General features: G+C 62.9%; 89 protein-coding genes, 2 other RNA genes and 1 pseudogene (2 of these 92 only partly in view). 65 read left to right on the top strand and 27 right to left on the bottom strand.

From position 1 onward, the window contains the following. From modA to metH, 16 genes are all read left to right on the top strand, one after another. Window positions 1–517, top strand: partial view of a molybdate ABC transporter substrate-binding protein gene (gene modA / locus U0023_RS02250; protein WP_009763977.1) — the 3' portion only. Its footprint begins 299 nt before the window's first position; 517 of the gene's 816 nt are visible here — the last part of the coding sequence; the start codon falls outside the window, past its left edge; its stop codon occupies window positions 515–517. Further along, window positions 514–1,212 carry a molybdate ABC transporter permease subunit gene (modB, locus tag U0023_RS02245; RefSeq protein ID WP_009763978.1) on the top strand — a complete coding sequence of 233 codons (699 nt, stop codon included), beginning with the start codon at window positions 514–516 and terminating at the stop codon, window positions 1,210–1,212. The genes modA and modB overlap by 4 nt, the downstream gene beginning before the upstream one ends. Then, window positions 1,209–2,315: a molybdenum ABC transporter ATP-binding protein gene (modC, locus tag U0023_RS02240; protein ID WP_009763979.1), complete on the top strand. Its 1,107-nt coding sequence runs from the start codon at window positions 1,209–1,211 to the stop codon at window positions 2,313–2,315. The genes modB and modC overlap by 4 nt, the downstream gene beginning before the upstream one ends. A gap of 83 nt (window positions 2,316–2,398) precedes the next feature. Continuing rightward, window positions 2,399–3,664: an aminopeptidase gene (locus tag U0023_RS02235; protein ID WP_009763980.1), complete on the top strand. Its 1,266-nt coding sequence runs from the start codon at window positions 2,399–2,401 to the stop codon at window positions 3,662–3,664. A 170-nt stretch (window positions 3,665–3,834) separates the two neighbouring features. Further along, a complete protein-coding gene (locus tag U0023_RS02230) occupies window positions 3,835–5,715 on the top strand; it encodes an ABC transporter ATP-binding protein (protein WP_052600605.1) in 1,881 nt (626 codons plus the stop codon). Between the two features lie 28 nt (window positions 5,716–5,743). Then, window positions 5,744–7,270 carry an ABC transporter substrate-binding protein gene (locus tag U0023_RS02225; protein ID WP_009763982.1) on the top strand — a complete coding sequence of 509 codons (1,527 nt, stop codon included), beginning with the start codon at window positions 5,744–5,746 and terminating at the stop codon, window positions 7,268–7,270. 110 nt (window positions 7,271–7,380) lie between these two features. Next, window positions 7,381–8,301: an ABC transporter permease gene (locus U0023_RS02220; protein WP_040638736.1), complete on the top strand. Its 921-nt coding sequence runs from the start codon at window positions 7,381–7,383 to the stop codon at window positions 8,299–8,301. A gap of 5 nt (window positions 8,302–8,306) precedes the next feature. After that, a complete protein-coding gene (locus tag U0023_RS02215) occupies window positions 8,307–9,164 on the top strand; it encodes an ABC transporter permease (protein ID WP_009763984.1) in 858 nt (285 codons plus the stop codon). Then, a complete protein-coding gene (locus U0023_RS02210) occupies window positions 9,161–10,909 on the top strand; it encodes a M14 family zinc carboxypeptidase (RefSeq protein ID WP_009763985.1) in 1,749 nt (582 codons plus the stop codon). Before U0023_RS02215 ends, U0023_RS02210 begins: the two co-directional genes overlap by 4 nt. A gap of 143 nt (window positions 10,910–11,052) precedes the next feature. Further along, a complete protein-coding gene (locus U0023_RS02205; RefSeq protein WP_009763986.1) occupies window positions 11,053–12,396 on the top strand; it encodes an erythromycin esterase family protein in 1,344 nt (447 codons plus the stop codon). A 731-nt stretch (window positions 12,397–13,127) separates the two neighbouring features. Next, window positions 13,128–14,780 (top strand): energy-dependent translational throttle protein EttA, encoded by a 1,653-nt coding sequence (gene ettA / locus U0023_RS02200; RefSeq protein WP_009763987.1) that lies wholly within the window; start codon window positions 13,128–13,130, stop codon window positions 14,778–14,780. Window positions 14,781–14,997: 217 nt separating this feature from the next. Then, entirely contained in the window at window positions 14,998–15,402 is a 405-nt protein-coding gene (locus U0023_RS02195) for a hypothetical protein (protein ID WP_009763988.1), read from the top strand. A 199-nt stretch (window positions 15,403–15,601) separates the two neighbouring features. Beyond that, a complete protein-coding gene (locus tag U0023_RS02190) occupies window positions 15,602–17,080 on the top strand; it encodes an AMP nucleosidase (protein WP_009763989.1) in 1,479 nt (492 codons plus the stop codon). A gap of 195 nt (window positions 17,081–17,275) precedes the next feature. Then, on the top strand, window positions 17,276–18,289 hold the full coding sequence (locus tag U0023_RS02185) for an ArsR/SmtB family transcription factor (protein ID WP_009763990.1): 1,014 nt from the start codon (window positions 17,276–17,278) through the stop codon (window positions 18,287–18,289). Then, complete coding sequence (gene metF / locus U0023_RS02180; RefSeq protein ID WP_009763991.1) at window positions 18,289–19,194, top strand: methylenetetrahydrofolate reductase [NAD(P)H]; 906 nt, start codon at window positions 18,289–18,291, stop codon at window positions 19,192–19,194. The genes U0023_RS02185 and metF overlap by 1 nt, the downstream gene beginning before the upstream one ends. A 100-nt stretch (window positions 19,195–19,294) precedes the next feature. Beyond that, window positions 19,295–23,050, top strand: coding sequence for a methionine synthase (metH, locus tag U0023_RS02175; RefSeq protein ID WP_009763992.1), 3,756 nt, complete (start codon window positions 19,295–19,297; stop codon window positions 23,048–23,050). Between the two features lie 148 nt (window positions 23,051–23,198). Here the strand turns inward: metH and U0023_RS02170 are convergent, their stop codons facing one another. The 7 genes from U0023_RS02170 to U0023_RS02140 form a co-directional block, all read right to left on the bottom strand. Beyond that, window positions 23,199–24,431 (bottom strand): ABC transporter permease, encoded by a 1,233-nt coding sequence (locus tag U0023_RS02170; protein WP_009763993.1) that lies wholly within the window; start codon window positions 24,429–24,431, stop codon window positions 23,199–23,201. Further along, a complete protein-coding gene (locus U0023_RS02165; protein WP_009763994.1) occupies window positions 24,428–25,150 on the bottom strand; it encodes an ABC transporter ATP-binding protein in 723 nt (240 codons plus the stop codon). The genes U0023_RS02170 and U0023_RS02165 overlap by 4 nt, the downstream gene beginning before the upstream one ends. A 10-nt stretch (window positions 25,151–25,160) precedes the next feature. Next, window positions 25,161–26,597, bottom strand: a complete 1,437-nt coding sequence (locus tag U0023_RS02160; RefSeq protein WP_009763995.1) for an efflux RND transporter periplasmic adaptor subunit — start codon at window positions 26,595–26,597, stop codon at window positions 25,161–25,163. Window positions 26,598–26,678: 81 nt separating this feature from the next. Beyond that, window positions 26,679–27,446, bottom strand: a complete 768-nt coding sequence (locus tag U0023_RS02155) for an N-acetylmuramoyl-L-alanine amidase (protein WP_009763996.1) — start codon at window positions 27,444–27,446, stop codon at window positions 26,679–26,681. A gap of 4 nt (window positions 27,447–27,450) precedes the next feature. Next, window positions 27,451–28,176: a TerB family tellurite resistance protein gene (locus tag U0023_RS02150; RefSeq protein WP_009763997.1), complete on the bottom strand. Its 726-nt coding sequence runs from the start codon at window positions 28,174–28,176 to the stop codon at window positions 27,451–27,453. 87 nt (window positions 28,177–28,263) lie between these two features. Beyond that, window positions 28,264–28,542, bottom strand: a complete 279-nt coding sequence (locus U0023_RS02145; protein WP_009763998.1) for a hypothetical protein — start codon at window positions 28,540–28,542, stop codon at window positions 28,264–28,266. Window positions 28,543–28,645: 103 nt separating this feature from the next. Beyond that, entirely contained in the window at window positions 28,646–29,029 is a 384-nt protein-coding gene (locus U0023_RS02140) for a hypothetical protein (protein ID WP_009763999.1), read from the bottom strand. A gap of 290 nt (window positions 29,030–29,319) precedes the next feature. On the opposite strand from U0023_RS02140, the gene U0023_RS02135 reads away from it, so the two are divergent. From U0023_RS02135 to recN, 21 genes are all read left to right on the top strand, one after another. Then, window positions 29,320–30,114: a lytic transglycosylase domain-containing protein gene (locus U0023_RS02135; RefSeq protein WP_009764000.1), complete on the top strand. Its 795-nt coding sequence runs from the start codon at window positions 29,320–29,322 to the stop codon at window positions 30,112–30,114. Window positions 30,115–30,160: 46 nt separating this feature from the next. Further along, window positions 30,161–30,555: RNase P RNA component class A (gene rnpB, locus U0023_RS02130), an RNA gene on the top strand. A 310-nt stretch (window positions 30,556–30,865) separates the two neighbouring features. Then, window positions 30,866–31,363 carry a division/cell wall cluster transcriptional repressor MraZ gene (mraZ, locus tag U0023_RS02125; RefSeq protein WP_009764001.1) on the top strand — a complete coding sequence of 166 codons (498 nt, stop codon included), beginning with the start codon at window positions 30,866–30,868 and terminating at the stop codon, window positions 31,361–31,363. Next, complete coding sequence (gene rsmH / locus U0023_RS02120) at window positions 31,360–32,409, top strand: 16S rRNA (cytosine(1402)-N(4))-methyltransferase RsmH (RefSeq protein ID WP_009764002.1); 1,050 nt, start codon at window positions 31,360–31,362, stop codon at window positions 32,407–32,409. Before mraZ ends, rsmH begins: the two co-directional genes overlap by 4 nt. Beyond that, entirely contained in the window at window positions 32,406–32,801 is a 396-nt protein-coding gene (gene ftsL / locus U0023_RS02115) for a cell division protein FtsL (protein ID WP_009764003.1), read from the top strand. Before rsmH ends, ftsL begins: the two co-directional genes overlap by 4 nt. Window positions 32,802–32,896: 95 nt before the next feature. Continuing rightward, entirely contained in the window at window positions 32,897–34,666 is a 1,770-nt protein-coding gene (locus U0023_RS02110) for a peptidoglycan D,D-transpeptidase FtsI family protein (protein ID WP_040639112.1), read from the top strand. After that, the gene (locus U0023_RS02105) at window positions 34,663–36,132 is read left to right on the top strand and encodes a UDP-N-acetylmuramoyl-L-alanyl-D-glutamate--2,6-diaminopimelate ligase (RefSeq protein WP_009764005.1); all 1,470 of its coding nucleotides are present in this window, start codon (window positions 34,663–34,665) and stop codon (window positions 36,130–36,132) included. Before U0023_RS02110 ends, U0023_RS02105 begins: the two co-directional genes overlap by 4 nt. Next, window positions 36,129–37,562, top strand: a complete 1,434-nt coding sequence (locus U0023_RS02100; protein ID WP_009764006.1) for a UDP-N-acetylmuramoylalanyl-D-glutamyl-2,6-diaminopimelate--D-alanyl-D-alanine ligase — start codon at window positions 36,129–36,131, stop codon at window positions 37,560–37,562. The genes U0023_RS02105 and U0023_RS02100 overlap by 4 nt, the downstream gene beginning before the upstream one ends. A 3-nt stretch (window positions 37,563–37,565) precedes the next feature. Beyond that, window positions 37,566–38,651: a phospho-N-acetylmuramoyl-pentapeptide-transferase gene (mraY, locus tag U0023_RS02095; RefSeq protein ID WP_009764007.1), complete on the top strand. Its 1,086-nt coding sequence runs from the start codon at window positions 37,566–37,568 to the stop codon at window positions 38,649–38,651. Between the two features lie 5 nt (window positions 38,652–38,656). Continuing rightward, window positions 38,657–40,048 (top strand): UDP-N-acetylmuramoyl-L-alanine--D-glutamate ligase, encoded by a 1,392-nt coding sequence (murD, locus tag U0023_RS02090; RefSeq protein WP_009764008.1) that lies wholly within the window; start codon window positions 38,657–38,659, stop codon window positions 40,046–40,048. A 2-nt stretch (window positions 40,049–40,050) separates the two neighbouring features. Beyond that, window positions 40,051–41,196, top strand: a complete 1,146-nt coding sequence (locus U0023_RS02085) for an FtsW/RodA/SpoVE family cell cycle protein (protein ID WP_009764009.1) — start codon at window positions 40,051–40,053, stop codon at window positions 41,194–41,196. Beyond that, complete coding sequence (gene murG, locus U0023_RS02080) at window positions 41,193–42,311, top strand: undecaprenyldiphospho-muramoylpentapeptide beta-N-acetylglucosaminyltransferase (protein ID WP_009764010.1); 1,119 nt, start codon at window positions 41,193–41,195, stop codon at window positions 42,309–42,311. Before U0023_RS02085 ends, murG begins: the two co-directional genes overlap by 4 nt. Further along, window positions 42,308–43,723 carry a UDP-N-acetylmuramate--L-alanine ligase gene (gene murC / locus U0023_RS02075; RefSeq protein WP_009764011.1) on the top strand — a complete coding sequence of 472 codons (1,416 nt, stop codon included), beginning with the start codon at window positions 42,308–42,310 and terminating at the stop codon, window positions 43,721–43,723. Before murG ends, murC begins: the two co-directional genes overlap by 4 nt. Further along, on the top strand, window positions 43,723–44,643 hold the full coding sequence (gene murB, locus U0023_RS02070) for a UDP-N-acetylmuramate dehydrogenase (protein WP_009764012.1): 921 nt from the start codon (window positions 43,723–43,725) through the stop codon (window positions 44,641–44,643). The genes murC and murB overlap by 1 nt, the downstream gene beginning before the upstream one ends. A 56-nt stretch (window positions 44,644–44,699) precedes the next feature. Then, entirely contained in the window at window positions 44,700–45,623 is a 924-nt protein-coding gene (locus U0023_RS02065; RefSeq protein WP_009764013.1) for a D-alanine--D-alanine ligase, read from the top strand. Next, the gene (locus U0023_RS02060; protein ID WP_009764014.1) at window positions 45,590–46,579 is read left to right on the top strand and encodes a cell division protein FtsQ/DivIB; all 990 of its coding nucleotides are present in this window, start codon (window positions 45,590–45,592) and stop codon (window positions 46,577–46,579) included. The genes U0023_RS02065 and U0023_RS02060 overlap by 34 nt, the downstream gene beginning before the upstream one ends. Then, window positions 46,576–47,898 carry a cell division protein FtsA gene (ftsA, locus tag U0023_RS02055; RefSeq protein ID WP_009764015.1) on the top strand — a complete coding sequence of 441 codons (1,323 nt, stop codon included), beginning with the start codon at window positions 46,576–46,578 and terminating at the stop codon, window positions 47,896–47,898. The genes U0023_RS02060 and ftsA overlap by 4 nt, the downstream gene beginning before the upstream one ends. Window positions 47,899–48,003: 105 nt before the next feature. Beyond that, the gene (gene ftsZ / locus U0023_RS02050; RefSeq protein WP_009764016.1) at window positions 48,004–49,707 is read left to right on the top strand and encodes a cell division protein FtsZ; all 1,704 of its coding nucleotides are present in this window, start codon (window positions 48,004–48,006) and stop codon (window positions 49,705–49,707) included. A gap of 292 nt (window positions 49,708–49,999) precedes the next feature. Next, window positions 50,000–50,944, top strand: a complete 945-nt coding sequence (lpxC, locus tag U0023_RS02045) for a UDP-3-O-acyl-N-acetylglucosamine deacetylase (RefSeq protein ID WP_009764017.1) — start codon at window positions 50,000–50,002, stop codon at window positions 50,942–50,944. Window positions 50,945–51,210: 266 nt separating this feature from the next. Then, entirely contained in the window at window positions 51,211–52,107 is an 897-nt protein-coding gene (locus U0023_RS02040; RefSeq protein ID WP_009764018.1) for an outer membrane protein assembly factor BamD, read from the top strand. A gap of 12 nt (window positions 52,108–52,119) precedes the next feature. After that, window positions 52,120–53,796 (top strand): DNA repair protein RecN, encoded by a 1,677-nt coding sequence (recN, locus tag U0023_RS02035; RefSeq protein ID WP_009764019.1) that lies wholly within the window; start codon window positions 52,120–52,122, stop codon window positions 53,794–53,796. A 151-nt stretch (window positions 53,797–53,947) separates the two neighbouring features. On the opposite strand, the gene U0023_RS02030 is transcribed toward recN, so the two are convergent. Both U0023_RS02030 and U0023_RS02025 read right to left on the bottom strand, forming a co-directional pair. Continuing rightward, the gene (locus tag U0023_RS02030) at window positions 53,948–54,391 is read right to left on the bottom strand and encodes an ion channel (RefSeq protein ID WP_040638737.1); all 444 of its coding nucleotides are present in this window, start codon (window positions 54,389–54,391) and stop codon (window positions 53,948–53,950) included. Window positions 54,392–54,846: 455 nt separating this feature from the next. Further along, on the bottom strand, window positions 54,847–55,074 hold the full coding sequence (locus U0023_RS02025; protein ID WP_009764021.1) for a hypothetical protein: 228 nt from the start codon (window positions 55,072–55,074) through the stop codon (window positions 54,847–54,849). A gap of 182 nt (window positions 55,075–55,256) precedes the next feature. Between U0023_RS02025 and U0023_RS02020 the strand changes: the two genes are divergently transcribed. Both U0023_RS02020 and U0023_RS02015 read left to right on the top strand, forming a co-directional pair. Further along, on the top strand, window positions 55,257–55,913 hold the full coding sequence (locus U0023_RS02020; RefSeq protein WP_009764022.1) for a response regulator transcription factor: 657 nt from the start codon (window positions 55,257–55,259) through the stop codon (window positions 55,911–55,913). Next, window positions 55,910–57,253, top strand: coding sequence for a sensor histidine kinase (locus U0023_RS02015; RefSeq protein ID WP_009764023.1), 1,344 nt, complete (start codon window positions 55,910–55,912; stop codon window positions 57,251–57,253). The genes U0023_RS02020 and U0023_RS02015 overlap by 4 nt, the downstream gene beginning before the upstream one ends. 16 nt (window positions 57,254–57,269) lie before the next feature. On the opposite strand, the gene U0023_RS02010 is transcribed toward U0023_RS02015, so the two are convergent. The 3 genes from U0023_RS02010 to U0023_RS02000 are packed head-to-tail and all read right to left on the bottom strand — an operon-like array spanning window position 57,270 to window position 59,131. Then, window positions 57,270–57,974 (bottom strand): DUF899 family protein, encoded by a 705-nt coding sequence (locus tag U0023_RS02010; RefSeq protein ID WP_009764024.1) that lies wholly within the window; start codon window positions 57,972–57,974, stop codon window positions 57,270–57,272. Between the two features lie 18 nt (window positions 57,975–57,992). After that, complete coding sequence (locus U0023_RS02005) at window positions 57,993–58,769, bottom strand: VOC family protein (protein ID WP_009764025.1); 777 nt, start codon at window positions 58,767–58,769, stop codon at window positions 57,993–57,995. 8 nt (window positions 58,770–58,777) lie between these two features. After that, window positions 58,778–59,131 carry a DUF1428 domain-containing protein gene (locus tag U0023_RS02000; RefSeq protein WP_009764026.1) on the bottom strand — a complete coding sequence of 118 codons (354 nt, stop codon included), beginning with the start codon at window positions 59,129–59,131 and terminating at the stop codon, window positions 58,778–58,780. 105 nt (window positions 59,132–59,236) lie between these two features. On the opposite strand from U0023_RS02000, the gene U0023_RS01995 reads away from it, so the two are divergent. The 5 genes from U0023_RS01995 to U0023_RS01975 all read left to right on the top strand — a co-directional run bounded on the left by U0023_RS01995 (window position 59,237) and on the right by U0023_RS01975 (window position 64,797). Beyond that, window positions 59,237–59,719, top strand: a complete 483-nt coding sequence (locus tag U0023_RS01995; RefSeq protein WP_009764027.1) for a MarR family winged helix-turn-helix transcriptional regulator — start codon at window positions 59,237–59,239, stop codon at window positions 59,717–59,719. 933 nt (window positions 59,720–60,652) lie between these two features. Further along, a complete protein-coding gene (gene ligA, locus U0023_RS01990; RefSeq protein WP_009764028.1) occupies window positions 60,653–62,812 on the top strand; it encodes an NAD-dependent DNA ligase LigA in 2,160 nt (719 codons plus the stop codon). 46 nt (window positions 62,813–62,858) lie between these two features. Beyond that, window positions 62,859–63,725 (top strand): helix-turn-helix transcriptional regulator, encoded by an 867-nt coding sequence (locus U0023_RS01985; protein ID WP_009764029.1) that lies wholly within the window; start codon window positions 62,859–62,861, stop codon window positions 63,723–63,725. Window positions 63,726–63,790: 65 nt separating this feature from the next. Next, window positions 63,791–64,501, top strand: coding sequence for an AzlC family ABC transporter permease (locus U0023_RS01980; RefSeq protein WP_009764030.1), 711 nt, complete (start codon window positions 63,791–63,793; stop codon window positions 64,499–64,501). Next, window positions 64,498–64,797, top strand: a complete 300-nt coding sequence (locus tag U0023_RS01975; protein ID WP_009764031.1) for an AzlD domain-containing protein — start codon at window positions 64,498–64,500, stop codon at window positions 64,795–64,797. The genes U0023_RS01980 and U0023_RS01975 overlap by 4 nt, the downstream gene beginning before the upstream one ends. On the opposite strand, the gene U0023_RS01970 is transcribed toward U0023_RS01975, so the two are convergent. Beyond that, the gene (locus U0023_RS01970; protein ID WP_009764032.1) at window positions 64,794–66,614 is read right to left on the bottom strand and encodes an aminopeptidase P family protein; all 1,821 of its coding nucleotides are present in this window, start codon (window positions 66,612–66,614) and stop codon (window positions 64,794–64,796) included. The genes U0023_RS01975 and U0023_RS01970 overlap by 4 nt on opposite strands. 325 nt (window positions 66,615–66,939) lie before the next feature. On the opposite strand from U0023_RS01970, the gene U0023_RS01965 reads away from it, so the two are divergent. After that, window positions 66,940–67,164 (top strand): hypothetical protein, encoded by a 225-nt coding sequence (locus U0023_RS01965; protein WP_009764033.1) that lies wholly within the window; start codon window positions 66,940–66,942, stop codon window positions 67,162–67,164. 141 nt (window positions 67,165–67,305) lie between these two features. On the opposite strand, the gene U0023_RS01960 is transcribed toward U0023_RS01965, so the two are convergent. Continuing rightward, a complete protein-coding gene (locus U0023_RS01960) occupies window positions 67,306–68,226 on the bottom strand; it encodes a 50S ribosomal protein L11 methyltransferase (RefSeq protein ID WP_009764035.1) in 921 nt (306 codons plus the stop codon). A 152-nt stretch (window positions 68,227–68,378) separates the two neighbouring features. Here U0023_RS01960 and U0023_RS01955 point away from each other — a divergent pair, with 152 nt between their 5' ends. Together U0023_RS01955 and U0023_RS01950 are read left to right on the top strand one after the other, a co-directional pair. After that, window positions 68,379–69,254: an SDR family NAD(P)-dependent oxidoreductase gene (locus U0023_RS01955; RefSeq protein ID WP_009764036.1), complete on the top strand. Its 876-nt coding sequence runs from the start codon at window positions 68,379–68,381 to the stop codon at window positions 69,252–69,254. Continuing rightward, entirely contained in the window at window positions 69,251–70,390 is a 1,140-nt protein-coding gene (locus U0023_RS01950; RefSeq protein ID WP_009764037.1) for a Gfo/Idh/MocA family protein, read from the top strand. The genes U0023_RS01955 and U0023_RS01950 overlap by 4 nt, the downstream gene beginning before the upstream one ends. Window positions 70,391–70,395: 5 nt before the next feature. Here U0023_RS01950 and U0023_RS01945 read toward each other — a convergent pair whose 3' ends face one another. Beyond that, on the bottom strand, window positions 70,396–71,670 hold the full coding sequence (locus U0023_RS01945; protein ID WP_009764038.1) for an SAM-dependent methyltransferase: 1,275 nt from the start codon (window positions 71,668–71,670) through the stop codon (window positions 70,396–70,398). Window positions 71,671–71,872: 202 nt separating this feature from the next. Here U0023_RS01945 and U0023_RS01940 point away from each other — a divergent pair, with 202 nt between their 5' ends. Continuing rightward, window positions 71,873–72,754, top strand: a complete 882-nt coding sequence (locus tag U0023_RS01940; RefSeq protein ID WP_009764039.1) for a manganese catalase family protein — start codon at window positions 71,873–71,875, stop codon at window positions 72,752–72,754. A gap of 126 nt (window positions 72,755–72,880) precedes the next feature. Here U0023_RS01940 and U0023_RS01935 read toward each other — a convergent pair whose 3' ends face one another. Beyond that, window positions 72,881–75,256 carry an ATP-dependent helicase gene (locus tag U0023_RS01935; RefSeq protein WP_009764040.1) on the bottom strand — a complete coding sequence of 792 codons (2,376 nt, stop codon included), beginning with the start codon at window positions 75,254–75,256 and terminating at the stop codon, window positions 72,881–72,883. A gap of 148 nt (window positions 75,257–75,404) precedes the next feature. Here U0023_RS01935 and U0023_RS01930 point away from each other — a divergent pair, with 148 nt between their 5' ends. After that, window positions 75,405–75,686 (top strand): hypothetical protein, encoded by a 282-nt coding sequence (locus tag U0023_RS01930; protein WP_009764041.1) that lies wholly within the window; start codon window positions 75,405–75,407, stop codon window positions 75,684–75,686. On the opposite strand, the gene U0023_RS01925 is transcribed toward U0023_RS01930, so the two are convergent. Next, window positions 75,683–76,225 (bottom strand): thioesterase family protein, encoded by a 543-nt coding sequence (locus U0023_RS01925; RefSeq protein WP_009764042.1) that lies wholly within the window; start codon window positions 76,223–76,225, stop codon window positions 75,683–75,685. The genes U0023_RS01930 and U0023_RS01925 overlap by 4 nt on opposite strands. A gap of 183 nt (window positions 76,226–76,408) precedes the next feature. Between U0023_RS01925 and U0023_RS01920 the strand changes: the two genes are divergently transcribed. Continuing rightward, complete coding sequence (locus U0023_RS01920) at window positions 76,409–77,824, top strand: FAD-binding oxidoreductase (protein WP_009764043.1); 1,416 nt, start codon at window positions 76,409–76,411, stop codon at window positions 77,822–77,824. 83 nt (window positions 77,825–77,907) lie between these two features. Beyond that, window positions 77,908–81,471, top strand: a complete 3,564-nt coding sequence (locus tag U0023_RS01915) for an AsmA family protein (protein WP_009764044.1) — start codon at window positions 77,908–77,910, stop codon at window positions 81,469–81,471. Window positions 81,472–81,826: 355 nt separating this feature from the next. On the opposite strand, the gene U0023_RS01910 is transcribed toward U0023_RS01915, so the two are convergent. From U0023_RS01910 to fumC, 3 genes are read right to left on the bottom strand one after another with little or no spacing between them, the layout of a single operon-like run. After that, entirely contained in the window at window positions 81,827–82,078 is a 252-nt protein-coding gene (locus tag U0023_RS01910) for a ribbon-helix-helix domain-containing protein (RefSeq protein ID WP_009764045.1), read from the bottom strand. Beyond that, the gene (locus U0023_RS01905) at window positions 82,079–82,267 is read right to left on the bottom strand and encodes a DUF4169 family protein (protein WP_009764046.1); all 189 of its coding nucleotides are present in this window, start codon (window positions 82,265–82,267) and stop codon (window positions 82,079–82,081) included. A 15-nt stretch (window positions 82,268–82,282) separates the two neighbouring features. Next, window positions 82,283–83,677 carry a class II fumarate hydratase gene (fumC, locus tag U0023_RS01900; protein WP_009764047.1) on the bottom strand — a complete coding sequence of 465 codons (1,395 nt, stop codon included), beginning with the start codon at window positions 83,675–83,677 and terminating at the stop codon, window positions 82,283–82,285. Window positions 83,678–83,765: 88 nt separating this feature from the next. On the opposite strand from fumC, the gene U0023_RS01895 reads away from it, so the two are divergent. Next, window positions 83,766–85,181 (top strand): cytochrome P450, encoded by a 1,416-nt coding sequence (locus tag U0023_RS01895; protein ID WP_009764048.1) that lies wholly within the window; start codon window positions 83,766–83,768, stop codon window positions 85,179–85,181. A 12-nt stretch (window positions 85,182–85,193) separates the two neighbouring features. On the opposite strand, the gene U0023_RS01890 is transcribed toward U0023_RS01895, so the two are convergent. Both U0023_RS01890 and ssrA read right to left on the bottom strand, forming a co-directional pair. Beyond that, window positions 85,194–85,808 (bottom strand): SspB family protein, encoded by a 615-nt coding sequence (locus tag U0023_RS01890; RefSeq protein ID WP_009764049.1) that lies wholly within the window; start codon window positions 85,806–85,808, stop codon window positions 85,194–85,196. Window positions 85,809–85,831: 23 nt separating this feature from the next. Further along, window positions 85,832–86,188: a transfer-messenger RNA gene (gene ssrA, locus U0023_RS01885) on the bottom strand. 155 nt (window positions 86,189–86,343) lie between these two features. On the opposite strand from ssrA, the gene thyA (U0023_RS01880) reads away from it, so the two are divergent. Together thyA (U0023_RS01880) and thyA (U0023_RS01875) are read left to right on the top strand one after the other, a co-directional pair. Next, window positions 86,344–86,847 carry a thymidylate synthase gene (gene thyA / locus U0023_RS01880; protein WP_009764050.1) on the top strand — a complete coding sequence of 168 codons (504 nt, stop codon included), beginning with the start codon at window positions 86,344–86,346 and terminating at the stop codon, window positions 86,845–86,847. 437 nt (window positions 86,848–87,284) lie between these two features. Next, complete coding sequence (gene thyA / locus U0023_RS01875; protein WP_009764051.1) at window positions 87,285–88,079, top strand: thymidylate synthase; 795 nt, start codon at window positions 87,285–87,287, stop codon at window positions 88,077–88,079. A 62-nt stretch (window positions 88,080–88,141) separates the two neighbouring features. On the opposite strand, the gene U0023_RS01870 is transcribed toward thyA (U0023_RS01875), so the two are convergent. Continuing rightward, window positions 88,142–89,314 (bottom strand): tyrosine-type recombinase/integrase, encoded by a 1,173-nt coding sequence (locus tag U0023_RS01870; RefSeq protein WP_009764052.1) that lies wholly within the window; start codon window positions 89,312–89,314, stop codon window positions 88,142–88,144. A 603-nt stretch (window positions 89,315–89,917) separates the two neighbouring features. Here U0023_RS01870 and hpt point away from each other — a divergent pair. Next, window positions 89,918–90,487, top strand: coding sequence for a hypoxanthine phosphoribosyltransferase (gene hpt / locus U0023_RS01865; protein WP_009764053.1), 570 nt, complete (start codon window positions 89,918–89,920; stop codon window positions 90,485–90,487). A gap of 153 nt (window positions 90,488–90,640) precedes the next feature. On the opposite strand, the gene U0023_RS01860 is transcribed toward hpt, so the two are convergent. Further along, window positions 90,641–91,147, bottom strand: a complete 507-nt coding sequence (locus tag U0023_RS01860) for a TspO/MBR family protein (protein WP_009764054.1) — start codon at window positions 91,145–91,147, stop codon at window positions 90,641–90,643. Between the two features lie 61 nt (window positions 91,148–91,208). Here U0023_RS01860 and U0023_RS01855 point away from each other — a divergent pair, with 61 nt between their 5' ends. Then, a complete protein-coding gene (locus U0023_RS01855) occupies window positions 91,209–91,739 on the top strand; it encodes a hypothetical protein (RefSeq protein ID WP_009764055.1) in 531 nt (176 codons plus the stop codon). 58 nt (window positions 91,740–91,797) lie between these two features. Further along, window positions 91,798–92,121 (top strand): hypothetical protein, encoded by a 324-nt coding sequence (locus U0023_RS01850; protein WP_009764056.1) that lies wholly within the window; start codon window positions 91,798–91,800, stop codon window positions 92,119–92,121. Here the strand turns inward: U0023_RS01850 and U0023_RS01845 are convergent. Continuing rightward, window positions 92,045–92,215 (bottom strand): helix-turn-helix domain-containing protein, encoded by a 171-nt coding sequence (locus U0023_RS01845; protein WP_407667366.1) that lies wholly within the window; start codon window positions 92,213–92,215, stop codon window positions 92,045–92,047. The genes U0023_RS01850 and U0023_RS01845 overlap by 77 nt on opposite strands. Before the next feature lie 1,045 nt (window positions 92,216–93,260). Here U0023_RS01845 and U0023_RS01840 point away from each other — a divergent pair. The 7 genes from U0023_RS01840 (at window position 93,261) to U0023_RS01810 (ending at window position 111,545) form a co-directional block, all read left to right on the top strand. Then, on the top strand, window positions 93,261–93,821 hold the full coding sequence (locus tag U0023_RS01840) for a BREX protein BrxB domain-containing protein (RefSeq protein WP_009764059.1): 561 nt from the start codon (window positions 93,261–93,263) through the stop codon (window positions 93,819–93,821). Further along, window positions 93,818–97,267, top strand: a complete 3,450-nt coding sequence (brxC, locus tag U0023_RS01835) for a BREX system P-loop protein BrxC (protein ID WP_009764060.1) — start codon at window positions 93,818–93,820, stop codon at window positions 97,265–97,267. The genes U0023_RS01840 and brxC overlap by 4 nt, the downstream gene beginning before the upstream one ends. Window positions 97,268–97,563: 296 nt before the next feature. Further along, complete coding sequence (locus U0023_RS01830; protein WP_210161021.1) at window positions 97,564–100,776, top strand: Eco57I restriction-modification methylase domain-containing protein; 3,213 nt, start codon at window positions 97,564–97,566, stop codon at window positions 100,774–100,776. Between the two features lie 136 nt (window positions 100,777–100,912). Next, a complete protein-coding gene (gene pglZ, locus U0023_RS01825; RefSeq protein WP_009764062.1) occupies window positions 100,913–103,243 on the top strand; it encodes a BREX-1 system phosphatase PglZ type B in 2,331 nt (776 codons plus the stop codon). Next, window positions 103,240–105,288: a BREX system Lon protease-like protein BrxL gene (gene brxL / locus U0023_RS01820; RefSeq protein ID WP_009764063.1), complete on the top strand. Its 2,049-nt coding sequence runs from the start codon at window positions 103,240–103,242 to the stop codon at window positions 105,286–105,288. The genes pglZ and brxL overlap by 4 nt, the downstream gene beginning before the upstream one ends. A 119-nt stretch (window positions 105,289–105,407) precedes the next feature. Further along, the gene (locus U0023_RS01815; protein ID WP_154661148.1) at window positions 105,408–110,675 is read left to right on the top strand and encodes an NACHT domain-containing protein; all 5,268 of its coding nucleotides are present in this window, start codon (window positions 105,408–105,410) and stop codon (window positions 110,673–110,675) included. 639 nt (window positions 110,676–111,314) lie between these two features. After that, the gene (locus U0023_RS01810; RefSeq protein WP_040638741.1) at window positions 111,315–111,545 is read left to right on the top strand and encodes a DUF6429 family protein; all 231 of its coding nucleotides are present in this window, start codon (window positions 111,315–111,317) and stop codon (window positions 111,543–111,545) included. A 2-nt stretch (window positions 111,546–111,547) separates the two neighbouring features. Here U0023_RS01810 and U0023_RS01805 read toward each other — a convergent pair. After that, window positions 111,548–112,028, bottom strand: a pseudogene (locus U0023_RS01805) (IS66 family transposase); the annotation flags it as partial. Window positions 112,029–112,107: 79 nt separating this feature from the next. Next, window positions 112,108–112,722 (bottom strand): hypothetical protein, encoded by a 615-nt coding sequence (locus U0023_RS01800; protein ID WP_245272995.1) that lies wholly within the window; start codon window positions 112,720–112,722, stop codon window positions 112,108–112,110. Window positions 112,723–115,119: 2,397 nt separating this feature from the next. Here U0023_RS01800 and U0023_RS01795 point away from each other — a divergent pair. Continuing rightward, window positions 115,120–115,343, top strand: the beginning of a protein-coding gene (locus U0023_RS01795; protein WP_154661149.1) for a hypothetical protein. 7,201 nt of this gene lie beyond the right edge of the window; the window shows 224 of its 7,425 coding nt (coding positions 1–224); the start codon lies at window positions 115,120–115,122; the stop codon falls past the right edge of the window.

Raw genomic sequence — 115,343 nt, 5'->3', positions numbered from 1 at the left:
GAAGGGATCGATCAAGCCGGAGAGCCGCGTCAGCCTGCTCGGCAACGCGCTGGTCCTCGTTGCGGCCAAGGGCTCGACCCTGCAGGTTCAGCTCCAGCCCGGCATCGACCTCGCGGCCATTCTCGGCAGCAACCGCTTGGCCATGGGCCATGTGGACGCGGTCCCGGCGGGAAAATACGGCAAGGCCGCGCTCGAGCATCTCGGCGCCTGGAACGGCGTGAAGGACAAGGTGGCCCAGGCGGACAACGTGCGTGCCGCTCTCCTGCTCGTGTCGCGCGGCGAGGCGCCGCTCGGCATCGTCTACAGGACCGATGCCGTGTCCGATCCGAACGTGAGCATCGTCGCCACGTTCCCGGACGAGAGCCATCCGCCCATCGTCTATCCGGTCGCGCTCACGAAGGATTCCGCCAACCCTGACGCCGCAGCGTTCCTGGCCTTCCTGCGCTCGGACAAGTCCAAGCCGTTCTTCGACAAGCAGGGCTTCACCTTCGTCGGCAAAGCGACCTCCGGTTCGTGACCGACTGGCTTTCCCCGGAAGAATGGACGGCGGTCCGCCTGAGCCTGAAGGTCGCCTTCGTGGCGATGACGGCGAGCCTCATCCCCGGCATCGCCGTCGCGCTGCTTTTGGAACGCGGCCGCTTCTGGGGACGGCAGGCGCTCGATGTGATCGTGCACCTTCCCCTCGTGCTGCCCCCGGTCGTGGTCGGCTGGGCTCTTCTTATCGGCTTCGGGCGGCGCGGACCCATCGGGTCTTTTCTCGCCGAGCAGTTCGGGATCGTCCTGTCGTTTCGCTGGACGGGCGCCGCGCTCGCCTGCGCCATCATGGGCTTTCCGCTGCTGGTGCGCGCCATCCGCCTGTCCATCGCATCGGTCGACCGCAAGCTCGAGGACGCGGCCGGCACTTTGGGCGCGCATCCTGTCTGGGTCTTCGGAATCGTGACCCTGCCGTTGATCCTTCCGGGCATCATCGCCGGCATGGTGCTGTCCTTTGCAAAGGCGATGGGCGAGTTCGGGGCGACGATCACCTTCGTGTCCAACATCCCCGGTGAAACGCAGACCATCCCGAGCGCCATCTATGCCTATACGCAGGTGCCGGGAGGCGAGAGCGGCGCGATGCGGCTGACGCTCGTTTCCGTCGTCATCTCCATCGCGGCTCTCTGGATGTCCGAGTGGTTCGCCCGCCGTGCGCGCTTGCGAGTGCAGGCGCGATGATCCTCGAGGTCGACATCCGACATGAGCAGGGCGGCTTCGTCCTGCAGGCGCGCTTTCAGTCCGGCGGCGGGCTGACGGCCCTGTTCGGCCCGTCCGGTTCCGGCAAGACGACCATCGTCAATGCGATCGGCGGCCTCGTCCGGCCGGAGCATGGCCGGGTTGTCGTGCAGGATCGGGTGCTGGTCGATACGAAGAAGAACGTCTTCGTGCCCAAGCACCGGCGGCGGATCGGCTATGTCTTTCAGGAGGGGCGCCTCTTCCCGCATCTCGACGTGCGCCAGAACCTCCTCTTCGGGCGCTGGTTCACCCCTCGGCGGGAAAGAACGGCGAACTTCGACCATGTGGTCGATCTCCTCGGCATCGGGCATCTGCTGGAGCGGCGACCGTCCACGTTGTCGGGCGGCGAGAAGCAGAGGGTCGCCATCGGGCGGGCGCTCCTGGCCGATCCGCAACTGCTGCTCATGGACGAGCCGCTGGCCTCCCTCGACGAGGCGCGAAAGGCCGAGATCTATCCGTATATCGAGCGCCTGCGCGACGAGGGCGCGGTGCCCATCGTTCTCGTCAGCCATTCCGTCGCCGAGATCGCACGGCTTGCTACGTCCGTCGTCGTCCTGTCCGAGGGCCGGGTGACGGCGTCGGGCAGGGCTTCGGAAATCCTGCGGCATACCGATCTCTTCGCACAGGTCGGCCCGGCGGAGGCCGGCGCCCTGGTCGAAGCCCAGATCCTGAGGCATGAGGACGGGTTCGGGTTGACCATCCTTCAGGCCAAGGCCGGTCTCCTGACCGTCCCGCGGATCGAACGCCCCATCGGCGCACCCCTGCGCGTCCGCCTTCGCGCCCGCGACATCATTCTCTCGCTGCACCGGCCCGAGGGCCTGAGCGCGCTCAACATACTGCCCGGGCGCATCGCCTCCATCGACGATACCGGCGGGCCGAGCGTCGACGTGATGCTGGAATGCGGCGGGGACGCGATCGTCGCCCGGGTGACCCGTAGATCGGTGAGAGAACTCGGTCTTGCCCCGGGGCTTGCCGTCCATGCCATCATCAAGAGCATCGCCTTCGATCCGGAGGCTCTCGGGAGCGTGGCGCCGCATGATGTGTGATATTCCCAGCCGTCGAGGTTGCGTCGGCGGCAGAGCAGTGTAGCCTCACCGGCTAACCTTTTCAGTTTCGCGAGTCCAAGACCATGAACGAACAAGTCCGGAATCCGGCCGATGCCGCGTCAAACGCCAAGCTTCTCGACCGCTTGGGGGAAGTCGCCGTCCGCGTTGGGCTCGGGCTGAAGCCCGGGCAGGAACTGGTCGTGACCGCGCCGCTCGAAGCCGTCGCCCTCGTGCGGCGCGTCACCGAGCACGCCTACAAGGCCGGCGCCTCGCTGGTCACCACGATCTTCTCCGACGAGGAGAGCGCGCTCATGCGCTTCCGGAACGCCCGTGACGAGAGCTTCGATACGGCGGCGTCCTGGCTCTACGAGGGGATGGCGGCCGCCTACAGGAACGGCGCGGCGCGGCTCGCCATCGTCGGCGAGGATCCGTCCCTGCTCGCCAAGGAGGATCCGGAGAAGGTTTCCCGCGCCAACCGGGCCCGCTCGAAGGCCTACATGCCGGCCCTCAACATGATCGCCGGATTCGACATCAACTGGACCATCGTGTCCGCCGCGACGCCCGCCTGGGCGAAGACCGTGTTCCCGGACGACCCGGAGGATGTGGCCGTCGCCAAGCTTTGGCAGGCGATTTTCTCGGCCTCCCGGGTCGATACGCCGGATCCCATCGCCGCATGGGAGGCGCATAACGCGAATCTCCGGGCGCGTACGCGCCTTCTCAACGGAAAGAACTATGCCGCGCTCCATTTCCGCGGTCCCGGGACCGACCTTCGCGTCGGCCTGGCGGACGGGCATGAATGGAACGGCGGCGCCACCCGGGCGAAGAACGGCGTCGTCTGCAATGCCAACATCCCGACCGAGGAGGTGTTCACCACGCCCCATAGGGACCGGGTCGACGGGCATGTGACCAGCACCAAGCCGCTTTCCTACAACGGCACCCTGATCCAGGACATCCAGGTGCGGTTCGAGGCCGGCCGGATCGTGGAGAGCAAGGCGCGCACCGGAGAAGCCGTGCTGAACAAGGTTCTCGATACGGACGAGGGCGCCCGCCACCTCGGCGAAGTGGCTCTCGTGCCCAATTCGTCGCCGATCTCGCGAAGCGGGCTGCTCTTCTTCAACACCCTGTTCGACGAGAACGCCTCCAGCCACATCGCCCTCGGCCAGGCTTACAGCAAGTGCATCCAGGGCGGCGGAACGATGAGCGAGGAGGAGCTCGCCGCGCGCGGTTCCAACAAGAGCCTGATCCATATCGACTGGATGATCGGCTCCGAGCGCATCGATGTGGACGGTGTGACGCAGGACGGCAGGGCCGAGCCTCTCATGCGCGGCGGCGAATGGGTTACGCCATAACGTCGGCCTGCTTTATTCGCGAGTTTCCGGCGTCGATGATGCCGGAGATTGCCTGATCCGACGCAAACAGACCTTGACGGACCGGGTCCGTCGCTGTGATGGAAGACAGGTATCAAAGAGGTACTGGGCTTATGCACGTAAGCTCGGCGCCGTCTCGCGAGCATGGATGGATGTCGGATACTGCCAATCGTAGGTCTCAGGACCAAGCCCTCCTGTCGGTTCGCTCCCTCTCGGTGGAGTTCGGCAAGGGGGAGGGCGCCTTCAGAGCCGTCAAGGACGTCAGCTTCGATGTGCAGCCGGGCAAGACCCTGGCGGTCGTCGGCGAGTCCGGATCGGGCAAGTCCGTCACCTCCCTGGCGATCATGCGTCTGACCGACTACACGGGCGGACGCATCACTGGGGGACAGGTGCTGTTTCGCCCCGACGGGGGCGAGGCGCGCGACCTCGTCAAGGCGTCGGATGCCAAGCTCAGGGAGATCCGCGGCAACGACATCGCGATGATCTTCCAGGAGCCGATGACGTCGCTCAATCCCGTCTTCACCATCGGCAACCAGATTTCCGAAACCCTGATCCTGCACCAGGGCCTGGGCGGGCGCGACGCACGCCAGCGCGCGAAGGAGCTCCTGCAGAAGGTGCGTCTTCCCGACGCGGACAAGCTGCTCGACCGCTACCCGCACCAGCTCTCCGGCGGCATGCGCCAGCGCGTGATGATCGCGATGGCGCTCGCCTGCAATCCGAAGCTCCTGATCGCCGACGAGCCGACCACGGCCCTCGACGTGACGATCCAGGCGCAGATCCTCAACATCATCCGCGATCTGCAGCAGGAGATGGGCACCGCCGTCATCTTCATCACGCACGACATGGGCGTCGTGGCCGAAATGGCCGACGACGTGGTGGTGATGTGGAAGGGCGAGAAGGTGGAGCAGGCGCCGGTGCGCGACATCTTCGCCGCGCCTCAGCATCCCTATACTAGGGCTCTTCTGTCGGCCGTGCCGCGCCTGGGCAGCCTCAAAGGGCAGCCTTTCCCGAAGCGCACGCCCGTCATGGTGATGGATGGCGGCGTCGCCAAGCCGGTCGGCGAGACCCATGAGCAGAACACCGCCGACTACACGAAGCCGATCCTTCAGGTGGACAAGCTCACCACGCGCTTCGATGTGGGCAAGACCTTCTTCGGCCGCGTGACCCACCGGGTCCATGCGGTGGAGGAGGTGAGCTTCGACATCTATCCCGGCGAGACGCTGGCGCTCGTGGGCGAATCCGGCAGCGGCAAGTCGACCATCGGGCGCACGCTGCAGCAGCTCGTCGAGCCGACGGGCGGCACGGTGCGCTTCGACGGGCGCGACATGGCCGCCATGAGCCAGGGCGAGCGGCGTCGCCTGCGGCAGGAGATCCAGTACATCTTCCAGGATCCCTTCGCGTCGCTCGATCCGCGCCATACAGTGGGCTACAGCATCGCGGAGCCGATCATCGTCCATGGCCTGATCAACGACCGCAAGGAGCGGGACCGGCGGGTGCACGAATTGCTGGAGCAGGTCGGCCTGCAGCCGCAGCATGCCAAGCGCTACCCGCACGAGTTCTCGGGCGGCCAGCGCCAGCGCGTCTGCATCGCGCGGGCGCTCGCGAGCAATCCGAAGCTCGTCATTGCGGACGAATCCGTGTCCGCGCTCGACGTGTCGATCCAGGCTCAGATCGTCAACCTGCTCATGGAGCTGCAGGAGCGGAAGCGCCTGTCCTATCTCTTCATCACCCATGACATGGCCGTGGTGGAGAAGATCAGTCACCGCGTCGCCGTGATGTATCTCGGTCAGATCGTCGAGCTCGGGACCCGTCGGGCGATCTTCGAGAACCCGCAGCATTCCTACACCCGCAAGCTGCTCTCGGCGGTGCCGATTGCCGATCCGCAGCGCGAGCGGGCCAAGACGAGGATCGAGGGCGAGATCCCGAGCCCCGTGCGTCCGGTGGGCCAGGAGCCCGCCATCCACCGCATGCGCGAGGTCGAGCCTGGACATTGGGTCGCCATCGAGACCGATCAGCTCCGCGGAGCTGCGTGAGACACGAATTCATAAGGGAGACAACGACATGAAGTTCTCTGCTACGATCAAGGCGCTCGGCCTGACGGCCGCTGTCGCGCTGGCGCCGATGACGGCATCCGGCGCCCAGGCCGCCGGAACGCTGACCACGGCGGTTGCCATCGACCCGGGCAGCTGGGATCCCATCGACACGTTCCTGGTCGACTGGTCATCCGCCGCCAACAACATCTTCGACGGCCTGACGGCCCGCGGCGCGGACATGAAGCTGAAGCCTGGCCTCGCCACGTCGTGGGAGTTCCTCGACAACAACAGCCGGATCCGCTTCAAGCTGCGTCAGAACGTGAAGTTCCACAACGGCGAACCGTTCAATGCGGAAGCCGTGAAGTTCACCTTCGACCGCCTCCTCGGCGAGGAGGGCAGGAAGGGGCCGCAGCAGTCGAACTACAACTCCATCGACCACGTGGAAGTCGTCGACGATTCCACGGTCGACTTCGTCATGAAGCAGCCGGACCCCGTCCTGCTGACCAAGCTCGCCGGCTACGGCGGCATGATCGTGCCGCCCAAGTACATTCAGGAAAAGGGCGACGCCTATTTCAACATGAACCCGGTCGGCACCGGGCCGTTCAAGTTCGCCGAATACACCCCGAAGGTCAGCCTCACGCTCGAAGCCTTCCCGGAGCACTGGGGCGGCGCGCCGAAGCTCGACAAGGTCGTGACGCGCTTCATCTCCGAGGCGAACACCCAGGTGGCCGAGCTGCAGGCGGGCCGCATCGATGTCGCGACTCTCATCCCGTTCGGCCTCGCGCCGACAGTGGAGAAGAGCCCTAACCTGAGCCTCATCAGCATCACCGGTCCAACCGTCGTCGCCCTGCGCCTGAACACCAAGGAGGGCATCACGAAGGACGTGAACGTCCGCAAGGCTCTGATCATGGGCATCGACCGCGACGCGATCATCAAGGCCGTGCTCCTCGGTCACGCGAAGCCGATCGCAAGCTTCCAGTCCGACCTGTCCTTCGGCTACGATCCGAGCATGAAGCCGCTTCCCTTCGATCTCGCCAAGGCGAAGCAGATGCTGCAGCAGGCCAAGGTTCCGGCCGGCGCGCCGGTGCGGATCGACTTCCGTGGCAACGACGCGACGTTCCGCGAAGTGGCGCAGGCCGCCGCCGGCTTCCTCCAGGCGCTGGGCCTCAAGCCCTCGCTGCAGCCGCACGAGCCCCCGGTTCTGCTCAATGACATCATTCCGAACGGCAAGACCGGCGAAGCCTGGCACAATGCCTGGGGCGGATGGACCTTCGACTACGACAACACCGCTTACCTGATGTATCACTCGGGCGAGAAGTGGAACCCGTACGACAACGATCCCAAGCTGAACGCCCTGCTCGAGAAGCAGCGCACGATGTACGACGTGAAGGAGCGCGAGAAGGTTCTCCAGGAGATCGCCCGCTACGTGGCCGATCAGGCGCTCGAGATTCCCCTCTACAACCAGAACACGCTCTACGGCGTGAACAAGCGGGTGAAGAACTTCGACGCTCCGTCCGACCGCCGCTTCCGCTTCACGGAAACGACGGTGGAGTAAGAAACCGTCTCGGACATGCGTCGCGAACGACGCGTGTCCGAGGCTTTGACATGCAAGATCAGGCCCCGCGTCAGCGGGGCCGTTTTTCCGAGAGCAAGAAGGACCACCCGATGGCGGGCTTCATCCTCAAACGATTGTTGCAGGCTGTTTTCGTGGTCCTCGCAGTGACTCTGATCGTCTCCTTCGCGATCAGGCTGTCGGGCGATCCAGCGATCATGCTGATGGGTGGCGGCAACGTCACCGAGCAGGACCTGCAGAACATCCGGCAGGCGCTCGGGCTCGAACGTCCGTTCTTCGTTCAGTACCTCGACTTTCTCGAGGGCATGATCACGGGCGATTTCGGCAAGAGCTTCATGGGCGGCACCCCCGTTTCCATGCTCATCGCCAATGCCCTACCGGCCACCCTCCTGCTGGCGTTCACGTCGCTCATCGTCTCCATCGTCCTGTCGGTGCCTCTCGGCGTTTATGCGGCGGTCAATCGCGGGCGCTGGCCGGATCAGATGATCCGCATCCTGTCGCTGGTCGGCCTGTCATTCCCGAATTTCTGGCTCGCCATCATGATGGTGCTGCTGTTCTCCATCGTGCTCGGTCTTCTGCCGCCGAGCGGCATGGAGGGGCCGGAGAGCTTCGTCATGCCGGCGCTGACCATGGCGATCATCCTCACGGCCACCAACGTGCGCCTCGTGCGCACCTCCATGCTGGAGACGCTCTCGCAGCAATACATCATGGTGGCGAGGTCCAAGGGCCTGCGCGACCGGGTCGTTCTCTACAAGCACGCCCTGCGCAACTCGGCCATTCCGCTCGTCACCTATATCGGCCTTCAGTTCGGCGGCCTCATCGGCGGCATTGTCATCATCGAGCGGGTGTTCAACTGGCCCGGCATGGGCACGCTCGCCTTCGACGCCATCTCGAACCGCGACTACCCGGTGCTGCAAGGCACCATCACGGTGCTCGCGCTCTTCATCGTGCTCATCAACCTCCTGGTCGATATCGCCTACGGGCTGATCGACCCGCGCATCCGGACGGAGTAGGCTCCATGGCTGCCGCTCAGGCTGTATCGTCGGCGCGCCGGCACTTCCGCTCGCTCGAACTCGTTCTCGGCCTCCTGCTCACCGTCGGCATGGGGCTGGCCGTGCTGTTCTCGGGGATCCTGTTCCCGGATGGCGGCGAGAGCATGGACCTCATGGCGCGGCTCACGCCGCCGTTCCAGAGCCTTGCTCACCCCCTCGGCACCGATCCGCTCGGCCGCGACGTGCTGGCGCGCGTGATCGTCGGTGGACAGATCTCGCTCACGGTCGGCGTTCTCTCGGTGGTGGGAGCGGTCATCGTCGGAACGATCGTCGGCCTCGTCGCCGGGTACTATCGCGGCATCGCCGAGGTTCTGCTGATGCGCTTCGCCGACATCCAGCTGGCGCTGCCCTTCATTCTCCTCGCCATCATGTTCCTTGCCATTCTCGGCACCGGCATCGACAAGATCATCTTCTTCATGGTCGTCGCCCAATGGGTGCAATATGCGCGGCTCGTGCGCGGCTCCGTGCTGGCCCTGCGGGACCGGGAGTTCATCCTCTCGGCCCGCGCCATCGGTGTCGGCAACGGGCGCATCATCTTCACCCATATCCTGCCCAACGTGCTCGGCCCCATCGTCATTCTCATGACGCTCAACGTGGCCAACAACATCCTTCTCGAAAGCAGCCTCACGTTCCTCGGTCTCGGCGTCGATCCGCTCATCCCGAGCTGGGGCGGCATGCTCGCCGACGGCCGCACCTATCTGCAGACGGCCTGGTGGGTCAGCGTGTTTCCGGGACTTGCCATCATGTTCACCGTGCTCGGCCTGAACCTTCTGGGCGATTGGCTGCGCGATCTTCTCGATCCGACAGGACAGACATCACGATGACGATTTTGCTCGACGAGCGTATCTCTCGCACTCTCGATAATCTCCTGCGCGAATGGGCCCGGAACGATCACCGCGGCGCGATGCTCGAAGCCTGGCTCTTCGAGGACGAGGCGGCGCGACGCGCGGCGGAAGCCGTGCTGGCGGAAGCAGGCGTCCGGGCGCGGTTGCGCAGCGCCTATAAGCCGCTCGTCCACGCCTTCCTCGAAGAGTTCGAGACCGGCCATCTGAAGCGCGTCACCGTGCGCTATCCGGTGCACGCGGAGGCGGACCGGCTCCGCTTCCTCTCCGAGGCCTATCCCCTGGCAGCCCTGCTCGATGGCGTCGAGACCGTCTTCGAACCCGGCGCCGCCGACATGACCTACCATGTCACTCTGGAGGACAAGGACGGCCATGTGGCGGAGCATGCGGTCTTCGCGCCGGACCGCCTGCGCACCAATCATCTCGATCAGGTCGATCTCACGCCGACCGGATGGTTGAAGATCACGGAGCGGCCGGACGATGCGCCGGATCTCGACGAGCCGCTCGAGACCGAGATCGAGCAGGTCTTCCACTCCGTCATGGCGGCCGTGGCGGCCCATGACTGGCCCGACACGGAACCCTATGCGGAGACGATTGCCGTCGACGTGACGATCCCCGGCATCGAGCGCCCGCTCGATTACGGCGACGAGGTGATGAGCACCCGCGAGGCGCTGCACGAGGACTTCTATTTCTCGCTGCTCGAGTTCTTCAAGCGCAAGTCGGGCCGTCCGCCCGAGGACCGCAGCGTGCAGCCCGGCCAGATCGTGCCCGACATCCGCGCCGGGAACGGCGATGCGCATGTGCGCGTGACGCTGCGCTCCTTCGGGCCGCCGGAGAACCCGGTGCGGCCCGAGCAGGACATCGAGACGGCGGATGCCGCGCCCGGTCTCGATCAGATCTATCGCGAACTCGCGGCGCTTCCCGGAAAAACTTTCGAGGGGATCTCCCGGGAGGGACGTCCCGTGCGGGGCCTTTACCGGGCCGGTTCGCGTCCGGCGGTCCTCGTCACCAGCGGGCAGCATGCGAACGAGACCTCGGCTCCCGTGGGAACGCTGAGAGCCGTGCACCGCCTGCTGGCCAATCCTGACACCAACATCGCCTATGTTCCGGTCGAGAATCCCGACGGTTATGCTCTTCACGGGCGGCTGTGCGAGAGCAACCCGCGCCACATGCACCATGCGGCACGTTACACCTCGCTCGGATGCGATCTGGAATACGGACGCAAGGAGCCGCTCTACGAGATCGGCGCGCGCAACCAGGCGCTGGAGATGTCCGGCGCACAGCTGCACCTCAACTTCCACGGCTATCCGGCCCATGAATGGACGCGGCCCTTTACCGGCTATCTCCCGCGCGGCTTCGAGCTCTGGTCGATCCCGAAGGGCTTCTTCCTGATCATGCGGCATCATCCCTCCTGGAGCGAGACGGCGCGAACCCTGGTCGAAGCCGTGACGACGGGCCTCTCGGCCGTGCCGGGATTGGCTGAGTTCAACCGCCGGCAGATCGAGATCTGCTCGATCCATTCGGGGGGCACGCCGTACGAGATCATCAACGACATTCCGTGTCTGATCACCGCCGACGAACGCCATCCGTCGCCGCTGACCCTGATCACGGAATTCCCGGACGAGACGATCTACGGCGATGCTTACCGTTTCGCCCATACGGTCCAGATGGCGACCGTCATCGCCGCCGAGGAAGCCTTCGCGTCGATCATGGCGGCGCAGGTTTAGCACCCGGATTTGCCGTAGAGCGCCCAAGACGAAAGCGGCCGGAGAGTGTCTCCGGCCGTTTCCATTTCTGGAACAAGCCGAGTCTCGCCATCGTTCTTCGGCTGAAGCGGCACGCAGCATGCCGGCTTTGCGGAGTGAACGTCATGGCCCGGCTGTCCTGGAAGCAGAACGAGAACGAGGCATCGGTCAAGGAAGCCGTCGATCTCGTGCGCGAGCATGGGGAAACCTTGCCGCCGATGTCCGAGGATGAAGCCTTCGGCGCCATGTTCGACCGCTTCGCCGACGCCAAGGTCGTGCTCCTGGGCGAGGCGACCCACGGCACGTCCGAGTTCTACCGGGCGCGCGCCGCGATCACGAAACGCCTGATCGAGCAGCACGGCTTTTCCATCGTGGCCGTCGAGGCCGATTGGCCGGATGCCGCGCGCATCGACGCCTATGTGCGCCACCGCCAACTTGCCGATGACGATGATGCGGCCTTCCAACGATTTCCCACTTGGATGTGGCGCAACGAGGAGGTCTACGACTTCGTCAACTGGTTGCGCGATTTCAACAAGGAGCGGGCGGACGACGAGCGGGCAGAGTTTCGCGGGCTCGACGTCTACAGCCTGAACACGTCGATCCGTTCCGTTCTCGATTACCTCGACAAGGTCGATCCGGAGGCGGCCCGGGAGGCGAGGGGACGCTACGGCTGCCTGAGCCCCTGGCAATCCGATCCCGCCCGTTACGGCCGCGCCGTCCTCACCGGGCAGAAAAAGCCCTGCGACCAGGCGCTGCTGCGCCAGCTCCAGGACATTCTCGACAAGCGGATGGACTATCTCCAGGCCGATGGCGGCGAGGCATTCTTCGACGCGGTGCAGAACGCCAAGATCGTCCATGCGGCCGAACATTACTATCGGATCATGTACGAAGGCGCGACGGAATCCTGGAACCTGCGCGACCGGCACATGTTCGAGACCCTGCAGAGCCTGCTCGCCCGGCGCGACAACGCCAAGGCGGTGGTCTGGGCCCACAATTCCCATATCGGCAACGCGGCAGCGACCGCCATGGGCTGGCAGGGCGAGTTCAATATCGGCGAACTTTGCCGGAAGGCCTACCGGGACGAGGCCGTCCTCATCGGCTTCGGGACGGACCGGGGCACGGTGGCGGCCGCCGACGACTGGGACGAGCCCATGCAGGTCAAGACCGTCCGGCCCGCCCGGCCCGACAGTCACGAGCGCATCTTCCGGGATACGGGCCTCGGGTGCTTCCTGACCGACTGGCGGGAGAACGGCCAGGCCGAGCTGACGGAGATCCTGTCGCGGCCCCGCCTGGAGCGGGCCATCGGCGTGGTTTACCGGCCGGAGACGGAACTCTACAGCCATTATTTCGAGGCGGTCCTGGCCGAGCAGTTCGACGCCTTCGTCTGGTTCGAGGACACCAGGGCCGTGAGCCCGCTCACCCATGCCCACGGCAAGGGCATGCCGGAGACGTACCCGTTCGGGCTTTGATCCGGTCTGCCCTGGCTCCTGCCGCTCTGCCGTCCGGGAGAGGGGATGACATCCACCGCCGTCATGGCCGGCCTTGTTGCCGTCATCCCGTCTTGCTCGCCACCGCTCCACCCTCATCCTGAGGAGCAACGCCGCTACGTCTCGAAGGATCGTCCTGGCGGGTACGGGGCTGACACCCTCCCCCGTCATGGCCGGGCTTGTCCCGGCCATCCCGATTGTTTGAAGCGCTGCGCCTTGCTGATCGGGATCACCGGCACAGGGCCGGTGATGACGGGGTGGGTGATGCGGAGAGGGCGGTGGTGAGAGCGAACGTTATGTTCTCACTTTGTTCTTGACAGTTGCTGCAACCTTGGTTATATCGTTACCCATCCTCACCTGACGAGGGGCGCGCTCGCGAGGCGTCGCAGTTGTGGGGTGGGGAACGGTCCGGTCGCAGGTCTCGCACACCTGGGGCCGGAGGCCCTTGGCAGCCCTGTGCTGGTCCAAGTCTAAACGCCTAAAAGAACCGTGCGGGACGAGCAGTTCGGCTCTTCCATTCTCACTCACAAGCGAGCCGGGCTGCCCGACACGCCACCCTCGAACCCTGACAGGCTCGCAGCGCAAGCTGCGGGCCCTAAGGTGCTGGCTTTCCGGAACTCTGCTGGCGACACTCCCCCGCCTTGCCCCGGCAGGCTGCCCCTGATAACTGACAGCCAATCCCATTCAACCGACCATCAAGCAGGGCTTTTTCCGTGTCCCGACAGTTCATCTACCACATGCGTGGCCTCTCCAAGACCTATTCGGGCGGCAAGAAGGTCTTGGACAACGTTCATCTCTCCTTCTACCCGGATGCGAAGATCGGCGTGCTCGGCGTCAACGGCGCCGGTAAGTCGACCCTGCTCCGCATCATGGCCGGAACCGACACCGACTGGTCCGGCGAGGCCTGGGTCGCCGAGGGCGCCCGGGTCGGCTACCTGCCCCAGGAGCCCCAGCTCGACCCGTCGAAGAACGTCCGCGAGAACGTCATGGAGGGCGTGGCCGCCAAGAAGGCGATCCTCGACCGCTACAACGAACTCGCCATGAACTATTCCGAGGAGACGGCGGACGAGATGACCCGTCTCCAGGACGAGATCGAGGCCAAGGGCCTGTGGGATCTCGATTCCCAGGTCGATCAGGCCATGGACGCCCTCCGCTGCCCGCCGGACGACTGGTCGGTGGACAAGCTCTCGGGCGGCGAGCGCCGCCGCGTCGCCCTGTGCAAGCTGCTCCTGGAGCAGCCGGAACTCCTGCTCCTCGACGAGCCGACCAACCACCTGGATGCCGAGACGACCGCCTGGCTCGAAGGGCACCTGCGCAATTATCCGGGCGCGATCCTGATCGTCACCCACGACCGCTACTTCCTCGACAACGTGACCGGCTGGATCCTCGAGCTCGACCGCGGCCGGGGCATTCCCTACGAGGGCAATTACTCCTCCTGGCTGGAGCAGAAGCAGAAGCGCCTTGCGCAGGAGGGCCGCGAGGAAGCGGCTCACCAGCGCACCATCGAGCGTGAGCGGGAATGGGTTGCCGCCTCGCCGAAGGCCCGCCAGGCCAAGTCGAAGGCCCGTATCCAGCGCTATGAGGAGCTCGTGGCCAAGGCCAACGAGAAGGGCCCGACGACCGCTCAGATCATCATTCCGATCGCCGAGCGCCTGGGCAACAACGTCATCGAGTTCGACAACCTCAAGAAAGCCTTCGGCGACAAGCTGCTCATCGATGGCCTGTCGTTCAAGCTGCCGCCCGGCGGCATCGTCGGCGTCATCGGCCCGAACGGCGCCGGCAAGACCACGCTCTTCCGCATGATCACGGGCCAGGAGCAGCCGGACGAGGGTTCGATCAGCATCGGCGAGAGCGTGAAGCTCGGCTATGTCGACCAGAGCCGCGACTCGCTCGATGCCAACAAGACGCTGTACGAGGAAATCTCGGGTGGCAACGAGGTGCTCTATCTCGGCAAGCGCGAGATCAACGCCCGCGCCTATTGCGGCGCCTTCAACTTCAAGGGCTCCGATCAGCAGAAGAAGGTCGGCGTGCTCTCGGGCGGCGAGCGCAACCGCGTGCACCTCGCCAAGATCCTGAAGTCGGGCTCCAATGTCCTGCTCCTCGACGAGCCGACCAACGACCTCGACGTGGATACGCTTCGCGCGCTCGAAGAGGCGCTGGAGGATTACGCGGGCTGCGCCGTGATCATCTCGCACGACCGCTGGTTCCTCGACCGCATCGCCACCCACATCCTCGCCTTCGAGGGCGACAGCCACGTGGAATGGTTCGAGGGCAACTTCGCCGATTACGAGGAGGACAAGAAGCGTCGCCTCGGCACGGATTCCACGATCCCGCATCGGATCAAGTACAAGAAGTTCTCGCGGTAAGGTCTGGCGGACTTCTTTTGTAAGCATGTGGAACGCGGGACTGGGCATCGGCCCACCCGCGTTCTTTTCGTATCGCTTTGCCGATCGGCTACGAATTCCTTGCTTGAAGCTTTCATCCTGAGTTCAGGGAGGGACATCTATTCTTGTTCCAGAGGTTGGGAACGAAGCAATTGTTTCAGCTTTGGCGTTCAAAGTGCGTTCCCGCCAGGAGGCGAAAATGTCTCGGTTCAAGGTTGTTCTGGTTGCAGGCTGCGCCGTTCTGACAATGAGCGGTGCTTTGGCGGCTTTCGCTCCGGCGTATGCCGGTGAAAGCACAGGGCGCTGGCGCGACGGATCCTATGCCACGCCATATGGGGTCGTTCGTCCGAACTACGGCTACGGTTATCGTCCCTATCGCCATCGCGACTACGATGCCGGTGGCGCTGTGGCTGCCGGTGTGGTCGGCGGCTTGGCACTCGGTGCATTGGCCTCACGCCCTGCTTATGATTATCCAAGCAATTCGGCCTATCCGACCTATTACGGCTCACCGGCCTATGATGCGCCTCCCTGTTACATGGTGCGCCGCCGCTTCGTGGACGATTGGGGCAGGGTCGTCATTCGCCGGGATCAGGTCTGCGAGTAATTGAGCGAGGAGGGCTTCACCGGCCCTCCTCACTGAAATGCGCGCAGCACCGACGCTCGGCTTTCGGTTTTCGCCTGTTCCATGAGCCTCCTCGCCCTGAGGTTTCGGCTTCTCACGGCGAACTTCTGCCAACCCGGTTGGGTTCTTCCGCAAAACGGTGTATGACCCTTGAGGCACGAGACATAAGAAGAGAGTCCACGTGCCTGCCGATCATATTTCCACCTTCCAATCCGTTGCCACGCCTGAAGAAGCCGTCGAGCGGCTCATCGCGCTTCATGACAGCGCCATCGAGGCGCAGCGCAAGGCTCTGGATCATTTCTTTTCCACCGGCACGCCGCCCACGCCGTTCGAGCGGTCCCGCTTCCGCTATCCGGAATTGCGGCTGGATTACCGGTCGACCTCGCTGCCGCCGGTCAAGCAGCGGGCCTATGCCAAGTTCCAGGGTCCGGGCGTCTATGCGACCACGATCACGCAGCCGGCCTTCTTCCGGAACTATCTGCTGGAGCAGCTGAATTATCTGGTGCGCGATTACGGAGCCACCATCGAGGTTGGCGTCAGCGACCAGGAAATTCCTTATCCCTATGTTTTCGAGCGCGGCGATGAGCTGGGCCGCGGAGCCCATTCGGCGTCCGAACTCGCCCAGCATTTCCCGACGCCGCTTCTCGCCAAGGTGGGCGACGAGATCGCCGACGGCACCTGGGTCTTCCATGAGGATGAACCCCGGCCTTTGGCGCTCTTCGATGCCGCCCGGGTCGATTACTCGCTCCGCCGTCTCGTGCATTACACCGGCAGCGACTGGCGCTGCGTCCAGCCCTGGATCCTGCTGACCAACTATCATCGCTACGTGGACCAGTTCATCCGCTGGGCCGTGAAGGAGATGGCGAACGAGGAGGGGCCTTATACCCGGCTCGTGCTGCCGGGCGGCATCACCATCGAGCGCGGGCTGGACGAGACCGTCGTCGAGGAACTGATCGGCTCATCGCCCTGGCACCGGTTCCAGATGCCGGCCTATCACCTCATGCGCAAGGACGGGCAGGGGGTGACGCTCGTCAACATCGGCGTCGGTCCGTCGAACGCGAAGAACATCACCGATCATCTGGCGGTGCTGAGGCCCCATTGCTGGCTCATGGTCGGGCATTGCGGAGGCTTGCGCCAGTCGCAATCCATCGGCGATTACGTGCTGGCCCACGGCTATCTCCGGCGCGACCACATTCTCGACAGCGCCGTGCCTCCGGAAATCCCGATCCCGGCTCTCGCGGAAATCCAGGTCGCCCTGCAGGATGCGGCGGTGCAGGTGACTGGCGAACGGGGCGAGGAGCTGAAACGGCGCCTGCGCACCGGTACGGTCGTGACCTACGACGACCGAAACTGGGAGCTGCGCTGGAGCCAGGAACGGCGCCAGATCAACCTGTCCCGCGCCATCGCGGTGGACATGGAGAGCGGCACCATCGCGGCCCAGGGCTACCGGCTTCGGGTTCCCTACGGGACGCTGCTCTGCGTCTCGGACAAGCCGCTGCACGGGGAGATCAAGCTGCCGGGCGCGGCCAATGCCTTCTACGAGCGCGCGGTGAGCGAGCATCTCATGATCGGACTTTCGGCCCTCGACATCCTGAAAGGCCAGCGGTCGTCCTTGCATTCGCGCAAGCTGCGCAGCTTCGACGAACCGCCATTCCGTTAGGTCATGCAGAGTGGCAGCCGATCGGCACCGGCTGCCACATCTCCTGGCAAAGGCCCCTGTCACACCCACGCCAATCGGCCATTTCGTCGAGAGGAGAATGGCATCTCCTATCAGACGGCCGGGCCCAACCATTCGCTTGCTCTCTCGTTAAAATAGACATAAATATATCTTTATATGTAAGAGCGAGTTTTGGCCGTGTCGGACCATCCGTCCCCATCGCTGGACCTGACCCTGGATGTCCTTCGGGCAGCCGCCGAGGAGACGCGCCTGCGCATCCTCGCGTTGCTGACCGAAGGTGAGCTCTCGGTCTCCGATCTCACGGACATCCTCGGGCAGTCCCAGCCGCGAATCTCCCGTCACCTGAAGCTTCTGGTCGAGGCCGGCCTCGTGGAGCGGCACCGGGAGGGGGCCTGGGCCTTCTTCCGGCTCACCGACCGGGGCATTGCCCTCCGGATCATCCGCCCGACCCTGGAGAGCCTCGACCGGTCCGATCCGCAGCTTTTGGAGGACCGGACCCGCCTCGACGGCGTGCGGGCCCAGCGCTCGCAGGCCGCCCAGGCCTTCTTCTCCCGCCTGGCGCCGGACTGGGATCGCATCCGCTCCCTGCATGCCCCCGAGACCGTGGTCGAGGCTGCTGTTCTGGAGGCCTTAGGGTCGGCCAGGATCCGCAATCTCGTCGATCTCGGCACCGGCACCGGGCGGATGCTGCAACTGCTGGCTCCGAGAGCCAACCGCACGGTCGGGCTCGATGCCAGCCACGCGATGCTCTCGGTGGCGAGGGCCAATCTCGAGAAGGCGGGCCTGCGCGGTATCGAGCTGCGCCAGGGGGACATCTATGCGCCTCCGTTCCCGCGCGACACGTTCGACCTCGTGGTGATTCACCAGGTGCTGCACTACCTGGACGATCCGGCGCGGGCGATCCGCGAGGCGGCCCGCCTCGTGGCGCCGGGCGGGCGGATCCTGGTGGTCGATTTCGCCCCGCATAACCTCGAATTCCTCCGCGAAGCCCAGGCCCATCGCCGTCTCGGTTTCGCGCCCGCCCAGGTCGCCGGATGGCTCGACGAGGCGGGCCTCGACTGCACCCTCAACCGGGAGATCGCTCCGCCGGCAAAAGGCGACGAGCAATTGACCGTATCCCTTTGGCTCGGCCAGGATCGCCGCGTGGTGACGGATTGGCCTTTGAGTGAACCCGACAGAGAGGTCGCCTGATGTCCCCGCTCGCCCTGCGCCCCAGCCGGCAGAACGCCTCTCCCATCAAGGTCTCGTTCGAGTTCTTTCCGCCGAAGACGCCGGAGATGGAGACGACGCTCTGGTCGTCCATCCAGCGTCTGGCTCCTCTTCATCCGCACTTCGTCTCCGTGACCTATGGCGCCGGCGGCTCCACGCGCGAGCGCACCCATGCCACGGTGTCCCGCATCCTGAAGGAAACCCCTCTCAAGCCTGCCGCGCATCTCACCTGCGTGGCCGCGACGAAGGAGGAGGTGAACGACGTCGTCCGCTCCTATTGGGACGCAGGCGTGCGCCACATCGTGGCCCTGCGCGGCGATCCGGTCGGCGGCATCGGGACGGCCTATGAGCCGCACCCCGGCGGCTACCGGCAGACATGCGATCTCGTCGCCGGCATCAAGGCCATCGGCGATTTCGAGGTGTCGGTTTCCGCCTATCCGGAAAAGCACCCCGAGGCCGCTTCGCTCGATGCGGACATCGATGCCCTGAAGAGCAAGGTCGATTGCGGCGCGGACCGCGCCATCACCCAGTTCTTCTTCGACAACGACCTGTACTTCCGCTATCTCGACCGCGTCCGCGCGCGGGGCATCGACATCCCGATCGTTCCCGGCATCGTGCCGGTGCAGAACTTCAAGCAGACCGCGAACTTCGCCTCCAAGACCGGCGCCAGCGTTCCGGGCTGGCTCGCCGCGCGCTTCGAGGGCCTAGAGAACGACGTGGAGACGCGAAAACTCATCGCCGCCGCCGTCGCCGCCGAGCAGGTCTTCGATCTGCTCGATCGCGGCGTGAGCGAGTTCCATTTCTACACCATGAACCGCGCGGATCTGGTCTATGCCATCTGCCATCTGCTCGGCCTGCGCGAACAGAGCGTGAAGGCGGCCGCCTGACGATCCCGATGCCCGGCCGAGCCGGGCATTCACTTTTGTAATGTCGAATAATTTCATCGGCCGGCGCCCGTCCGACCGCGGTGAAAAGAGAACAGAACGAATGACTGCGTATAATCCTCGTCCGGCCGATGGTGCCGATGTGATCAAGGCGCTGCGCGAAGCGGCCTCCAAGCGGATCCTCGTGCTCGACGGCGCGATGGGGACGGAGCTGCAGCGCTCGCGCTTCTCGGAAGAGGATTTCCGCGGCGAGCGGTTCAAGGACTGGAAGCAGGACGTCAAGGGCAACAACGATCTGCTCATTCTCACGCAGCCCGATGCGGTGCGCAGCGTGCACCTCGACTACTTCCGCGCGGGCGCGGACATCGTGGAGACGAACACCTTCTCCGGCACCTCCATCGCGCAGGCCGATTACGGCATGGAGGAGATCGTCTACGAGCTGAACTTCGAGGGTTCGCGGCTTGCCCGCGAAGCGGCGCTGATCGCGGAAAAGGAAGACGGCCGCCGCCGCTTCGTGGCCGGCGCCATCGGCCCGACGAACCGTACGCTCTCCATCTCGCCGGACGTGAACAATCCCGGCTACCGCGCCGTGACCTTCGACCAGGTGCGCGAGGCTTACGCCGAGCAGGCGAGGGGGCTCGTGGACGGCGGTGCCGAGATCATCCTGATCGAGACGATCTTCGACACCCTCAACGCCAAGGCCGCCATCGTGGCGACGCACCAGGTCTTCGCCGAGAAGGGCGTGAAGCTCCCGGTCATGATCTCGGGAACGATCACGGATCTCTCCGGCCGCACGCTGTCGGGCCAGACGCCGACGGCGTTCTGGCATTCAGTGCGCCATGCGGAGCCTTTCTCCATCGGACTCAACTGCGCCCTCGGCGCCCGCGAGATGCGCGCGCATATCCAGGAGATCGGCAAGGTCGCCGACACCCTGGTCTGCGCCTATCCAAATGCCGGATTGCCGAACGAGTTCGGCCTCTATGACGAGAGCCCCGCAGCCACGGCGCGGATGATTGCCGAATTCGCCGATGCCGGTCTCGTCAACGTGGTCGGCGGCTGCTGCGGCACGACGCCGGATCATATCCGCGCCATTGCCGAAGCCGTCGCAGGCAAGGCGCCGCGCTCCGTGCCGAAGATGCAGCCGCTCATGCGCCTGTCGGGCCTCGAGCCATTCACGCTCACTTCCGACATTCCCTTCGTGAATGTGGGCGAGCGCACGAACGTCACGGGCTCCGCCAAGTTCCGCAAGCTCATCACCAACAACGATTACGCCGCCGCCCTCGACGTGGCGCGCGATCAGGTGGCGAACGGCGCGCAGATCATCGACGTCAACATGGACGAAGGCTTGCTCGATTCCGAGAAGGCCATGGTGGAGTTCCTCAACCTCGTCGCGGCTGAACCCGACATCGCCCGCGTTCCCGTGATGGTGGATTCGTCCAAGTTCCACGTGATCGAGGCCGGCCTCAAGTGCATCCAGGGCAAGGCCATCGTGAACTCGATCTCCATGAAGGAGGGTGTGGATTCCTTCATCGAGCACGCGCGGATCTGTCGATCCTATGGCGCTGCCGTCGTCGTCATGGCCTTCGACGAGCAGGGTCAGGCCGATACGCTGGAGCGCAAGGTCGAGATCTGCACGCGCGCCTACAAGATCCTGACCGAGCAGGTCGGGTTCCCGCCGGAAGACATCATCTTCGATCCGAACGTGTTCGCGGTCGCCACCGGCATCGAGGAGCATAACGGCTACGGGGTTGCCTTCATCGAGGCGACGCGCATCATCCGCGAGACGCTGCCGCACGCCCATATCTCGGGCGGCGTGTCGAACCTGTCATTCTCGTTCCGCGGCAACGAGCCCGTGCGCGAAGCCATGCATTCCGTGTTCCTGTTCCACGCCATCAAGGTCGGCATGGACATGGGCATCGTGAACGCCGGTCAGCTCGCCGTCTACGACGAGATCGATCCGGAGCTGCGCGAGCTCTGCGAGGACGTGGTGCTCAATCGCCGTCCCGACGCAACGGAGCGCCTGCTCGAGGCGGCGCCGCGCTTCAAGGGCGACGGCGCGGGCGCCGTGAAGGCCGCCGATCTCGAATGGCGCTCCTGGCCCGTGGGCAAGCGGATCGAACATGCGCTCGTCAACGGCATCACTGAATTCATCGAGCAGGACACGGAAGAAGCCCGACAGGCGGCCGAGCGTCCGCTGCACGTGATCGAAGGGCCGCTCATGGCCGGCATGAACGTGGTGGGCGATCTCTTCGGCGCCGGAAAGATGTTCCTGCCGCAGGTGGTGAAATCCGCCCGCGTCATGAAGCAGGCGGTCGCCTATCTCATGCCGTTCATGGAGGCCGAGAAGGAAGCCTCCGGCGACACCGGGCGCTCCGCCGCCGGCAAGGTGCTCATGGCGACCGTGAAGGGCGACGTGCACGACATCGGCAAGAACATCGTGGGCGTGGTTCTCGCCTGCAACAACTACGAGGTCATCGACCTCGGCGTCATGGTGCCGGCCCAGAAGATCCTGGAGACGGCGCGCAAGGAGAAGGTGGACGTGATCGGGCTTTCCGGCCTCATCACGCCGTCGCTGGACGAGATGGTGAACGTGGCAAGCGAGATGGAGCGCGAGGGCTTCGACATTCCGCTCCTCATCGGCGGCGCCACCACGAGCCGCGTGCACACGGCGGTGAAGATCCACCCGAACTACAACAAGGGCCAGGCCGTCTATGTGACGGATGCCAGTCGCGCCGTCGGCATCGTGTCGTCGCTCCTGTCGCCCGACATGAAGGACGGCTATGTGGAGACGCTGCGCTCCGAGTATCGCAAGGTGGCCGATGCCCATGCCCGGTCTGAGGCCGACAAGCAGCGCCTGTCCATCGAGAAGGCGCGGGCCAACAGGTTCGTGCCCGACTGGGCGTCCTACCAGCCGCCCAAGCCCAGCTTTACCGGCGCGCGCGTGTTCCGCAGCTACGATGTGGGCGAGCTCGTGCCCTATATCGACTGGACGCCGTTCTTCCAGACCTGGGAGCTGAAGGGGCGCTTCCCGGCGATCCTCGAGGACGAGAAGCAGGGCGAGGCCGCGCGGCAGCTCTGGGAGGATGCTCAAAGCATGCTCAAGCAGCTCGTGGACGAGCGCTGGTTCAACCCGAAGGCGGTGATCGGATTCTGGCCCGCCAATGCGGTCGGCGACGACATTCGTCTCTATACGGGCGAGAGCCGCACGGAACAGCTCGCGACCTTCCACGGCCTGCGCCAGCAGCTCTCGAAGCGCGACGGCAAGCCCAATCTCTGCCTGAGCGATTTCATCGCTCCCGCCGAGAGCGGAAAGGCCGATTGGATCGGTGCCTTCGTCGTGACCTCCGGCATTGAGGAGGTGCGCATCGCCGAACGCTTCGAGCGCGCCAACGACGATTACCGCTCGATCATGGTGAAGGCCCTGGCCGACCGCATCGCGGAAGCCTTTGCCGAGCGCATGCATGAGCGTGTGCGCCGGGAGTTCTGGGGCTATGCGTCCGACGAGAACCTCAGCAACGAGGGCCTGATCGGCGAGGAGTACCAGGGTATCCGTCCGGCTCCCGGCTATCCGGCCCAGCCCGACCATACGGAGAAAGCGACCCTGTTCAGCCTGCTCAATGCCGAGGGCAGCATCGGCGTGACGCTCACCGAGTCCTACGCCATGTGGCCGGGCTCCTCCGTGTCGGGCCTCTACCTGTCGCATCCGGACGCCTATTACTTCGGCGTCGCCAAGGTCGAACGCGATCAGGTGGAGGATTACGCGGCCCGCAAGGACATGAGCATCGCGGAGGTCGAACGCTGGCTCGCCCCGATCCTCAACTACGACCCGGCGAGCTACCGCGTGATGGCGGCGGAGTAGTCTCGCTTTACTGATGTCTCGGACGCGTTGAGCGAGATCCAGAGACGCTGAACGAGTGCGGCGCGGGTTATACCTCTCCCTCAGGGAGAGGGAGTTCGAGCCGCATCCTGGTCAGGATCCCCGCCTTCGCGGAGATGACGATGGAGGGTCACTCCCGCCGCAACGCCTCGATCGGGTCGAGCTTCGCCGCGCGTTGCGCCGGATAGAACCCGAAGAAGATGCCCACCAGCGCCGAGAAGCCGACGGCGATCATGATGGCGTTCGTCGACACCAGCGAGGGCCAGCCGGCGAGCTGCGCCACGAGATAGGCGGCGCCCGCGCCGAGGCCGATGCCGAGCGCGCCGCCGATGGTGGACAGCGTCGTCGCCTCGATCAGGAACTGGCTCAGGATGTCGCGCGGACGCGCCCCGACCGCGAGGCGCAGGCCGATCTCGCGGGTGCGTTCCGTCACCGACACCAGCATGATGTTCATGATGCCGATGCCGCCGACGAGCAGCGACACGGCCGCGACGGCGGCGAGGAGCATGGACAGGGTATTGGCCGAAGCGGACGCGGTGTTGGCGATTTCCGTCAGGTTGCGGATCGAGAAATCGTCTTCTTGCTCGCCAATGATGCGATGGCGCTGGCGCAGCAGTTCCGTCATGCTCGCGATGCCGGGTTCGATGTCGCTCTCGTCGGCGAACTTCACGAAGATCGAGCCGACGGATCCGTCCTTGGCGTAGTTGCGCCCGATCACGCGGCGACGCCCCGCGTCGAGAGGCACGAACACGACGTCGTCCTGGTCCTGCCCGAAGGCCGACTGGCCTTTCGGTGCCATGACGCCGATCACGCGGAAGGGCACGTTGCGCACGCGCACGGTCTGGCCGATGGGATCGTCCTCGCCGAAGAGGTTGCGCGCGACCGTCTGGCCGAGGAGGATGACGATGTCGCCGCGCCGGACCTCCTCCGGATCGAAGGTGCGGCCGGCGGCGACGTCCCATTCGCGGGCCGAGAACCAGTCGCCGTCGATGCCGTAGATGCGTGTGCCCCAGTTGCTGCCGCCGGCCACGACCTGCGTGCCGCCCTGCACGAAGGGCGCGGCCGCCACCACGCCGTCGACCTCGCGCCGGATGGCGTGGGCGTCCTCGTCCGTGAGCGAGGAGGCCGCGCCGGCGCCGAGCCTTGCGCCGCCCTGGGTCACGTTGCCGGGCGTCACGATGGCGAGGTTCGCGCCGAGCGAGCGGATCTGGCTGTCGACGAGGTTGCGCGCGCCCGATCCGATCGCCACCATGGCGATGACGGCCGCGACGCCGATGACGATGCCGAGCATGGTCAGAAGGCTGCGCAGGGCATTGGCCATGATGGCCGAGAGCGCCGAGCGAATGGCTTCGATCAGCCTCATTCCGCGGCCTCCCTGGCAAGGGCGCGCGCATCGACCGGGATCTGGCGCCGGTCCTCGGTCACGTGGCCGTCCCGGAACCGAACGAGGCGGTGCGCGTGGCGGCCGACCTCCGCATCGTGCGTGACCAGCACGATGGTGACGCCCTCGCGGTTGAGCTCCTGAAACAGGGCCATGATCTCGTTCGCCGTGCGGCTGTCCAGCGCCCCGGTGGGCTCGTCGGCGAGGAGCAGGCTCGGGCTGTTGACGAGCGCCCGCGCGATGGCGACGCGCTGCTGCTGTCCGCCCGACAATTGCATCGGCCGGTGATGGGCGCGCTTGGCGAGACCGACGCGGTCGAGCGCGTGCAGGGCCCGCTCGCGGCGCGTCCTGCGGTCGAAACCCGCATAGACCATGGGCAGCTCGACATTGCCGAGCGCATCGACGCGCGGCAGCAGGTTGAACTGCTGGAAGACGAAACCGATCTCGCGGTTGCGCAGGCGCGCAAGGCCGTTCGCGTCGAGGCTCTCGACGGCCGTGCCGGCCAGCCGGTACCGGCCGCTGGTCGGCTTGTCGAGGCAGCCGATGAGATTCATGAAGGTCGATTTTCCCGAGCCGGACGGTCCCATCACGGCGGCGAAATCGCCCTTCTCGATATCGAGCGAAACGGCGTCGAGGGCGACGACGCGGCCCGCGTCGAGATCGTAGACCCGCCTGAGTTCGTGCGTTTCGATGAGAGGCATGGTGCGCCCCCTAGAACATGCGCGGCGGGCGCGGGCGTCGCCCGGTGGACGAGGCTCCGGCATCGTCGCCCGCGCCTGCGCGCTGGGCGCCGACGATCACCGCCGCCCCTTCCGGCACATCGCCGCGCAGGATCTCCGTATAGGACCCGTCGGTCGCGCCGAGGCGGACATGCACGACTTGGGGATTGCCGTCCTGCCCGACGCGGTAGATGCGTCCGCTCGTGCCTTCGTCCGTCTGCATCTGCGCATCGCGGCCGCCTGCGCGCCGCCGAGGCTGGCCGTCCTGCGCGGCATTCGCCGAGCCGCTCGACACGACGGAGACGGGCGGCCGGTAGCGCAGGGCCGCGTTCGGCACGCGCAGCACGTCCTCGCGCTCGTCCGTGACGATCTGGAGGTTCGCCGTCATGCCGGGGAGAAGGGCCTGGTCTCTGTTCCTCACGCCGATGACGGCCGTGTAGGTTACCACGTTCTGCACCGTCTGGGCGGACAGGCGCACCATGCGCACAATGCCCTCGAAGGTGCGGTTCGGATAGGCGTTGACGGTGAAGCTCACCTTCTGCCCGTCCTTGAGACGTCCCACATCCGCCTCGTCGATATTGGCGTAGATGTCGATCTCCCTCAGGTCCTGCGCGATGGTGAACAGGGTGGGGGCGGAGAGCGAGGCCGCGACGGTCTGGCCGAGCTCGATGTCGCGCTGGATCACGACGCCGTCGACCGGGGACTTGATGTCGGTGCGCGCGAGATCGATCTCGATATCCTTCAGCTTCGCCTGCCGCTGCAGGATCATCGCCTCTGCCGATTTCAGGTTCGCCTCGGCCAGCGCGAGGTCGGCCTTGAGCCCGTCGGTCTCCGCCTTGTTCGACGCGATCTGCGCCTCCGCCGAGGCGAGATTCGCCTTCTGGACGTCGAGCTGCGTTCCGGCCTGCTCGAGAGCCGTCTGTGTCCCCACCGCGCGGGTGGTCAGCTCCCGCTGCCGGTCGAGGTTGCGCTGGGCCTCCGTGAGCTGGGCGCGCGCCCGGTCGCGCTGCGCGGCGAGGTCGTTCGCCTGCGCCTCGGACCGCTGCAGCGCCGATTGCGCCTTGTCGATCTGGGCGCGCTTGGTGTCGAGATCCGCCCTTGCCTGGGCGAGATCCGCAAGGGCCGCGTCGCGGCGCGACTTGATCTGCTCCGCATAGAGGCGGGCGACGACCTGGCCTTCCTTCACGGGCGTGTTGTAGTCGGCCAGGATCTCGACCACCTGGCCCGAGAGCTGGGAGCCTACGAGCACGGTCGTGACGGGATTGAGCGTGCCGGTGGCGCGGACGCTCGCCGTGATGGCGCCGCGATCCACCACGCCGAGGCGATAGGCCTGATCGGACGCGCTGCTCCCCGTGGGCTTCCACAGCACGAAACCGAGCACGCCCGCCACGAGCACGATGCCGATCAACCACAACCAGACGCGACGCACAGAAAAATCCTCTCCGCCCTACGAAATATCATGATGGCGGATTGTGGCCGATTTCCCGGGGCGTGACGAGTTAACTCTTCGTCATGCGGCAACCTGCGGCCGGGTGGCGATCAGGTTGCGCAGGGTCATGATGGTCGAGGCGTCCGCGACGCCGTCGACGCGCTCGGGCCGGAAATGGCGCTGGAAAGCGGCGACGACCTTCTCCGTGTCCTCGTCGAAGACGCCGTTGATCCTCACGCTGTAGCCGTACATGGCGAGCATCGCCTGCAAGGCTTCGATCGGCATGCCCTGGTCGCCGCGCGAGAAGAAGCGGCCATCGCTCGTGGCCGACGGTGCGACCCAATGGCCTACCCCCGCCTCGTGCAGGCGCCGCCAGGGGAAAAGCTCGCCCGGATCGACCTTGCGGCCGGGCGCGACGTCGGAATGCCCGAGCACCCGCGTCTGGGGGATGCGCCAGCGGGTGACGATGTCCTTCGTCAGAGCGGCGACGCTTTCGATCTGCGCATCGGGGAACGGAGGCAGGCCGCCCGGGTGTCCGGGATTGGCGATCTCGATGCCGATCGAGCAGGAATTGATGTCGGTCACGCCGTCCCAGGAGGAGAGGCCCGCATGCCAGGCCCGGCGCATCTCCGGAACGAGCTGGAGCACGCGCCCGTCGCCGAACACGAAATAATGGGCGGAGACCTGGGATACGGGATTGCACAGCCATTGCAGGGCCTCGCCCTCGTCCGGCATCCCCGTGTAGTGGAGAATGACCATGCTGGGGCGCTGCGCGTCCTTGCGCTCCCCATGGTTGGGCGACGGAAACACCTTGCTGGCGATCGGGCTTTCCGGGGAAAGAGCGCTCATGCGGTCACCTGATGTTCCGCTCGGCCGCGATGCTTTCCCAGGCGGCGTTGATGGCGGCTACGCGCTCGGTCGCGATCTTGACGGCCTCGGGGGGCAGGCCGCGGGCGATCTCCCGGTCGGGATGGTTCTCGGCCACGAGCCGGCGATAATGCCGCTTCAGCTCCTCGTCGCTCATGCTCCGGTCCGCCTGAAGAATGAGATAGGGATCGTCGGCGCGCAGCACGTGGCGGGCGGCGATGCGCGCGAAATCCTGATCGGAAAAGGCGAAGATCGTCGCCACGTCTTTGAGGTAGGCGTATTCCGCCTCGTGGATGGCTTCGTCCGCCTTGGCGATGTGGAACAGGCCGTCGAGCACGTCCTCGAGCAGGGCGGGCTCGTCCTTGAAGGCATCGCCGATCTGGCGGGCATAGGCCTCGAAGCCGTCCGTGGTCTGGATGGCGAGGTTGAACAGGCGCTCCACCTTGTCGTGCTCGCTTTCCGGAACGTCGACGATCTGCTCGAAGGCCCGGACCTCCACGTCGACCACGACGCCATCGGCCTTCGCCATCTTGGCCGCGAGGGCCACGAGACCCATGGTGAAGAGCACGTCGCGGGGCGGCTTCCCGAAGAGAGCACCTTCGCGGTCAATGAGAACGTGGCCGGCGACGCCACCCAGGAGGGCGCCGATCGGCCCGCCCAACGCGAGTCCGATGCCGGCGCCACCCAGCTTACCCCAAATCGACTGAATCATCTTACGTTCAGTCGTAATCTCAAGTGCGGGCAAAAGAAAAGGGGCCGGGAATGTCCCGGCCCCTCAAATTCGGTCTGTGATGCGCGATCAGCGGCAGTAAACGTTGCCGTAGACGTCCTGGTACGTGCCGTAGGGGCAAGCCGGACGGCCGGGAGCCGTCGCCGCACCCACGATGGCACCGCCGGCAGCACCGATGGCCGCGCCCGCCAGAGCGCCGCTTCCACGACCCGTGGCAGCACCGCCGATGGCCGCACCGGCAAGGCCGCCCACTGCGGCACCACCGACGGCGCGTTCGCCCGGCGTGTTGCAGGCGGCGATCGAGAGGGTGAGAGCACCCGCGGCGACAGCGGTGATGATTTTCTTCATGGACGTGTCCTCTTGGTCAGCGACAGACAAATTGGAGAAAGCTTGAGCAAGTTAGCTTAGCCTTACTGCCAACTGTTTCCTAGCCGATCGGTTCCATGGGGAGTCAAGGGGAACAAACCACGGAACCGTGGTGCACCATGGTACCGTACTTGCAGTCCTTGGGCGACCAGGCGCGGTTGCCTTGGTCAACCCGGCCTTGGCCGGATGGAGGCATTCCGCTGCGGATCGGCGCTGCCGGCACAGGCTCTTGGACGTAGACGGGCTCGGGTTCGGGCGTGGACGCGGCCCCGACCACGGCGCCGCCGGCGGCGCCGATCGCCGCGCCGGCAAGAGCGCCGCTCGCATGCCCGGTCGCCAGGCCGCCGATGGCCGCTCCGGCGAGACCCCCGATGGCGCCTCCGCCGAGCGCGCGTTCTCCCGGCGTGTTGCAGGCGGTCAACGAAAGGACGAGCGCTGCAGCGCCGGCTGCTATGATTATGGTCTTCATCGATATTCCCTCTGGATGACAGGCCCAGGATATCGATACGTAATTTCGTATCTTTGATTCGTGAAGCTGCCTTATTTGCAGCGAACGGCGTTTCCTGCGCGTAAGAGGAACGAATAATTTTTCGCGTCGCTCTCAGGCTATTTCTGCCTTGTCCAGCCTCGATTTCATCGGACTGGAGCGTCTAGCTTAAGCATTGCGTGGACATGATTGCGACTTGCCGAGTCACAACTTTGCCTTATTTCGCCACCACCCACCGCCGCTCTACGGCCTATGCCGTCTGGAGTTTGCATATGACTTGGCAGCGTGATTTGAGAACGGTGGCGGCCGTCATCATAAGCCTGGCTACGCTTGGTCTTGCGCCGCAGGCGCGAGCGGAAAACACCCTGATTTCGCCGCAGGACGCCGAGGAACTCGTCCGCGCGCAGATCGAGGAGCAGAAGGCCGCCGAAGCCGCCCTCAAGGAAGAGCAGGCTGCCATCGAGGCGGAGGAGGCGGCCGAGGCCGCCAAGGCGGCAAAATCAGGCAAGGCGGCCAAGGGCGATGCCAAGAAGGCCAAGGAAGCGGCCAAAGCCGCGAAGGTCTCCGAGGCGCCTCCGGTCGTCGCCGCCAAGGCTGCCGCGGACGAGGAGGAGGCCGGCGTCGAGGAGACCTCGGCGCTTCCGGTCGATCTGTCGGGGCTTTCCCGCTCCGGGCGGGCCGATGCGGCCAAAGCCAGTGCTCTCAAGCCGCTGATCGCGCGCTACGCGTCCGAAAATGGTTTGCCGTACCAACTCGCCGATGCGGTCGTGCGGCTCGAGAGCCGCTACAACGCAGGCGCGCGCAACGGCGCGCATTTGGGGCTGACGCAAATCAATGTCCGCACCGCGCAATCCCTCGGCTACCAAGGGCCGGCCGCAGGTCTTCTCGATGCGGAAACCAATCTGCGTTACGGGCTGAAGTACCTCGCCAGGGCTTACAAGCTCGCCGGCGGCGACACCTGCGGCACGATCCTGCGCTATCAGTTCGGGCACCGGACGACCACCATGACGAGCGCCTCGCGCGCCTATTGCGCGAAGGTGAAGGTGCTGACCGCCGCGGCCGAGTAACCTTCGGCCTTGACGCGGGGGCGTCTTTTGCACCACATCCCCCTCGTCAGCTGGCCGGGCGGCCGCTTCGAGCTTATGCTCGGGGAGGAAAGTCCGGGCTCCATGGAAGCAAGGTGCCGGATAACGTCCGGCGGGGGCAACCCTAGGGAAAGTGCCACAGAGAGCAGACCGCCCCACAAAGGTCCTCGGACCTCGGGGTAAGGGTGAAAGGGTGCGGTAAGAGCGCACCGCGGACGCAGCAATGCGGACGGCATGGTAAACCCCACCAGGAGCAAAACCGAATAGGGACGACAGGCGTTCGCGCCAGGCCTGCTTCCAGGCTCGTCGTCCGGGTTGGTTGCTTGAGGCGTTCAGCAATGATCGTCCCAGAGGAATGGCCGCCACGTCCAAGGTCTTAGACTTTGGGCCCTACAGAACCCGGCTTACAGGCCGGCTGACCCCATCTATCCACAGGCCGAAATTTGCATGAAAGCGGCGCAAACCGTTGCGTCGCTTACGATTCATTAACCGTAAATGCGTCTCATGGGGAATGCATGCCGCGAGGCGTGTGCCCCATCCCCGTTCCGTTGACGCCCATATTCTCCCATGTTATCCCAAACCATCCCGTCGACGGTGTCTTCCGAAGGGGGCGTCAAGCACTCAAGAAATGCTGACGTTCGGTTTCGGGAAGTAGCGTCATCACCGGCCGCGGGTGGTGGATCCGCGAGATCCGCCTGGGGGCTGACAATCAGGAGCGTGCGAGCTGCGGCCAATGAACCGCTTCGTGTCCAATTTCACCAACAAGTTGGATTCGAAGGGTCGCGTCTCGATCCCGGCATCCTTCCGGGCCGTATTGGCCAAGGATGGATTCGAGGGGCTCTACGTCCATCCGGCGCTCGACGCGCAGGCATTGGACGCGGGCGGCAACACGCTTCTGAACGAAATCGATGCGTTCTTGTCGACGCTGTCGCCCTATTCGGACGAGCGGGATCAGCTGTCGACGGCGTTGTTCGGGACAAGCGAAATTCTGAAGGTCGATCCGGAGGGGCGTGTCATCCTGACGGACACGGTAAAAGTGCATGCCGGGATCGGCGATACGGTGACGTTCGTCGGACTTGGTCACAAGTTCCAGATTTGGGAGCCCGAGCGCTTCCGTGCGCACTTGGAGGAGGCGCGCACGAAGGTCCGAGACCTGAAGAAAGCATTGGGAAGCCGAGTCATGGAGCCAAGGTTAGTGCTGAACACCTCACCAGGAGTACGGGAGCGATGATGGGGCGCGGCGACGGCCCAGGAGCCGGAGCCGCTGGCGGACCGTCCCGTCACGTTCCTGTTCTCCTGGAGGAGGTGTGCACAGCTCTCGATGTCAAGCGCGGCGGCACTTTCATCGACGGCACATTCGGCGCAGGCGGTTATACCCGCGCCATTCTCGACGGACATCCCCAGAACAAGGTCGTTGCCATCGACCGCGATCCCGATGCGATCGCGGGCGGCGCTTCTCTTGCGGCCAAATTCAAGAAACGCCTGATGCTCGTCCCGGGCCGTTTCGGCGATCTCGACGATGTCGCGCGTGAGCAGGGCTTCGAGAGCGTCGACGGCGTCGTTCTCGACATCGGCGTATCGTCCATGCAGCTCGACCAGGCCGAGCGCGGCTTTTCGTTCCGCAACGAGGGCCCGCTCGACATGCGCATGGAACAGAGCGGTCCGAGCGCAGCCGATCTCGTGAACGAATCCTCGGAGGCCGAGCTTGCGGACATCTTCTACCATTACGGCGAGGAGCGCCGCGCCCGCGCGGTGGCGCGCGCCATCATCGAGATGCGCCGCCGCCAGCCGTTCGAGACCACGCGTCAACTGGCCGACCTCGTCGCGTCGCTGATCCGGCAGGAGCCCGGCGGCATCCATCCGGCGACGCGGGTGTTCCAGGGGCTTCGCATCGCGGTGAACGACGAGCTCGGCGAATTGGTGCGCGCCCTGCATGCGGCCGAGCGCATCCTGACGCCCGGCGGCCGCCTCGTGGTCGTCACGTTCCATTCGCTGGAGGACCGCATCGTGAAGCAGTTCTTCGCGGCCCGCACCGGCCGCGCGGCCACGGGCTCGCGCCATCTGCCGACGGCCGCCGCACCGGAGCCGACTTTCGATGCGGTGACTCGAGGTCCCGTCGGTCCGAGCGAGCAGGAAATGGCGCGCAACCCGCGGGCGCGTTCGGCGAAACTTCGGGCCGGCGCGCGCACGAGCACGCCGCCGCAGGAGCCTTTGAGCGCCATCGCCATGCTGGCCGAGCTGCCGCACACGGCTGAAAAACGGGGAGGGCGCCGATGATCCGGCTGCTCCACATCATCGCGATTTCCGCTCTCATCGCATCGGCAGGCTATGCCTATTCGATCAAGTACGACACGCTCTATTATGCCGAGCAGGTCGCGAAGCTGAAGACCAAGCTGCAACGCGAGCGTGAGGCCATCGCGGTTCTGCAGGCCGAGTGGCAATATCTCGACCGCCCCGACCGCCTGCAGGAAGCCGCCGACAAGCATCTCGACCTGCAGCCGCTGAAGATCCAGCAGCTTGCGCGCCTGTCCGAGCTGCCGAACCGTCCGTCCCGCGAGGACGAGATCGGCCGCAAGCTCGAAGCGCTCGGCCTTCTTGGGCCGACCTCGACGCCGAAGGACAAGAATTCGGACGCCCGCACCCCGACGACCCAAACCCCTAGACGGTGAGCCTCGTGTTGCAAGAGCCCCAAACCGAATGGCAGGGTAAGAACCTTCCCGACGACGCGAACCCGCAGGTGGATGCCACCTACGGAACCGACCCGATGGTCGAAGACGCGAACGGCGCATCGCCGCGTGCTTCCGCGCGACGTCCGAAGCGTGGCATCCTCGGTCACGCCCGCGAGCTGTTCCGTCTGCGTCACGACAAGAGCACCTCGCGCGTGGGCCTCGCGGCCGCGTGCTTCGTCGGGCTATTCAGCCTCATCGGCGGACGCCTCGTCTTTCTCGCCGTCACGAGCGAGAACACGAGCGAGGTACGCCGCGCGGCTTCGTCGGAAATTTCCGCCGCCCGCCCCGACATCGTCGACCGCAACGGCGAGATCCTGGCGACCGACGTGAAGATGGTGTCGGTGTTCGCTGAGCCGCGCAACATCATCGACAAGGACGAGGCGGTCGAGCTTCTCACCGCCGTCCTGCCCGATCTCGATGCCACGGATCTTCGCAACAAGCTCGGCACCAAAAAGGGTTTCGTCTGGGTCAAGCGCGAGATCACGCCGCGCCAGCAGGCGGAAGTGCATCGCCTCGGCATTCCCGGCATCGGATTCCTGCCGGAGAACAAGCGCATCTATCCCAATGCGGAAGCCGCCGCCCACGTGCTCGGCTTCGCCAACGTGGACAATGTCGGCATCGCCGGGATGGAGAAATACATCGACAGCATGGGGCTGCAGGATCTCAACGGCGCGGGTTTCAACATCTCCGCCGCCGACCTGAAGCCGGTTCAGCTGTCCCTCGATCTACGCGTGCAGCATGCCCTGCGCGACGAACTCGTGAAGGGCATGGCGAAGTTCAAGGCCAAGGCCACGGCGGGCGCGATCCTGGACGTGAACACCGGCGAGATCATCGCCCTCGTGTCGCTGCCGGACTACGATCCCAACAACCCGGTGGATGCACTCGACAAGGACCGGATCAACCGCATCAATGTCGGCGTGTTCGAGATGGGCTCGACCTTCAAGGCGTTGACGGTCGCGATGGCGCTCGATTCCGGCAAGTACAACATCAACTCGACCTTCGATGCGCGCTCCGGGCTGCGCTACGGCAAGTTCACCATCGGCGATTACCATGCCACGCACCGGGTGCTCACCACGCCGGAGGTCTTCGTGCACTCCTCCAACATCGGCACCGCGCGCATGGCGCTCGGCATCGGCGTGGAAGGTCACAAGACGTTCCTGCGCAAGATGGGCCAGCTCTCGCGCCTTGAGACCGAGCTGCCCGAAAGCGCCCTGCCGATCATTCCGCCGCGCTGGGGCGAACTCAACACCATGACCATCGCGTTCGGCCACGGCCTCGCGGTCGCGCCCTTGCAGGCGCTCATGGCCGTCGGCGCTCTGGTCAATGGCGGCGTGCTGATCAAGCCGACTTTCCTGAAGCGCACCGAGGCCGAGGCGAGGCAGAATGCCCTGCAGGTGATCAAGCCCGAGACCAGTGAGGCCATGCGCTACGTCATGCGTCTCAACGCATCGGTGCCGGAAGGCTCGGCCAGCTCAGCGGCCATCGCGGGCTTCTTCGTGGGCGGCAAGACCGGCACGGCCGAGAAGGTGATCAACGGCCGCTATTCCAAGAACAAGAACTTCACCACCTTCACGGCGGTGGTTCCGGCCGACAAGCCGAAATACGTGTTCCTCACCATCATGGATGAGCCTCAGGCCGTGGAGGGAACCTATGGGTTCTCGACCGCGGGCTGGAATGCCGGCCCGGTGACCGGCAACATCGTGGAGCGCGTGGCCCCGATGCTCGGCGTGCCGCCGCGTTTCGAGGCACCGTCGCAGCCATTCCCGCTGATGTCGCGCTTGGGCGCCTGGGGCAGCAATCGATGAACGAAAAGACCAAGCAACTCGGCGACCTGATCGTTGAAGCACAGGGGCATGAACATGCCCCTCTTGCCGTTTCGAAGATCGCCTCCGACAGCCGCAAGGTGGAGAAGGGAACCCTGTTCTTCGCCGTGCCCGGCACGAAGGTGGACGGCATGAGCTTCGTGCCGCAGGCAGTGGCGGCCGGCGCGGTCGCGATCGTCGGCGAGGCCGCGCGTCCTGCCGATCTGCCTTCCCATGTCGCCTATGTTCAGGTTGACGACGTGCGTCGCACGCTGGCTCTCGCGGCAGCACGCTTCTATCCGGGGCAGCCGGAGAAGGTCGTGGCCGTCACGGGGACGAGCGGCAAGAGCTCGGTGGCCGATTTCACGCGCCAGCTCTTCGCTCATCTGGGATACAAGTCTGCGAGCGTCGGCACGCTCGGCATCATCACGTCCGACGGCGCCGCCTATGGCTCGCTCACGACGCCGGATCCGATTTCCCTGCACGAGAGCTTCGACCGGCTGGCCCGTGACGGCGTCACGCGCCTTGCCATGGAAGCGTCCTCGCACGGCATCGATCAGCGCCGCCTCGACGGCGTGCGCCTTCAGGCTGCGGGCTTCACCAATCTCGGCCGCGATCATCTCGATTACCACGCGACGACGGAAGCCTATGCCAAGGCGAAGATGCGCCTGTTCGATACGCTTCTGCCTGGCGACGCGCCCGCCATCATCAATGCGGACGGACCCTATTCGGATGTCTTCCTGCAGGGCGCGCGTGACCGCGGGCTGACGCTCATCACCACGGGGAGCATGGGCGAGACGATCCGTCTCGTCGAAGCCTGCACCGAGGGTTTCACCCAGGCGCTCACCGTCGAGGCGTTCGGAAAGACCATCCGCACGACGCTCCCGCTGCTCGGAGCCTTCCAGGTCGAAAACGCCCTCGTGGCGGCGGGCCTCGTTCTTGCGGTCGAAGGCGAGGGGAGGGCCGAGGAGGTGCTGGAGGGCTTCAAGACCCTCAAGGGCGTGTCTGGCCGCCTGGAGCAGGTGGGCGAGGTCGATGGCGCGATCTGCATCGTCGATTACGCGCACAAGCCCGACGCGCTCGCTCATGTACTCGATGCCCTGCGTCCTTTCGTGAAGGGCCGTCTCGTCTGCATCGTCGGCTGCGGCGGCGACCGGGACCGGGGAAAGCGTCCGCTCATGGGTCGCATCGCCTCCGAGAAGGCGGATATAGTCATCGTCACGGACGATAATCCTCGATCCGAGGATCCGGCCGCCATTCGGGCCGAAGTCCTGAAAGCCGCGCCCGGCGCGCGGGAGATCGGCGACCGGGCCGAGGCCATTCGCACGGCCGTGAAGGAGCTTCGGCAGGGCGATATTCTGGTCGTGGCCGGCAAAGGTCATGAAACGGGCCAAATCATCGGCGACCGGACCCTGCCGTTCTCGGATCACGAAGAGGTCCGGGCGGCTATTGCGGAGAGGCAGGGATGAGTTCGCCCCTTTGGACCTTGGATGAAATCCTAGCCGCCACCGGCGCCCGCGTCGGTGGTGGCTTTGCACAGGCGACAGGCGCGTCCATCGACACGCGGACCCTGGAGCCCGGCGATCTTTACTTCGCCATCAAGGGCGACGTGCACGACGGGCACGATTTCGTGGCGGCGGCCCTGGAGAAGGGTGCAGCGGCGGCTGTCGTGTCGGAGGACAAGGCTCCCGCATTCAAGGAGTCCGACAGGCTCATCATCGTGCCGGACGTGCTCGAAGCCATGCGCCAACTCGGACGCGCGGCGCGTCGGCGCACGAATGCGAAGATCGTCGCCATCACGGGTTCCGTGGGCAAGACCGGCACGAAGGAGGCCATGCGACTCGCGCTCGCCCGTCAGGGCGCGACCCATGCCTCGGTGGCTTCCTACAACAACCATTGGGGCGTGCCGCTGACCCTTTCCCGCATGCCATGCGAGACCGCTTTCGGCGTGTTCGAGATCGGCATGAACCATGCCTACGAGATCCTGCCGCTGACCGGCATGGTGCGCCCGCACGTGGCCGTGATCACCACCGTCGAGCCGGTCCATATCGAGTTCTTCCCCTCGCTGTGGGGCATCGCCGATGCCAAGGGCGAAATCTTTTCAGGGCTGGAACCCGGCGGCACGGCGGTCATCAACCGCGACAACGCCTATTTCGAGCGCATGCGCGCCCATGCCACTGCGTCCCCGGCCGGTCGCGTGGTCACCTTCGGCGAGCATGAAGCGGCCGATATCCGGGCTCACCGCATCATCGTGAAGCCGGATCACTCGATCGTGGATGCGACGATCTTCGGCCAGCCCCTGACCTACCGGATCGGCACGGCAGGCCGGCATATCGCGCTCAATTCCCTGAGCGTGCTCGCCGCCTCCCATGCCCTCGGCGCCGACCTCGCCCTGGTGGCGCTCTCGTTCGCGGAGCTGAAGCCGCCGGTCGGGCGCGGCGAGCGGACCATGCTTGCCCTCGGCGACGATGAGGCATTGCTGATCGACGAGAGCTACAACGCCAATCCCGCTTCCATGCGCGCGGCCTTCGCCAATCTGGGAGCCGTCGAACTCGGGCGCGGCGCACGGCGGATCGCCGTCCTGGGCGACATGAAGGAACTGGGCGAAACGGGTCCCCGTCTGCACGCCGAGCTCGCGGAGGCCGTCGAGGCGAACAGGATCGACCTTCTGTTCGCAGCCGGCCCGCTGATGCAGAACCTCGTGGATGCGCTGCCGAAGGCCAAAGTCGCCGCCCATGCCGAAACCTCGGCCGAACTGGTCGAGGCGGTCTGCGCGGCCGTCCGCCCCGGCGACGCAATTACGGTCAAGGGCTCGCTCAGCATGAAGATGGCCCTGGTTGTCAAAGCTCTGAAAGAACGTTACGGCGCGAGCCCAACGGCAAACGCGCTGAAAGGATGATCGATGTTAACCTGGTTGGCTGATCTCAGCCCCTATTTCAGTCCGCTCAATATCTTCCGCTACATCACGTTCCGCACCGGCGGCGCGACGGCGACCGCCTTGCTGATCGTCTTCCTCTTCGGCCCGTGGATGATCTCGCTCCTGCGCCTGCGCCAGGGGAAGGGGCAGCCGATCCGCGAGGATGGACCGCAATCGCACCTTCTCACCAAGCGCGGCACGCCGACCATGGGCGGCCTCATGATCCTGGCGGGTGTGCTGATCTCGACGCTGCTGTGGGCGAACCTTGCGAACCACTATGTCTGGGTCGTGCTGTTCGTCACCGTGGGCTTCGGGGCCATCGGCTTCTACGACGATTATCTGAAAGTGACGAAGCAGTCGCACAAGGGCTTCTCGGGCCGCTCGCGCCTCGCCATCGAGGCGCTGATCGCGGCGGTCGCCTGCCTGGCGATCTCCTACATGGCGACGCCGGGGCTTGCGAACAAGCTTGCGCTGCCCTTCTCGAAGGAACTGATCTTCAATCTCGGCTGGTTCTACATCGTCTTCGCAGGCTTCGTGATCGTCGGCGCCGGCAATGCGGTCAACATCACCGACGGTCTCGACGGTCTCGCGATCGTGCCCGTGATGATCGCGGCCGGCACCTTCGGCTTCATCGCCTATCTCACCGGTAACGCGGTGTTCTCCAACTACCTGCAGATCCACTTCGTGCCCGGCACCGGCGAGCTTGCGGTCATCTGCGGCGCGCTCATCGGGGCGGGCCTTGGCTTCCTCTGGTTCAACGCGCCTCCGGCCCAGATCTTCATGGGCGACACGGGCTCGCTCGCCCTCGGCGGTCTTCTCGGCACCATCGCGGTGGCCGCCAAGCATGAATTCGTCCTCGCCATCGTGGGCGGCCTCTTCGTGCTGGAGATCATGTCCGTGATCATCCAGGTCACGTCGTTCAAGCTCACCGGCAAGCGCGTCTTCAAGATGGCACCGATCCATCACCATTTCGAGCAGCTGGGCTGGACCGAGCCGCAGGTGGTAATCCGATTCTGGATCATCGCCGTCGTGCTGGCGCTCACCGGCCTCGCCACCCTCAAGCTGAGGTAAGGCGCATGATCCCGGTCACCACCTTCGCGGGCAAAACGGTCGCGCTCTTCGGGCTCGGCGGGTCGGGGCTGGCGACGGCGCTCGCCCTGAAGGCGGGCGGTGCGCACGTGGTCGCCTGCGACGACAATCCGGCCAAGATGGCGGAAACCGCTGCCAAGGGCATCGAGACTGCCGATCTACGCCATGCGGATTGGTCGCGTTTCGCATCCTTCATCCTTTCGCCCGGTGTGCCGCTGACGCATCCCGAGCCGCATTGGTCGGCGAAGCTGGCGAAAGGGGCGGGCGTCGAGATCATCGGCGACATCGAGCTGTTCTGCCGCGAGCGGGCGAAGATCGCGCCGAACGCGCCGTTCGTGGCGATTACCGGCACCAACGGCAAGTCCACCACGACGGCATTGATCGCGCATATCCTGCGCGAAGCCGGCCGCGACGTGCAAATGGGCGGGAATATCGGCACGGCGATTCTGTCGCTCGAGCCCCCGTCCGACGACCGCATTCACGTGATCGAATGCTCCTCGTTCCAGATCGACCTGACGCCTTCGCTGGCCCCCACGATCGGTGTCCATCTCAACCTCTCGCCCGATCATATCGACCGGCATGGGACGATGGAGCTCTATGCGGCCATCAAGGAGCGGCTGGTCGCGAAGGCGGGGCTTGCCGTCATCGGGGTCGACGATCCGATGAGCCGCGCGATCGCCGAGGCCTGCGAGGCCAGGGGCGTGAACGTGGCGCGGGTCTCGGTCGAGCCGCTCGGCACTAAGGGCGTCTTCGCCGATGGGGAAACGCTTGTCGGCGTGACGGATACCGACGCTGCGCCCATGGCCGGCCTGTCGGGAATCGGATCCTTGCGTGGCGCGCACAATGCGCAGAACGCCGCCGCGGCGGTCGCGGTCGCCCTGGCCCTCAACGTGTCTCCGGAGACAATCCGGTCCGGCCTCTCCACCTTCCCCGGCCTGCCGCATCGCATGGAGGAGGTCGGCCGAATCCGCGACGCTCTCTTCATCAACGACTCGAAGGCCACCAACGCTGATTCCACCGAGAAGGCGCTGAAGTCGTTCGATTCCATTTTCTGGATCCTCGGCGGCAAGGCGAAGGAAGGCGGCATCGAGCCGCTGAGATCCTACTTCCCGAAGATCCGCAAGGCTTATCTCATCGGCGCCGCCTCCGACGAGTTCGCCAAGACCCTCGGTGCGGACGTTCCGCATGTTCTTTGCGGAACCCTCGACAGGGCCGTGGCGCAGTCGGCCTCCGATGCGCGGGCGCTCGGCGCGCCCGCCGTCGTGCTGCTGTCGCCGGCCTGCGCGTCCTACGATCAATTTCCCAATTACGAAGTGCGCGGAAACCACTTCCGCGATCTGGTCCGGGCACTACCCGGCATCGAAGCCAAGGGGGCTTGAAGATGGTCTCACGCGCGGAACGCTCGGCTTTCGGCGATTGGTGGTGGACGGTCGACCGTCTGCTCCTCGCAGGTCTCGCCATCCTCATGCTGGCGGGCCTCGTCTTCCTCATGGCGGGCGGTCCGCCGGTCGCGGAGCGCCTCGGGCTCTCCACGTTCCACTTCGTGAACCGGCAGGTGATGTTCCTCATCCCGGCGCTGTTCATCATGATCCCGGTCTCGTTCCTGTCGCTGCGCCACATCCGGCGCCTGGCGCTGCTGGTCTATGCCATCGGCATGGCGCTCATCCTGCTGGCGTTCCAGTACGGGCCCGAGATCAAGGGCGCGCATCGCTGGATCATGATCGGCCCGCTCGGCCTGCAGCCGTCGGAATTCGTGAAGCCCGCCTTCGTGGTCCTCTCCGCCTGGGCCTTCTCGGAAGGCGCGCGGCGCAAGGACGTGCCGGGCACGCTTCTGGCGCTCCTCCTTCTGCCCGCCACCATCGTGCCGCTCATCCTCCAGCCCGATTTCGGCCAGACCATGCTCGTCACCATCGTGTGGTGCGGGCTGTTCTTCATCGCCGGGCTGCACTGGTTCTGGGTGATGGGCCTCGGCGGCGCGGGACTTGTCGGCATCGTGGCGGCCTATGAATTCCTGCCGCACGTGCGCGCCCGCATCGAGCGCTTCCTCGACAAGGATTCCGGCGACACCTTCCAGGTCGACACGGCGATGGAATCCTTCGCCCGCGGCGGCTGGCTCGGACGCGGCCCGGGTGAGGGATCGGTGAAGCGCATCCTGCCGGATGCCCATACCGACTTCATCTTCGCCGTCACGGCGGAAGAGTTCGGCATCATCGTGTGCATCGCGCTGCTCCTCGTCTTCGCCTTCATCGTGCTGCGCGGCCTGACGCTCGCGCGCCGCAGCGAGGATACGTTCTGCCGCCTCGCGGCCACGGGCCTCATCTTCATGTTCGGCCTGCAGGCCTGCATCAACATGATGGTGAACGTGCACCTCATGCCCGCCAAGGGCATGACGCTGCCGTTCATCTCCTATGGCGGCTCTTCGCTGCTCTCGCTCGCGCTCGGCATGGGCTTCCTCATCGCGCTCACGCGGCGGCGCCCGCGCGCCGAGATGATGGATACGTACAATCAGGATTGGCCGCGCGGATGAACGCTCCTCTCATCCTCCTGACCGCCGGCGGGACCGGCGGTCATTTGTTTCCGGCCGAAGCGCTGGCGAACGCCCTGAAGGCCTCCGGCGTCAGGGTGGCGCTCGCCACCGACAAGCGCGCGAATGCCTATGCGGGCTCGTTCCCGGCCGACGAGATCGTCGAGATCCCGTCCGCCACGCCGTCCGGCCGTTCGCTGCCGCAGATGGTGAAGGCCGCGCTGCTGCTGGGGCGGGGGACCCTGAAGGCCGCCTCCCTCATCCGCGCCATGAAGCCGGCCGTGGTCGTCGGCTTCGGCGGCTATCCCACCGTGCCGCCCGTCCTGGCCGCGTCCTTCCTCAAGGTGCCGACGGTGATCCACGAGGCGAACGGCGTGATGGGACGGGCCAACCGGCTCCTCGCCCGCCGCGCCACCGTGATCGCCACGGGCTTCGCCGGCATCAAGGGGGTCCCGGCGAACGTGCCGGGCAAGACCATTCACACCGGCAACCCGATCCGCCCCGCCGTGCTCGATGCCGCGCGGCAGCCCTATGCCGGCCTGGATTCCGACGGCAAGCTCCGTCTCCTCGTCGTCGGCGGGAGCCAGGGCGCCCGGGTGATGAGCGATGTGGTGCCCCCCGCCGTCGAGCGCCTGCCGGCCGACCTGCGGGCGCGGGTCGCCATTACCCAGCAGGCCCGGGGCGAGGATCTGGATCGGGTCCGGGCGCACTACCGGCGGCAGGGCGTGCAATTCGAGGCCGAGCCTTTCTTCAAGGACCTGCCGCACCGGCTGGCCGAGGCCGGTCTGGTGGTGTCCCGCTCCGGCGCTTCGACCGTGGCGGAGCTCGCAGTGATCGGCCGTCCGTCCATTCTCGTGCCCCTGCCGGGCTCCCTCGATCAGGACCAGGCGGCCAACGCCAAAACCCTGGGAGATCTGGGCGCTGCCATCGTTTGTCCGCAATCGGACTTCACCCCTGAGAGGCTGGCTCAGGAAATTCAGCTCTTTTTTCAAGAGCCTGACCGCTTGACCAGAGCCGCCGCCGCTGCACATAGCGCCAGCATCACGGATGCGGCGGAACGTCTGGCGCAGGCCGTTCTCACCCTTGTCCCTTCGAACAATAACGGAAAAAACCCATGAAACTGCCGCCGAAGCTTGGTCCCATTCACTTCATCGGCATCGGCGGCATCGGCATGTCGGGCATCGCCGAAGTCATGCACAACCTGGGTTACACGGTTCAGGGTTCGGACGCGGCCGACAATTACAACGTCAGGCGCCTCAACGATAAGGGCATCAGGACCTTCATCGGCCACAAGGCCGAGAACGTGGAGGATGCGGAGATCGTCGTGGTCTCGACCGCGATCAAGCGCGACAACCCGGAGCTGGTCGTCGCCCGCGAGAAGCGCCTGCCGGTCGTGCGCCGGGCCGAGATGCTGGCCGAACTCATGCGCTTCAAGTCCTGCGTCGCGGTGGCGGGCACCCACGGCAAGACGACGACGACCTCCCTGGTCGCGACGCTGCTCGATGCGGGCGGGCTCGATCCCACGGTCATCAACGGCGGCATCATCAACGCTTACGGCACCAATGCGCGCATGGGCGACGGCCAGTGGATGGTGGTGGAGGCGGACGAATCCGACGGCACCTTCCTGAAGCTCCCGGCGGACGTGGCCATCGTGACCAACATCGATGCCGAGCACCTCGATCATTTCGGCACCTACGACGCGATCAAGGACGCCTTCCACTCCTTCATCAACTCGATCCCGTTCTACGGTTTCGCCGTGATGTGCATCGACCATCCGACCGTGCAGGACCTCGTGGGCCGCATCGAGGACCGGCGCATCATCACCTATGGCGAGAACCCGCAGGCCGACGTGCGCATCATGGATGTCGATCCGCGCGGCGGCCAGACCAAGTTCCGCGTCATGATCCGCGACCGCCGTCCCGGCTTCCGCCTCGAGCTGGAAGACCTCGTGCTGCCGATGCCCGGCGCGCATAACGCGCTCAACGCCACGGCGGCGATCGCGGTCGCGCACGAACTCGGCGTCACGCCCGATGCGATCCGCAAGGCGCTCGCGGGCTTCGGCGGCGTGAAGCGGCGCTTCACCCGCACGGGCGAGTGGAACGGCGTCACGGTGTTCGACGATTACGGCCACCATCCCATCGAGATCGCCGCCGTGCTCAAGGCCGCGCGCGCCTCGACCGAGGGCCAAGTCATCGCCGTGGTGCAGCCGCACCGCTATTCGCGCCTGTCGTCCCTGTTCGACCAGTTCTGCACCTGCTTCAACGATGCGGACGCGGTCGTCGTCGCGCCGGTCTACGCGGCGGGCGAGCAGCCCATTCCCGGCGCCGACCGCGACAGCCTCGTGTCGGGCCTCAAGGCGCGCGGCCACCGCAACGTGATGTCGCTCGAAAAGTCCGAGGATCTCGCGGGCCTCATCAAGGGCGTGGCGAGACCGGGCGATTACGTGATCTGCCTTGGCGCCGGCAACATCACCCAATGGGCCTACGCCCTGCCGGGCGAGCTCGAGGTTCTGGGCGAGAAGGCGGCCTGATGTTTGCCGATATCGTTCCCAGCCTGAAAGCCGCCATGCCCGAACTGCGCGGCAAGCTGGAGGCCAATGCGCCGACGGCGCCGCTGTCGTGGTTTCGCACGGGCGGACCGGCGCAGGTGCTGTTCACCCCGGCCGACGCGGAGGATCTCGCGCATTTCCTGCAGCGTCTCGACCGCGCCATACCGGTTCTCGTGGTCGGCCTCGGCTCCAACCTGCTCATCCGCGACGGCGGTTGGGAAGGCGTGATCATCCGCTTGGGCAAAGGCTTCGCTGAGGTGTCGGTCGAGCCGAGTCTGCGCGTGCGGGCCGGCGCCGGTGCGCCAGATGTGAAGGTGGCGCGGGCTGCGGCGGAAGCCGGCATTGCCGGGCTGTCCTTCCTGCGCGGCATCCCTGGCGCCATCGGCGGGGCTCTGCGCATGAACGGCGGCGCCTATGGTGGCGAGACGAAGGACGTGCTCGTCGAGGCGAAGGGCGTCACGCGGACCGGCGAGACGGTGCGCTTCACCAATGCGCAGATGGGTTTCACCTATCGCCATTCCGGCGTGCCGGACGACGTGATCTTCACCGAAGCCTTGTTCGAGGGCCGTTCCGGCAATCCGGAAGAAATTCTGGCCGAGATGAACGCCATCACCGAGGCGCGCTCCTCCACGCAGCCGGTCAATACAAGGACGGGCGGCTCTACCTTCAAGAACCCGCCGGGCCGGAAGGCCTGGGAGCTGGTCGATGCGGCGGGCTGCCGTGGGCTTCGCATCGGCGATGCCCAGGTGTCGGAGATGCACTGCAACTTCCTCATCAACCACGGCTCCGCCTCCGCGGCCGACATCGAAGGGTTGGGGGAAGAGGTGCGCCGCCGCGTCCGCGAGATGACGGGCGTGGAGCTCGAATGGGAAATCAAGCGCGTTGGCTTGGCGAAGGCCTGATTCGCAGCATTCATTGACAATCCCGGAGCGGCCGGGTGCATGACGGGGAGAGAGCCATGGCGAAGCACGTTGCCATCCTCTATGGCGGCTGGTCCGCGGAACGCGCGGTGAGCCTCGCATCGGGCAAGGCCTGCTGCGGGGCCCTGGAGGATCTGGGCTACAAGGTCACCCCCATCGACGTGCAGCCCGACATCGCCACCGTGCTGCAGGCCGTCGCGCCCGACGTGGTGTTCAACGCCCTCCATGGCCGGGTCGGCGAGGATGGAACCATCCAGGGTCTGCTGGAAGTCTTAAGAATTCCCTATACCCATTCCGGCGTCCTCGCCTCGGCACTCGCCATGCAGAAGGACAAGGCCAAAATGGTCATGGCGGCGGCGGGCATTCCCGTGCCCCAAGGTAAAGTTGTTAACCGTCTGGAGGCGGCCAAAAGCCACGTTCTTCCGGCTCCATACGTGATCAAACCGGTCAACGAAGGCTCGTCCGTCGGCGTCATCATCGTCCGCGAGGACCGCTCCCATCCGCCCCAGGAACTGACCCGCGAAGACTGGGCCTTCGGCGAAAAAGTCCTTGTAGAATCATATGTTGCGGGCCGGGAGCTCACCTGCGCGGTCATGGGCGACAGGGCTCTCGGGGTCATCGATATCCAGCCTGCCACAGGGGTCTTCTACGATTACGATGCGAAATATGTGAAGGGCGGCTCCATTCACGTCCTCCCGGCAGAAATTAAACCGAATATTTACCAAAAGGTCCAAGAGTTGGCGTTAACGGCGCATCAAGCGCTCGGCTGTCGGGGAATCAGCCGTGCCGACTTGCGGTACGACGACACTCCCGGTGGGACCGGGGAACTCGTTGTTCTCGAGGTCAACACCCAACCCGGCATGACCGAGACGAGCTTGGTGCCAGAACTGGCAGCCCACGCGGGCTATTCGTTTGGCGAGCTTGTGCAATGGATGGTGGAGGACGCTACCTGCAACCGATGACGGCCTACCCGGCCGGATTCGTCGTTGCGCGCTCTGCCCCCGGTCAGCGGGGGGCGGGCGCCGCCCCCTTCAAGAAGCCCTCGCGAATCACGAGATTCTTCGGTTCCTCGCGCAGCGTGCGTCGGCGTTCGGCCAGCGTTCCGCTTGAGCGGCGTCTTCCTCGCTTTCTCGGAACGGGCCTTGCCCTCGGCTTCTTCGGCGCCGTGGTCGGCTTCGGTCTCTGGCAGGGCGGCCACATCGACGGCTTCGTCCGCGAATACGGCGAGCCCCACCATGCCCTCGCGCGGGCGGTCGGTCTCGGCCTCGATCAGGTGACGATCTCCGGCATCTCGCAGATGACCGAGAAGGAAGTTCTCGCCGCGGCCGGCATCAATTCGAAGCTGTCGCTCGCCTTCCTCGACGTGAACGACTTGCGCGAGCGGCTCGAGCGCGTGCCGATGGTGAAGACGGCGACCGTGCGCAAACTCTATCCGAACGAGCTCGTCATCACGCTCACGGAGCGCGAGGCACACGGGGTCTGGCAGAACAACGGCGAATTGTTCGTGATCGCCGCCGACGGCACGGTCATCGACCTGATGCAGGACGAACGCTACCTCGACCTGCCGTTCGTGGTGGGCGAGGGCGCCAACACCCGCAGCAAGGAATATCTCGCGCTGCTCGGGGCCGCGGGCCCGCTCAAGGGCCGCATCCGTGCGGGCACCCTCGTGGCCGGGCGGCGCTGGACGCTGAAGATGGACAACGGCATGGACGTGCGCCTGCCGGAGCTCGGGGCGGCCGATGCGCTGGCCCGTCTCGTGAAGCTCGAGAACGAGCAGAAGATTCTGGAAAAGGACGTGCTGGCGATCGATCTGCGCATGGCGGATCGCGTCGTCGTCCGACTGACGGAAGAGGCAGCCCTGGCCCGCGCCGAGGCGCTCAAGAAGAAACCAATGCGCGGCAAGGGGGTCGATACATGAGTCTCTCGGGTCACGGTTTGACGCCACGCCTGAAGCCGCTGTCCGCGCGCAAGAGCGCCATCCTGTCGGTCCTCGACGTGGGAACGAGCAAGGTGGTCTGCGTCGTGGCGGAACTGAAGCCGGCCGACGAGGTCGAGGCTCTGCGCAGCCGCACCCATGTGGCGCGCATCCTCGGCATCGGCCACCAGCGCTCCATGGGCCTCAAGGGTGGCGTGGTCGTCGATCTGGAAGCGGCCGAAACGGCGATTCGCCAGGCGGTGCACGCCGCCGAGCGGATGGCGAAGGTCGAGATCCAGTCGGTGATCGTCAATCTCACCGGCGGGCGCCTCGCGTCCGAGCATTTCGAGGCGCATATCCCCGTCCGCGGCGCGGTGAGCTCCGGCGACATCCATCGCGTACTCGATGCTGCGTCGAGCTACGACCTGCGTCGCGGTCGGACGGTCCTGCACGCCCTGCCGACCGGCTTCTCGCTTGACCGGCAGAATCACATCGTCGATCCCGCCGGCATGATCGGCGAGCGCCTCGGTGCTGATCTGCACGTGGTCACGTCGGAAGCGGCGGCGGCGCGCAACCTGATGCTCGCGGTCGAGCGCTGCCATCTCGGCGTCGAGGCCGTGATCGCCACGCCTTACGCGGCGGGCCTGTCCGCTCTCGTCGACGACGAGGCCGACATGGGCTGCGCCGTGGTGGACATGGGCGGCGGCACCACGAGCGTCGGCATCTTCTCCAACGGGCATCTGGTTCATTCCGATGCCATCGCGGTCGGCGGTCACCACGTGACCATGGACATCGCGCGCGGCCTCACGACCCGCGTGTCCGCAGCCGAACGGCTCAAGACTCTTTACGGCTCCGCCATCACGTCGAGCGCGGATGACCGGGACATGATCGCGGTGCCGCAGGTCGACGAGGACGAACGGGACGTTCCGAATCATCTGCCGAAGTCGCACCTCGTTCGCATCATCAAGCCGCGGGTCGAGGAAGTTCTCGAACTCGTGCGCGACCGGTTGAAAGGCGCGGGCTTTGCGGCCCAGGCCGGACGGCGGGTCGTGCTGACGGGCGGCGCGAGCCAGCTCGTCGGGCTGCCGGAAACGGCGCGCCGCATCTTGCAGGGCCAGGTTCGTGTCGGGCGTCCGCTCGGCATCAAGGGCTTGCCTGAAGCGGCAAAGGGCCCTGCCTTTTCGGCGGTGGTCGGCCTCCTGGTTTATCCGCAGGTGGCACATATCGAGTATTTCGAGCCGCGCTCCAGCGGCTTGTTTCAGAGTACGGGAACCGACGGCTACTTCTCGCGAGTGGGCCGCTGGATTCGCGAGAGTTTTTAAACCGAGTAACGCGTTGGCGCGGCGGGCCATCGTGATGAGTTCAAGTTAACCAGGGTCAGCGTCCGCCAAACGCTCATCAGTACAAGGCCAGAAGAGGCACAGGTCATGGCTATCAATCAGCAAGCTCCGGACATCCGGGAACTCAGGCCGCACATCACGGTTTTCGGCGTCGGCGGTGCCGGCGGCAATGCCGTGAACAACATGATTGAATCCGGTCTGGAGGGCGTCGAGTTCGTAGTGTCCAACACCGACGCGCAGGCACTGGCCTCGTCCAAGGCGCAGCGCGTGGTCCAGATGGGCATTCAGGTGACGGAAGGCCTCGGCGCCGGCTCGCAGCCGGAAGTCGGCCGCGCGGCCGCCGAAGAGGTGATCGACGAAATCCGCGATCAGCTCGCCGGCTCGCACATGGTGTTCATCACCGCCGGCATGGGCGGCGGCACCGGCACGGGTGCGGCTCCCGTCGTGGCACGGGCGGCCCGCGAGCTCGGTATACTGACTGTCGGCGTCGTCACGAAGCCGTTCCAGTTCGAGGGCGTGCGCCGCATGCGTCTCGCCGAGGCCGGCATCAACGAGCTGCAGCAGGCGGTGGACACGCTCATCGTGATCCCGAACCAGAACCTGTTCCGCGTCGCCACCGAGAAGACGACCTTCGCGGACGCCTTCGCCATGGCCGACCAGGTGCTCTATTCCGGCGTCGCCTGCATCACCGACCTGATGGTGAAGGAAGGCCTCATCAACCTCGACTTCGCCGACGTGCGCTCCGTCATGCGCGGCATGGGCAAGGCCATGATGGGCACGGGCGAGGCTTCGGGCGAGAAGCGCGCCATCCGGGCGGCCGAAGCGGCCATCGCGAACCCGCTCCTCGACGACGTGTCGATGAAGGGCGCGCGCGGCCTGCTCATCTCGATCACGGGCGGCAACGACCTCACCCTCTACGAACTCGACGAAGCCGCGACCCGCATCCGCGAGGAAGTGGACCAGGATGCCAACATCATCCTCGGCGCGACCTTCGACGAAAGCCTGGAAGGCATCATCCGCGTCTCCGTCGTGGCGACCGGCATCGACCACGCCATGCTGGAGAACGGCGGCGACCTGACGGCCACCGAGCAGCGCATCTCCGAGGTGGCCGAGCGCCTGCGCGCCGAGGCCCGCGCCCGGGCCACGACGCCCCAGGCGACGCCGACCTTTCGCTCCGCCGCCCAAGCCGAACCGGTGAAGGCGGCTCCGATCCTGGCCCAGAGCACGGCCGCCATGGCCTCCGCCCCCGTTACGGCACCGGCACCCATCGCCGCGGCCCAGCCGGTCGAGCCTGCGCCGCAGCCCATGATCCGCGACGACGTGGTCCTGACGCCGGCCCAGCCCCGTCAGGCGGTGGCCTACGAGACTCCCGCCCCTCAGGCCCAGGTCTACGAAGAGCCGATGGAGCAAGGCGCCTTCATCCCGCCGCAGGCGGAGCGCGCCATGCGCCCGGCCCGGATGCCGCGAATCGACGAGCTGCCGATGCCGGCACAGAATCAGATTCGCGCCAGCCGCGGCGAGGAGCCGTCGCACGAGCACAAGCCGTCGCTGATCCAGCGCCTCGCGACCATCGGCTTCGGCCGCCGCGAAGAGACCCAGCACGCTCCCGCCGAGCCGCGCCAGGAGGCTCCGCGCCAGGCCATGTCTTCGGTTCACGCCGAGTACGCCCGTCGGCCCATGCCGGCCCAGGCGCAGCGTCCCCAGCAGGCTCCGATGGCGCCTGCGCCCCGGGGCCACTCGGAAGACGACCAGCTGGAGATTCCCGCCTTCCTGCGCCGTCAGGCCAACTGATTTGACCTGACCGGCCTGTAAGAGCTGTTACAAAAGGGCCCCCAGCCGAACCCGGCTGGGGGCCTTATTCGTTAAAAATCTATTGATATCAATGGGTTGTGAGTTATCCAAATTGTAACACAAAGTAAGAAAGCGTGATTTGGCCTAGCCTGACCGGGGGACTAAGGTGCCTCAACGTTTTAGGGGCAGCGCTAATGAGAAGCCTGCCGGTCGGAAGTCACAAGCAGCAACTGCACCTTCCCCGGCGAAATCGGCTCAGTTTGGCGACAAGGGTAGTTGAGGTTCAGGACTAATGAAGCAAAGCCAGCAAACCACGCTTCGCGCTGCCGTGACCCTCGTTGGAACCGGAGTTCATTCCGGGGACGAAGTGAAGATGATCCTTCACCCGGCTGAAGCGAACCATGGTATTGCTTTCCTGCGCACCGGCCTGGCCGGTGGCCTGGATCGGCTGATCGACGCCCGCCATCTGGCGGTGACCGCAACCGAGCTCTGCACCGTGATCGGTGACCGGGACACCGGCGCCGTGGCCACGATCGAGCACCTGATGGCGGCCCTGTCCGGCCTCGGGATCGACAACGTCCTCGTCGAGATCGACGGGCCGGAGGTTCCGATCCTGGACGGCAGCTCGGCCCCCTTCATCGACGCCATCGACCAGGTCGGCGTCGCGGTGCAGGGCGCCACCCGCCGCTATCTCAAGGTTCTCAAGCCGGTCCGCGTCACCCAGGGCAAGGCCTTTGCTGAGCTTCTTCCCAACGACCGCGCTTTCCGCCTGGACGTGGAGATCGATTTTCCCACTCCGGTGATCGGCCGCCAGCGCAAGGCCATCGACCTTTCGCCCTCCGTCTTCCGCCGTGAAATTTCCCGCGCCCGCACCTTCGGGTTCATGCGCGACGTGGAGAAGCTCTGGAGCGCCGGCTTCGCCCTCGGCGCGTCCCTGGAGAATACGGTCGCCATCGGCGACGACGGCGTCATGAACCCCGAGGGCCTGCGCTACGCGGACGAGTTCGTCCGCCACAAGCTGCTTGACGCGGTCGGCGACCTGTCCCTCGCCGGCCTGCCGCTGCTCGGCACCTACCGGTCCTATTGCGGCGGCCACCGCATGAACTTCTCGGTGCTCGAAGCCCTGTTCTCGAACCGGTCGAACTATGCGATCGTGGACGCCGTTCCCCGTCGCGAGCCGGCTTATGCCGATCTCGGCAGCGTGGCAGCTTCCGTTCTCTCCCCCGAGATGCACTGAGCGGCGGTCCCGGAACGGGGCTCGCGCCTTCCGGGATGGCGCATCGTCAGGCCACCCGCGTCTGCAGGACGAAAGGAGCCGCCCAGGGCGGCTCTCGTCCTGAGCGAAGATCCAAGCGCCCTTTGGCCGCATGATTTCGTGCAGGCTTTCTTAATTCCTATTGGGTAAACCCTCATGTATGGGCTTGGCTCTGGCCCCATGCTTGGGCTAAAGAACCCTGGTGCACCGTTAAAACATCGGGCACGATTTTTGGAGGACCGCGAGGCATGTCGTTCGCGAAGGCTTATTCAGGTATGAAAGGCGCGTCCGCCCGCGCTCTGATCCTCGGCGTTTGCGCCCTGGGGCTCGCTGGCTGCGAATCCCTTGCGTCGATGAACCCGTTCAACAAGAGCGAGACCTACAAGCCCGAGATCGTGGCGAATGCCCCTGCAGAAGAGATCTACAACGACGGTCTTGCCCGGGTGCAGAAGGGCGATTTCGACGGCGCCGTGAAGAAGTTCGGCAGCCTCGACAAGCAGTATCCCTATTCCGAATGGTCCCGTAAGGGGCTGATCATGGAAGCCTATGCCAATTACGAGGGCGGCTTCTATGAGGAATCGATCACCGCTTCCAGGCGTTATCTGCAGAGCTATCCCAACACGTCCGACGCGGCCTACGCCCAGTACCTGATGGCGTCGTCGTATTACGACCAGATCCCGGACATCACCCGCGACCAGGATAAGTCCGAGCGCGCCATCCTGGCGCTGCAGGAACTGATCCAGCGCTATCCGAGCTCCGAGTACGTGGCCGATGCCAAGAAGAAGCTCCAGGTCGCCAGCGATCAGCTCGCGGGCAAGGAACTGGAGGTCGGCCGCTTCTACCTGCAGAAGCGCAACTACGCGGGCGCCATCAACCGCTTCCGCACCGTAGTCTCGCGCTACCAGACGACCCGCCACGTGGAAGAGGCTCTCGAGCGCCTCACCGAGGCCTACATGGCCATGGGCATCGTCAACGAGGCGCAGACCGCTGCCGCCGTTCTCGGCCACAACTTCCCTGACAGTCCTTGGTACAAGGACGCCCATGCTCTGCTGACCAAGGGCGGCGTCGAGCCGCGCGAGGACTCCCAGTCCTGGATCAGCAAGGCCTTCCGTGGCGTTCCGCAGGTCAGTCAGCGTACGGGCTAAGCCTCACCCTCCATGCTCATCCAGCTGACGATCCGCGATATCGTCCTCATCGACAGGCTTGAGCTGCACTTCCATGAGGGGCTGAGCGTCCTCACGGGTGAAACTGGCGCAGGCAAATCCATCCTGCTCGATGCCTTCGCCTTGGCCCTCGGCGGCCGCGGCGACGGCTCGCTTGTGCGCCATGGCGAAGCCCAGGGTCAGGTGACGGCCGTCTTCGACTGTTCCCTCGACCATCCGGCCCGCCGCATCGCGGCGGATGCCGATATCGATGTCGACGGAGATCTGATCCTGCGCCGGGTCCAGGTGGCGGACGGGCGCACCCGCGCCTTCGTCAACGACCAGCCCGTCAGCGTGCAGGTGCTCAAGGCCATCGGCGCGACCCTGGTCGAGATCCACGGCCAGCACGACGACCGTGCCCTGGTCGATCCGGCCACGCATCGCGCGATCCTCGATGCCTTCGGTGGCTTGACGGGTGAAATCCAGGCCGTCGCCGACGCCTCGCGTCGCGTCCGCGAGGCGCGGCATGCCCTGCATGAGCATCGCAACCGCATCGACAAGGCCCGCAAGGAGGCCGACTTCCTGCGCCATGCGGTCGAGGAGCTGACCAAGCTCAACCCGCTCGCCGGAGAGGAGGAAACTCTCGCCGGGCGCCGGGTCGTCATGATGCAGTCCGAGAAGGTGGCCCAGGACCTCAACGAGGCCTACGAGGTCGTCGCCGGCAACACGTCCCCGGTCAACGAGCTCTCGGCGGCCGTGCGCAAGCTCGAGCGCCGCGGTGCCCAGGCGCCGTCGCTTGTCGAGCCCAGCGTCAAGGCCCTGGACGCCGCGCTCGTCGCCATCGACGAGGCGAGGGAAGCCCTCGAAGAGGCGATCCGCGCCACCGAATACGACCCGCGGGAGCTGGAGCAAACCGAGGAGCGCCTCTTTGCCCTGCGCGCCGCGGCCCGCAAATATGATGTTCCGGCCGACGACCTCGCTGCCCTGCGGAAGCGCTTCGAAGAGGATGTCGCCGCCATCGATGCCGGCGAGGAACAGCTCGGCGGTCTGGAAAAGGCTCTCAAGGAGGCCGACGCCGCCTATGTGAAGGCCGCGAAGGCCCTCTCCTCGGGCCGGAAGAAGGCTGCGCAGGCGCTCGACACCGCCGTTCAGGCCGAGCTGCCGCCTCTCAAGCTGGAGCGGGCGCGGTTCATCACCGATATCCAGATCGACGAGACCAGCCGGGACCCCAGCGGTTTCGAGCGGGTCGAGTTCTGGGCGCAGACCAATCCCGGCACACGTCCGGGCCCCCTGATGAAGGTGGCGTCCGGCGGCGAACTGTCCCGCTTCATGCTGGCCCTCAAGGTCGTGCTGGCGGACAAGGGCTCGGCCCCGACCCTGGTCTTCGACGAGATCGACACCGGCGTCGGCGGCGCGGTGGCGGATGCCATCGGCCAGCGCTTGGCGCGTCTGGCAGAGAAGGTGCAAGTCATGGCCGTGACTCACGCGCCTCAGGTCGCCGCCAAGGCCGGCAGCCATTTCCTGATCGCCAAGGAAGGCGTGCGGGGAGCCAAGGACCGGGTCGCAACCCGCGTGATCCCACTGGACGCCGCGCCGCGCCGAGAGGAGATCGCCCGCATGCTTGCGGGCGCGACCATCACCGAGGAAGCGCGCGCGGCGGCCGCGCGGCTGCTCGAAGCGGCAATGCGCTAGAGCCTCGGACCCAAAAGTGGACACCACTTTTGGGATCCATCCGATGCTCCTTCTCTTGGCTGGCGCATCGGATGAGGCTGACCCGGAGGGCCGCGTCAGCGAAAACCGGGTCCACTTTTCCGTTCGTCCGATGCGCTAGACCTGTACTCTTTTAGTCGAGTGAATTGCCTGCCCAGTACTGGGACATGCTCAGATATGTGAACGATGTCGACCATCCAATCAGGACGATGCCGTTCAAGGATTCGAGACTCGCGATCAGGCGCATCATCCCGAGGGGAAAGATGTCCCCGATGCCGAGCGTGCTGAAAGTCTCCGCCGAGAAGAACAGATAATCGGCGAAATTGACGGCCCGGTTGCCGCCGAAATCGCCGATGTTCAACCCCGCGTCCGCGATCCAGTATGTCAGCGCGTAGATGGTGATTTCCATGAAATGCGCCGTGATGACCCCGAACACGACCACGAGAACTTTCGGGCGCGACTGGATCGTCGATTTCTGCAGCAGCTTCGATAGGGCGCTGAGTGCCTCGTAATGCAGGACGACGGTCAGCATCAGGGGAGTGATCGTCAAGGCGATCGTGGCAATCATTGTTTCCATGAAGATTGCCCACGCAGCTTAGCGCATTGGACGGAAACGTGCCCTCGATCTTCCGCCTCTTCCGATGCGCCCGTCAAGAGAAGGAGCATCGGATGAACCCTAAAAGTGGTGTCCACCTTTGCGTTCGATGCTCACATTTCCTTACGGGCGAGCCTTGAAAAAAGGGTGCTCCCGAAAAGGGAGCACTTCAGGGAGCACCATGCGAACACCAGCGGAGGAATGAGACTGGTGACGTTCCTGGTTACGCGGGTACACCACTCAACTAACCGTCGCGCATATTCCTGCGAACCGGATCCCTTTCGCCGAAACATGCTCCGAGGCACCGGGCGCCTCGGCGAGCGACCAAACCGTCTCTAGAGCAGCGGACGTGAAAAGCGGATCTGCACGTCGGTGCTTTCACTTGGACGCGAGCATCGTCTTGAGCAAAACCCCACTCCACTTTTTTGCGCGATGCTCTAGCGGACCGAACCCGTCGATGTCGGATGGCAGGCCGCGCTGGTCGATCCGGCCGGGCACGAAACGTTTCTCTTCGCCTGGTTCATATGGCTCTTCTTCGACGCCGTATGATGCCGGACGGTGGCGTGCTTGGGATGGGTGGTGGACGACGAGCTCGCCGCCTGCGCGGCCAGCGGGGCGCCGGCGAGGAAAGCCAGGGTCGACACGGCGATCAGCAGATGTTTCATGGATCTTCTCCATTCGGGGACAGTACCTGCGGGTACCTGAGGATGATCCTACGGGGCTTGAATTAGGGGAGAATGAGGGGTTGAGCGCCTGTCCTCCCCATGAGCCGCCTCAAGCGGCAAATTGCGCGATTGCCTTTCGGCCGCCCCCGGATTGAACTCGTTTCGCACCGAGAGCGGCAATCATGCGGGTTCTGCTGGTCGAAGACGATCCTTTGATCGGACGCAGTCTGACACGGGCTTTCGAGGGATCGGGAGCCGCGGTCGACTGGGCCCGGGCGGGAGACGACGCGCTCGCCGCCCTGAGCACGAGCCGCTATGCCATCGTCCTGCTCGATCTCGGCCTGCCCGACAGGGCCGGCCTCGACGTCCTGAAGGAGATGCGCTGCGGCAAGGATGCGACGCCGGTGCTCATCGTCACGGCGCGCGACGATCTCGAGACCCGCGTGGCCGGACTGGATCTCGGGGCGGACGATTTCATCGTGAAGCCCTTCGACTTCGACGAGCTTGCCGCACGGATGCGGGCGGTGATCCGCCGTCATGCTGGGCATTCCACGTCGCAGATCAGCTCCTCCGAAATCATCCTCGATCTCGCGGCCCACGAGGTCACCTACAAGGGCGCCACCCAGCTTCTTCCGGCCAGGGAATTCGCCCTGCTGCAGGCCCTGCTCGAACGGCCCGGAACGATCCTGTCGCGCCAGCAGCTCGAAGATGCGCTCTACGGTTGGGGCGAAGAGGTCGAGAGCAACGCGGTGGACGTGCTGATCCACTACATCCGCCGCAAGTTCGGCAACGAGATCATCCGCAACGTCCGGGGCGTCGGGTGGATGGTCGCGAGATGAAACACCGCAACTCGCTCCGCACGCGCCTCACGGTCTGGTTCACCGCCCTGCTGATCCTCGTCGGCCTGCTCGGAGGACTGGGAGCCTACATGGCGGCCCAGGAGGACCCGGACAGTCTGCTCGACAATCAGATGCGCGAGATCGCCTTCAACGTGGTCAGCTCCGTGGACGATCTGGCGCAGATGCCGGCGCCGCCCCTCAATGCCGACGACATGCTGGTGGTCCAGGCGTGGGACACCGACGGCAATCTGCTCAAGTCTTTTCCATCCGGTCTCGACCTGCCGCGTCAGGAGGAGACCGGTTTCGCCGATGTCCATACGCCGAGCGGGCAGTGGCGCAGCTACACCTGGGTGTTGGACGACGGCACCATCCAGGTCTCTCAAAGGACGAGCGTGCGCCGGGGGCTCGCCCTGATGGCTGCGTTGCCCGCGATCGTCACGACGCTGCTGCTCATTCCCATATCGGCCCTGCTGGTGCGCTGGCTCGTGGGCCGGATCCTCGCGCCGGTCGACGAGCTCGCCCAGCAGCTCATGGCGCGTCAGCCCGATTGCACCCAGCAGCTCGCCCTGTCGGACGTTCCGGACGAAATCGTTCCGCTCATCCATGCGATGAACAAGGCGCTCGAACGGGTCGCGGACATGCTCGCATCGCAGAGGCGCTTCGTCTCCAACGCGGCTCACCAGCTGCGCACGCCTTTGACGGCGCTTCGGATCCAGGCGAGCAATCTGCGCCACGCGGCCAGTCCCGGCGCGGCCGCCGAGGTGCTCGACGACATGGATCTCGGGTTCCGGCGGATGTCGACCCTGACGAGCCAGCTCCTTGCCCTGGCGCGGGCCGAGGCGCCCTTGCCGGAGCAGATTCCGCAGCCGGTGGAGCTGGCCGACATCCTGCAGGAGGCCGCGCGCGGCGTCGCTCCGCTGGCCGAAAGCAAGCTCATCGCGCTCGAGTTCGGACCAATGCCAAAAGTCCAGGTGCGCGCCGAGCGCAACGATCTCGAGACGATCTTCTCCAACCTTCTCGACAACGCCATCTGCTACACGCCTCCGGGCGGGCGGATCCTCGTCACGGCCCATTGCGCGGCGGAGCAGGTGCAGGTCGAGGTCGCCGATACGGGGCCCGGGCTTCCCGACGACCTGCTCGAGCGGGTGTGCGATCCGTTCGTGCGCGGACGTCACGAGCAGGAGGGAACGGGCCTCGGCCTCTCCATCGTCAAGGCCCTCGCATTCCGAGCCGGCGGGCGGCTTTCGCTGCGCAACAGGGCGGATCGCAGCGGACTGATCGCACAGGTCGATCTTCCCGTTCTTCCGATGTCACGCGGTTCGAACCGAACCGCCGCTTGAGACGCTGCTCGCCCCATCACGTTTCATAACTCAGCCGGGGGTACCAATCCGCGCCGCGTCCCTCGGGCGTCATGTCGAGCACGTTCCACAGGGGCGCGAGGTCGGGAGCGCCGCGCGGGTCCTGGCCGGGATCAGCCGAATCGCCCGTCATCTCGCCGCTCCAGAAATGACGGATGGTTCCATCCCGCCGGGTGAAGACGTTGAAGCTCGGGATCTCGGAACCGTCCGGCAGCACCCCGTGATAATCGCGCGAGTAAAGGCCGTTCAGGTCCGAATAGAGTTTGAGGTTCTTCCAGCCGCGCTCCTTCTTCCACGCGATCAGCCGCTCGATCGGTGACCGGGCGACGACGGCGAGCGCCATGCGCTGCTGGATGTCGGCACCGTTGCCTTCGAGCGCGCCGAGCAGGTTGGTGCACATGGGGCAGGGGCGCTCGCGCTGCGGGCCGAACATGTAGCTGTAGACCGCGAGCGATTGATGGCCACCGAAGAGATCGGCGAAACCCATTGGACCGTTCTCTCCCTCGAAACGGTAATCGCCCGTCACCTCGCCGCCGGGCGGCAGGGCGCGGCGCTGCGCCGCCACGCGTTCCAGGTGGCGGCGCAGTTCGATCTCCTCCGCGAGGAGGGCCGTGCGTGCGGCACGATACGCGGCGCTCTCATTGGGAAAGCGCACGGGAGAGCGTTGCGCGAGTTCCGCCGCGGGGACAAGGTCCTTGGTCATGGAATGCTCCGGATCGCTTCAGGACTTGCGCGGACCCACGAGACCGAACAGGGCTCCCTGCGGATCGCTTGCGACGATGATGAAGACGCCGCCCGGCACTTCGGCGGGCCCGTAATGGATGGTGCCGCCGTTGCCCGGTACGGCCTTCGCCGCCGCATCGATGTCCTCGGTGCCGAAGTAGAACATCCACGCTGGGGGAGGGCCCTCCGGCATGCGTTTCATCACGGCCCCGATGGTCTGGCCGCGGTGCTGCAGGAACCGGTACTCGCCCATCTCGCCCATCGGCATGGCATCGCCCTTTTCCCAGCCGAAACGGGCTTGGTAGAACGCGAGCGCCGCCGTCGGATCGGAGGTGGCAAGCTCGTTCCAGTGGCAATGGCCGAATTGGCTCTGGTCGAAGGCCGTGCTGGTTCCGTCCGATACTCCGCGCATCACGTAGAACGGGACGCCCTGCGGATCGGCGAGCATCGCGAAGCGGCCGATCCCGGGAATGTCGGTGGGCTGCATGTGCTCTGTGCCGCCGGCCCGGACGATCTCGTCCGCCGTCGCGTCCACATTGTCGACCGCCACATAGCCGAGCCATGTGGGGCGCATGCCCGCACGCGCGGCGTCCGCCGGCAGGGCCATCAGCCCGCCGACGTCCTCGCCGCGGCTCCCGAAGATCCGGTAGTCGCGATCCGTGCCTTGCGCGGCCCGCGTCTGCCACCCGGTCACCGCGCCGTAGAAGCGCGCGGCGGCGTCGGCATCGCTCGTCAGAAGTTCATACCAGATGAAGTCGCCGTGATGATTGGCCATGGTGCACCTCAGACGTCGAGGATCGGCATGAACCCGCCGAAGATCATGCGCTTGCCGTCGAAGGGCATCATCTCGCCCATGGCCTGCATGCGCGGATCGGTCATGATCTTCTCGTTGGCCGCGTCCCGGGCTTCCTTCGACGGATACTCGATCCAGCTGAACACCACGGTTTCATCGTCCTTGGCGTCCACGGCGCGCCGGAAATCCGTGACCTTGCCGTTCGGCACGTCGTCGCCCCAGCACTCCACCATGCGGGTCGCGCCGAACTCCTTGAACAGGGGCGCGGCCTCGGCGGCGTGCCTGCGGTACTCGTCCTTCTTGTCCGCCGGCACGGCGAGCACGAAGCCATCGACATATTTCATCGCGTATCTCCCTTGGGGGTTGCCTAAATCGAGCGAGTGCGGTCGCGCGGCGCCTGACGCGCCTGTTCTCCTTGACAAATAAGTTGATATCAACATAATAGAGCCATGTCAAACCCCCGAGGCGTTCCCTACGAAACCACCCATCTGGTGCGCGACACCTGCCTGTGCCTGCATGTCCAAAGGGCTGCCCGCACCCTGGCGCGCCTGTTCGACGAGGCGCTGCGGCCGGTGGGGCTCACGTCCGGACAATTCTCCCTGCTGAACGCCCTCAACCGTCCCGCGCCGCCCTCCATCGCCCCGGTGGCGCAGCTGCTCGCCATGGACCGGACCACCCTGACCGCCGCCCTGAAGCCGCTGGAGCGCGACGGCCTGATCGCCATCGCCAAGGACCCGGACGACCGCCGCAACCGCCTCCTGAGCCTCACCGACAAAGGCCGGGAAATCCTCGCCGCCGCCATCCCGATCTGGTGCGATCTCCACGGAGCCATCGAGGCCGGTATGGCCGGCCTCGCCCCCGACGATCTGCGCGGCGCGCTGACGGGCCTGTCGCGAGCGAAGACGACGGCTTCGGCTTCGGCTTCGGCGTGAGGAGAGGGCAGAGGCGCACGGCCAGGCAATGCATCCTCCATCGTCATGGCCGGGCTTGTCGCGATCACCCACGCCTTCCTCTCCAAACCCTCCGCCCTCATCTGAGGAGCAGCGCAACTGCGTCTCGAAGGATGGTCCTGGCGAGAACGGGGATGACATTCTCCACGTCATGGCCGGCCTTGTGCCGGCCATCTCGTTTGCTTGAAGCGCTGGCCCCTTTCCGATCGGGATCACCGGCACGAGGCCGGCCATGACGGAGCGGGTGCGGACAGCGTGATGTTATGTTCTTGCTTTGTTCTTGACAGAGGCGCGAACCTTGACTATATCGTTACCCATCCCCGCCTGACGAGGGGCGCGCTCGCGAGGCGTCGCAGTTGTGGGGTGGGGAACGGTCCGGTCGCAGGTCTCGCACACCTGGGGCCGGAGGCCCTTGGCAGCCCTGTGCTGGTCCAAGTCGAAACGCCTAAAAGAACCGTGCGGGACGAGCAGTTCGGCTCTTCCATCAAACATTAGACATCGAGCCGGGCTGCCATCGCGCCACCCTCGATCTCCTGACAGGCTCGCAGCGCAAGCTGCGGGCCCCAAGGTGCTGCTCTTTGACAGGAAACCATCACCCACGCCGTCATGGCCGGGCTCGTCCTGGCCATCCCGATCCTCTGAAGCACCGCGCCTCTTCAATCGAGATCACCGGGACAAGCCCGGTGATGACGTCGAGGGTATCATCCCGAAGCCGCGCCAGCCGAACCCGGGACCTAGACGTCGGACGCAGTAGGCCGAAACGGCGCGCGGGCCGCCTTCCGCCGAAAACCCAGCCGATCCCGAGGCCAGCCTGCGCGGAGATGACCGTGGACGGGCGGGGTCAACGGCGGCGCGGCCCCTGGAGAGTCTTTGTCAGAGCGCTATGGTTCAAGCACCCTCACACACGATTCGATCATGCCCCCACGCAGCACATCCTCCGAGACCCCCGTCGACCACCTGACGCCCGATGAGGCCCGGATCGAGCACGAGAGGCTCGGCGCCGAGATCAAGGAGCACGACAGGCGCTATTACGAAGAGGATGCGCCGAGCGTCTCGGATGCCGAGTACGACGCCCTGCGCCAGCGCTACGAGGCGCTGGAGGACCAGTTCCCCGAGCTGAAGACGCCCGAGAGCCTGACCCAGAAGGTCGGGTCCAAGGTCTCGGAAAAGTTCGGCAAGATCCGCCACCGCGTGCCGATGCTCTCGCTCGCCAACGGCTTCGCCGACGAGGAGGTGGAGGAATTCGTGGAGCGCATCCGCCGCTTCCTGCAATGGAAGGCCGATGCGCCGCTGGCCTTCACGGCCGAGCCGAAGATCGACGGTCTGTCCCTGAGCCTGCGCTACGAGGGCGGAAGGCTCGTGTCCGCCGCTACGCGCGGCGACGGCGCGGTGGGCGAGGACGTGACCAACAACGCCCGCACGGTGGGCGACATTCCGCACCGGCTCAAGGGATCGACCGTTCCCGAGATCTTCGAGGTGCGCGGCGAGGTCTATCTCTCGCACGAGGATTTCGCCGCCATCAACGCGCGCCAGGAGGCCGCCGGAAAGGCGCTCTTCGCCAATCCGCGCAACGCGGCGGCCGGTAGCCTGCGCCAGCTCGATCCGGCGATCACCGCCTCGCGTCCCTTGCGCTTCTTCGCCTATGCCTGGGGCGAGGTGAGCGAGATGCCGGCGGACACGCAACACGGCATGATGGAGTGCTTCAAGAGCTTCGGCCTGAAGGTCAATCCGCTCACCCGACGCTGCACGAGCGTCGCGGAGATGCTCGAGCATTATCATGCCATCGAGACCGACCGCGCCAATCTCGGCTACGACATCGACGGCGTCGTCTACAAGGTCGACGATCTGAATCTTCAGCAGCGCCTCGGTTTCGTGTCGCGCTCGCCGCGCTGGGCGCTCGCACACAAGTTCCCGGCGCAGAAGGCCGTGACGGTGCTCGAAGACATCGAGATCAATGTCGGCCGTACCGGCTCGCTCAATCCCATCGCGCGCCTGAAGCCCGTCACCGTCGGCGGCGTCGTCGTGTCCAACGCGACCCTGCACAACGAGGATTACATCAAGGGCATCGGCGGCAACGGCGAGAAGATCCGCAATGGGATCGATATCCGCATCGGCGATACGGTCGTCATCAATCGAGCGGGCGACGTGATCCCGAAGGTGCTCGACGTGGTGCTGGAGAAGCGGCCCGCTGACGCGAAGCCCTATGAGTTTCCGACCACCTGTCCCGCCTGCGGCAGCCACGCGGTGCGCGAGGTCAATCCACGCACCGGCAAGGAGGATGCGGTGCGCCGCTGCACGGGCGGCCTCATCTGTCCGGCGCAGGCCCGCGAGCGCCTGAAGCATTTCGTGTCCCGCAACGCTTTCGACATCGAAGGCATGGGCGAGCAGCGCATCGACGAATTCTACGAGGAAGGCCTCGTCCAGCGCCCGCAGGACATCTTCACCCTGCAGGCACGCAATGCACGCAGCCTCAAGCGCCTGGAGAATCGGGAGGGATGGGGCGAGACGAGCGCGAGGAACCTGTTCGCCGCCATCGAGGCGCGCCGCTCGATTACGCTGAACCGCTTCGTCTTCGCCCTCGGCATCCCGCATATCGGCGAGACCTCGGCGCGGCTGCTCGCGCGCCATTTCGGGACCTTCGAGCATTTGCGCGAAACGGCGAAGGCCGCAGCCGATGCGACCTCCGAGGCTCATACGGAACTCACCGCCATCGGCGGCATTGGACCGGTCGTGGCGGAAGCGGTCGTCGAGTTCTTCAAGGAACAGCACAACGAAGAGATGCTCGACGCGCTGCTCGCTCAGGTCACGGTCGAGCCGATGGAAGCGCCTGCCGCCGCGAACTCGCCCGTGGCCGGCAAGACCGTGGTGTTCACGGGCTCGCTGGAGCAGATGACCCGCGAGGAGGCGAAGGCCATGGCCGAACGGCTCGGGGCCAAGGTGGCGGGCTCCGTGTCGAAGAAGACGGACATCGTGGTGGCGGGGCCGGGCGCCGGCTCCAAGCTCGCCAAGGCGGCCGAACTCGGCCTTCAGGTCATGGACGAGGACGGCTGGTTCGCCCTCGTCGGTCGAAAGTGAGACTCCCGTCCAAGACGTGGGCTCGAGAATGTGACAAGGTGGCCGCATGACGGTGATCACCCCCGAGGTCTCGCTCGATCCGGAACTGGTCGGAGCGGGAGACGTGACGCATTTCTGGCGAGTGCCGCGCTATCGCGGCCTCGATTGCCTGCGCGCGACTTTCCGCCGTCACGCCTATGCCCGGCACAGCCACGATACCTATGCCATCGCGGCCGTTCTCGCGGGCTGCGAGACCTTCTTTCATCGCGGCGAGCAGCATTATGCGCCCGCGGGCTCCGTCGCCGTCGTCTGCCCGGACGAGATCCATGACGGCGAGCCCTATGGTGGCGGGTTCGAGTACCGGACGTTCTATCCCTCGCCGGAACTGATGCAGGAGATCGCCGAGGACGTGACGGGCCGTGCGCTCTCCCGCCCGCCCTGGTTCCCGCGATCCGTGATCAACGATCCGGAACTGTTTCAGGCCCAGGTCAGGCTCCATGCCTGCCTGTGCCAGGACGAAAGCTGGTCCTCCGAGATGGAGCAGGATACCCGGCTCATCGATTTCCTGGGCCGGCTTATCGCCCGCTGGGCGGATCTCGATGCCCTGCCGACCCTTCGCTACGGTTCGAAAGGCATCCTGCGGGTTCGCGATTACCTCGATATCCATATGAGCGAGGAGGCCGACCTTGCCGATCTCGCTACGATGGCAGGGCTGTCGCGCAGCCATTTCATCCGTGCCTTCGCCAAGGAAACGGGGCTGACGCCCCACGCCTATTTGCTCGACCGGCGCTTCCGCGCTGCCACCAAACTGCTGAGCCAGGGGCAGGCACCGGGCGACGTTGCGGCGGCATGCGGGTTCTTCGACCAGAGCCATCTCAACCGCGTCTTCAAGGCCCGCATGGGCGTGACGCCGGGGGCTTATCGCGCCGCTTGAGATCGCACTTTCATCCAAGACGTCTTCTGATCCTGCGCGCATAAGGTGCGAAAAACGAGCATCTCATGGATCAAGCAAATCCCTTCACCGCCAACTACCGCCGCGAAATCCGAGCTGGCCTGCGCGATATCGCCCCTGTGGCCGTAGCGGCGATCCCCATCAGCCTTCTCTTCGGCGCGGTGGCGTCCGCCAAGGGGCTGTCGCCGCTGGAAGTCACAGTCATGTCGGCCCTCGTCTTCGCCGGCGGTGCCCAGTTCGCCGCCATCGAGACCTGGATCCAGCCCGCGCCGATCCTGACGCTGGCCTTCGCGACGCTGCTGATCAATGCGCGCCATGTGCTGATGGGAGCATCCCTGTCGCCCAAGGTGCGCATGTCGCGAATGCAGACGTTCCTGTCCTTCTTCTTCCTGACCGACGAGGCCTGGGCCCTGTCCGAGCGCCGGGCCCTCGAACGGCCGGTGACGGGGGCCTATTGGGCCGCCATGGGCATCGTCCTGTGGACGAACTGGACTGTCTTCTCCAGCCTTGGGGCCGTCCTCGGCTCGTTCCTCGGCGATCCGGCCCGCATCGGCGCCGATTTCGCCTTCACGGCCCTGTTCATCGGCCTCGTGGCGGGCTTCGGGCGCAGCCGGGCGACCCTGGTCACGGTCGCCGTCAGCGCCGCCGTGGCGGCCCTCGTCCATCACTTCATCGGCGCGCCCTGGCATGTGGCCTCAGGGGCACTCGCCGGCATTGCCGCCGCCTATCTGGCCGCTCCAGAGGAGGCGCGCTCATGACCCTCGATACGACGACCCTCCTCGCCCTCCTGGCCATGGCAGTCGTGACCTATGTCACCCGCATCGCGGGCCTGTTCGTGGCAGACCGCCTCGTGCTCACCGGCCGCGCCAAAGCCGCGTTCGACGCCATTCCTCCGGCCGTGCTGGTCGCCGTCATCGCGCCGACGGCGCTCACCACGGGCTGGGCGGAAGCCATCGCGGCCGCCATCACGGCCGTGGCCGCCTTCAGGCTGCCGCTGCTCGGGACGGTCGCGGTCGGGGTGATCTCCGTCGTGGTGCTGCGGAGCGTGCTCTAGCCGATCGCCCGCGTGGCATTCTCCAGCCAAGCCAGCGTCTCGGCGTCGAGCTTCGGACCGATCTTCTCGCGCACCGCAGCGTGATAATCATTGAGCCATGCGATCTCGTCGGTGGTCATGATGGCCGGTTCGACGAGGCGCAGGTCGATGGGCGTGAAGGTCAGGGTCTCGAAGCCCAACATCTCGCGGTCGCCGCCGGGGATCTTGCGCGGCTCCACGAGGATCAGGTTCTCGATGCGGATGCCGTAATCGCCCGGCTTGTAGAAGCCCGGCTCGTTCGAGAGCATCATGCCCACTTCGAGCGGCGTATGGCCCGTCTTGGCGATGCGCTGCGGACCCTCGTGCACCGAAAGATAGCTGCCGATGCCGTGACCCGTCCCGTGGTCGAAATCGAGGCCGGCATCCCACAACGGCTTGCGCGCGAAGGCATCGATCTGTGCGCCCGTCGTGCCTTTCGGAAACACGACTTGCGCGATGGCGATGTGACCCTTGAGGACGCGGGTAAAGCGGTCCTTCATCTCGTCCGTCGGCTCCCCCACGATGATGGTGCGGGTGATATCGGTCGTGCCGTCCTCGTACTGCGCTCCGGAATCGATCAGGAAGATCTGATTGGGCTCGAGGGTGCGGTTGCTCGAACTCGTGACGCGGTAATGGGGCAGGGCGGCATTGGGGCCGGCCCCCGAGATGCTCGGGAAGGAGATGTTCTTCAAGGCGCCCGTCTCGACCCGGAAGGCTTCCAGCGCCTCGACGACGTCAATCTCCGTCAGCTTGCCCGACGGAGCCTCGCGGTCGAGCCAGGCGAGGAAGCGCGCGACAGCGACGCCGTCCCGCAGATGCGCTGCGTGGGAGCCCGCGATCTCGGCCTCGTTCTTGACGGCCTTCATCAGGGCGATCGGATCGGCCCCTACATCGACGGTGCCGCCCGCCGCCTCGATCCGCCGGATCAGGGCAACCGCGCCGGTCGCGGAATCGACGCGGATCTTGCCACCTGTCTCGCCGAGGGTGTCGAGAGCCCCTTGGAAGGTCGCGATGGGTGCGAAACCGGCAAGATCACCCACCGCCGCGCCGGCCTCGTTCGTCACCTTCGCCGGATCGAAGAAGAGACTGGCACGGCCTTCCCTGGGAAGGATGGCATAGCCGAGCGGCAGAGGCGTGTGCCCCACGTCGCCACCGCGCAGATTGAACGCCCAAGCGAGATTGTGCGGATCGGAGATGACCAGAGCGTCGAGCTTCGCCTCCGCCATCTTCTTCCGGATGCGCTCCAGCTTGGCGGTCGCCGTCTCGCCTGCATATTCGATCGGGTGCGGCTTGACGGGAGCCTGCGGCGGAGCCGGGCGGTCGATCCAGATCACATCGACCAGATTGAGATCGACGGGGCAGAGCTTCCCGCCGGCACGGCTCACGGCCTGCTCGAGTTTCTTCAGGCCGTCACTGGTATGGAGCCACGGGTCGTAGGCCATGATACCGCCCGGCGGCAGGTGATCGGCGATCCACTCCTCGGGGGTGAAATCGGCCAGTTGGACCGGAGTAATGACGGAGGTGTCCACCTGCTCGGCGGCCTGGACCGTGTAGCGCCCGTCGACCACCAGGGCTGCCTCGCTCTGGAGGATGACGGCGGTGCCCGCCGAGCCCGTGAAGCCGGTGAGCCATGACAGGCGCTCCGCGCTCTTCGGCACATACTCGCCCTGATGCTCGTCGGCGCGAGGAACGATGAAGCCGTCGAAGCCGCGCCGGGCCATCTCGGTCCGCAGCTTGGCGATGTGCTTCGGTCCTTGAGCGGGAGAGGTCGTATCGTCGAAGAACTGGAACTGAGCCATGGGAAACGGTCACCGAAAGTCGAGCATGAAAACGGCGTCACGCTAGAGCATCGAGGCAGAACGGGAAACCATTATTCGGAACAAAGGACTGGTTACGGCGGCTGCCGAGATTTGCGGCAAGGGCTGTCGAAAGCCGCGGCAGGTTGCTCAGGAAATATGCGCTGGATGCCTGGAAGTTAACGTTTTTTGATAATGCTATGCAAAGTACGCATGAAGCGCATGTGATCTCATGACTTCAACTAAAGTCGGATCATGCTTATCTTCCTGCCAACGATAACAGAGGAACGCTGAAGGGTCTCAGCACCAATCTGTTGGAGATGAGCCCATGATCACAGCCGTTTTATCTTCCGCCCTCGTCGGTCGCGAGAAAGTTCCTTCCAGGCTTTCGCAACTGGTCAACCGCTTCATGAGCGTGCTCGTCGAGAGCCGCGTCCGAAGCGCCGCCCGGGAACTGCGCCGCCACGAGGCTTTCATCAGCGACCTGAGCCGCCGTCAGGACCACTCGGCAGAGTTCCTCGATAAGGCCGACCTGCTGCCCGCCAAGATCTGACCAACACCTTTTGAGAAGCGAGACAATACCATGATCATCATCACCGCCATGAAGGCCATCCGCGACGTCTGGGCCGAAAGCATCGAGCTGCGCCGCGAACTCGCCAAGCGCTATCCGGGCCTCCTGGCCGAGTAAGACCGACTATCTGCGGGGCTGCGGACGTGCGCTGCCCCGCTTCAGGACCAGCGCGGCCCATCCGTCGAGATCGTAGCGGCGCTGCAGGTACCAGCCCTGATGGGCGTAGGTCGACAACACTCCGGGAACGTCCCGGGCCAGCAGGCCTGACAGGATGATCGTTCCGTCCCGGCTTGCCACGCGCGCCAGCGATGGTGCCAGCATCCGGAGAGGCTTCGCCAGGATGTTGGCGAAGACCAGGTCGAAATGACCTGCCCGGTCCGCTTCCCCATGGCGGATGCCGGGCCCGACATAGAGCTTCATAAAAGCCCCGATCCCGTTCAATCGCGCATTCTCGCGAGCCACACGCACGGCTTCCGGGTCGATATCGCCCGCCACGACGGGCCGCTTCAGGATCTTCGCGGCCGCAAAGGCCAGAATGCCCGTGCCGGTGCCGACATCGAGCACATGGCGAGGGGTGCGCGTCTTCAATTCATCCACGAATGCGAGCAGGCAGCCCTTCGTCGTGCCGTGATGGCCCGTGCCGAAAGCAAGGCCCGCCTCGATCTCGATGGCGATGTCGCTCGGACGACGTTCGTCTCGGTCGTGCGAGCCGTGGACGAAGATCCGCCCCGCACGGACGGGCTTCAGTCCTTCCAGCGAAGCTTTCACCCAATCCTTCTGCTCGAGCGGCAGGAAGACGCCCTTGTCCGCCTCCGCCCCGACGATGGGGCGCAGGAGGTTGCGGATCGCCGCCTCGTCGGGCTGGTGGGCGAAATAGGCCTCCAGCATCCAGGGGCCGCCATCCTCCGTCTCGAAGGATGCGACCGCTGTCTCGGCCGGATCGAAGATCTCGCCGATCATGTCGGTCATGGCGCGCGCGGAGCGCTCGTCCGTGGTGATGCGGAACAGGTGAGTGGGGCGATTGGGGTGCAGACCTTCAAGCATGCCGTCGCCTTAGCATCCCTCGTGCCCGAGGTCACCTGTCCGTGAGATTGGGCTTTGCCTGGAACCCCCAGGGATGCCTCCCGTTGTGCCCTCACCTGATGTCGGCCGCGATCCAAGACCGGCGGCTGCGATTGCTCTTCCAGGAGATCCCCATGTCCGGACGTCTTTTCGACAAGGTTGCCATCGTGACGGGTGCCGGCACCGGCATCGGCGAAGCCATTGCGCTCAAGTTCGCCCAGGAAGGCGCGCGTCTTCTCCTCGTCGGCCTGCCGGACGACCCGGTGGAGGACGTGGCCCGAACGATCAACGGGGCCGGCGGTTTCGCGGAAATCTACCTCGGCGACATCGCCGAAGAACGCCATGCACAGGCGGCGATCGAAGCCTGCGTGAGCGCCTATGGCCGTATCGACGTCCTCGTCAACAACGCGGGCGTCTTTCTGGCCGTTGCCGAGACGCAGGATTATCCCATCGACAAATTCGACGAAACCTTCCGCTCGAATGTGCGCTCCGTCTTCCTGATGACCCGGTTCGCCTTGCCGCATCTCCAGGAGACGCACGGCAACATCATCGCCACCGGATCGGAGGCCGGCATCCTCGGCCATCCGAAGAACACGCCCTATGGCGGCACGAAGGCCTTCATCCATTCCTTCATCCGGGGCGTCGCCGCGGAGCAGGTTCCTTATGGCGTCCGCGCCAATTGCGTATGCCCCGGTCCCATCGACACCGCGTGGACGCATAAATCGACGGGCCCGATGGATGCGGAACTCACCACGATGATCACGCAGGCCACGCCCATGGGCCGGCGAGGCACGCCCGAAGAGGTCGCAAACGTGTTCTGCTTCCTGGCCTCCGATGAGGCGAGCTTCGTCACGGGTGCGCTCTACATGGTGGACGGCGGCATCACGATCTCGAAGGGTCCGGTGGGCACTAAGGCCGCATCGAACTTCAAGAAGCAGCCGCAGGGCAAGCTGCCGACACGCCATTCCCACGACGGCCTGAAGAACAAGGACTACGAGACCCTGACATGACGATGCATGTCGACACGGGCACGATTTCGTCGCCGGGCGACCGGCCCGCGGGCCGCCCCATGCCCGAGATGGAAAGGCCCATGCCGGAAACGCCGGGCAGGCGGATGGGCTACGCCGTCGTGGGGCTCGGACAGTTCGCCTTGAACCAGATCATCCCGTCTTTTGCCCGCAGCCGATCGTCGAAGCTCGTCGCGCTGGTTTCGGGCCATCGGGACAAGGCGCTTCAGGTGGCGGAGCGCTACGGGATCGCGCAGACGAACATCTACGATTACCAGACCTTCGATCGCATCGCCGACAACGGCGAGATCGACATCGTCTACATCATCCTGCCGAATGCGCTTCACGCGGAATTCGCGGTGCGGGCCTTCAAGGCCGGCAAGCACGTGCTGTGCGAGAAGCCCATGGCCGTGACGGTGGAGGAATGCGAGACCATGATCCGCGCCGGCCGCGAGGCCGACCGCAAGCTCATGATTGCATACCGGGCGCAATACGAGCCCTCCAACATGGAAGCGATCCGCATGGCGCGGGAGGGGGACCTCGGCAAGATCCGTCTCGTCACCAGCGATCACGGGCGCATCCTCGATCCCAAGGTGCCTGCCGACCAATGGCGCATGGTGAGGGCACTCGCGGGCGGAGGATCGCTCTATGACATCGGCATCTACTCGCTGCAGGCAGCCCGCTACATCACCGGCGAGGAACCGGTGGAGGTCTCAGGGCGCATCAGCAGCGACAGGAGCGATCCTCGTTTCAAGGAGATCGAGGATCTGGTCGCGTTCCAGCTCCGCTTTCCGTCGGGCGCGCTGGCGAATCTGACATCGTCCTACTCCACGTCGCCGGTCAAGCGCATCCAGGTCTTCGGCTCGAAGGCCTCCCTCATTCTCGATCCTGCGACCGAATACGAGCGGCATGAGATGGTGGTGAAGACCGCGAAGGAGGAGCGCCGGGTACAGATCCCGGAGGACAATCAGTTCGCGGCCGAAATGGACCATCTGTCGAAAGCCGTGATGGAAGGCCGCGAACCCAAAACTCCCGGCGAGGAGGGTCTGCGCGACATCCGCATCCTCCAAGCCGTGTACCAGGCCGCCCGTGAGGGAAAGCCCGTCATCCTGAAGACGACGAACGTCCCGTTGCGATAGCGAACTCAGCTGGTCTGCAGAACTTTCTCCGCAGGTGCGAGCACGGCCAGCTTCTCGGCTTCCTCGGCAATGTACAGACGTTGGGTGTCTGTGATGTAATCGCGCACGATGGGTGCCGCATCCCGTTTGCGAGCGAGCTGCATATGGAAGACGAGCTGGCTGCCGGTCGTGAACATGGTCTCGGCGCTGATGAGATAGAACTCGAACATCCGGCAGAAGCGTTCGTCGTACATCGCGGCGATCTTCTCGCGGTTAGCCTCGAACCGCCGATGCCAATGGTTGAGCGTCTTGGCATAGTGCAGGCGCAGGAACTCGAGATCCGTCACCCACAGCTGGTTCTGCTCGACGACGGGAAATACCTCCGAGAGGGCAGGGGAATAGGCGCCGGGGAAGATGTACTTGCGCAGCCAGGGGCTCGCGGTGCCGGGTGGGCTCATCTTGCCGATCGAGTGCAGGACCATCAAACCGTCATCGTCGAGCAGCGCGTTGATCTTCTTGAAGAACTCGCCGTAATGATGCACGCCCACGTGCTCGAACATGCCGACGGACACGATGCGGTCGAACTTCTTCTCCACCTTGCGATAATCGAGAAGCTCGAAACGCACGCGGTCCGAGAGGCCTGCGCGCCGCGCCTTCTCGTTGGAAAGTTCGTACTGCTCCTTCGAGAGCGTGACGCCGGTCACGTCCACGTCCGCCATTGCGGCGAGATAGAGGGCGAGATCGCCCCAGCCGCTGCCGATGTCGAGGATCTTCAGGCCCGGCTTGAGCTGAAGCTTAGAGGCGATAAGCCGAAGCTTGTTCTGCTGTGCCTCCTCCAGCGTGTCGTCGTCGTTGATGAAGTAGGCGCATGAATACTGCATGCCCTTGTCGAGGAAGAGCCTGTAGAAGTCGTTTCCAAGGTCGTAATGATGCGCCACGTTCTGCTGCGCCTTGCCGACGGGGTTCGCCTGCTGGAAGCGCTTCACAGTGCGCGAGACGCGCTTCAGCACGTTCTGGAGCGGGTAGTTCGCAAGGGTCGAGCGATTCATCGAGAAGAGATTGAGGAAATCCCGCAGGGTCGATCCGTCCTCGAAGCTCATGCGCCCATCCATATAGGCTTCGCCCGCATGCAGTTCCGGATTGAGGAAGAGCTTGTGATAGAGCGAGCGGTCCGTCAGCCGCATGGTGACGTTCGGGCCCGGCTTTGCGCCGCCGAAGACATGCACGCCGCCCTCCGCGTCGACCACTTTCAGGGTGCCGGTGCGAATGAAGGATTTCAGCATATGGGACAACGGGAACATCGGCACCTCTGGTGATCGTTCGTCGGACCGGATGGTTCCACAGTTGCGCGCGGGTGACTAGAGGCTAAACGGCCAAATCAGAATGAGTCTAAAGTACAGGAAAGACACCAAAATTCTGGAACAACCGGGAATCGCTCTTGTTGGAAGCCTGACGCTCGTGGGGCCGAGCCTCAGTCACCGATCCATCGAACAGGAGCAGCCGATGTTCTTCCGTCAGAAGCAGATGGCCTATCATGCCAAGCCAGAAAAACCCGATCCGCTTTTTGCCAAGATGCTTCAGGAGCCCCTCGGCGGCCAATGGGGTGAGATCAGCGTGATGATGACCTACCTGTTCCAAGGCTGGAACTGCCGCGGTCCGCAGAAGTATAAGGACATGATCATGGACATCGGCACCGAGGAAATCGGTCATGTCGAAATGCTCGCCACCATGATCGCGCGCCTGCTCGAAACCTCGCCGATCGAGCAGCAGGAAGAGATGGCCAAGAATTCCGTGGTCGGCGCCGTCATGGGCGGTGCCCGTGTCGAGGATGCCATTGTGGCCGGCATGAACCCTCAGCACTACATCGTTGCCGGCCTCGGCTCCCGCCCGTCCGACAGCGTCGGCAATCCCTGGAACGCGGCCTATACCATCGCCAGCGGCAACCTGCTCGCCGATTTCCGCTTCAACGTCACGGCCGAGAGCCAGGGCCGCCTGCAGGTCGCCCGTCTCTACAACATGACCAACGATACGGGCGTGCGCGACATGCTCTCGTTCATGCTCGCCCGTGACACCATGCATCAGAACCAGTGGCTCGCGGCGATCAAGGAGCTGGAGGAGGACGGTCTCGAAACAACCCCGGTGCCGTCGAACTTCCCGCAGGACCTGGAGAAGACCGAGGTCGCCTACCAGTTCCTCAACCACTCGGAAGGCGTGGAGAGCCAGCAGGGCCGTTGGGCGCAAGGCCCCGCGCCGGACGGGAAGGGCACTTTCACCTATGTCGACCGGCCGCCGGCCTACACGGAAGACGAAGGGCAGCTCAACCCGATCGATCCGCGCGCCTACGGCACGCCGCCTGCACCGGTGCCGCCGGCGGCCGCGGAGTAATCGCTGGAACGCTCCAACGCACTCTCACGTCATGGCCGGGCTTGTCCCGGCCATCTCGTTGGAAGAGCACTTTGATCTTCGCACCGGGATCACCGGCCCAAGGCCGTTGGTGACGTCTCTAAGGCGTCAGCCCAAAGCCTCGACAAAACTGTCGAGCACCATCTTGCGTCCCGCCTTGTCGAACTCGACAGTGAGCTTGTTGCCGTCCACGGCTTCGATGGTTCCGGGGCCGAACTTGGTGTGCAGGACGCGTCCGCCCACGGCAAAGCCCGAGCCTCCGGTGGACTTGGCCACCAGCTCGCCTTCGATCAGCATCGGCCCGCGCCTGTCGCCCGAACGGCGAGCGGAATAGCCTCCGTCGTCGCTCGAGCTGCGATGCGCCTGCGCGCGTTGCCAGCCGGGCGTCTGATAGGAGGAACCGCTGAAAGGCTGCATGCGGTCGAAGCGGGAGCCGCCGCCGTAGCCGCCATAGGAGAAGTTCGCAGGAGCCTCGACGATCTCGACATTGGTCTCGGGCAGGTCGTCGACGAAGCGGCTCGGGACGGTCGAGTTCCACAGGCCATGAATGCGCCGGTTCGACGCGAAGTAGATCTTGGCCCGACGTCGCGCGCGTGTCAGGCCCACATGGGCGAGGCGACGCTCTTCCTCGAGGCCGGCGCGGCCGCTCTCGTCGAGGGCGCGCTGGTTCGGGAACAGGCCTTCTTCCCAGCCGGGCAGGAAGACCGTGTCGAACTCCAGGCCCTTGGCCGCGTGAAGCGTCATGAGGCTCACGCGCTCGGTCGTGTCGCTCTCGTTGGCTTCCATCACCAGGGACACGTGCTCGAGGAAGCTCTGCAGATCGGGGAACTCCTCCATGGAGCGCACCAGTTCCTTGAGGTTCTCCAGCCGTCCCGCGGCATCGGCCGATTTGTCCTTCTGCCACATGTCGGTATAGCCGGACTCCTCCAGCACGGTCTGGGCGACTTCCGACTGCGTCATGGTCTCGGAGAGCTTCGACCAGCGTCCGAATGAGATCAGGAGATCGCGCAGCGTGGCGCGGGGCTTCGGCTTCAGCTCATCGGTCTCGACGATGAAGCGCGCGGCCTCCATCAGAGGGACACGGGCGGCGCGGGCGTGGTTGTGCAGCACCTGGATCGTGGCATCGCCCAGGCCGCGCTTCGGCGTGTTCACGATGCGCTCGAAGGCGAGATCGTCCGCCGGCTGGTTGACGACGCGAAGATAAGCCAAGGCATCGCGGATTTCCGCGCGCTCGTAGAAGCGCGGCCCGCCGATGACACGATAGGGGACGCCGAGTGTTACCAGCCGATCTTCGATCTCGCGCATCTGGGCGGAGATTCGCACCAGGATGGCGATCTCGGAGAGCGGATGCTTCTTGGCGTGGAAGGCCTCGATCTCCTCGCCGATCAGGCGGGCTTCGTCCTCGGAATCCCAGGCACCGGTGATCGTCACCTTCTCGCCCGGCTCGTCCTCCGTGCGCAGGGTCTTCCCGAGACGGCCCTGGTTCTTGGCAATGAGGCCGGAGGCGGCGGAGAGGATGTGGCCGGTCGAGCGGTAATTGCGCTCCAGTCGGATCACGGTCGCGCCGGGGAAGTCGTGCTCGAAGCGCAGGATGTTGTCGACCTCCGCGCCGCGCCATCCATAGATCGACTGATCATCGTCGCCGACGCAGCACAGGTTCTTGCGCGCCTGGGCGAGCAGCCTCAGCCAGAGATATTGGGCGACGTTGGTGTCCTGGTACTCGTCCACCAGCATGTAACGGAACCGGTTCTGGTACTGCCCCAGGATATCCGGATGCTCTCGCCACAGGCGCAGGCACTCGAGCAGGAGGTCGCCGAAATCGACGGCGTTGAGGACCTTCAGCCGCTCCTGGTAGGCGCGGTAGAGCCGTCCGCCCTTGCCGTTCGCGAAGGCGCCGGCTTCACCGGCCGGGACCTGATCGGGCCCAAGGCCCCGGTTCTTCCATCCGTCGATGTGGCCAGCGAGCTGGCGCGCGGGCCACCGCTTCTCGTCGATCCCCTCGGCTTCGATCACCTGCTTCATCAGGCGCAACTGGTCGTCCGTGCCGAGGATGGTGAAGTCGGAGCGCAGGCCGACGAGCTCCGCATGACGGCGCAGGATCTTGGTGCCGATGGAATGGAAGGTGCCGAGCCATTGCATGCCCTCGGCCACCGGACCGATCACGGCGGTGATCCGCTCTCGCATCTCCCGCGCCGCCTTGTTGGTGAAGGTCACGGCAAGGATTTGGGAAGGATAGGCCTTGCCGGTGGCGATCAGGTGCGCGATCCGGGTCGTCAGCACGCGGGTCTTGCCGGTACCGGCGCCCGCCAGCACCAGAACGGGGCCCTCCGTGGCCTCGACGGCGGCGCGCTGCTCCGGGTTCAGGCCGTTCAGGTAGGGCGATTGCGGCGCGACGGCTGCACGGGCGCGGGCGCTCAAGGAGCCGGACGCCGGTTCATGGGCGAGGCTGTCCTGTGGGTCGGGGCGGTTATCGGAGTGATTCATCGACGGGACCATGGATCAAAAGGCGAACGACGTCGAGCCTGAAGTCCTGTCGATCCTGCCGCAGGTGCGAACTTCCAGGCTTCGGCCTCATTGTCGAAAAAGACGCTCATGGCCATATGGGTATCGTAGGCCAGAAGAGGAATGTTCCATGCGTTTCATGGTGGCTGTCGCCATCGTCTCAAGCCTTCTCCTGCCGTCGATCGTGCCGGCCGAGGCGCAGACGCGCCTGCCGCGCACGAGCCCTGCAGAGCGGAGCAGAGATCAGATCAATCGTCGGATTCAGCAGGATCAGCAGATCCTTGGTGTCGAACAGGACGTTCAGAGCAAAAGCAACCAGATCCGGCAGAACATCGACCGGGACCGCCTTTTCGCTCCCCGGTACATCGCCCCGATGCCCCGCAACGGATGCGGCCCTGGGCGAATTTGCTAATGGCGTGTGCCGGAAGCCGATAGCGCGTCCTGAAACTCGGATTTGTGCGGTATTGCGATGATGTGGCCCAGGGCTTGAGGCTGCGACAGCCGGGAATGCGTCGTCTTCATGACGGCGAGATTGGCCAGGATATCGTCCGGGAAGGGGCAGACCTTTCGTGTTTCCATGTCCACATGGAGCGACAGGCCTTCCATGGAGGCCGCCACCCATCCCTCGTTGGCATGGCGGATTTCCAGGTAGTAGTGGATCCGCTTCTCGTCGAAATCGACAAGCTGGAGCGTGATCCGCACCCGGTCGTGCAGCTTCAGTTCGCGCTTGTAGGTGGTGTGAACCTCGGCCGCGAAGAAGGAGGCCTTGCGCTTCTCCATGTAGTCGTGACCCAGGCCGACGAGGCTGAAGCCTTCCTCCACGGCCCGATCGAACAGCACATGGTAATAGGCCATGTTCATGTGGCCGTTATAGTCGATCCATGCGGGCTCGACCCGCATCGTGGAGGACACGAAGGGTGCGAAGAAAAAGACGGGTGTCCGCTTCTCCATGGTCAGGCTTGTCCCCCGGTGCCGTTCACATGAATATCCCTTCCTCGGAAAGGAATAAATGTTAGCACGTTCGTTTCGCTTGTGCAGCAGGGGGGCGGCATCTTTCTCATGCAGAGTGTTGCCTTTGCAACGGTTCTGGTAGCTATGGGTGGAACAAGCATCACAATCGGATCTGAAGCCTCCATGAATGCCCCCCAAGCGAATGCCCGCCTGAAAGCGACGGATGCCTCCATTGCCGCAATGACGAGCGAGCTCTCGCAGCTTTTCGGCGACCGGGTCGCGACCTCGGCTGCCGTGCGCGAGCAGCATGGGCATACCCTGACCTGGGTGAAGAACCAGCCGCCGGATATCGTGGTCTATCCCCGGACGACCGAAGAGGTGGCTGAGATCGTCAAACTCTGTGCCGCTCATGGGGTTCCGGTCATTCCCTATGGGACTGGCACATCGCTGGAAGGGCATATCAATGCTCCGTATGGCGGGGTGTCCATCGATCTCAGCCTGATGAAGCGCATCATCGCCGTCCACGACGAGGATCTGGATTGCGTGGTCGAGGCGGGGGTGACCCGCAAGGAGCTGAACGAATATCTGCGCGACAAGGGCCTGTTCTTCCCCATCGATCCGGGTGCGGACGCCTCCATCGGCGGCATGGTCGCGACCAGGGCCTCCGGCACCAACGCGGTTCGCTACGGAACCATGAAGGACGTGGTCCTGGCGCTGACCGTGGTGCTGCCCAACGGCGAGATCGTGAAGACCGCGAGCCGGGCCAAGAAGAGCTCGGCGGGTTACGACCTGACCCGGCTTATGATCGGCTCGGAGGGAACCCTCGGCATCGTCACGGAGATCACTTTGAAGCTCCACGGCATCCCGGAGGCGATCTCGGCCGGAATCTGCCCCTTCCCCTCCGTGAAGGCCGCCTGCGACGCGGTGATCATGACGATCCAGACCGGCATCCCGGTGGCGCGCATCGAGCTGCTCGACGAGGTCCAGGTGCGGGCGGTCAACCTCCACTCGAAGCTCACCTTACCGGAGAGCCCCTTGCTGCTGCTGGAATTCCATGGTTCCGCGGGCGGCGTGCAGGAGCAGGCGGAGCGCTTCGGCGAGATCGCGACCGAGTTCGGCGGCGGGCCCTTCGAGTGGGCGACGAAGCCCGAGGAGCGCTCGCGCCTCTGGCAGGCCCGGCATGATGCCTATTGGGCAGCCAAGGGCCTGCGGCCGGGCGCCCAGTCGGTGGCGACCGACGTGTGCGTGCCGATCTCCCGCTTGGCCGAATGCGTGGACGCGACCAAGCAGGACATCCTGGAGAGCGGTCTCGTGGCGCCCATCGTCGGCCATGTGGGCGACGGCAATTTCCACGTCCAGCCGCTCGTGAACGCGGACGATCCGGCAGAAGTTGAGGCCTGCGAGGCCTTCGTCGACCGGCTGGTGCGCCGGGCGGTCGCCATGGAGGGAACCTGCACGGGCGAGCACGGGGTGGGCCAGAAGAAAATGAAGTACCTGGAAGTGGAGCATGGGCCGGCCGCCCTCGACCTCATGCGCGTCTTGAAACAGGCCATCGATCCCCTCAACATCATGAACCCGGGCAAGATCGTTGCGCTTTGACAGTGGAACACATGGATCAGAGCTCCCGGTTCCCGGCGTCATGAGATAAGGACGTGTCACTGTAACGGAGAGAAGGCCGCCTCTTGCGCGATATCCTGACGATCATCGCCTCCATCGTGATCCTGATCCTGGCGATCGCCGTGGCGGCGCCTCCCTTCGTCGACTGGGAGGCGCACCGTGACACGATCGACGGGATGATCTCGCGCGCCTCCGGCACGGAGGCACGGACCGAGGGTGATATCGGCATTCGCCTCCTGCCTTCGCCGAAGGTCGTCCTTGGACGCCTGCGGCTCGGCGGCAAGACGCCGGATTCGCCTGTCCTGACGGCCGACGGCGTCCGCGCCGAGGTGGCCCTGACGCCGCTGCTGAAGGGTGATGTGCGCTTCACGGAAGCGCGTGTGGCCCGGGCCGATATCCGCATTCCGGTCGCGGGCGACGGCGAGTGGCGACTGCCGCCGGACCTGGTGTCGGGCAGCGGCCGGGCCCGCGAGTGGGCCATCGAGAATCTCAGCGTCGCCCAACTCCTCGTCACGACCCAGAGCGCGAGCACGGGGCGCACGAACCAGGCTTTCGCCGAGAACGTCTCCATCGAAGGCCAGAAGCTGATCGGCCCCTGGCGGGTCGAGGGCACGACTTCGGGCGTTCCCTTCCGTCTGGTCACGGGAGAGATCGCCGAGGACAAGAGCGTTCAGGTCAAGCTGTCGGGCGGGGGCGACATCTATCCCCGCTTCGATCTCGACGCCCGGCTCGGGCTTGCCGAGGGAACCGGGGAGGCCGCCACACCCCAGGTTTCGGGCAAGGCCAAGGTCCTGTTCGGCCCACCGGCGCAGATCGCGGCGGCCGGCATCCCGATTCCCATCGTGGTCGAGACCGAGTTCAAGACGGTGCCGGGCGCCGTCGAGCTCGGCCCGGTGAGCCTGGAGGCCGGGGAGGGCGGGGCGAGCCTGCGCATGACCGGGGAAGGCAGGATCGGGCTCAACGACCCGCGCATCTCCCTGAAGCTCGAAGGCCGCCGGCTCGACGCGGACAGTTTCATCCTGTCCAGCAACGGTCAGGACTTCAAGAGCCGGCTTGCGCAATGGTCGCTTCCGCTGATCCGCGTGCCGATCGATCTCGACCTCAGGATCGACAGCATCGGCCTCGGTCAGGAGGATCTGTCGAATGCCGCCCTGCGCCTGTCGCTCAGCACGGGCCGGGCAGTCCTCGACCGGATCGAGTTCAACGCGCCGGGCGAGACCCGGGTCGCGCTCGAGGGGGAACTCGGCCTGACGACCCAGGGCGGCATCAACGGCAAGGTGGCGCTGGCCTCCAACGCATCCGACCGTCTGGCCCGCTACCTCGACCGCATCGGGATCAAGTCGCCTCTGCTCAGGGCTCTCGACGGGCGTCCGCTGGAGGCATCGTCGGAAATCGCATTCTCGAACCCGGTGCTCTCCTTCAACCGCCTGCGGCTGAAGACGGGCGAGTCGACCCTGACGGGGAATGCCCGCTACACCGCACCCGAGGCCAACGAGCGCGGCAAGCTGGAGGCCCAGGTTGCGATCCAGAGCCTGAACCTCGACGACCTGCCGCAGGTATCCAGCGTCTTCCAGGCCACCGAGAACCTCGATATCGGCTTCATCCTCGATGCGCGCGGGGTAAGCGCCGGGAAGAGCCCACCCACGGGCCGGATCTCGGCCAGGATCCTGTCCGACGGACCGGCGCTCCTCGTCGAGACCCTCGATATCGTCGATCTTGCGGGAGCCAACGCCCGGGTGCGGGGCCGCATCGCGCCGGACGGCTCGGGGCAGATCACCGGCAAGGTCACGGCTCAGCGCGCCAGTCCCCTGGTGGACCTGATGGGAAGCGTCTGGATCGGCGGGATCTCCAAGCTCGTCCCCACCTTCGTGCGCGAGGGCGCGCTCGATCTCGATGTCACGTCGGAGCGTGTCGTGCCGCCCTCGGGCTCGACCGAGCTGCGCCTTCGCACGACCGCGAAGGGACGTGTGGCCGGCGGCCCGTTCGAGGGGCAGGTCGAATCCGTCGATGGGCGGACTCAGAGCCTCACCATCGCGCTGTCCGCCGACAACACGGGACGCTGGGTCAACCGTGCGAACATGGCCGGGCTCAACCGACCGTCCCGGGTCGATCTGCGCGGGGTCCGCGTCGGGTCCGGCCTGTTCAACGTCACACTCGCCGGCGACATCGCCGGTGCCAGGGTGGCGACCACCCGCCCCTTCGCCCTGAGCGAAGCGGACGATGTGGTGGACAGCGGCGAGGTCGAGGTTTCGACGCCCGACATCACCCCTTTCCTGCTCCTCTTGGGCGACGGCGCAGGCGTAGCCCCTCCGGTTCCCGTGACGGGACGCGTGTCTCTCGGCCGGGAGCGCGGTGCGACCCTCCTCGACGTCAACGGAAAGGTGTCAAACGACAACGTGCAGGCGCGCCTCGTGATGGCGTCCCGGTCGGACATCAGCGGCGACGTGTCCCTGGGGCGGCTGTCCCTGCCATGGCTCGTGGCGGCCCTGTCGCTCAACGTTCCGGGCGATGCCAATGCCACGGCCATCTGGTCCACGGCCCGCTTCGGTCAGAGCGGGCGCCTCGTCACCGGCGGACAGGTTAACTTCCGGGTCGGAACGCTCGAACTCGGGCGCGGTCTCCAGGCCAGCCGTGCGTCCTTCGTGGTCGGTGCCCAGGCGGACGGAATCTCCATCCGCAACCTCGATGCCGCCATCGGGGTCGGCCGGATCACGGGCTCGGCCACCATCACCCGGCAGGAGGGAACGGCAACCATCGTCGGAGACGGCGCCCTGGAAAAAGTGCCCCTGTGGGCGCTCACCGGAGCCTCGCCCTTCGAGGCGGTCCTGTCCGGTCCATTGAGGTTCGGGACCGCGGGCACGAGCCTGTCCGAACTCGTGGCCAATCTCGGCGGCGCGGGCGATTGGCAGATCACGAATCTCCGTCTTTCCGCGGCTGACCCTTCCGTGTTCGACCGGGCGTTCAAGCGGACCCTGGCCGAGAACGATCCCTTGGCCGAGGGCAAGGCCGAAGCAATCTTCGGGATCGAGCTCGGACGGGGGCCGTTCAATGCCGCGCCCCTCAAGACCTCGGCGGCGCTTGTCGGCGGCCTGCTACGCCTCTCACCCTTCACGGCCGAAAGCGGGTCCGCCAGCTGGCAGGGCGCCGTCACCTACGACCTGAAGAACCTGCAGCTCGACGCGCGCGGAGCCCTCGTGGCCAAGTCCTCGCCGCCCGAATGGGTCGGTGCGCCACCCTCGGTCGGCCTCAACTGGCAGGGCTCCCTGTCCGCACCCGTTCGCCAGATCGATGCGGGTCCGTTCCGCAACGGCCTCGCCGCCATCGTGCTCAAGCGCGAACTGGAAAAGATCGAAGCGTTCGAGCGGGCCGCCGCCGAACGCCAGCGCCAGCTCGACGCGCAGCGGGAGGCCGAGAGGCAGAGGGCCAAGGCGGCCGAAGAGGAGGCTCTGCGTCAGGCGCGGGCCAAGGCGGAAGCCGAACGCGCCCGCCGGGATGCGGAAAGATTGCAATCCGAGCAGCAGAACCAGCCGGAGGAGCCGACCCCGTCGCCGACCTCCGCACCACCCCTGAACCCGCCCGTCCAGATCGGCCCGCCGCCCTCGGTCTATGGGTCTCCGCCGGTTCGGTAAGGGACCCATTGCGTAGCACTTGATCGTGGATTCCCTTTCCCTCCACTGCGCTTCGGCCGGGAATGACACTGCCGGGTCTTTTTCGCCGCCCACGTCATCACCGGCCTTGTGCCGGTGATCCCGATCCGAAGGGCTCGGCGCTTCACAGTATCGAGATGGCCGGCACAAGGCCGGCCATGACATTGAGAGCGGCGTTGTAAAAGTGCGGCCCCAATATCCACTGACGTTGCAGAATGACGCGTGACGCCACCCACTCTTCCTTGAATTGTCGTGTTTATGGGTCCCGGGTCCCGCTCCGCGGCCCCGGGATGACAGTGCACGCTTCCACGTCATGAATATTCGTGCAGGCCAGAGTCTAATCCTGCGCCGCGCCATTCGGTGGAGGCGTGCCCAGCCGCTGGCGCAGATCGGTGAGGACGAAGACCCGGATTGCGGAGGAGAGGTTCTGGTCGCCGCGGTCGGCGTCGATGCGTCCGATCAGGGCCTGGACGGACATCCTGTCCCGCTCGGCGATTTCCCGCAGCGAGGCCCAAAAGGGCTCCTCGAGGGAAATGCTCGTCCGGTGCCCGGCGATGGAGACGGAGCGCTTGACGATGGCGAAGCCCATTCAAGGCTTCTCGTTGTCGTCGCGCTTGTGCTGGTCGAGGCGGCTTTGCGCCAGATCCTGCTCGGCCCGGCTCAGGTTCTTCTCGGCCTTGGTGCGGCCGAACGCAATGCGGTTTTCGGTGGCGCGGACCTCTTTCTCGGTCCGCGCCTTCTTCTTGCGCGCCTGGCGCAGATTGATGATCTCAGCCATGGCGCCTATTATAGCTTATTCGCCCGGCTGAAGCATCGTCTCGGGGCGGACGACAGCGTGGAAGTGATCTTCCGCGACGCCGGCCTTGAGGGCCTCTTCCTTCAGGGTCGTGCCGTTCTTGTGCGCCGATTTGGCGATGGCGGCTGCCTTGTCGTAGCCGATGGACGGGGCAAGCGCCGTCACGAGCATCAGGGAACGCTGCATCAACTCGTTGAGGCGTTCGCGGTTCGGCTCGATGCCGACGACGCAATTGTCGGTGAAGCTGATCGCGCCGTCGGCGATGAGGCGGATCGATTGCAGCACCGCATTGACGATCACGGGCTTGAACACGTTCAGCTCGAAATGGCCCTGGCTGCCCGCGAAGGTCACGGTGGTCTGGTTGCCGGCCACCTGGCAGCACAGCATCGTCATGGCCTCGGCCTGGGTCGGGTTGACCTTGCCGGGCATGATGGACGAGCCGGGCTCGTTCTCAGGCAGCGAAATCTCGCCGATGCCCGAGCGCGGGCCGGAGCCCATGAGGCGGATGTCGTTGGCGATCTTGAACAGGCCGGCCGCCAGGCTCGCCAGCGCGCCGTGCGTGTAGACGAGGGCGTCGTTGGACGCGAGGGCCTCGAACTTGTTGTTCGCCGAGGTGAAGGGCAGAGCGGTCAGTTCCACGACCTTCGAGGCGAAGCGATCCGCGAATTCCGGATGGGCGTTGAGGCCCGTGCCGACGGCGGTGCCGCCCTGGGCGAGGGCATAGATGCCGGGAAGCGTCTGCTCGATCCGGGCGATGCCGAGCTGCACCTGGGCGGCATAGCCGGAGAATTCCTGGCCGAGAGTGACGGGCGTCGCATCCTGCAGGTGCGTGCGGCCGATCTTCACGATGTCCTTGTAGGCCTCCGCCTTGTCGTTCAGCGCCTTGTGCAGGTGCTTGAGGGCGGGGACCAGCCGGTCATGGATCTCGCGGGCGACCGCGATGTGCATGGCGGTGGGGAACGAGTCGTTCGACGACTGGCCCATGTTCACGTGGTCGTTCGGGTGAACCGGCTTCTTGCTGCCGCGCTCGCCGCCGAGGCGCTCGATGGCGAGGTTCGAGAGAACCTCGTTCATGTTCATGTTGGACTGCGTGCCCGAGCCGGTCTGATAGACCACGAGCGGGAATTCGTCGTCATACTTGCCCTGCACCACGTCGGCGGCGGCGCTCGCGATCGCATCAGCGAGGCGCGGCTCCAGCTTGCCCAGATCCTTGTTCACGAGAGCAGCGGCCTGCTTCACGATGGCCAGCGCATGAACGAGCGGAAGCGGCATCCGATCCGTCCCGATGCGGAAGTTCTGAAGCGAGCGCTGCGTCTGCGCGCCCCAGAGCTTGTCGGCGGGAACGTCGATGGGTCCGAAGGTATCTGTTTCGATGCGGGTTGAGGGCGACATCCTGACCTCTTTCGATGGAGTTGCGTGTTCTTATCTCAAATGGTGGCGCTCGCAACTGCGAACGCGCATGGAGGCCTTGTAAAATCGCATGAGCGACACCCTGGACGCCCCCTCGTTCCGCCCGCCGCATCCGAAGCCCCGCACCGAGCCGCTGGGCACTCTGGCGTTCCTGCGGGCCGTGCGCGAGAACCCTCTGAGCACCTGGATGGAGGCCCATTTCGAGGAGCCGATCATCACCGGGGACGGGGCGCTCGGCCGCATGACCGTGGTGAGCGATCCCGCCGCCATCCGCCATATCCTGGTGGACAACGCCGCCAACTACCGGAAAGACGATCTCCAGCTCCGGATCCTGGCGCCCGGCCTGGGGCGGGGGCTCGTCACCGCCGAGGGCGAGGAATGGCGGCTTCAGCGCCGCACCATCGCGCCGCTCTTCACCCCGCGCCATGTGGCGAGCTTCTTCCCGGCCATGGTCGAGGCGGCGGAGCGTCTCGTGAGGCGCTGGCAGCGCCGTCCGACGGGCCGGGTGGTCGATGCCTCGCTGGACATGACCCGGGTGACCCTCGACGTGCTGGAGCGCACGATCTTCACGCAAGGGGTGCCCAAGGACCCCGATGCCCTCGGACGCGCCATTACCCGCTACTTCAACAGCATCGGGCGGGTCGACCCGCTCGATATCTTCGGGTTCCCCGATTGGGTGCCCAGGATCGGTCGCCTGCGTGCGAGGCCAGCGATCCGGTTCTTCGAGGAGACGGTCAATGAATTGATCGCTGCCCGGAAAGAACTGCTCGATCGTGGCCAACCGGCACCCCGCGACCTGCTGACCCTGCTTCTGGAGGCCGCCGACCCCGAGACCGGCAAGGGCCTGAGCGAGATCGATGTGAGGACCAACATCGTCACTTTCATCGGCGCCGGGCACGAGACCACGGCCAACGCTCTCTCTTGGTCGCTCTACCTGCTGTCCCAGGACGAGCGGGCCCGCGCCCTCGTGGAGCGGGAGGTGGACGAAGTGTTGGGCGAGGGGGCGTTCGAGCCGCATCATCTGGACAAGCTCGTCTATACCCGCGCGGTCATCGACGAGGCGATCCGGCTCTATCCGCCGGCACCCTACATGAGCCGGGCGGCCATCGAGGACGACCGGATCGGAGAGCTGGAGATCCCGGCGGGCTCGATGGTGGCGATCGTGCCTTACCTGCTCCACCGGCACCGCAGGTTGTGGGACGAGCCGGATGCCTTCCGGCCGGAACGCTTCCTGCCCGAGAACCGCGGCCGGATCGACCGCTTCGCCTATCTGCCGTTCGGAGCCGGTCCGCGGGTCTGCATCGGGGCGAGCTTCTCCCTGCAGGAGGCCGTAATCGTCCTTGCGACCATCGCCCGCTCCGTGCGGCTCGACCTCGTGGAAGGGCACAGCGTCACGCCCGTGCAGCGGATCACCCTGCGGCCGCAGGGCGGTCTGCCCATGCGCCTGACTCAACGCTCCTCGAAAGAGGCGTCGGCAGCGACCTGAAGGGGAACGGGATCAGTTCTTCTTGCGGAACGCGTCGAGGCTGACGACTTCGGCGCTGCCTGCACCGCCCTCGGCCGCATCGGCCTTGTCGTCCTCCGCCGGCACTTCGGTCTCCGCCGTGGCCGCCGGAGCCTTCTCGGGCGCAGGCTTCCTGTCCGGGGCAGGCTGGGTCTTGCGGGGCTGCTTCAGCTCCACCGGCTCCGAGGCATTGCCGCGGATCGGCTGGGGTGCGGCAGGAGCCTCGTCGGCCTCTTCCTCCTCATCCTCGTCCTGGCTGTCGAACTTGAGCCCGAACTGGACGGAGGGATCGAAGAAGCCGGTCAGCGCATCGAAGGGGATGAGCAGCCGCTCGGGAATGCCTGAGAAGGACAGCCCGACCTCGAAGGTGTGCTCAGTGACGTTGAGGTCCCAGAACTGGTGCTGGAGAACGATGGTCATCTCCTGAGGGTACTTTTCGCGTAGGCGGTTCGACAGGCGAACGCCGGGAAAATCCGTCTGGAAGGAGATGTAGAAATGGTGCTCGCCCGGCAGCCCGTCCTTGGAATCGATCAACACCTTGCGCACGACGCCCTTGAGCGCGTCCTGCACCAGAAGATCGTATCGGATCAGGTCTTTACCACCGGCCATAAGCGAGCCCTTGCAGAAACAAAAGTGGAGGCTTCTGTTGCCAGGTGCCTCCGGACCCCGCCTTACGGTGCTACCCGCAAGGGCTTTGATTCGGCTTTAGGGACCGCTTACGCAGCCACTGCAACCGGAGCATAGTTGTCGTTGGCAACTATAGATTCGGCCCGATAACGGCGGAACCATGCCGAGCGAAAGTCCACCCTTTACGCCCTCGTCGATCCTATTTCGCCCCCGCCGAAACCCAAGCGGAGCCTGGGTTTTGGTGGAGGCGCCGGGTACCGCCCCCGGGTCCGATGGGTTTATTTCGATAGCCGTTTATCGCCATAGTCGATCTCGCGACCGACATGGCCAATATAGGTGGCGCGGATGGATTTTGGAAGGGCAGGAGCTGGCGGGATTCCCATGAAAAATGGCCCGGCACCCGGCTTATCGCCCTGTTTCATTGTCACTTTTTCGCGGTTAACCGATTCACAGGAATGGAGAAGCCATGACTCGGCTCAACAGGGCGTCTGCCCTATGATGAGGTCAGGAGCACCGCATGCAAGCTTATCTCGATCTGATCCGCCGCATCATGGATGAGGGCGTCCGCAAGGACGACCGGACGGGGACCGGGACGATCTCCGTCTTCGGCCACCAGATGCGCTTCGATCTCAGCCAGGGCTTTCCGCTCGTCACCACGAAGAAGCTGCACCTGCGCTCCATCGTGCACGAGCTTCTGTGGTTCCTGAAGGGCGATACCAATATCCGCTATCTCAAGGAAAATGGGGTTTCGATCTGGGACGAGTGGGCCGACGAGAACGGCGATCTCGGCCCTGTCTACGGCAAGCAGTGGCGTTCCTGGCAAAAGCCCGACGGCGGCACCGTGGACCAGATCCGCTGGGTGCTCGACGAGATCCGCCGCAATCCCGACAGCCGCCGCCTGATCGTGTCCGCCTGGAACCCGGCCGATCTCGACAAGATGGCGCTCGCGCCCTGCCACACTTTTCTGACCTCGACAGGTGTTACACACGAGCAACACCAAGCGCACGTACGTTTACACTGAGGTCCGCTGTTAGTAGCGCTACGGACGAGGTTGGCCCTCTTGATGTTTCCCATCGTTGTTTCATGGGTGGTCGAGACGCAGGGCTGGGGCCCTAACTGCAGACTCGAATGCAACCAGCATCTAGGGTGGTGAGCTAGGGCTTCGTTTATCCGCTCCTCAGGAGTTGCCTCCTTAAGTGTGCATTCAAGCATTCTCCCAGCGCAGTCGAAATTAAATTACAAAAACATTGTTAGTCTGGCTTTTCAGAGGTTGGTTGTGGCTCCCTCACTTGTAGAGCGCTCACCATTCGCTTCTCGTGATCGTGAAGCAGAAATGTCCCCTACCTTTCCGGGGATGAGGCTTGGCAGTATGAGCCAAATAACTCTATTCAGACCACAGGAAATTTTAACTTCTGCCAGACCAACTGGTTGTTCAAACCACACATGGGCCAAACTGCCATGCAGCAGTATCATGACTTGATAAAACACATCCTAGCGACAGGAAGCGAACGCGAGGATCGGACCGGAGTCGGCACCGTCGGGGTGTTTGGATACCAGATGCGCTTCAACCTGTCTGATGGCTTTCCACTCGTTACAACCAAGAAGTTGCATATCCGCTCAATCATCTACGAACTTCTCTGGTTTCTCCGTGGCGAGACTAACGTTCGCTACCTTAATGAGAACAAAGTAACTATTTGGGACGAGTGGGCAGACGAGAACGGGGATCTAGGACCGATTTACGGCAAACAATGGCGTTCTTGGGACGCGCCCGACGGCCGTCAAATTGATCAGATCCAGAATTTAATTGATGAGATTAGGATCCGTCCTAGTTCTCGGCGGCAAATTGTAAGCGCTTGGAACGTTGCTGATCTTCCCTCTATGGCACTGGTTCCTTGCCATTGCCTTGTGCAAACAGCAGTTTTCGATGGCAAATTACATTTGCAGCTCTATCAGCGCTCCTGTGACGTCTTCCTAGGCCTCCCATTTAACATAGCTAGCTACGCTTTATTGTTGAGTATGCTTGCGCAGCAGTGTGATCTGGAGCCAGGTGAGTTTGTCTGGACGGGCGGCGATGTGCATATCTACAGAAACCATCTTGAGCAGGTCAGGCTTCAAGTGACGCGTGAACCCTATCCAATGCCAAGGCTCCGTATAAAGCGTCGGCCGCCTTCAATTTTTGACTATAACTATGAAGACTTTGAAATTGAGGGCTATCAGTCCCACCCACACATCAAAGGTGAGGTAGCTGTCTAATCATTATAGTAACCGATAGAACGCTTTCGGTTCTATCGGTTACTTATTCAATGTACAGGTTGTCAGCGCCAGTAGAGACGTGCGGCCCTTCCTAGTTGCTGCTCCACGTCATTGTAGTAGCGGGCAGCTTGCTGCACCGAGCGATGCTGCGATTGCTGCATTGCTTCGGGTAGCGATACTCCATCGCGGGCAGCTTGAGTCATATACCCTGAACGCAGCCCGTGTGCGCTGAATTGAGTGGGGTCGAGCCCAGCCATCTTGCAACGGCGCTTCACAATATCGTTCACGGTGTCGCCGCTAATCGCACGTTTCCCAAGACGACCCTGTCGATCTATGGACCGAAACACCGCCCCATCAATGATCTTGGCCCGGTTAAGCCAGATGGTCAGAGCCTCGGCTGGGCGGCCAATCAGGAGAACCCGCACTCCATCGTCTGCGTTGCCCCGTTTTGTCCGACCAAGATAGATAGCCAGACAGGGAAGTTTAGGCGAATCTATTTCCCGAGGTCTTGCTGCGACAGGCGGGAGCGTCTCGATCTGGTCGATTCGGAGTGAGGCTATCTCGGAGCGCCGGCGACCACCGGAAGCGATGGCCGTGAGGAGAAGCGCACAGTCGCGCCGGTCCATGAGCCGGTTCAACACGCAGGTCGAGAGCAACTGATGAAGCACCTGGCGAGTGACTGCCTGCTGGCTTTTGCGCTGAGGCGGCCTTGCGCTTGCCCGCACGGATAGCCGGAGTGCAGTCTTGAAGGCTGGTGTTGCAAAAGTAGGATCAAAACCGCGCCAACGATGCAGAGTAGTCCAGCTTGCAAGGCGGCGGCGGATGGTTCCGGGAGCATGTGGGCCATCGGCTCGCAGGAAACCTTCTGCCTTGAGGCGCTCAGCAACGGCCTCTGGCATGCCATGGGACAGCTCTGTCTCGCGTTTGACTGGATCCCATAAATGATGCGCCAGGAACCTCAGTGCCAAGCCTTCCGGAGCGGGCCAGGGCAAACGTTCGCCGGTTGCCGCGAGCGCCCAAGCTTCGAGATACCCTAAATCGGAGGCTAAGGCGCGGAGGGTGTTCCGGCCCATGCCCTTTTCGGCGAGGTGTCTGAGAGTGGCGACATCCTGATCGGTCAACAGGGCGGCAAGGGTTTCACGCCGGTCAATGGGAATGATACCAGCGAGCGCATCGAGTTCATTCTCGCGTCCTAGATGCTTGTCCTCTCCGTAGGTGTGGGCAAATCGGCTCATGGTGATCTCCTTACTCAGACATCAGCAGGAAAGCACGGTGTAATCTCGACCTGCGAGTGCATGACCATCCATCACGTCGCGGCAAGACTCATCTCCAAGGTAAGAGAGTTGTGGCCGCCGCAGCGCCTGAAACCCGGATTTCGACATACGCTCCCGATAAGCGTTATTTATCGGGAGTGAAATATCTGTGAGAAGTTTAGTGCCCGTAAGAAGATAAAAGATCAATTTGGCTACGGACACGCAATTATAACGCTTACGGAACAAGATGTTACTTCATAGATCGGTTAACGTCTAAGAGGGTAACTGGGGTAACCGGGGCATTTTCGGGGGCAGGGATTCCTCCGACCGGGTATTCATCACTCAATCGACATTGCCGCAGGAGCGGCGCGTCGTGTCATCCCCGGCGGCCGCAGGCCGGGAAGGGGATCCGCGATCAGGCGCAGTGCTATGTATTCCCTTCCCCTCCGCTGCGCTCCGGCCGGGAATGGCACTGAAGGCTCTCTTAGCCGCAAAAGTCACCAAGTCCGTTTGACATCCTCGCCCAAGCATGGTCGTGAAGAGGCAAGCCCAAGGGCTTTTGTATTCTTTGCTGGATTGATGACGATGAGCACTGCCCCCCGTATCCGGGTTCTTTTCGACGAAGGCACCATCGCCAAGCGCAACGAGGCGCTGGCCAAGGAGATCGCGGCGGACAAGCCGCAGAACCTGCTCGTCGTCGCGGTGCTCAAGGGCAGCTTCATGTTCGCCGCGGACCTGATCCGGGCCCTGCACCGGAGTGGGCTCAGCCCCCAGGTCGAGTTCGTGCACCTGTCGAGCTATCTCGACGGCACCGTCTCCACCGGCAACGTGACGATCCTGCGGGACGTGGAGAGCGACGTGCGCGGCCGCGACGTGCTGCTCGTGGACGACATTCTCGAGTCGGGCCGGACGGTGACCTTCGCCAAGGACCTGCTGATGGCCCGCGGCGCCAAGAGCGTGAAGACCGCGGTGCTCCTGGAGAAGCCCGGCAAGCGCGCCGTGCAGATCAACCCGGATTACGTGGGCTTCACCTGCCCGGACGTGTTCGTGGTCGGCTACGGCATGGACGTGGCCCATTCCTATCGCCAGCTGCCCTTCGTCGGCGTGGTCGATCACCTCGACAACAGCCCGGACCTGTTCGACAAGCCTGAGTAAGGCACAGTTCCATTCCCAACTCTCAGCCCTCATCCTGAGGAGCGGCCGTGAGGCTGCGTCTCGAAGGAGGATTCAGTGCACTCTAGACACTCCTTCGAGACGGTCGCTCCGCGACCTCCTCAGGATGAGGTCAGGGGGAGATGAGATACGAGACTAACCGTTCAGCTGCCAGATCGTCCCGTTGAGCAGGGTCGCATAAGCCACCCAGGCGAGATAAGGCACGAGCAGCAGGCCTGCCGTGCGGTCGAGTGTCCAGAAAGCGCTGATCGTGGCGAGGATCGCCACGATCAGCGCGATCACCACGAGCCCGGCCAGCGGGCTCTTGCCGGCGAAGAAGGCGAAGGACCATAAGCCGTTCAGAACGAGCTGCACGAAGAACGCGACGATGGCCGCCGAGCGGCCAGGCCGGTTCTCCGGCAAACTCAGAATGCGCCAGAGCGCATAGGCCATCATGGCATAAAGAGCCGTCCAGGCGACTGGGAAGGCCCAGTTCGGTGGGGTGAAGCCGGGCTTCTGCAGGCCAGCATACCAAGTCGGAATGTTCGGTTGCGTGACGAGGCTCGCCGACACGGCCAATGCGACCACGGGCAGCACGGCCACCAGGAATCGTGGAAACCGCGGCATTGCATGACTGCCCGGCGCAGTTTGGTCTGTATGCATGCTCGAAATCCCTTTATGACGTGCGCACCGTTTTTCCTTGTGACGCAACCTGAATCCAGGCATGACATCGCCGCCCGGTAGGTCCAGCAACCCCCTGTCCTCGACGGCCCTGCGCCAGTTGGTCTCGGATCTGGCCGGTAAGGTCGATCGCTTGGAGCAAGAGGTCGAGCAACTACGTCTCGACAACAGCAACCTGCGCCGCGACAACCAAGCTCTGAAGGATGAGATCGCCCGGCTCAAGCACCTGCCGCCGCGCCCACCCTTCAAACCCTCCGGCATGGACAAAGCCAATCAGCCGCGCCCTGCTGGTCCAGGCCGGCGTCCAGGCCGCGGCGCCAAACGGGATTGGGTCACGCGCGAGGTGACGATCCCAGTCGAGGCTCCGCCCAGCTCGCGCTTCAAAGGCTACAAGACATTGGTGCATCGGGATCTCGTGTTGGCCGCCGAGGTGGTGCGCTACAGACGGGAGCGCTGGGTGACGCCCGAAGGCCAGACCCTCATCGCGCCGCTGCCGGAGGGGATTACAGGCGGGTTCGAGCCTGGCGTGCGCCGGTTCTGCCTGGCCCTGCACACAAGGTCAGGTCACCACTGAGCGCCTGACATCCGATCTGCTGAACGGCCTCGGCCTGTCGATCTCCAAGCGCGAGGTTGTGCGCCTGCTCACCACGGATCTGGAGGCGTTCGCGCAGGAGGACAATGCGGTCCTACAGGCCGGCCTGGTCTCGTCGCCTTACCTTACCGACGATGACGCCAATGCGCGCCATGCCCGTCGTCCCGAGGTGACCACCCAGATTGGCGGTGAACGCTTTTGCGTCTTCCGCACCAGCCGATCGAAATCGCGCCTGAACTTCCTGTCGCTGCTGCGGGGTGGCTGCGAGGACTACGTCGTCAACGTGGCTACACAAAGCGGGCCGGAGCTGGACTGCCGCTCTGACGAAAGCGCCGCCTCAGCTTCACAGCAGCCGACGGGCTGACCTCAAAGCGCAAAGCCGCCTGCCGGATGGAAGATCCACCTTCCACCGCACGCACGATCCGCTCACGCAGGTCTCGAGACAGAGGATCTGGCATGGGATGCCCCCCGGCCCACCACAGCCAACCCTATGGAATCAGCCATCTTGATTCCATGCAAACGATGCACGCTCTAGTGCTGTATCTGCCGAATCCACATTATCAGTTCGTGAAATGCTATCAACGGCCACAAGAAGTAGCTCCTACCTACTACGAAGGGCCGGCAAACTTGCCGGCCGGTTGAGTTGACAACTCGAGGCAGGGCGGCAAAGTTAGCGGCGAACCACGAGCTGACACTAATGATAAAGCTGTCGAATAAAGATTTTTTTCCCTCACAAGAGGTGCTTGCCGAAGCTGAGGCTCAAGGCTTGCGGCCGCGCGCAGGAGGGACGCATACGAGCAGAACAATCATGTCCAAAGATCTGGACGCACTCTTAAACTCTGCGCCTGAGTATACCGACCGTGCTGGGTACTCTCAGCGCATTGTGGAGGAGAATTGCCTCGGCAAATCGACAGTGGCGACACGCCGTCTCTCGTACAAGCGATTGGGTGAGCTCTATGCCCTAGATCGGCGAGTCTCGCTCTTTCGGGTTTTACGTCGCCTATGGCAGGTTGACGAGGTTGGGCGTCCGCTGCTGGCCCTTCTCGCCGCATTAGCTCGAGATCCTCTGTTGCTTGCAACCGCACCAGCGATCCTGAGCCTTCGAAATGGTGACGAGCTGCCTCGAGGCGCCGTTCGGCAGCAGCTTGATGAAGCCGTTGCAGGACGTCTTAACGAAGGGATCCTAGATAAGGTCCTCAGAAACACAGCGAGCTCGTGGACTCAATCTGGGCACCTAACCGGCCGCACCTTCAAAACCAGGCAACCAGTCCAGCCCACTCCCGGTGCCATTAGCTTTGCGCTTTGGATCGCATGCCAGGCAGGGTTCAACGATACCGACGCACTTCGGAGCGGCTGGATCGCTGTGCTCGACTGTGCAGAGCCACAAGCGCTTCAATTAGCTAGTGAAGCGCACCGTCTTCACCTGATCAACATGAGCGTGGCAGAGAATGCTGTCACATTGGATTTTGGGCGCCTTGATCCCAATCATCGGAGTCGTTGAGCATGGCGCGCATCGAGGATCTAGCTGAAGCCTACAAGCGCCACATCTCCCTGCCGTGGCAGAAGACCGTTGCAGGCGCGCAGCGCATCATAATTCTCGTGTATGAGAAGGAAATGGAGCGGACACTTAGAGCGCGCCTCGATCACTTTCAGCTAGCAACTGTTCAGGCGAATAAGAAATGGCGATGTGTCGATCTCACAAATGCCTTCTCCGAATGGATCGCAGCTGACGAATACAGAGAAGCGTACTTTGAGGCCCCAGAGGACCTTCAGCTGAAATTAGAAGCTGAGTTCGCTACAGCTGTCGCTGACAAAATTCGAGCTGCTCTAGCTGACGACGACGGTCACGAGGAAACTGTTACTGCTGTGCTGGGAACAGGATCTCTCTTCGGATTCACACGAATTTCTAAAGTCCTCAGCTTAATAGAGGCAGACGTCAGAGGGCGCCTTCTGGTGTTCTTTCCAGGGCACTATGAAGACAATACTTACCGCCTTTTAGATGCTCGTGACGGCTGGAACTATTTGGCAGTGCCAATCACGTTACATAACGGAGGAGAGCCATGATGAATCTGAAGGACGTCTTGCAGCGCGATCCCAGCCAGTCTCGTCTCGCAAACAACGGACAGGCGCGACTAGTTGACGATAGAGAAGCAGAGAAAGCTTTGGAGGAGCTCCGGGAGGAGCTGAAGAGTTTTGTCTGCGAGGGGCATTATGCTGAGGGGCTTATAAAGATCCTTAGGACATTTCTGGCCGGTGGGACGAGCCTTCAAGGCGCGTGGGTCTCGGGCTTCTATGGAAGCGGTAAGTCGCTATTTCTAAAGATTGCGTGCCATCTCTGGGTAAACACACCTTTCCCCGATGGCTCTACAGCCCGAACCTTAGTTGTCGGACTTCCGGAAGAAGTTCAGGAACTCTTGCGAGACCTCGATATTCAAGGGCGTCGTTCCGGAGGGTTGCTTGCTGCCGCGGGCGCTATGCCGAACGGTGGGACCGACGCTGTCCGTTTGACAGTACTAGCTGTCATCTTGCGCGCTGCAGACCTGCCGGAGCAGTACGCCGCAGCGAGGTTCTGTCTGTGGCTTCACTCCCAAGGCAAGCTGGAGGAGGTTCGCGCCGCGGTAGAGGCCGCGGGAAAGAACTTCCATGCAGAGCTGAACAATCTTTATGTGAGCCCAATCGTTGGAAGGGCGTTGCTGGCTGCATTCCCAGGGCTCGGATCTACCGAAGGTGAAGTGCGACAGTTGCTGAAGGCACAGTTCCCACAGCAGAGAGCTGACATTACGACCGCGGAGTTCTTGGACACTGCGCGGCAAGCACTGAAGTTGAAGGGACGAGATGGGCAGATGCCTCTAACGCTCCTGGCGCTTGATGAAATACAGCAATACATCGCTGATGTTCATGATCGATCTATCTTGGTTAGCGAAGTGGCTGAAGCCGTTTCGAAGCAATTGGATGGCAAGGTTATGATTGTAGGTGCGGGTCAGAGTGCTCTAAGTGCGACTAGTAACTTGCGTCGCTTAATGGGCCGATTCACACTTGCTATTCCTCTATCGGATATTGATGTTGAGACGGTAACGCGAAGGGTTCTGCTTCAGAAGAAGCCAGCGGCTCTGACAGAGGTCCGGAAAGCTCTCGATAATCACGCGGGTGAAGTATCGAGGCACCTGCGCGGAACCCGAATTGCGGAACGGGAGGAAGACCGTGCTATCATAGTTGATGATTACCCAATGCTACCTGTCAGACGGCGATTCTTTGACGAATGTTTCCGTCAGCTTGATGCTGCAGGTACGCAGAGCCAACTTCGGTCCCAGCTCCGTATCATACACGATGCACTAGCCAAGCGCTCTCAGAAGCATCTAGGTGTCGTGATTCCGGCCGATGAGCTTTACGAGGCTCTCGCTCCTGAAATGGTTAACACAGGGGTGCTGCTCCGCGAGATAAATGAACGCATCATTCAAGTGCGTCATGATCTGGGCTCCTTGGCTGCTCGCGTGTGCGGGGTTGTGTTCTTGATCAATAAGCTCAAGCGCGACGCCGGCCTTGATACCGGCGTACGCGCGACTAAGGAGCATATTGCTGATCTCCTGGTTGACGATCTTGCTGCAGATAATGGAAAGTTGCGCGCCGAAGTGGAGGATGTGCTCAAGCGCCTCGCCGACCGTGGCGATTTGATGCCGGTCGAAGATGAGTTTAGGCTTCAGACACGCGAGGGTGCCGAATGGGATCGTGAGTTCAAGAACCAGCAGGCTCGACTTCTGAGTAATACGACGTCGATCTATTTTCAGCGGGACCAGCTGCTATACGCCGAAGTTGAGTCGGTAATTAGTAGGCAAACCATCCTACATGGTGCGTCGAAAGTCGCACGGAAAATCATTATCCATCGCGGTGACACGGCGCCTGCTGCGGATAATAACTCCCTTTATGTTTGGATCCGTGATGGTTGGTCATGTAGTGCTAAGCAAGTGGAGGAGGCAGCCCGCGCAGCTGGCAATGAGAGCGCAACGATCTTCGTCTTCATTCCCCAGCGCTCGCCAGAGGAGCTTCGGCGGCTGATCATCGACGCTGTTGCTGCGAAGCAGACTCTGGACTCGAAGGGGATTCCTTCGACTCGAGAGGGAGAGGAAGCCAAGCTCAGCATGGAGAGCCGCCTCTCACAGGCCGCTGGCATGTTAGATCGCCTAGTGAAAGAGACAGTCTCCTACGCTCGAGTCTTCCAGGGCGGCGGAGCCGAAATAACGCGCCTTAGCCTACCTGAGCAGATCCAGGCGGCCGCTGATGATGCGCTAGTGCGCCTTTTCCCCCGATTCGATGAGGGTGACGCAGCGCATTGGGAGACAGTAATCAAACGCGCCCGCGAGGGCGCAGACTCTCCATTCCAGGTCGTCGGGTACTCTGGTCCAACCCATGAGCATGCAGTGTGTAAGCAGGTCCTTGCTACAGTTGGGGCCGGTAGGACCGGTGCCGATCTGCGTAAGGATCTTCAAGGTAGCCCGTTCGGCTGGCCCAAGGATGCTATCGATGCGGCCCTCATCGCACTGCACCGAGTGGATATGCTGACTGCTGTCCTGAATGGGGTAGCACTCTCTGCTGGCCAACTTGACCAAAACAAAATCGCAAAGGCCGATTTTCGAAAGGAGGGTAGCTCGCTTACATTTGAAGATAAGATGGTACTGCGTAAGCTCTACCAATCGCTGGAGATTACCAGCAAAACGGAGGAGTTAGGTCTAAAAGCGCCCGAATTTCTGTCGGAGCTCATAAAGCTCGCAACACAAGCCGGCGGCGAAGCGCCGTTGCCGCCGTGCCCTAGCGTGGCGGAGATTACTGATCTCCAGAGTCTCATTGGCCAGGAACAGCTCGCTGCCATTCGGGCAAAGGCTGACATTCTGAACCACAATATTCCGCAGTGGCGGGAAGCACGCGATCTTGCGGCTAACCGATCTCCAGCGTGGCGGTTGGTCACGCGAATGGCGCGACACGCTGTTGGGCTGGACGGCGCGCAGGAGCACCTCGAGCAAATGGAGGCGATCCGCTCAGAGCGTCTACTTCTGGAGCCCATGGACCCGGTCGCACCTATTCGCGCCGCACTGGCGGCTCTCCTTCGAGAGGCTGTTGGTCGTCTACATGGAGAACATCAAGCTCTTTATGATAGGGCATTGGCGGAGTTGGCCGGCAATGACCTTTGGCAGGCCGTTTCGTCGGAACAGCAAAACGCAATTCTCGCAGAGACAGGACTGATGCCTCCGGTTGAACCTAACTTACAAAACGATGAGGCCTTACTTCACCGGCTAGACGAGAAGGGGATAGCTGGAGCTAAGGCAGAAAATGATGCAATTCCAAGGAGAGTGCAAAAAGCTCTGGAATTGGCAGCACGGTTACTGGAGCCACAGGTCAGATCTATTGCACTCGAGCGAGCAACGTTACGCACCTCAACCGATGTTGAGGCTTGGCTCACCAGGGCACGCAGTACCCTGATTGCTGCGGTCGACAACGGCCCTGTGCTCATTGGCTAATATTAACCAGAACGGGGACACAGGATATGGCTACAACCCTGTCGCGTGATTTACGGCGAGATCTGGAAAATAAGGTTAAGCAGGCTCGCCGAGTGGCGGAAGTTGGCGCGCGAAAGGCGGTCGATCAATTGGCTGTCGCTCATCATGAGCCATGGGGTCATATGAGCCCTGAGCAGCGTGGGCTCCGAAACCGGCTTCGGGCACATGGGCGTCAGCTAGGTGATCGGCGCGAGCAAAATGGAAGGCAGTCGACAGAACGCTTAGTTGCCGAGTGTGCATATGAGCACTGGCATCGCATGCTGTTCGCCCGCTTCCTTGCGGAGAATAACCTGCTAATTGAGCCCAGAAGTGAGTTGTCGCTCACAATGGAGGATATGCAGGAGTTAGCGCTTGAACAGGGATCCGACTGGCTGGAGTTGGCCGCCAACTATGCCCAGCGGATGCTGCCCGAGATCTTTCGCACGGATGATCCAGTCCTATCTTTGGCGATGCCCCCAGAAACGCGGTTAGCTTTAGAGCAATTGCTTAAGTCACTGCCTGCGGCAATGTTTCAGGCAGATGACAGCCTAGGTTGGGTCTATCAGTTTTGGCAGACAGACCAGCGAGAGGCAGCCAACAGGTCTGGTAACAAGATCGGGATTGAGGAGCTGCCGGCCGTCACCCAGCTCTTTACCGAAGATTATATGGTCTTGTTCCTGCTGCACAACACACTCGGAGCGTGGTGGGCAGGTAAGGTGTTAGCTGCAGATCCAGCGCTTGCAATTGCTGCTCAGACGGAGGATGAGCTACGTGCAGCCTGCGCGGTCGGCGGAGTTGAGTGGACCTATCTGCGTTTCGTGCGAGAAGACTCCGCCCAAGGCGCTTGGCGTCCAGCGGCTGGAATATTCGAGAGTTGGCCAAAGGCGGCCAAGGATATCACCCTGATGGATCCGTGCATGGGATCTGGTCACTTTCTAGTTTTTGCTTTTTCTATCCTCGTCGCCTTACGTTCGGCAGAAGAGCAATTAACGAAAGACCAAGCCGTTACAGCGGTGCTGCGCGACAACATCTATGGGCTCGAGATTGATCCGCGCTGTACGCAGATCGCTGCCTTCAGCTTGGCATTTGCTGCTTGGCGGATGCTCAAACGCCATGCTCCACTACCCAAACTGCACCTCGCCTGCTCCGGTCTTGCCATCGGTATGCCAAGGCAGGAGTGGTTACGGTTAGGCGAAAAAGCTGCAGTTACGCAAGGCTTGGCTCCTGCAGGCGATCTGCTTGGAAGAGAGGACGACATCTTTTCGTCCAGAATCCGAACCGGACTGGAGCGGATATATGATCTGTTCACGAAGGCGCCATGGCTTGGCAGTCTCATTGATCCGCGTCGAGCCGGCGGCGACATTTTTGCAGCCGACTTCAATTTGCTCGAGCCTTTGTTGCAGAAGGCCCTCGCTGATGGCAACGATGAGCTCACTGAGGTCGCTGTAGCTGCCCAGGGTATGTCAAAGGCAGCTGAATTGTTAAATAATCGATATACAATTGTAGCTACAAACGTTCCCTATTTGGGAAGGGGAAAGGCCCATCAAAATATAGTTGACTTTTGTGACAACAATTTTGAAGACGCTAAGCAAGACCTTGCCACGGTCTTCATTAGGAAAAACTTCAGCAATATTGCGGTTGGTGGAACCCAGATCGTAGTATTTCCCCAAAATTCCTTGTTTCAAGCGGCTTACATCAAATTCAGAGAGAAAATCCTTAGAGAATCTAGCATCGGATTTCTTGTCACTCTCGGAGAGGAGGCCTGGCAGGCGTATGGAGATCGAGGTCCACTAGCAACCTTGGCTTGCCTTAATGCGATAGAGCCGACCGAAGCTGCACAGCATTTCGCCTTAGATGCAACAAAGGATACGGCGCTTGAGGATAAGCTCAGACGGATAGAGTTCGGGCAGGTCGCATTCATCCAACAAGCTAAGCAGCTTGCGCGGCCGGGATCCCGGATCATGCTGGTCGACGATAGCGCTTTCGATAATAACAGAGCGGTGATTGGGTACCATGCAAGAGCTCGCCAGGGCCTAAAGTCGGGTGACGATGACAGACTCGTCAGAATGTTCTGGGAGGTTCCGGAGCATGATGGATGGAAGTTCATGCAGACAACAGGTAGTTCAGACGTGCTTGTTGCCGGTTTGACAAAGATAATACGTTGGGAGGACGGGGGCGCGGCGGTAGCTCGACGCCAGGGTGTTCAAGCATGGGGGCAATACGGAATAGCCGTCAGCCAAATGCGGCATCTCCCAACAGCACTCTACTTTGGTGACGCTTTCGATAGCAATGTATGTGCCATTTCAACAAGCGACCGTTCTGCCGTTGGTGCACTTCTGGCGTTCGCACATTCGCGTGAGCTAGCAAATACAGTCCGAAAGATTGAACCGGGAAAGAAAGTTAACAACGGTACATTCGAGGTAGTGCCGTTTGACCTAGCCCATTGGAAAGGTGTGGCTGCAGAGAAATACGCCGATGCCCTTCCAACCCCACACACATCTGATCCAACTCAGTGGCTGTTTACCGGCCAACCTAAGAACTCAGATGAACCACTTCAGGTGGCCGTTGCACGTTTGCTCGGATATCTGTGGCCACGGCAAGTTGGTGTGTCCTTTGCGGAGTCCCCGCCTTTAGGTCCAGACGGATTAGAGGATTATGTCGAGACAAGTGGCATCGTTTGCCTCACGCCAATTAAGGGTCAGCAAGGAGCTGCAGATCGGCTAACTGCTTTGCTCGCTGTAGCGTACGGTACAGAATGGTCTCATTCGAAGCTGATGGAACTTCTTGCCTCTGAGGGAGCCAGACAGAAGACGTTGGACGAGTACCTTCGGGACCAATTCTTCGCGCGCCATTTGCAGACGTTCCGCGACAGGCCCTTCATCTGGCACGTTTGGGACGGGCGGGCCGATGGATTTCATGCACTTTTGAACTATCACAAGCTCGCGGGTGCGAAAGGCGAAGGTAGGCGGACGCTCGAGAAGTTGATTTATACGTACTTAGGCGACTGGATTGATCAGCAGCGAGAAGACCAAAAGGCTGGCGTCGAAGGTGCGGACGGCCGTCTTGCCGCGGCTGAGCACCTAAAATCCCGCTTAGAGGCAATTGTAGCCGGGGAACCGCCATTCGATCTCTTTGTACGATGGAAACCGTTGCACTTGCAGGCTGTTGGTTGGGACCCAGATGTCAACGATGGTGTTCGAGCCAACATCCGTCCGTTCATGGTTGCACGGACGTTAGAGGGGAGGAAGGCAGATGCGTGCATCCTCCGTGTCACGCCGAACATCACGTGGGACAAGGACCGCGGTACCGAGTCCAGCGAAGATAGAGTAGCAACAGATTACCCTTGGTTTTGGTCTTGGGATGGAAAGGCTGCCGATTTTGCAGGTAGCGGCGTCTTCGATGGGAAACGCTGGAATAATCTTCATTATACGACAGCTGCGAAGGAAAGAGCGAGAGTAGCAAAGGCTTCTCTGAAAGGTACTACAAGATGAGCTGTCGCGAACAAGCCTCACGCTTCTCTACTAAGCGTCTAATTGCACGCCGAAGAGGATGCCAGGATATGCTGATTGGACGTAACTAGCGGTGAATGCCGCGCCTGAATTCCTGTTAAAGTGAAAGCGCCCGATTATGTCGGACACCCAGACCACACCCAAGACGCTGCTGGAGGCACTTCAACAAGCCCTCGCCGCCTCCATCCAGACTGCAGATGGTGTGGCCATACCAGCGGCTATCTTGTGGACCGAGTCCGACGCAAACTGGCTTCCTATCATGCCAGCCTTGCGCCGATTAATGCCGTATACGTACGTGCTCGGAACATACGATCCTGCCTTAAAATCTGGTCCAGCGATTTGGCTTAAGTGCGTTGTCGACAGAACTATTGCAGACGTGCCGCCGCTCGGAACAGTGCCGGTACTGTACCTTCCAAAAGTTCCACGTGCGCTTCTACGCTCCGCTGAGGACTGTCCAATCGAACTGCAGCCGCTTGTAGAGCTGGTCTATCGAGGCACAGTTTGGCATCAGCGAAACGGCCGGGACTGGACTGTCGAGGCGTTTCTTGAGGCTGTGTTAGGGCTCGACATAGCCAAGGACACTTCCACTCGGAAAGCAATTCTACACATGTTGCCAAGGATTGCGGTGGAACCGCTGATCACGTTACTGGGGCACCGAATCGATTCTGAAGCTCTATTTCGCCTCGATGTTGAAGACCCGGTGGGTGAAGTGCTGACTTGGATGAGCGATTCTGAAGCCTTTCGGCAGCGTTGCGATGAGGGTCGCTGGCATTCTTTTCGCCAGATATGCACCAAAACGTACGGCTTCGACCCGGATACTGACGGGCCGGCGGCTGCTGGTGAGAAGCTTGTGAACGATAATGGCGCAACTTGGTCTTCAGTTTGGCGGCGTTTTTGCCAAAGCCCGAAGCTTTATCCCGGCCTCTCAACAGTCCTGAAGAACTCTTATGCAGATCTGTTCGTATCAACTGGGCGGCACCCCCGACTCAATGAGCAGGCAGAAGGCGAGCTCCGATCTGGTCTCGAGGCGGTTACAGATTTGTCACATATAGACGCCTGTGAAAGGATCCTAGCTTTGGAGGTTGAGCACGCCGAGCGGCGCGGTACACCTTGGGCCGAATTAGGGGAGAGTCCACTCGCATTAGTCATGCAGCCTCTTTCTGAAGTGGCTCGCCTATCACGTGTGCCGATCGGGGGCATTAATCCAGAAGCGGTTGCTGTGACTTATGCAGATCACGGTTGGCGCTGTGACTACGCTGCGCTCAAGGTGATGCAATGGGCGACCACGCATCGTGAGTTCGCGCCCCTGATCTATAAGGTACTTAACTCAATCTACCGTCCTTGGTTGGACGCTTCTGCACGGCACCTTCAAAGTCTACTCACCCCGCTAGGGAGCAATGTAGCCGCGTTGTCGGCATTCCTTGACGCGGAGCCTGGTACCTGCATCTTATTCGTGGATGGCCTCCGATTTGATGTTGCATGCGAATTGAAGGAAAGACTGGCGGCCCTCAATTTCAAATGCGACATCAGGCATCGGTTTGCTCCACTGCCGACCGTCACACCAACGGCGAAGCCACTCGCGATGCCCATTCCTGGCAAAGTTGGACCGGGTGGCAGCTCGGAAGATTTTTGCCCTTATCTTTCTGACCCAACTTCATTGGCTACAACGCAGCGCTTGCGGCAAGTCTTAGGGCAAATCGGCATCACACACATCGATGGGCAAAATCCACATGGTCCGGCCAGTTCCGGCCAAATCGGGTGGTGCGAAATAGGAAGTCTGGATGAACTTGGCCACAAGCTCGGAGTTGGGCTCGCTCGTCAGATCGATCTCGAACTAGCGGATCTCATTGCGACCGTCGAAACACTCAATGCCGTTGGCTGGAAGCAAATTCGGATTGTTACTGATCATGGTTGGCTGCTTTTACCTGAAGGCTTGCCGAAGGTCGCTCTGCCTAAGTCAGTGACTTCTGCGAAGTGGGCTCGATGTGCTTCAGTAAAGCCGGGTGCATCACCGGATGCTACAACCTTTTCGTGGTACTGGGATTCACATGCAAGTATAGCTATGCCTCCGGGCATCGGATCTTACTTGGCTGGCACGGAATACGCCCACGGTGGGATCAGTCCGCAAGAGTGTGTTATCCCAGACCTTAGGATAAGGCTCGGCATTGGGACAGTGAGTGCCAAGCTTGTGAGTTTGGCGTGGCGAGGCCTCCGGATTAGGGTAACTGTTGAAACCTCGCATCCAGGCCTAAGTGTAGACCTGCGTCTCAACAGAAATCAGCCCAATACCACCATTGCTGTTGCCAGCAAGGAGTTGAGTTCAACTGGTGAAGCCAGCCTCGTAGTAGACGATGAGAGTCATATCGGAGCAGCGGCAGTCGTTGTCGTTCTCGATAGAGATGGTGGAATTATAGAGGCGCGGACTACGACAGTTGGGATTGACGAATGACAATGGTACTGGATCACCTTGACCGATTGGCGGCTTCTGCGTTCGACGGCTTTCTGGTACGCAAGGATCTCGTCAGGCGCTATGCTCGCCAGTACCCTGTACCGACCTACGTTGTAGAGTTTTTATTAGGCCGATACTGCGCTAGCGTAGATGAGACTGAGATTACCGAAGGACTCGAGATCGTTGAAAAGCAGCTCAGGGATCGTACGGTCCGAACCGGAACAGAGGAGCTGTTCAAAGCGCAGGCTCGAGACCGAGGATCCGTCAAAATCATCGATATCATTAAGGCTCGGCTCGACACTAAGAATGACTGTTATGTCGCCGAACTTCCCAGCCTTGCACTTCGTGATGTGCGGATCGACGATAATGCAGTCCGTGACAATGATCGGATATTAACCGATGGCTTTTTCGCTGAGATCACGCTCGCATACGATGCTATTATTGCCCAACAGCAGGGTGGGCGTCCGTTTGGCATTGAGGCGCTCCGGCCAATACAGATGTCTAAGTCTGACGCACTGGACGCTTTAGCTCGTGGCCGCCAAAAGTTTACGACTGCCGAGTGGATCGACTTTCTGATCCGCTCTGTCGGATTGGAGCCTTCATCACTCTCTCATCGAGCAAAGCTTGTAATGCTCCTGCGAATGGTTCCGTTTGTTGAACCTAATTATAATGTAGTAGAACTGGGGCCTCGCGGTACTGGAAAGAGCCATTTATTCCAGCAAATTTCACCTTATAGCCACTTGATTTCAGGTGGCAAGGCGACTGTGGCAAAGATGTTCGTAAACAACTCGTCGGGTGAACGAGGTCTAGTTTGCCGGTACGACATAGTCTGCTTCGACGAGATTGCCGGTGTGTCCTTTGACCAAAAGGACGGAGTAAACATTATGAAAGGCTACATGGCCTCTGGTCAGTTCAGTCGCGGCAGGGAGAATATCCGCGCGGACGGCAGCATCATGATGGTTGGCAATCTAGACGTAGATCTGGAACAACAGCAGAGGTTTGGTCATCTTCTCAGCCCACTTCCGCCCGAAATGCGCAATGACACTGCATTCATGGATCGACTTCATGCGTATATCCCAGGATGGGACTTCCCGAAGCTCAGCCCGACCGAGCATCTAAGCAATCACTTTGGATTGGTAAGTGACTTTCTAAGTGAATGTTGGACCAAATTGAGATCCATGAATCGAATCTCAGCGTTAGAGAAAGTTCACTTGGGCGGGGCGTTAAGCGGCCGCGATATAGAAGCCGTCCGAAAAACGTTCAATGGCATTGCGAAGCTGCTTTATCCTGATCCGGATGTGAATATTCCCGACGAAGATCTCGAGTGGATACTCAGACTCTCTCTTGAAGCTCGCCGCCGTGTTAAGGAACAGCAGAAGCGAGTGTTCAAAAGCGAATTCCGAAATACCCATTTCAGCTATACCCTTGGCCTTGATGGGATTGAACAGTTTGTCTCAACACCTGAGCTTCAGAGCGACGAGGCGCTTGAAACGGACCCTCTGCCTCCGGGGCAGGTTTGGGCAGTTGGAACAGTCGCTGAAAATGGCCCAGGACTCTATAGGCTTGAGGTAACGTGTGGCCCAGGCAGTGGTGCAAGGATACTAAATCAACCAGCGCCACCAGCTTTCCGGGAGAGCGTTCGGGTTGGAGAGCAGAATCTGTACACAAGATCCAAGGAACTTGTTGGTGACCGTAATCCCCGCGAGGAGGAGTTTTCCATACAGATGCGGGCAATGGATTCAGACAAGTCAGGTGCAGGGCTAGGTCTCCCTGTACTTGTCGCTCTCTGTGGGGCATTGCTCGGGAAAAACACTCGAGGTGGCACAATCGTTGCCGGATCACTGAACCTCGGAGGGTCCGTAGAAATTATTCCTAATGCTGTGCGTATTGCCGAACTTGCCGTTGACCGACAGGCTCAGACATTGCTAGTTCCCGTATCGGCGCGGAAGCAGCTCAATGAGCTTCCTGACGATTTGTGGACGCGGATTAGTATCGAGTTCTATAAAGATGCGGCTGATGCCGTTTTCAAAGCGCTAGAAGACTGAAGTAGCTTTTAAAAATTGTCGCCTTACTCTGATTAACAGGTGATCTTGAGAGACCGTTTGAGAATTCATTGCAGGCCCAAAAATTTTGTAGCGCTCTTCGGTTGCGAGCTCTGCATAGTGTGGTTTTCGCTATTCTCAAACAGGCTCTGATACTGCCAACCCATGGTTTGCTGTTGAAAATAAATGGTAGCGCTTCAACCCTGGCCGCGATGGAGAGGCTCGATGAAAACGGCGAAGAAAGTTTGAGTGGTTCGAGCCCAGCTTCGACGGGGCCGGCTGGCGCTCGGTTTGAGGGCCAAGTCGGCGCTCATTATCTCCTAACGATGCTCGCTCACTCCGAGCCTCGTGGGCTCCCCGGGACAACCATTGATCGCATCGAGTTCCAGAGGGGGGAGGACGGCTACCCGCTGGACGATGTCGTCATCCATGCACACGAAAATACGACTGGGCGCCTGGCAACGTTACAGATTCAGGTCAAGCGCAGCATTAAATTTTCGCCAGGTGACGGGGTTTTCGAGAAGGTCGCCCGCCAGATTGCAACGGCCATGCGAAAGCCTGAGTTCTGGACTGGGCGGAACGAGTTAGCAATCGCCGCTGCCCGCGGCTCCCATAAGATCGATGGCGCATACCAGGACGTGCTCCGGTGGGCGCGGCAGCTTGGCTCTGCTCAGTCCTTCTTCGACCGTTTGCATCGATCCGGGACTGGCAACGCTGACATGCGAACCTTTGTCGAGACAATGCGAAATCATCTGCGTGATGCAAGAGGTCCTTACGATGACGAGACCGTTTGGAAGGTTCTTGCGCGACTTCAAATTCTGATCTTCGACTACACAGCGGTCGGTTCGGCCGCTGAAGAATTGTCACGCGAGAGAGCTGTTCGCGTTCTCCCGCCCAAAGACGCGGCAAATGCTTCGTCTCTCTGGAGCATCCTTACCGATCTCGCTGAAGAGATCGCCGCGGACGGCGGTGACCGCGACCACGAACGTCTCAGTGCAGACTTAGTCGGCAAGTCGATCTGTCTTGCCGCGGATCGGCGCCTCACAGACGTGCGAGCCGCAGTCGCCGAAGCATCTTCCCAAGCTCTTGCCGACATCGACGATCGTATCGGCACCACGAGCCTCGCTCGGACGGAACGGGTCGAAGCCGTGAACGATGCGCTCGGACGTGGACGCTACGTGGAAATCCGGGGCGACGCTGGCGTTGGCAAGTCAGGTGTCTTGAAACACTTTGCCGAATTGTTCGGTGCGGAGGGCCGCGTCCTCGTTCTCAGTCCAGCGAGAACCCCGCCGCGCGGATGGATGGCCATGAGGAGCGTCTTAGAGTTCAAGGGAACTGCTCGAGACTTGCTCGGGGAGCTAGCCGCGGATGGCGGCTCCGCGCTGTTCATAGACAACCTTGACTCCTTCAGTGACGAACAGAGGCGAACCGTAAACGACCTCGTGCGCGCAGCTGCTGAGGCTCCCGGTATCTTAGTTGTCGCGACGGCCCGTCGCAACTTTGGCGTCGACGAGCCCAGCTGGCTGGACCCTGATGCCGTCAAGGCGCTCGGTACTGCTCCACCCGTCATGATCGAGGAACTCAGCGAGGCAGAGATAGGTGAGCTTAAGGAGAATGAGCCGAGCCTAGCAGGTCTACTGGATGACATCCATCCCGCACGCGAAGTCGTCCGCAATCTCTATCGCTTATCTCGTCTTGCAGGTCATCCAGCAAGGGTTGTGACCCCAACGACTGAACTGGATATGGCGGAGCAGTGGTGGAACTCGGCGGGTGGCGAACGTAACGATAGTCACCGCGAGCGCGCAAGGCTTTTGCGAGCGCTTGCCGAAGTAGCCCTAGGAGGAGCCTTTGTTCTGGACGTCAGAGGTGAAAGTCCGACCCCAATTGATGCGTTGGTAAAGTGCGAGACGCTTCGTGATCTAGGGAATGATCGGGTTACCTTCCGTCATGATGTGCTTCGGCAATGGGCCATAGGTAACCTCCTTGCCGGAGATGCGGCGGCCTTCGAGAAGCTTCCGCTTGACAAGCCCGCCTCGGCGGTGTTGGCGCGGGGTATTGAGCTCGCCGCACGTTTTGCGCTCGAGCGGAAGGCAGACGATAATCGCTGGGCGGCAATCCTCGAGCGGTTGTCAAGGGACGGTGTTCACAGCTCATGGAGACGCGCGGCGATACTGGCCATTGTCCATTCAGAGACCGCAAACACTCTGCTGGATCGCGAGGCGACACGGCTGCTCGATAACGACGCTGTTCTTCTACGTGAACTGATCCGGACCGTGATAGCCGTCGATGTCGAACCAGCCTCCCAGTTGCTCGTGCGATTCGGGGTAGAGCCTGCCACACTTCCGGCGGGCATATTTGTGCCGACGAGTACTTCCTGGCTTCAACTGATAATTTGGCTCCTAAAGCTCGGTACGAAGCTGCCGGCTCAGGCGCTAGGCGATGTGGCAGAACTCTACACCAGTTGGATGCTAGGAACCTTCGGACACGGCCAGCTCACGCCAAACTTGGTAGCTTGGCTCCACGCTTGGCTCGTCGAACTTGAAGAGGACGGAACGCCAGGGGCTCCACCACGCACCTACAGCGGTCGGTTTAGCTATCGTGAAGGGGGCGGGCCGACAAACAAGATACGTACTGGTTTCCTCTCGTTTTGCAACAAGAGATCCGACCTGGCGGTTGATTACGTGAATCGCGTTCGGACCTACAAGCACGGCAGGAACATCATCTCTAGCATCATGAAGTTCCGTGGCACTCTTGCCCAGGCTGCACCAAAAGAGCTTGCCGCGCTAACGGCCGAGCAATTAATTGCGAACGACAGAGAGGATCGAAGCACTTATCGCCGACGGGGGCGCGAGGAACCGTTCCAATTCCTTGATCATGAGTTTTTGCCAGCGTCGCCAGCTCAAGGACCTTTCCTCGAGTTGTTGACCCACGCGCCGGATGAAGGGCTCGCGCTCATTCGACGGCTTCTCGAACACGCGATTCAGTTTGGAGCGGGTGAGCGGGATCCCGGCCATGATGGCTTTCTCATCCTGTTTGAGGACGGTGAGCGGTTCTTCCCGTGGACCGGAACCTATCGCTGGTCGCGTGGGGAAAGCAACTACTACGGACTTGGCTCTGGCCTCATGGCAATGGAAGCTTGGGCTCATCAGCGGATTGATGCGGGTGAGGACTTCGACACAGTCCTTAAGGATGTACTTGGTCCCCGAAACGCATCGGCTGCGATTGTTCTGATCGCTATCGATCTGATTATTTCCCATTGGCCCAAGTCAAAGGCCGCAGCCATCCCGTTCCTTGGTTGTCCGGAACTCGTCAGTCTTGACCGCGCGCGTCTGATGTACGATCAAACTGAACGCCCAGACAGAGACGGATTGGCTGCTTTGCAGAAGGAGCCAATTGGCGCGGCAACTCGCGAGAGCTTAAGCCGGCGGCTATCGCGACATGTGCCCCTTGAGCGGCTCATAGAAGTGTACGGTGCGTTGGGCCCAGAGAGTCTTCGCATAAAGCTTGAGGGGCTGTTGCAGTCGGCTTCGCGACGCCTCGGCATGCCTGAAACGGATTCGGACTTCGCTGATCCAAGGTTTATGGCACAACATGAGCTGAACCTGATCAACCCAAAAAACTGGGTTGAGCGTGAGAGCAAATGTGCAGATGGCACAACGGAGACATCACTTGTATACGTGCCACCAGAGTCCGAGGCGACGCATGTGGCAGCCCTAAAAGCTAAGTCAGCAACTCGACTTGAATCGGCGAATGTGCGGGCAGCACTCCTGCTTGCTATAGATGACGCCTCGCGTTCAACCCAGGAGCTCGCTGCTCAGGGTGTTGTGTGGGCTCAAGCGCAAACCTCTGCTTCAGACAACGCCGACGATGACGATGAAAATCTCCTCAACAGCAAAGGAGTTTTAGCTGCCGCGCTGGTCGCGGTTCGAGACGGCAGCGACGATCTTCGTCTCGAGCATGGCGCGTGGGCCGAGAAAATCTTAGTCGACGCACTCAGTGAGCCTCGCGACGTTGCCCATGAGGTGCGCGCCGGACTGATCTTCAATCCAGTCGCGACTGCGTTCGCTGGAATTGCAGAGCTCTACAGACTAGGCCCAACCCCAGTACGCCTTCGGATCCTTCTGGAAATCGCCGCGCGTGAAAGCCCAGCTGGTGCGCATGGCTTCGTTGTCGCCGCTAGCGACCTCGCCAGCCTTGACGAACGAATTCCGAAGGCGATCATGCGTTGCGCATTCGCGGCTGCCGTACAACCAGCTAGGTTTTGGAATGATAGCGGGGAAGAGGCAACGCGACGTTCCGCTTTATGCGCTGCAAGAGCCGCGAAGGCTGTCGAAGATGAACTCGCGTGGCTTGATGGATCTAGCATGGAACCGGCTTGGCCGCGCTTCGAAGCCAAGGAGATCCGGCCCGTCCGACGCCGCCGACGGCGTGGAATCCGAATTGCCGGGTCTGCATCGCAATCGGAAAATGGATCTCAAGAATACGCAGCACACCTGGATATGTATGTCGACGAACGAGCTGCCGCCCTTTGGATCGGCGCTCTGCGGCCTTTGCTTGATGTTTCGAAGCGCCCTTGGCTGCGCGAACTCGCTATGGCATACGCGGACTTCTCCGCAAGTCTAAACGGCCAAGGTCTTGAACCTGAGGAAGAGCTCTCGGAGTCGCCAAGCGAATGGAACGCCAACTACTATCCACTGTTTGCGCGTACTCTCGTGGGCCTTTCTGAGGCCGAAATTAATAGAGTTCTTAGCCGAATTACTGGATTGCCAGATCAGTCCTTTTTCGATGTAACAACAGAGTTTCTGCCAGCGGTTGATCTCGTTTATTTCAATTACCGCAGCTTAGAAACTGAGGCTCCGCGCATTCGCCAACACATCATCAATCGCCTGAAGGTGTCCCCGCGATGGATGCGGCTTGTAGGCACGCGAACTAACTCAATTGAGATGCATCTCGGGCCGGCTGTCGGAGTGATTTTCTTCAACAACTATGTTCTTACTCGAACATCAAGTTATCTCACGCCAGTCGCAATTGAGCGGCTCGGGCCCTTCCTGCCGCAGCTAATTGACCTTCTGGATAGTAGCCAATGTTACTTCGTTGCTTTGGTGACCATTAACTTATTGGAAGTATCGCCTGAGCCATCACTCCTTCCGCTTCTCGTTGCCGGAGGTCGGTCTTGGGTTCGCAGCTACAGCGATGACACTGTGTTTTGGGTCGAATATGGGATCGGACGTCGTGTCTGCGCTTGGATTGATCGTGTTCGCGGAAGTTCGCCGGGAGCATTGTCGGCTGGGGCTCCCGAGCGGCAGGACATTGACGCTATTCTATCTGCGTTGGTTCGGCTTGGTGTTCCTGAGGCAAGGCAAGTTGAGGCTGCTCTTTCTTCGCTCTGACTGATTGCGCGTGCGGCCGCCCAGTGCACTACCTGACGTAGTCACTGCCTGAGTTTCTCCCAGCAAGGATGCTGCAGGTATGTCTGAGAACTTGAGCGTCGGTTGGCAAATCGGCACATACCCGGCGGCCCTGGGGTGGTTCCAGCACTCATGTGGCTCGAACCAATTGCTAAGCTCTATCTCAGACAGCGAACAAAACTGGCTCGGGATTGCTGCGAGCGAGGTTAGAAATGACAGTAAGCCCTCGATGGAGCTCGTCCTCCGTAGTGGATCCTACTGAAATCCTTACCGCTGGCTTGTGTGCTGCCGGATTAATCGCAAAAGCGGACCCCCTCGCCACCGCGACCCCTTGCAGACGTGCATGCGACACGAACTCTTCCTCGCGGATGTGCTCACCTAGTCGCAACCAAATGTGCATGCCCTCCGGGTGGTTCGCGTATGAAAGCCCCTGAAGAACCTTTGACGCAAGCTTATGCCTTCGACTGAGAACGGTACGCTGCCATTGCACCAATTCGAGGCAGGTGCCGTCCTCGATCCAGCGTGTCGTGATCTCTGCGATCAAAGGAGTAGCGGTCCAATTCAAGTACGCATCCGCCGAGGACCGCGGAATTTCCGGTCGTGGCGTGGTAAGCTGCCGGAATGGAGATCGACTACGACAAGATCGACGAGGCGGTTCTCGCCCTAATGTGGCTGACGCTGCACGATGGGTGCCGGGCCTGGAAGAGTTTTGACTGGGGCGCAACAGATCGGCTCTACCAGAAGGGTTTCATCTGCGATCCGGCCAATAAGGCCAAATCCGTCGTCCTCACCGAGGAAGGCTTGCAGAAAGCCGAAGAGCTCTTCAAGGCGCTGTTCACGCGACAGCCCTGAGATCAGGCCGCGGCTTGCTCGTCCCGCAGCGCCTTCCAGGTCCAGGGCAAGCTCGTTGAGCCGTTTGGACGGATGTTCCGGCAGCCGTGCCAGCACGTCGGCCAGCCAAGCCCGTGGGTCGACCTCGTTGAGCTTGCAGGTCTCGACCAGCGTGTACAGCGCCGCTGCCCGATGGCCACCCACATCCGAGCCCGCAAAGGTCCAGTTCCGGCGCCCGACGGCAATGCCGCGGATGGCCCGCTCGGCGGCATTGTTCGACAGGCAGACCCGCCCGTCGTCGAGGAAGAGCGCAAACGACGACCAACGCCGCAGCATGTAATTGATGGCTTTGGCGCTCTCACTCTTGGGCGACAACCGTCCACGCTGCGCCCGCAACCAGCTCTCCAGATCGTCGACGAGAGGTTTGGGCTGAGCCACACGGACAGAGCGACGCTCGTCAGGCGGCCGGCCGATGATCGCGCGCTCAATCGCAAACAGCGCATCGTGTCAGAACTTTAGAGCGGTCATTGCGCAAGCAATGGTCAAAGATTGCGATGAGCCCGATAGCTGTCGGCACATTGAATCAAATGGGTTCCATCCTCCTCAGCTCGGCGCCCAAGGTGACATCAACCATTTCCCGGGCATCGAATGCCGACATTCCCGATGCCATTAGATCGTGGAGCTCATCCCTCATCCGAAGATGATAAGCGGGATATTTTCGAAGCGCCTTGGGAAGCCTCACCCCACTCCGAAATGCGTGCCTGCCTCCAATACCTGTATCCAGCCACTCGATGAAGGGGTCGGGGATGAATTGGAACTGTGAAGGTGCCCGCACCAACTGCGGCGTCAGACAATGCCAGTGCCCGCGCGTCTCTACAACCGAATGTAAGATAAGATCCGAGCTGTAAATCAACCACCCACAAACATGACGGCTTACCCGATCCGGATCGTTTGCTGCCTGTGCGAAACAGTTTGCATGGCAATCGTATGGAAGCATGCCAGCGGCCAACAACTGCTCCTCAGGCGGCCGCGTGACAGTGACGCGCGGCAGGGCGAGAACCTCCGCAAGGGTGTTCGCCTCCCATTCTGTTGCCGGGAACGCCATTTGCTCGGCATTCCGCAAGGCTAGCTCCCCCAATTCTTCTTTTCGGACCGTGTTGTTAGCCATTGTGTCTTTGCCCATGTTGCTGTCGATCAATTACTCGTTATCGGTTCCCTGTCCGACCAGGGGGTGCTAATGACAGAGATGGAGTAGTTTACAACTGCCTGCAAGTTGCCGCGTGTTCGCCACCTTGCCATTTCCGCGGCGACAACGTCTTCGACTTCAGCGCTCGTGCGGCTTGTTGGGACTGTTGGATCGGACCGCTGCGGGCAGATGAACTAAGCAAAGCTGCCCGTCGTCAAGCAGGCGAGCAGATTTCCGGGTGCGCGGTCTCGATCACGCGTCTTAATGAGTTTAATCGTTGCTTGAGGTGCAGACACTTGTAGGCGCCGGTTTGCTCTTCGGCATCTTGAGACGTCCGTCACTTAACCCGGACCGCTCAGCGTGATGATCCAATTTTCGAGAGTTTCACATGCTTAGTCGTCGAGATAGAGTGAGGACCTGCGACCGACCTATTTTGGGCTTTGCCAGTTCAGGGGAAGGAGGGCTCAATCATCGCCTACAGAGCATGGGAAACAAGAGGTTTGGCCATACCAAACCAACGCGTTCACCTCGGTTTTGTTAGGTGCTTTAAGTCTGTCATTATTGGACGCGTTTGTGTAGATCAGGATAGCCAATCGGCAGAGAACCCCGCAGAATAAGTTTGTATCAATAATCGTTTATGAGCGGCGCGCGATCCTATCGAGCTCAGCCGACGCTTTGATCTGACCGACACTTATGTGCTACTCATTTGCACTTCAGCGATTTGGATTTCAGAGACGCTACCACGCTGTCGAGCGTGTTTGTGTAAACGGTCATCGTCGTTTTTGGTCCGACGTTTATAGAACTGTCGCCGCTGTGTGTTTCATTGGATTCCAGTAGCCATGAGCAACTCCAGTCGCAGCTGACCGCCGGACTAGTAGGATTGCTGATCTCAGCTTTGACATTCTTGCCGCTGTGGGTGCAGTTAAGACTCGCTGCATATCCTTTCGATGTTGGAACGAGTAACACCAGGATGATAGCACATGATTTTCCAACCATTAATTCATCTCCGACAGATGCGGCATTGAAGTCATTATACTTGCCTCGAGTTCGACATTAGATTTTTGTATGAGCTGTTTGAAAGGTATCCCTCGAAGGCATCCTTCTTATTCTGCGCCCCGCTCAACTATTTGGACATTAGTCGACTTACAGTATCTTTATACGCAAGTTTATCTTCATATACTGCCAGAACACAATCGCAATTTTAGATCGTAATTACAGGAGGGTCTATGCGGCACGGCTGCCCAAGGACGGTGTGACAGGTAGCTATCACAGATTTTGACAAATCAAGTGACTACAAGAATCTCCAAAGCCAGTACTCAGTATCACGTTTCTACGTCTGATTGCTCTCTGTACCCGTTTATGAATGCCACTCTTAAGCGACTTACTTCGTAATGCGAAGTGTTTGTTTGACCTGCGTGATTAGTTTTGGTTGAGAAATATCGTTATTTGCTCCGGCAGCCATCACGAGTGTGCTCCTAAATACAGTTTTACGTTAAACTATATCGGGCTGTCTTTGTCACTGTCAGGTTATAATCTTCTACTATATGCATAGACCATAGGGTACAGATCCATCTCAAATGACGTTGCAGGTCGAACGTCTCGACGAGTACTAACTCATAGGGCTTGTCCAGTAAACTAGCTTAACTTCGAAACAACAATAGACCGAGGATCTGGGTTATCTTCTAGCAGCGTCGTGTTACGGCGTGAAATCAGAACTAGATCTAGAACGATGGTTGTCCTAGAAATTAAACATCCGGTAGAAGAGACGCCTCGGGCGAGCGCATAACGCTAACCAACTACCTCAGGGCACGCACTCGGCCACGTAAAAAGCTCCAAGACATTGCGAGCTTTGAATGCAACAGGGATTGCTGCCAGTGATCTCTCTGGTTGATCCAGAGCAATGCACGTAGAGGTAGCGAGTATCTGTTATTTTTCGGCATTCAGATTTTCCCTGAACTATACTCCCAGTACCGGTCGGACGAGCACACCAATTTGGTCGGTTATCCATTCCCAGATCACCACACGTTTGAATGCCTTGGGACAATGCTGCACTGTAAATCGAGATGCTAGCTACGACCATGAAAGTACGGAGCAGAATCACGGGCGCCCCCATAAAGATAAGTCCGATCAGGGACGCTGCTCCTCTGTAAGAAGCTTTAACGGTCCTTAATGTGCCATATTAACGGCGGTCCATCGGAATGTAAATCGAGCATTGCGATGCTAAAGTATAGTCTATCACATACAGCCACTCTTCTAGACTCAGAAAGTTATACCCCTAAAGATTTGCTGACAGGAGTAGAAACAGAGAATTAGTTTACCACCAAACAAGGCTGCGCCTTTTCTGTCCGGCAGCGAAGACGCTACACTCTGTGACGATCCTAGCAATACTTTTGATTACCAGCGTCTGACATGTCACAGATATCCGTTCCGCGCCTGGCAAAACCGCGGGCGCGGATAACGCTGGGCTTTACTAACGACAGGGGCGAGGCGATGGAGCTTACCCGACGTAAAGTGCTCGCCGGGCTGGGAGCGACGCTCGTTGCCGAGCGTGCTTCCGCTGAGTCGGGTGCACTGGCGGTCACCGGCACCAGAGACGGTGGGTTCGTCGTTAGCATCAATTTCCGCGAGGTTTG

The sequence above is a fragment of the Microvirga lotononidis genome (assembly GCF_034627025.1).
Classification (GTDB): domain Bacteria; phylum Pseudomonadota; class Alphaproteobacteria; order Rhizobiales; family Beijerinckiaceae; genus Microvirga; species Microvirga lotononidis.
This window is presented reverse-complemented; position numbering and strand designations above follow the sequence as displayed.

Bases quoted from the DNA above. Each gene is read 5' to 3' on its own strand.
- murC (WP_009764011.1), top strand. From the start codon at position 42,308: ATGAAACTGCCGCCGAAGCTTGGTCCCATTCACTTCATCGGCATCGGC.
- U0023_RS02020 (WP_009764022.1), top strand. From the start codon at position 55,257: ATGCGGGTTCTGCTGGTCGAAGACGATCCTTTGATCGGACGCAGTCTG.
- mraZ (WP_009764001.1), top strand. From the start codon at position 30,866: ATGAACCGCTTCGTGTCCAATTTCACCAACAAGTTGGATTCGAAGGGT.
- U0023_RS01860 (WP_009764054.1), bottom strand. From the start codon at position 91,147: ATGCATACAGACCAAACTGCGCCGGGCAGTCATGCAATGCCGCGGTTT.
- murD (WP_009764008.1), top strand. From the start codon at position 38,657: ATGATCCCGGTCACCACCTTCGCGGGCAAAACGGTCGCGCTCTTCGGG.
- U0023_RS01950 (WP_009764037.1), top strand. From the start codon at position 69,251: ATGACGATGCATGTCGACACGGGCACGATTTCGTCGCCGGGCGACCGG.
- U0023_RS02140 (WP_009763999.1), bottom strand. From the start codon at position 29,029: ATGAAGACCATAATCATAGCAGCCGGCGCTGCAGCGCTCGTCCTTTCG.
- U0023_RS02220 (WP_040638736.1), top strand. From the start codon at position 7,381: ATGGCGGGCTTCATCCTCAAACGATTGTTGCAGGCTGTTTTCGTGGTC.
- U0023_RS02060 (WP_009764014.1), top strand. From the start codon at position 45,590: ATGGATGGTGGAGGACGCTACCTGCAACCGATGACGGCCTACCCGGCC.
- brxC (WP_009764060.1), top strand. From the start codon at position 93,818: ATGATGAATCTGAAGGACGTCTTGCAGCGCGATCCCAGCCAGTCTCGT.
- ftsZ (WP_009764016.1), top strand. From the start codon at position 48,004: ATGGCTATCAATCAGCAAGCTCCGGACATCCGGGAACTCAGGCCGCAC.
- U0023_RS01945 (WP_009764038.1), bottom strand. From the start codon at position 71,670: ATGTTCCCGTTGTCCCATATGCTGAAATCCTTCATTCGCACCGGCACC.
- U0023_RS01940 (WP_009764039.1), top strand. From the start codon at position 71,873: ATGTTCTTCCGTCAGAAGCAGATGGCCTATCATGCCAAGCCAGAAAAA.
- U0023_RS01935 (WP_009764040.1), bottom strand. From the start codon at position 75,256: ATGAATCACTCCGATAACCGCCCCGACCCACAGGACAGCCTCGCCCAT.
- U0023_RS01920 (WP_009764043.1), top strand. From the start codon at position 76,409: ATGAATGCCCCCCAAGCGAATGCCCGCCTGAAAGCGACGGATGCCTCC.
- thyA (WP_009764051.1), top strand. From the start codon at position 87,285: ATGCAGCAGTATCATGACTTGATAAAACACATCCTAGCGACAGGAAGC.
- U0023_RS02085 (WP_009764009.1), top strand. From the start codon at position 40,051: ATGGTCTCACGCGCGGAACGCTCGGCTTTCGGCGATTGGTGGTGGACG.
- U0023_RS01905 (WP_009764046.1), bottom strand. From the start codon at position 82,267: ATGGCTGAGATCATCAATCTGCGCCAGGCGCGCAAGAAGAAGGCGCGG.
- U0023_RS02010 (WP_009764024.1), bottom strand. From the start codon at position 57,974: ATGACCAAGGACCTTGTCCCCGCGGCGGAACTCGCGCAACGCTCTCCC.
- U0023_RS02210 (WP_009763985.1), top strand. From the start codon at position 9,161: ATGACGATTTTGCTCGACGAGCGTATCTCTCGCACTCTCGATAATCTC.
- murB (WP_009764012.1), top strand. From the start codon at position 43,723: ATGTTTGCCGATATCGTTCCCAGCCTGAAAGCCGCCATGCCCGAACTG.
- U0023_RS02195 (WP_009763988.1), top strand. From the start codon at position 14,998: ATGTCTCGGTTCAAGGTTGTTCTGGTTGCAGGCTGCGCCGTTCTGACA.
- brxL (WP_009764063.1), top strand. From the start codon at position 103,240: ATGACAATGGTACTGGATCACCTTGACCGATTGGCGGCTTCTGCGTTC.
- U0023_RS02005 (WP_009764025.1), bottom strand. From the start codon at position 58,769: ATGGCCAATCATCACGGCGACTTCATCTGGTATGAACTTCTGACGAGC.
- U0023_RS02205 (WP_009763986.1), top strand. From the start codon at position 11,053: ATGGCCCGGCTGTCCTGGAAGCAGAACGAGAACGAGGCATCGGTCAAG.
- U0023_RS01930 (WP_009764041.1), top strand. From the start codon at position 75,405: ATGCGTTTCATGGTGGCTGTCGCCATCGTCTCAAGCCTTCTCCTGCCG.
- lpxC (WP_009764017.1), top strand. From the start codon at position 50,000: ATGAAGCAAAGCCAGCAAACCACGCTTCGCGCTGCCGTGACCCTCGTT.
- U0023_RS02145 (WP_009763998.1), bottom strand. From the start codon at position 28,542: ATGAAGAAAATCATCACCGCTGTCGCCGCGGGTGCTCTCACCCTCTCG.
- U0023_RS01910 (WP_009764045.1), bottom strand. From the start codon at position 82,078: ATGGGCTTCGCCATCGTCAAGCGCTCCGTCTCCATCGCCGGGCACCGG.
- U0023_RS01960 (WP_009764035.1), bottom strand. From the start codon at position 68,226: ATGCTTGAAGGTCTGCACCCCAATCGCCCCACTCACCTGTTCCGCATC.
- mraY (WP_009764007.1), top strand. From the start codon at position 37,566: ATGTTAACCTGGTTGGCTGATCTCAGCCCCTATTTCAGTCCGCTCAAT.
- U0023_RS02165 (WP_009763994.1), bottom strand. From the start codon at position 25,150: ATGCCTCTCATCGAAACGCACGAACTCAGGCGGGTCTACGATCTCGAC.
- U0023_RS01890 (WP_009764049.1), bottom strand. From the start codon at position 85,808: ATGGCCGGTGGTAAAGACCTGATCCGATACGATCTTCTGGTGCAGGAC.
- U0023_RS02225 (WP_009763982.1), top strand. From the start codon at position 5,744: ATGAAGTTCTCTGCTACGATCAAGGCGCTCGGCCTGACGGCCGCTGTC.
- ligA (WP_009764028.1), top strand. From the start codon at position 60,653: ATGCCCCCACGCAGCACATCCTCCGAGACCCCCGTCGACCACCTGACG.
- rsmH (WP_009764002.1), top strand. From the start codon at position 31,360: ATGATGGGGCGCGGCGACGGCCCAGGAGCCGGAGCCGCTGGCGGACCG.
- U0023_RS02065 (WP_009764013.1), top strand. From the start codon at position 44,700: ATGGCGAAGCACGTTGCCATCCTCTATGGCGGCTGGTCCGCGGAACGC.
- U0023_RS02015 (WP_009764023.1), top strand. From the start codon at position 55,910: ATGAAACACCGCAACTCGCTCCGCACGCGCCTCACGGTCTGGTTCACC.
- U0023_RS01965 (WP_009764033.1), top strand. From the start codon at position 66,940: ATGATCACAGCCGTTTTATCTTCCGCCCTCGTCGGTCGCGAGAAAGTT.
- metF (WP_009763991.1), top strand. From the start codon at position 18,289: ATGTCCCCGCTCGCCCTGCGCCCCAGCCGGCAGAACGCCTCTCCCATC.
- U0023_RS02000 (WP_009764026.1), bottom strand. From the start codon at position 59,131: ATGAAATATGTCGATGGCTTCGTGCTCGCCGTGCCGGCGGACAAGAAG.
- ftsA (WP_009764015.1), top strand. From the start codon at position 46,576: ATGAGTCTCTCGGGTCACGGTTTGACGCCACGCCTGAAGCCGCTGTCC.
- U0023_RS01870 (WP_009764052.1), bottom strand. From the start codon at position 89,314: ATGAGCCGATTTGCCCACACCTACGGAGAGGACAAGCATCTAGGACGC.
- U0023_RS01955 (WP_009764036.1), top strand. From the start codon at position 68,379: ATGTCCGGACGTCTTTTCGACAAGGTTGCCATCGTGACGGGTGCCGGC.
- ftsL (WP_009764003.1), top strand. From the start codon at position 32,406: ATGATCCGGCTGCTCCACATCATCGCGATTTCCGCTCTCATCGCATCG.
- U0023_RS02230 (WP_052600605.1), top strand. From the start codon at position 3,835: ATGTCGGATACTGCCAATCGTAGGTCTCAGGACCAAGCCCTCCTGTCG.
- U0023_RS01845 (WP_407667366.1), bottom strand. From the start codon at position 92,215: ATGCCAGATCCTCTGTCTCGAGACCTGCGTGAGCGGATCGTGCGTGCG.
- U0023_RS01980 (WP_009764030.1), top strand. From the start codon at position 63,791: ATGGATCAAGCAAATCCCTTCACCGCCAACTACCGCCGCGAAATCCGA.
- U0023_RS02235 (WP_009763980.1), top strand. From the start codon at position 2,399: ATGAACGAACAAGTCCGGAATCCGGCCGATGCCGCGTCAAACGCCAAG.
- fumC (WP_009764047.1), bottom strand. From the start codon at position 83,677: ATGTCGCCCTCAACCCGCATCGAAACAGATACCTTCGGACCCATCGAC.
- murG (WP_009764010.1), top strand. From the start codon at position 41,193: ATGAACGCTCCTCTCATCCTCCTGACCGCCGGCGGGACCGGCGGTCAT.
- U0023_RS01830 (WP_210161021.1), top strand. From the start codon at position 97,564: ATGCTGTTCGCCCGCTTCCTTGCGGAGAATAACCTGCTAATTGAGCCC.
- thyA (WP_009764050.1), top strand. From the start codon at position 86,344: ATGCAAGCTTATCTCGATCTGATCCGCCGCATCATGGATGAGGGCGTC.
- U0023_RS02170 (WP_009763993.1), bottom strand. From the start codon at position 24,431: ATGAGGCTGATCGAAGCCATTCGCTCGGCGCTCTCGGCCATCATGGCC.
- U0023_RS02105 (WP_009764005.1), top strand. From the start codon at position 34,663: ATGAACGAAAAGACCAAGCAACTCGGCGACCTGATCGTTGAAGCACAG.
- U0023_RS02100 (WP_009764006.1), top strand. From the start codon at position 36,129: ATGAGTTCGCCCCTTTGGACCTTGGATGAAATCCTAGCCGCCACCGGC.
- U0023_RS01985 (WP_009764029.1), top strand. From the start codon at position 62,859: ATGACGGTGATCACCCCCGAGGTCTCGCTCGATCCGGAACTGGTCGGA.
- U0023_RS02150 (WP_009763997.1), bottom strand. From the start codon at position 28,176: ATGATTCAGTCGATTTGGGGTAAGCTGGGTGGCGCCGGCATCGGACTC.
- U0023_RS01810 (WP_040638741.1), top strand. From the start codon at position 111,315: ATGGAGATCGACTACGACAAGATCGACGAGGCGGTTCTCGCCCTAATG.
- U0023_RS02155 (WP_009763996.1), bottom strand. From the start codon at position 27,446: ATGAGCGCTCTTTCCCCGGAAAGCCCGATCGCCAGCAAGGTGTTTCCG.
- hpt (WP_009764053.1), top strand. From the start codon at position 89,918: ATGAGCACTGCCCCCCGTATCCGGGTTCTTTTCGACGAAGGCACCATC.
- U0023_RS02215 (WP_009763984.1), top strand. From the start codon at position 8,307: ATGGCTGCCGCTCAGGCTGTATCGTCGGCGCGCCGGCACTTCCGCTCG.
- U0023_RS02025 (WP_009764021.1), bottom strand. From the start codon at position 55,074: ATGAAACATCTGCTGATCGCCGTGTCGACCCTGGCTTTCCTCGCCGGC.
- U0023_RS02110 (WP_040639112.1), top strand. From the start codon at position 32,897: ATGGTCGAAGACGCGAACGGCGCATCGCCGCGTGCTTCCGCGCGACGT.
- U0023_RS02030 (WP_040638737.1), bottom strand. From the start codon at position 54,391: ATGGAAACAATGATTGCCACGATCGCCTTGACGATCACTCCCCTGATG.
- pglZ (WP_009764062.1), top strand. From the start codon at position 100,913: ATGTCGGACACCCAGACCACACCCAAGACGCTGCTGGAGGCACTTCAA.
- recN (WP_009764019.1), top strand. From the start codon at position 52,120: ATGCTCATCCAGCTGACGATCCGCGATATCGTCCTCATCGACAGGCTT.
- U0023_RS01975 (WP_009764031.1), top strand. From the start codon at position 64,498: ATGACCCTCGATACGACGACCCTCCTCGCCCTCCTGGCCATGGCAGTC.
- U0023_RS01840 (WP_009764059.1), top strand. From the start codon at position 93,261: ATGGCGCGCATCGAGGATCTAGCTGAAGCCTACAAGCGCCACATCTCC.
- U0023_RS02040 (WP_009764018.1), top strand. From the start codon at position 51,211: ATGTCGTTCGCGAAGGCTTATTCAGGTATGAAAGGCGCGTCCGCCCGC.
- U0023_RS01995 (WP_009764027.1), top strand. From the start codon at position 59,237: ATGTCAAACCCCCGAGGCGTTCCCTACGAAACCACCCATCTGGTGCGC.
- modC (WP_009763979.1), top strand. From the start codon at position 1,209: ATGATCCTCGAGGTCGACATCCGACATGAGCAGGGCGGCTTCGTCCTG.
- U0023_RS01855 (WP_009764055.1), top strand. From the start codon at position 91,209: ATGACATCGCCGCCCGGTAGGTCCAGCAACCCCCTGTCCTCGACGGCC.
- U0023_RS01970 (WP_009764032.1), bottom strand. From the start codon at position 66,614: ATGGCTCAGTTCCAGTTCTTCGACGATACGACCTCTCCCGCTCAAGGA.
- U0023_RS01895 (WP_009764048.1), top strand. From the start codon at position 83,766: ATGAGCGACACCCTGGACGCCCCCTCGTTCCGCCCGCCGCATCCGAAG.
- U0023_RS02135 (WP_009764000.1), top strand. From the start codon at position 29,320: ATGACTTGGCAGCGTGATTTGAGAACGGTGGCGGCCGTCATCATAAGC.
- U0023_RS01925 (WP_009764042.1), bottom strand. From the start codon at position 76,225: ATGGAGAAGCGGACACCCGTCTTTTTCTTCGCACCCTTCGTGTCCTCC.
- metH (WP_009763992.1), top strand. From the start codon at position 19,295: ATGACTGCGTATAATCCTCGTCCGGCCGATGGTGCCGATGTGATCAAG.